Genomic DNA, 111,282 nt, shown 5'->3' with positions numbered 1-111,282 from the left:
GGGGTCCTCGTGCCCTTGGGTGATGTGCCGTACCAGGGCGGGTTCCTAGCCTCGGGGCATGCAATCACACGAAGCGGACGATGCTCAGGGAGACCCTGTGACCACTGTCAGCCCCGCCGGACGCCGCGCCTTGGCCGTGGGCCTCACCCTCGCCGCCTGCCTCACGTCCTCCCCCGTCCTGGCCACGGCCGCCGAGACCCCCGCCCAGGACAGCTCGGGGGCCGGACTGGACCGGTACTACCGCCAGCACGTCGGCTGGGGCAGCTGCATCAAGGGCCCCGGCGACACCACGGGACGCGATCTGGACCAGGCAGGCGTGCAGTGCGCGGACGTGACCGTGCCCCTGGACTACGCCGACCCCCGGGGGCGCACGATCACTGTGGCGATCTCGCGGCTCAAGGCCACCGACACCCGCCACCGCATCGGCTCGATCCTCCTCAACAACGGCGGTCCGGGCGGTCCCGCGCTCCAGTCCCCGCCGCAGGCCCGTGCGTCGATGAAGGAGGTCGGCGCGCGCTACGACATCGTCGGCTTCGACCCGCGCTTCATCGGGCGCAGCACCGCGCTGGACTGCGGCTTGCCCGTCGGGATGACCTGGCTGTCCGCCGGCGCCGACCGGGCGGGCTTCGACCGCCAGGTCGCCCTGCAGAAGAGCCTGGCCGACAAGTGCCGGGCCACCGACGCCGCGGTGCTCCCGCACATCACCACCCGCAACACGGCCCGCGACATGGACGTCATCCGCGGCACGCTCGGCGAGCGGAAGATCTCCTTCCTGGGCTACTCGTACGGCACCTACCTGGGCACGGTCTACACGCAGATGTTCCCCGGCCGCCACGACCGGATGGTGCTGGACGGGGCGATCAACCCGAGCGACTACCGCCCCCGACTGCTGAAGGGCACCGAGCGCGAGAACGAGAAGGCGCTGTCCGACTGGGCCGTCTGGGCCGCGGAGCACCACGACACATACGGCCTCGGCCGCAGCCGCGCCGAGGTGTTCGCCGCCGTCGACCGCATCATCGCGGCGACCGCGCGCGGTCCGCTGACCATCGGCGCCGGCGCCGATGCCTTCCGGATCGACGACAGCCAGGTGCCGCTCCTGCTCTTCTCGGGCATCGCGGACGACACCACCCCGGCGCGGGCGTCGTTCGGCGAGCTGCTTTCCGTACTGGCCAAAGCCGCGGAGGGCCGACCGACGACAGTGCCGCCAATGCTCGTCCCGGAGCTCCGGTACGTGCTGCGCGGTGAGGGCGAGCCCACCGGCGCGCAGTCCGCCGTCATCTGCGGGGACGTGGCCGCCGCGCGCGATCCCGAGATCTACTGGCGGGACATCGAGCGCAACCGCATCGCGCACCCGCTGTTCGGCGCTCTGACCAACAACATCAACCCGTGCGCCTTCTGGGACTCGCCGCGCGAAGAGCCCACCCGGGTGCGGCGCGATGCCCCTGCACTGATCGTCGCCGCCACCGGTGACCCGCGTACGACGTACAAGGGAAGCGTCGAGCTGCACAAGCAGCTGCCGAGCTCCAGGCTGGTCACCCTCGAGGGCGCGAACCGGCACGCCCTCTTCGGGCGCTACGGCAACGCGTGCGTGGACGACCAGGTCAACCGGTACCTGGCCACCGGCAAGCTGCCGTCGAGGGACCGGACCTGCGTCAAGCAGGCGGGGTAGCGGCCCGCGGTTCACGTTCCGAGTGCGCGGGCCAGCAGCATTCTGCGGTTGTTCGTCGCGGTCTTGGCGAACACCGACTTGAGGTGGTCCTGCACAGTGTGCTCGGAGACGAACGTCTAGCCGGGTACGGCCGCAAGTCCTCCATGAGGACAGGCCGATACGCCTCCGCGGGCCGGGGCACGGCGGGTGTACCCGGGCAAGGCGACCAGCACCGTGCCCTTGGGGTAGGGCTCGTACGCGGGCAGATCATCCACCGGAACAGCGAGGGCGCTCGAAGCCTTCGCGATCGGGTTCGACAGGAAGTCCCTGCCTCGGTCCGCATGCACCCGCCCCGGCAGACCGCCATACGGCCCGTAGGGGTCGGCACGGCTGAGCCCCGCCCGCAGCGTCGCCAGCACCGCATCCCGGGCCGGCCGATGTGGGGCACCGCCATCCCGCCCCCACCCTCGACACGGCTTCCGGGCCGGACGTGCATGGGCCAGCGTCCTGGGAGGCCGGCGCGGGCGGGACGGTGTGTCAGGTGCGTTCGTAGGCTACCTTCGCGAGGTCGATGGCCTGGTCGCGGGTCTGTGCGTCGACGATCTGGACGCTGATGCGGTACTGCTCGTTGCCGCCTTCGAGTCGGTAGGCTGCCGGTGCGAGACTGGCGAGCAGGGCGTCGTCCGTGTCGTAGGGGAGCCGCAGGTTGACGACGCCGTTGTGGGCGTACACGTAGGCGAACGCTCCCTTCGGTGAGCCGTGCCGGCGCACCCTCAGGTAGTCCCCGTAGTCGAGTGCCGACTCCGCCTCGGCCCGCTGACGTTTGATGCCGTGCACCTTGACGTGAGGCCAGGCAGTGGCTTCAGCGAGGAACGCGATGAAGTGGTCGGCTGCCGGGTTGCCTCGCAGGAGGGCCCGCACTGTCGCCTGTCCCTCGTGGGCGACACCGGGGATCGCGACGGCATCAGAACCCGCGGATCCGCCTACGACGTCCGCACGTGGCCTGGCTCCCTGGGCGATCAGCTGCTGGACGGCTTGGGATGCGTCGAGCTCCTCAGCGGTACCCTCGAACTGAAACACAGTCAGTTTCATCGTTTCCCCCTCTGTGTGATGAACTGCGTCTCACTCTACTCAGTTTTCTGAGAGTACGGGCCAGTTATGTATTTACGGCAAAACAGAGCGCCGTGGTGGCTGCGAGCCTGTCGACCTCAGGGTGACTGCGGTCAGGGTGAGGCCTCCGGCGACGAGCCACTGGCCGGAGAAGACCTGTACCCGGCGGCCGGCCACTTGGGGGCCCGGGACGAGCAGGTGTGCGGTGAACCGTCCATCGGGACGGAGGGTGATATCGGCTTCGTCGAAGTCCAGCCACTTCCCGGTCAGCGGGAACCACAGCTTGTACACCGCCTCCTTGGCGCTGAACAGCAGCCGGTCCCAGTGGGTGGAGGGATGGGTGAGGGCGAGGCGGGCCAGGCGTTCGCGTTCGGCGGGCAGAGCCAGGTACTCCAGTACTCCTTGCCGCAGCGGTTCGTGCGGCTCGGCGTCGATGCCCACTCCGGCCAGGACCGTGGTGGATGCGACCACCGCCGCGCGGTATCCGGCGCAGTGCGTGATGCTGCCGACGGCTCCGTCCGGCCACAGGGGCTCGCCCTTGCGGCCGGGAAGGATCGGTGCGGCCGGGATTCCCAGTTCGGCCATGGCCTGCCGGGCGCAGAGCCGGACCGTATGGAACGCGTTGCGGCGTCCCGGTGCGGAGCGGGCTACCGCGGCCTCTTCCTGCGGATACGGGGTGACCGGATCGAGATCGTCGAGGCGCTCGGCGCAGGCGACCGAGGGCGGCAGCACGGCGGCCATCATGTGCGGGGATGGGGGCTTGTCCGCTGTCACGCGGTCGGCCGTGGGACGCGTCACTGGCAGCGGGCCGTCTCGGGTCGGATGATCAGGCGGACCCGGGTGTGGACGTCGGGTGGCAGCCGGCCGTCGAGGGCGAGGCCGTACCGGGCGGCCAGGCGTCGGAAGAACTCGCCCTCGCCGTCCGGCAGGATCCGGTGCACGCGGCCCCGGACCTCCAGGTAGCGGTACGGCTGTTCCGGGTCGTTGATCGACACGGAGATGCGGGCATCCCGCTGGACGTTGGTGTACTTGACCCGGGTGGTGGTCGTGGTGAACGACAGCTCAGCGTTCTCCCACAGCATCCACATGGGGTTGACCTGCGGGGCGCCGTCCGCCCGGAGGGTGGCGAGATGGCAGAAGAGCGGCCGGCGCAGCAGGTCCTCGTGGCTGCTCGGCACCACCTGGCGGGCCATCAGGTGCCCCTGCCGGCCAGTGCGGGTACGTGGTCCAGGTCATTCGCGACGTGCAGTGCCACGGTCCGCGCCGTGGGGCGCGCCCGCTGGGCCAGCTTCGTCAGGGGTCCCGCGGGCGCCAGTTCGATGAGCAGCGCCTGTGGCGAGGAGGTCCGGGCTATCGACTGCGCGCACAGATCCCATCGAACCGTCGAGGTGAGCTGGGTGACCAGGCGGCGGCGGAGGTCGTCCGGCCCGGCGACGAGTGCGCCGTCCGCGTTGCCCAGCATCGCCGAGTCGGGTGTCTGCCACGGCGCCTGGGTCACGGCATGGGCGAACGGCTCCTGCGCCGGGGCCATCGCACCGGTGTGGAAGGCCCCGGCGACGTCCAGCCGGGCGACTCGGATGCCGCGGGGCGGGTTCGTGGTGAAGGTCTCGGTGGCGGCCGAGGGGCCGGCCGCCACGAACTGGTGGCTGCCGTTCCAGTTGGCGACGGTCAGTCCGGCGGCGTGGATCGCGTCGACGATCGACTCGTCCGGTGCGCCGTCCCTCTTGGAAGGCATGCACGCCACCATGCCGGTCGGGGCGTCGGCGCACGCCGCTGACATGGCCTGCCCGCGTGCGCGGGCCAGGGCGATCGACGTGGCCGGGGTGAGGTAGCCGGCGCCGGCGGCCGCGGCGAGCTCGCCGACGGAGTGCCCTGCGTACAGCACTCGGGCCGGGTCCAGGTCGGTGCGGGCCCGCAGTCGCTCGAGCGACAGCAGTGCCGCTGCGGTGATCAGGGGCTGTGCGACAGCCGTGTCGCTCATCGCGACGGCGTCCTGGGCGGCCTCCCGCAGGTCGAGCCCGGCGGCCTCGGACCACTCGGCGAGCAGCTTCTGCGCCCGGGGTGCCCGCGCCAGCCAGGAATCGAGCATTCCGGGCCGGTGTGACCCCTGTCCGGGCACGGTGATGACGTAGTCGTACATGGTTCTCGCTTTCTTTGGAAGGCAGGTCAGCCGTCGCCGGTCGCCGCGGTGAGGGAGTCCGCGGGCCGGCTCAGGGTGATCGCGCGCTCCACGGTGAGGACGTCCTGTCCGTCACCGGTGCGGGAGACGCCGCAGAACACCGCGGTGTCCTCGTGCGTGTCGAGGAGTTCCACCGAGTGCACGAGGAGTTCGCCCGCCCGCACCGGGCCTTCGAAGCGCAGGTTGCGTGCTGAGCCGAACACCAGCAGCCGGTCGGGGGCGGCTTCCCCGGAGTCGAGCGCGACCAGCAGCCCGCAGGCCTGGAGGAAGGACTCGAGTACCAGTACCGAGGGGAGCCGGGCGGGGCGCGCCGGGCCGAGGTGTCCGCCGAGTTCGTGCCGCGACACGGCCTTGACGGCGGTCAGCGCGCCGGGCCGGTGGGTCAGGATCCGGTCGATGTGAAGCGCCGGGTGGCCGTACGGCAGCAGGTCGGCGGGGTCCGGGTGGTCGGTCATGGCGCGCACCTCCAGGTCGCGGTGATGCGGGCGCACCGGCGGCCGTCGACGGTGCAGGTCGTCGTGGTCGACAGCAGGGGGCGCCGGCCGGTGATCCGGGTGTCGAAGACGACCTCGTCCCCGGCCAGTGCCGGCAGGCTGAACCGGGCCGACTCGACGGAGACCAGGTCGATCCCGCCGGGTGTGCCGTCCAGGTGGAGTTCGAGCATCTGCTGGACACCCTCGATGAGGAACACTCCGGGGTAGACCGTCAGCGAGGGGAAGTGGCCGCTGAGGTAGGGGTCGTCGGCGCGTACCGTCTTGCGTGCGGTGATGGCGCCGTCCTTCGCCTCGACCGTGTCCACCGCGGTGAGGGGCCATTGCCTGGCGGCGGTCATCGGGGGCTGTCCTGCCTGCGGAGCAGGAGCAGCACGGCGGCAACCGATACCGCGGCGAGGACCACCGAGATCCACATCACCTGGTGGAACGCGGAGGCGTGGACCGACGCCAGGGTGTGGGCCTGGTCCGGGTACTGGGCGAAGAGGTGCTTGACGTCGCCCGAAGCCAGTTCGTCAGCCGCGGTGGCGGCGTTCAGGTCCGAGGGCAGAGGGGTTTGCGCGAGCCGCGTGTGGACGAAGGAGGCGACCAGGGCGACGACGACCACGGAGGCGAGGGATTCCGCGGCGAGCCGGATGGTGTTGAACATCCCGGCTGCCATCCCCGCTGAGGTGTTCGGCACGGAGCCGACGGCGGCACCGTCCATGACTCCGTTGAGCACGCCGACACCGGCTCCGGTGACGATCAAGGGGAGCGCCAGCACCCACAGGGGGCTGTCGCCCTCGGCGAAGGTCAGGCCGAACGCGCCGGCGCCGATGAGTGTGAGGCCGCCGGCCAGGATCAGCCGGAGGGGCATTCCCGCGGCGCTCAGCCTGCCGGACACCATCGGCACCAGGAAGATCGGAACGGTGAGCAGCAGGATCCGCAGACCGGCCGCCCCGTTGCCCAGTCCGCCGACGCTGAAGAGGAAGGCGGGCAGCAGCAGGAGCAGGCCGATGAATCCGAACGCGAACTCGATGTTGACGAGGTTCACGGTCAGGAACTGCCGGTTCGAGAAGAGGCTCAGTTCGAACATCGGGTTGCGCGTACGTCGCTCGTGGACGACGAACAGGACGAAGGTCAGTGCCGCGCCGGCGAACAGGGCGATCGTGCGCGCGCCCGCCCACCCGGACTGCGGGCCCTCGATCGTGCCGATCGTCAGCAGCAGGAGAGCGACGGTGAACAGGCCCGCGCCCGGGAAGTCGAACCGGCTGCCCTCGCGGTTGCGGGACTCGGGCAGCAGGAGGGAGCCGAGCAGCCCCACCGCCACGATGACGGCGTGGAAGCCGAACACCGCTCGCCAGTCGAGGAGTTGCGCGATCAGGCCGCTGATGGTGGGGCCGAGTGCGAGTCCGGCGCCGATGACCACTCCGACCAGTCCGAAGGCCTTGGCCCGGGCCGGGCCGTCGAAGGCGTTCGCGACGATGGCCGTCATCGACGTCACGATGGCGCCGGCGCCGATCCCGGCGGCGGCCCTGGCCACGTCGATCACCAGGGTGTCCTGGGCCAGGATGGTGGCCAGCAGGGAGACCAGGTACATGCCGGCTCCCAGGCGGAAGATCCGGCGCCTGCCGTACTGGTCGGCGAGCACGCCCGTCGCGAGCATGGTGCTCGCCGCAGCCACGTTGTAGGCGTTGACCACCCATTGGAGGGGGGCGAGGCCTCCGCCGAGGTCGGTGCCGATCGCGGGTAGCAGCAGCGGTGTGCCGCTGACGCCGAGGGGGACGATGACGACCGCCACCGCGGCCACCGCGAGCACCGGCCAGGACGGCCCGCGGTGCGCCGGGGTGTCGTCGGCGCCCGTGGGGAGGACGGACTCCGTGCTGGTCACTTGTGGGACCCCTGTCTGTGAGTTCTGGTCTTACGCGGCGAGGGAGCCCGCGAACGAGGCGATGGCGCGTACGAGCGAGTTGGCGGGCAGGTCGGCGAAGAGGACGTCGTGGTGGCTCAGTGCCTTGTCCTCGACGAGTTCGAGACGGCTGATGGCCGACAGCCGGGCGAGTTCCTTCGCGGAGTCGAGCGAGGATCCGTTGGTGAACGCGGAGGCGTAGGCCAGTACCGGGACGTCGATCCGCGCGGTGTGCAGGCCCCGCAGGCCGAGCAGCTCGGTGGTCCCGCTCTGCTCCAGCGAGTCCGCGGCGATGAGGTCGAGCAGCGTGCGGTTGAGGGTGTACCACTGGAACGCACCCGCGCCGAGGGAGTGGGCGTGGGCGACGGTACCGAGCCGGGTCGGTCCGTCCTGCACCCAGCTGCCGCCGTCGAAGTGCCCGGCCGTCACGCCGTAGCCGGGCTTGGCGTTGCCGAGGTTGACCAGGGCGGCGAACACTTCGTGGTTGGTCGCCGAGGCCGGTACGGGGTAACGCGCGGGCAGGCGGGCGGCCAGCGGCGAGAGGGCGGTGGGCTGTTCCAGGAGCGCCCTGGCAGCCAGCTTGTAGAAGAGCGCGGCGGTCTCCGGCGGTCCGTCGAAGCCGAGGGTGGCCGAGGTGGAGCTGTCGGTCTCGAACACCCCGCCCGTGCGGATGCCGCCCAGCCAGCCGCGTGCCGTGTCGAGGTCGATGCCGAATTCCATGCCGGCGCCGCGGAAGGCGTTGAGCGCGCCTCCGTCGACCAGGACCAGGCCGTCGATACTCCGGTGGCCGCCGACTCCGTCGAAGTCCCAGGACGCGTAGTGCACGACCTCGGCGGCGCCCACGGAGTGGCCGCCGAGCAGGACCTTGCGTCCGCCTTCGGCGGCTGCCGCGATCGCCACCCGGATGTCGTCGACGAGGACCTGCAGGCCCCATTCGGCGTACTCGGCGAAGTGTGCCGGGTCAGGGCGCCGGTAGCGGCCTTCGAGGTAGTAGGCGAGGGCCTGGTCGAGCGGTGCGTCGGTCCGGGAGGTGTCGGTGAGGAACACCTCTCGCCGGTCCATCGCCCAGAACTGCACTCCGGGCGCGACCGCGGCGACGGTCCGGCCGAGGCTGGTGAAGCCGGCGGCCGCGCCTTCCTTGCCGCCGAGGAACAGCACGACGGTCGAGGCGGCGGGGTCGCCGATCTTCAGCAGGCCGATCGAGGCGTCCGTACCGTTCCGGTCCGGCACCGGAAGGGTGACGTACTCCTCGCGCCACGGGTAGGACGAGGTCGTCTGAGCTGCATCCGTCACGGGTGATGCCTTTCGGTGGGTTCGGGATTCTGCGGTGGCCGCGGGCGGGGCGGGCGGGCGGGTCACAGGCCCATCCCGATGCCGCCCCCGATGGGTATGGAGGCCCCGGTGATGAACGCGGCCTCGTCGGACACCAGGAAGCCGACGAGGGCGGCGACCTCCTCGGGCGTACCGGTCCGGCGCAGCGGAGTCTGGGAGACCACCTGCTCGCGCCTGCGGTCCTTCAGGCCGGCGATCATCTCGGTCTCGATCAGGCCGGGGAGGACGGCGTTGGCGGTGATGCGGGCCCGGCCCAGTTCCCAGGCGAGGGACCGGGTCAGGCCTATGAGTCCGCTTTTGGAGGCGGAGTAGCTCGTCTGCCCCGGCGAGCCCCACAGGCCCATGACCGAGGAGACGAAAACGATGCGGCCCCACTTGTTGGCCACCATGTCGGACACGGCCTCGCGCACCACGTTGAAGGCGCCCGTGAGGTTGGTGTCGAGCACGCCGGCCACGTCGTCGGGGGCCTGGGACATCAGCAGCCCGTCCTGGGTGATGCCCGCGCTGCTGACGATGACGTCGATCTCGCCGAGGGTCTCCCGGGCCTCGCGCACCGCTGCGGTCACCGAGTCGGGGTCGCGGACGTCGCAACGGACGAACGAGACGCCGTCCGCCTCGGGAGGGGTGCTGCGGTAGGTACCCACGACGCGGTAGCCGCGCTTGGCCAGGTCCTTGGCGATGGCCTCACCGATTCCGCGGTTGGCCCCGGTGACAAATGCCGATCGCGAGCTCATCGCGATTCTCCTTCGTGGGTCGCCGCTTCGCGGCTCAGCATGCAGTTGATGAGTGCGATTGCGGATTTCGTCGCGCCTCCGCCGGACAGCACGCCGGACCAGCCTGCCTGCCGGGCGCCTGCCACGTTCTCGGGCAGGTCGTCGGCCAGTACGTGGAACCGGGGGGCCAGGCCCGTTCGGGCCTCGGCGAGACGGAACATGTCAGCTTCGGGTTTGCGGGTTCCGACGTCGCACGACAGCAGTACGTCGTCGAAGACGTCCGCGACGGCGGGGAAGGAAGCAAGGGGTGTGCGCCACTCGGCCGGGAGGTTGGACAGGAGTCCTATGAAGGCTCCCGCTGCCCGCCACTCCGTCAGGGCCGCCACCCAGTCCTCATCGGTCCGCTGGTCGCTCCACCAGCGGCTGCGGAAGTCGGACAGGTCGGCGGTGATGCCGAAGCGGTCGAGCAGCTCCCGTTCGATTTCCGCGGTCCAGCGGCGCTCGTCGAGGACGCCCGAGTCGAGCACCGCCATGCCGTCCGGGCAGCCGTGGCGTTCGCCGATGGAGCGCAGGGACCGGCGGATCTGCTCGGGAGTGAAGTTGCGGCCCTCGCAGAACCGCCGCACTCCCTCGCTCAGGGGCGGGGTGAGGACGCCGCGGAAGTCGCTCCAGATCGCGAGTGTCGTCATGGCCGGCTCACCATCGACGTCAGTTCGAACCACATGCGGGTGACGACCAGGTCGTTCTGCCGGCAGACGACCTCCACGTGGTTGCCGTACTGACGGGCGACGACGGCGGTGGGGGTGTCGAGCTCGGCGAACCCGGGGAACTCGGCACGGCAGCCGCTGATGATCCAGTTCACCGCACGGTCCGTGCAGGCGAGGGCGAGCTGCCTGCCGGCCTCGATCAGGACCATCGCCGGGTAGTGGTCGTAGTCGTGGTCGAACAGGCTGACATTGGCGAGGTCCGCGTCGAGGATCGCGGTGGCGCCGTCGGCGGTGCGCCGCAGTCCGGCGAGGACGACGTTGGCGGTCTGCGTCCGGCCGACCCGCTCGGGTTCCGCCGTGTCCTGGTGACGCTGGAAGGTGGCGCGCATCGACGCGGTGGTCGGCGCCGCCAAACCTCCCCGCTGGTAGGCGCGCAGGTCCGGGTACCGCCCTTCGGCGACACCCTGGACCGCCATCCGCGAGCTCAGCACCGGCTTGTCCGAGCCGGTGACGACGGCTTGCTGCGAGTAGACGATCTGCTTCGGCGAACCGTCGCCGCGCAGCTTCATCTCCTCTATGGAGGTGGTGATCAGCAATTCCCCGGAGGAGTTCATCAGCGTGCCGACGTTGCTCAGCCGGACGTCGATGGTGTTGAAGAAGGCGGCGACATCGAGCGGCAGGCCTTCGTAGCGGTGTGCCGCGCTCATCGCCGCCTGCCGGCACGCTTCGGTCATCAGGAGGAGGTCGAGCCGGTGCCGGCCGTGGTGGTCGAGGTAGTAGGGGCTGATGTCGGTGGTGACCGTCATGGTGTGGTAGCGGTGTTCGGCGTCCCAGCGCGGCGGGGAGACGAGGATCTCCCTCGGGTTGGCGCGGTGCACCAGTTCCTGCGAGATGCGCTGCACTGCGGTGGTCATGGGGTGCTGACCCCCTTGGTGGAAGTGGTGTGCGGTGCGACTGCGGCCACGATCCCGTCCGGACGCACGATGCAGGTGACACGTCGGCTGATGCCCAGCGCGGAGCGCAGTGCCGGGCCGGTGAGCGACACGACGTCGAACTCCTTCCCGCGGGCCGCCCGGCGACTGACCGTCGTCCGGTGGCCCGGCGTGCCCGCGGGGTCGAACTCGATGGCTATCGGCTCGGTCATCGACAGGAAGTCGTGCAGACGCGCCCCGGGGGCGCCATCTGTGGAGATCTCGACGTTCGGCAGCCGGGCGTGGCTGCGGAGGGCCCCGACGGCCTTCGGACGTCCCCGTCCCGGGCCGGGGCTGAACCGCTGGACGATCTGGGTCTGGCGGGGGATGACCACGCGGTCGAGCAGCCCGGTGCGCTCGGCCCCGTAAAGGACCGCGTCCCGCAGGCGCCCGCGCAAGCCGCGCACACCCCACATCCGGGTCTGGAGGTCCGTGTCACGCAGCACGTTCGCGACGACCTGGTGGCGCTCGTCGGCCCACTGTGTGAAGACGCGGTCGGAGTCCGAGGCGGCGACCGAGCCGCGGCAGACGCCGGCGAGGCGCCATGCCAGGCTGGTCGCGTCCTCCACGCCGGTGTTGATGCCCTGCGCGCCGGCCGGGCTGTGCGCGTGCGCCGCGTCCCCGACAAGGAAGACCCTGCTTCGCCACACGTGTTCCGCGGCCTTGCGGTGGATCCGGAACCGGCCGGCCGTATGGCCTTCGAGGAACCGCACCGGAACCGGCGACCGCATGCTGACCACGCGCGCCACCGTGTCGAGGAGCGGTTCGCCTTCCGGGATCTCGCGGGGCGCGCTGATGAAGGCGCGCCACTGCCGGTCCGGGAGCGGCACCATGACGAGCACACCGGTGTCTGTCATGAAGTAGTGCGCGGAGTCGGTGGCGAGCTCGGTGTCGCAGGGGCCGTCCGACAACAGGAAGGTCTGTTCGTAGGTCTGGCCCGAGAACGCGATGCCGGTGGCCGTGCGGACGGAGCTGTGTACGCCGTCCGCCCCGATCACCCAGTCGTACGTTTCCTCCTGCGCGATGCCGGTGTCCAGGTCGGTCAGGGTGGTGGTCACCGTGGCCGCGTCCTGCCGCAGCGCGGTCAGTTCGGTGTGGGTACGGATCGAACCGCCGAGTTCGCCCAGCCGCTCCCGCAGGATGCGTTCCGTGGTGTGCTGCGGTATGGCCAGGGCGTAGCGGTACTTGGTGTGCCGGAGCTTGCTGAAGGTCAGGCTGGCGACGCGTGTTCCGTTGGAGTGGTAGTGCTGGTTGGTGAGAGGGTGCCCCGCGGCCTCCAGCCGGTCGGCGATGCCGAGACGGTCGAAGATCTCCAGCGCGCGCGGCCACAGGACGATGGCCTTGGGGTGGGTGTGCGGGGCGGCGGCCTTGTCGACCACCGTCACCGGAAGCCCTTGGAGCCGTAAGGAGACGGCTGCGGCCAGGCCGGCCGGGCCGGCGCCCACGATCAGGATCCGGACGCTCATGTCTGCGCCCCGATCCGCAGGACGGCCGCACCGACGGCTCCGGAGATGTCGATGCCGGTGATCAGTGCGGTGCTACCGGGCCGTCCGACCGCCAGTGCGGCCGCGACCTGCAGGGCTCCGGTGGCGCTGCCGCATTCGCCGAGCGTCTTGCGCACGTCCACGCGGTCGGCGGTGAACCCGGCCAGCGCGGCCTGCTCGGCCTCCGCCAGTACGGTCCCCTCCGCACCGGGCAAGACGATGTCGACGGCGGTGTCGTCCACCCCGGCCTGCCGGAGCACTGCCGTGATGACCCGGCGCAGGGCGTCGGTGAAGCCGGCGTCCGTACGTTCGGGAGCGAAACCCACCGCGCAGGCCGGTACCGTGGCCAGTGCGGGGGCCTGGCTGAGCCCCTCGGGCTCGAGGGCGAACACGGCGGCGGCTTCGCAGACGGGCACGGTGTCGTGCACGATCTTCTTCGACCGGATGCCCCAGGCCGTGTGCGGGGACAGTTCCTCGACTCCGCCCACCAGCATCCGCTGTCCGTGGCCGCGGTGTATCAGCCGCGCCGCGTACTGCAGCGCCGAGAAGGCGCTGAGGTTGCCGTTGGCGAGAGTGGAGTTCGGGCCGCGGAACCCGTGCCAGATGGCGACCTGGCTGGCGCAGCAGTTCATCGTGGTGTTGGGGAACCGGGCCGGGTTGATCAGGTCGATGCCGGCTCCCTCGATCACGCTGGAGTCCAGTTCGATGCTGCTGCGCAGGCTGCCCACCATGCTGCCCATCGCGACACCGGTGGACTGCCAGGAATCGTCGGTGATGCCGGCGCTGTCGGTCAGTCCCTGTTTGAGCCGGGCGCTGGCGGCCAGTCCGAGAGCGGTGGTGCGGTCGATGTTCTTCGTGCCCTTCTTGGGCACGAAGTCGGTGATGTCGAAGGAGGGGACGGCCGAGATGTCGCCGGGAATCGCGACGTAGTCCGCGGCATCGGCCTGCGGCGGCGGGTTCAGCGGCAGTTCCTCGGCAGCGGGTGCGTTCAGCCGCTCCCGCAACGCCTCCATTCCGGTGCCCGCGACGGAGAGGACGGAAATTTCGGTGATCCGCGGTGCTTGGGCCTGGGTCATCGTGCGGGCTCCCCTGCTGCGGTGGGCACGGTCTGATCCGTGACTGCACCGAAGATCGTGATCGCGTTGTTGCCGCCGAATGCGAAGCCGTGGTTCTGGGCGACCCTCACGCGTGCGCTCCGCGCTTTCCCGGCCACGAAATCGATGCCCGGCCCGAGCTCCGGATCGGCTTCTTCGAGGTTGATCGTCGGCGGGAGGAAGGAATCCTCGATCGCCTTGCAACAGGCGATCGCGCCGAATCCGCTGGCCGCTCCCATGGTGTGCCCCAGCATCGACTTGATCGAGCTCATCGGTGGGTGCGCTTCACCGAACACACTACGCGTCGCCGTGACTTCGGTGACGTCGTTGGTAGGCGTGCCCGTGCCATGGGCGGAAATGTAGTCGACGCTGCTCGCGTCGATTCCCGCATGGGCGTGGGCCCGCCGGATGCAGTTCGCGATGCTGTCCGCATCGGGGTGCACGATGTGGTGCGCGTCGCAGGAAAGACCGTATCCGAGGAGTTCGGCGTAGATGTGGGCGCCGCGGCGTATGGCGTGTTCCATTTCCTCCAGCATGAGTACCGCACCGCCTTCGGCCGTGACGATTCCGGTCCGGTTCCGGTCGAAGGGCCGCCCCACTCCGTCGGCGATGGCACCGAGGCTGAGGAACCCGGCATGCGTGAACCGGTTCACACTGTCGGATCCGCCGGCGAACATGACGTCCGCCTCACCCGAAGCGATCTTGTCGCCGGCGCTGCCGATGGCGTAGTTGGCGGCTGAACAGGCCGTGGGAATCGTCATCGTCTCGCCGCAGAGGCCGAGTTCCACTGATACGGCGGCCGCTATGTTGCCCGCCGGCAGCAGGCTGACCAGGTCGGCGTCCATGAGGCCGGGACCGCGCTCCAGCCACTGGCCGGTCAGGGTGTCGACCGTGGGGGCCTCTCCGTTGGTCGTGCCGATGATGGCCCCCGCGGCCATCCGGAGATCATCGGATAAGTCGATGCCGGAGTCCTGGAGGGCCAGGCGGGCGGCGGCGGCCGCTATCTGCGCGGTCCGGCCCCACTGGCCGGGGTCGATCGTGCGGACGATCGCCTCGGGCGCGAAATCGTGCACCTCACCGCCAAGGCGGCTGGGGAAGTCACTGCTGTCGAACGAGCGGATCTCCGAGATTCCGCTCCGGCCGCGCTTGATGCCCTCGGTGAAACTCTCGACGCCGGTCCCGATGCTGCTGACGCAGCCGATTCCGGTGACGACCACCCGGCGGGTCCTATCCTTCATTGACGGCCGCCTCACCGGCGCGGAGCTCGATGATCCGCCGGACCATTTCGTCCACGGTGCGCAGGGTTCCGGCTTCTTCGCGCGGCAGGCGGATCGCCAGTTCCTTGTTCACTCTCGCGAGGATCTGGATCAGGCCGAGCGAGTCGGCCTCGTACTCGTCCATCAGGTTCGCGTTGAGGTCGAGCTCATCGGGCTCGACGTCGAGTTCGAGTTCGTCGACGACGATCTCCAGCGTGACCTGCTTGATCGTTTCGTCGCTGAGTTGCGTTTCCACGTGTGCCTCCATCAATGCTTTCGAGCAGTCGAAATCGCCCAGACCGCCCAAGGGTGCGGTGTGGTGTTATCTGACTTTGAGGACGGTTTTCACCCATCCGTTTGGCCTGGGCTTCAGCGTCACCGTCGACGCGAAAGAGGATTTTTCCTGTACGAGGATTTCGGGAGTCAGAATGCGCCCGTCATCGACCAGTCGGGCCAGCCACTCGATGTCGTCGGCCAGCGTGCGCCGCGGATCATCCTGCAGCAGATGCATCGTCTCGATGACTCGGCCGTGACGGCTGTCGTCTCCCTCGAAGTCCCCCGGCCGGAACTTCTCGCACTCGCGCGCGGTGTGTCCCACCGCGATCAACCGGCCGTTGGCTCGCAGTTGCCGAAAAGCGTGAACGAGGACATCACCTCCGACGGTGTCGATGACCGCCCCGACCTGTTCGCGATTTTCGGCAGGCGTTGTCAGTACCTCTTCGGCCCCCAACGCCCGGTGTCGGCTGTGCCGTTCCGACTTGCGGTCCACCGCGACCACGTACGCACCGGCCATGGTCAGCAGCTGCACGGCGAAGACACCCACTGCGGAGGCGGCGCCGGTCACCATGACCCGCGTTCCCAGCGTCGACCCCAGGCGGCGGATCACCCGGATCGCGGTTCCGCCGGCCACTGCGATGACCGCCATCGAAGTCGGTGAGCTATCCGGCGGCACACGGAAGGCGAGTTGCTCCTCCACCACCCGGTATTCGGCCCAGCCGCCCATGTGTCCGAGTGTGGTGACCAGGTCACCGGGCCGGAACCGCGACGTGGCGCGTCCGGTCTCGAGCACCGTGCCGACGGCTTCCCAGCCGGGGACGTACCCTCGGGGGGCGCCCGGCAGAATATCGGTGATCTCGCCGAAGTTCGCTGAGGAGGCACGCACGGAGACGAGAATCTGACTCGCCTCCAGCGGCGGGCGGTCGACTTCGGCAGGCGCGATTCCGCCCACGCCATCAGCCACCAACGCCCACATGCGGTTGCCACCCACGTCCTTGCTCAACTCCCGTCACGATCCCCGGACCGACCCCCAAGTGGGGGTGACTCCCACAAGGGTTACACCCCCAGACGGGAATGACTTCCTAGTGGGGGTCAAATCCAGTCGGATGCTGCTACCGTCCGCTTCATGGAGAACAAACCCCCCCAGAAGCGCCAAGCAGAGTCGCTGCGCGACATCAAGAAAGCCGAGGTCAAGCAGCAGATAGTGCGCTCTGCTCGCGAACTCGCCGCGTCGTCCGGTTACGACGCGACCACCGTGGCTCAGATCTGTCACCACGCGCGGGTGGGCACCAGCACGTTCTTCCGGTACTTCCCGGAGAAGCAAGCGGTGTTCCTCGCCCCCGAAGTCGAACTGTGGGACCGCTACTTGGAGGAGCTGCCCCCCGAGGCGTCGACCATGGCGGACCTCAACGGCCCCCTGGAGCACGTGCTCTCCACTGCGGGAGAGCAGTGGGCTGACGACTTCGCCGCGTCTCTCGACCTCGCGGCCGGCAGCCTGACACTGGCCAAGCACAGCTTTGACCACTGTGTCGAGATGGAGCTCACCATCCTGGACCGGGTCATCGCGAACGGCACGCGCGACAGCCTGGTCACCCACATGCAGGTCGGCGTCTTCCTCGCCTCCTGGCGCATCGCGCAGAGCCGTTGGCGCGAAACGGGCGACCGCACCATCAGCTCGCTGGTCACGATCCGGCGCTCCGCGTTCGATCTCGTCAAGCGCCTCGGCTCCGACGTGCATATGGCTTGATCTAGCCTGAGATCTTTAAGGATGTGTCGGGCAGACCGCGGTTTCGATGCGGTCTCGCCCGTAAACGGCCGCTCGGTGCGTCCAGGCGGGGGGTGGAACGCGGCAGCGAGCGGCCGTTGTCCGTCCGGCGGCGCTGCCGCCGGACGTTCCGGAGGTCCGCCGGGGTGGGGGAAGCGGCGGCTGGGGGGCGTCAGGCTTGGGATTCGGCGGGCTGTTGGGCTTGGGCGCGCTTGGTGACTACTGCGGCTGCCGCCAGGGCGCTCGCGGAGAAGGCCAGGGCGAGCATCCAGCGCTGGTCGAAGGTGTGGCCCGTGGCGTGGTCGAGGGAGTAGCGGCCCGCTCCGGCGAGGCCGATGGCGGCCGCGGTGAAGCCGAGGAAGGCCGGGTACTCGTATCCGCCGGCCTGGGCGAAGAACCCGGCGGGGGCGTGGACGGATACGGCGCCCGCCATGGCGCCCGCCGCCGCGGCGCCCGCGGCCGGGGTGGCCAGGCCCAGGACGAGGAGGGCGCCGCCGCCGGTCTCGCCGAGTCCCGCGGCCAGGGCGCTGTGCCGGCCGGGGGTGAAGCCCATGTGTTCCATCGCGGCTGCGGTCTTGTCCAGGCCGCCGCCGCCGAACCAGCCGAACAGCTTCTGCGTGCCGTGTGCCATGAGGACGGCCCCGGTTCCGGCGCGGAGGGCCAGCAGTGCGAGGTCGCGTCGGTTGATGCAGCTCATCGGAGTCTCCCTGTGACGGCGGTGCGGGTACCGGGAACATCCGTATCCCTTTCGGGCGGTGACGCCTCGCGCCGAGGGGTACGTCCGCCGAACGGACCCATGGAACGGCGGGGGCGGCCCGGCGGACACGGGGAGTCTTTTGTGGACTTCCTCCAAAGGAGCAGTGGTGGACTCCGTCGATCGCGGCACCTGATGACGCGCAACTGCCCTGGCACATTGGGGAATGGCTTGATCGTCTCCTGCCGGCAGCGAGCGGGCGGGAGTGTGTCGTCTGGACAAAGGGGGTTGTGCGATGGACACGGGTGCGACGGAGGTCGTGGTGACGGGTCTGGGTGCCACGACGCCGCTCGGCGGAAACGTTTCCTCGACGTGGGCCGGGCTGCTGGCCGGTGAGTCCGGGATCAGCGCGATCGAGGAGGAGTGGGCGGAGCGGCTGCCGGTGCGGATCGCCGGGCGGCTGCGGGTCGAGCCGGGCGAGGTCATCGACCGGGTGCAGGCCCGGCGGCTGGACCGGTGCGAGCAGGTCGCTCTGGTCGCGGCCCGTGAGGCGTGGGCCGATGCGGGGAGGCCGGCGGTCGAGCCGGAGCGCCTGGCCGTGGTGATCGGCACGGGCGCGGGCGGCGCGCTGAGCATGCTCGGGCAGGACGACGTCCTCGAGGCGTCGGGGGTCCGCAAGGTCTCACCGCACACCGTGCCGATGCTGATGGCGAACGGGCCGGCGGCCTGGGTCAGCATCGAACTGGGTGCCCGGGGCGGGGCGCACACGCCGGTCAGCGCGTGTGCTTCGGGTGCCGAGGCGATCGCGCTGGGCCTGGACCTGATCCGCCTGGGGCGTGCGGACGTGGTCGTCGCGGGCGGGGCGGAGGCATGCATCCACCCCCTGCCGCTGGCGGGGTTCGCGCAGGCCAGGGCGCATTCCACCCGTAACGAGGCGCCGCGGGAGGCGTCCAGGCCGTTCGACGTGGGCCGGGACGGTTTCGTCATCGGGGAGGGGTCGGCGCTGGTGGTCCTGGAGCGGGCCGGTTTCGCCGCCGCCCGGGGCGCGCGGGCGCACGCGGTGCTGGCCGGCGCCGGGGTCACCTCCGACGCGCACCACATCACCGCCGCCCATGCGGACGGGCAGGTGCGCGCGATGCGTCTCGCCCTGTCGGCGGCCGGGCTGTCCCCGCTCGACGTGCAGCACGTGCATGCCCACGCGACCTCGACCCCGGCGGGCGACCTCACCGAGGCCGAGTCGATCGCCGAGGCCGTCGGGGTGCATCCGGTGGTCACGGCGACCAAGTCGATGACCGGGCACCTCTTCGGTGCGGCCGGTGCCATGGGCGCCCTCGCCTCGATCCTGGCGCTGCGTGATCAGGTCGTGCCCGCGACGGCGAACCTCGACGAGCTGGATCCGCGGGTGAAGCTCGATGTCGTGGCGGGACGGCCGCGGCGGGGCGCGTTCGGCGCGGCGTTGACCAACTCGTTCGGATTCGGCGGGCACAACGCCTCGCTGGTGTTCACCCGGGGAGGTGGCTGAGGGTCTGCTGGCCGACGGTGTCGGCGAAGGCGCGGGCCAGGGGGGCGAGGGCGTCCCAGCGGCGGACGGCCCAGCCGACCGGCAGGGGTGGGAGGGCGGGTACGGGGACCAGGCGCAGGGGGCCGTCGGGGGTGGTGCGCAGGGCCGGGACGGCCGGTACGACGGCGTGGCCCAGGCCGAGTTCGGCGAGCAGGAGTGCGGTGTCCCAGTCCGCCACGCTGGTGTCGGAGCCGACCCGGACGCCCAGGTCGGTGAAGGCCGCGTCCAGGCGGGCTCCGGAGAGGGAGTTGGGGGGCAGGCGGACGAGGCGGGCGTCCGTCAGGTCGGCGGGGTCGATGGCCGGGCGGGCCGCCAGCGGGTCGTCCGCGCGTACGGCCAGGACCCAGGGCAGGTCGACCACGGGGCGTTGTTCGATGCCGGGGACGGGGGCGCCGATGGTGATCCAGGCCAGGTCGAGGGTGCCGGCCAGGAGGGCGTCGAAGCAGCGGCGGCTGGAGGTCTCGGTGCGGAATTCCAGGCTGACCGCGGGGTGACGGCGGCGGAAGGCGGCGATGGCTTCGGCCATGAAGTGGCGGACGGTCACGCCGCCGGTGCCGATGCGTACGGATCCGCCCTCGCCGCGCGCGAGGTCGCCGAGGCGGCGCAGCGCCTGGTCCAGGCCGGTGATGCCGTCGGCGGCGGCCTCGTAGAGGATGCGGCCGGCCTCGGTGGGCGCGACGCCGCGGGGCCGGCGTTCCAGCAGGGTGACGGCTGTTTCGCGTTCGAGGCGCTTCACGTGCTGGCTCACCGCGGACTGCGTGCGGCCCAGTTCCCGCGCCACGGCGCTGAGGTTGCCGGCCCGGCATACGGCCACGAACACGCGGAGGTCGTCCAGAGTCACAACACCCAAGCTATCGCTTGGGTGTTGGCAAGGAAACCCCAGGATTGACGCGAGGTCGGGGAGGGCGGGAGGATTTCGGCGGGCCCAGGCGGCAACCCTGTCCGGCGGCCACGGCCGGGTCCGGAACCGGACGTGGCCGCCGGACGGGTGCCGACCACCGCCGCAGCACCCCCCTGCGGCTCCGGACGTCGATTGTCAGTGGTGGGTGGGAAGGTAGGAGCATCGAGTCGGAAAAAGGGGGAGCGGCCATGTCCGGTAACCAGAACTACATCAATCACGTTGCTCTTGTGCTGGATGCCAGTTCGTCCATGTCGCATCTGAACGGCAAGGTCGTCGAGGTCGCCGATCAGCAGATCGCGTATCTGGCGCGCCGGTCGAAGGAACTGGACCAGGAAACCCGTGTCACGGTGTACGTGTTCTCCAACCAGGTGGAATGCGTCATCTACGACAAGGACGTGCTGCGCATGCCGTCCCTGAAGCAGTTGTACCGGGTCGGGGGGATGACGGCCCTGCTGGCGGCCACGCTGAAGTCGCAGCGGGAGCTGGCGCAGACGGCGCAGCTGTACGGCGACCACAGCTTCCTGACGTTCGTGCTGACCGACGGTCAGGAGAACGCGAGCCACCGGTGCTCCGATGCGCCGGCCAAGGACCCGCGTGAGCTGGTGCAGGCCGTGTCCACGATGATCGCGACGCAGGCGGACAACTGGACGCTGGCCGTCCTCGTGCCGGACCAGATGGGCAAGCGCGAGGCGATGCAGTGCGGTTTCCCGAGGGACAACATCGCCATCTGGGACGCCACGAGCACGCAGGGCCTGGAGGAGGCCGGGCAGGTGATCCGGCAGGCCACCGAGAATTTCATGGTGGGCCGCACCAAGGGCATCCGGGGATCGCGGGCGGTGTTCTCCACGGGTGCGGAAGCGGTCAACAAGGAAACCATCGAGGCGGCCGGTCTCACGCCGGTGAAGCCTTCGGAGTACCAGCTGATTCCGGTGGGCCGGGAAGCGGGGATCCGGGAATGGGTCGTCGAATGCGGGCACACGTACCGCACCGGTTGTGCGTATTACCAGCTGAGCAAGTCGGAAAAGATCCAGGCGCAGAAGAAGATAGCGGTGCTGGAGAAGAAGACGGACCGGGTGTACACGGGGCCGGAGGCCCGGGCGCTGCTCGGCCTGCCGAATGCGGAGGCCCGCGTGAAGCCCGACCACAACGACGACTTCACGATATTCGTGCAGAGCACCAGCGTGAACCGGAAGCTCGTTCCGCACACGCGGCTGCTGCTGATGGTCTGACACGGGGTGAGGTGCCGGGGGGCGGCCCCGGGAGGGGCGGGGCCGCCGGGGGTGTCAGGCGGGGACGGCCGGGTGCAGGGCGGCGAGGCGGGCGAGCGGCTCGGCCTCCTGGGGGTGGCGGGCCTTGACGTAGGCGATCTGGCGGCGCGGCGTGCACCCGCGCAGCAGCTTCGCCCGGTCGGAGCCCGTGGAGTAGTGGATGTGCGAGAGCCCCTCGGCCATCGCGGTGCGCAGGAGTTCGTAGTAGACCAGCCCGAAGTAGAGGGGCAGTCTGCCCTGGGCCTCGTAGTCGAACCCGGCCTGGCGGGCGTACATCTCGCCCTGGTGGGTGAAGGTGAGGGCGAAGCCGGTCAGGTGTCCGTCGAGGTGGGCGGTGGTGACGCGGGCGGCGTCGCCCGCGTGGCGGGCGACGCTGTGCAGGACCGCGGTGAAGGCGTCCGCGTTGGCGGGGGTGCCGTACTTGGCGTAGAGCGCGAGCTCGAGGGGGGCGAGCTGTTCGATGAGGGCGGGGGTGAGCGGCTGTGTCCGGTAGGTGACGCCGGCCTCGCTCAGGGCGCGCAGTTCGCGCTTGATCTTCGTACGGCGTGACGGTTCGAAGCGGGCGAGGTAGCTGTCGAAGGAGCCGTCCTCGGGGACGGGCAGGGAGTACGCCGTCTGGCCCGGCAGCGCCGTGTAGCCGCGTTCGGCCAGCACGGCGCGCAGCGGGTCGTCGTCCTCGTCGACGTAGAGGAAGGACACGGCCCGCAGCCCGGCCGCCCAGGCCTCTTCTTCGGCCCGCTGCACGAGGGCGGTGAGGGTGGCGTGTCCGGCGTCGGGGCCGGGGGCGGTGCCGGCCTTGGTGTGGGAGGGGTTGCGGCCTCCGCAGGCGAGGGCGGGCAGCAGGCCGGCGGTCCAGGGTGCCTCCTCGCCGGTCGCCGTGCGGTGGATGGAGTCGACGACCCGGGCGGGGCTGCAGAAGACGTACGGGGTGTCGTGGTCCAGGGGGTACGCGGGCAGGACCCCGGTGGCGGGGCCGTCGCCGTCGTGGGCCGTGAGGTAGTAGGGGGCGGTGGCGGCGGTGGCTTCGGCGTGCCGCAGCCAGGGGGTGGCGGCGTAGAAGCCGCGGGGGCCGAGGAGGGTGTCCCAGTGCTGCGGGTCGGCGTCCCGCAGGGCGCGGTGGACGCGTACGCGGGGCCCGGGGGCGGCGGTCACCGTTCGCCGCCCGCCGCGGGGGCGATCACGGGGGTGAGCTGGCCCAGGGCGGCCTCGGCCCGGCGGACGGCGTCGCCGGTGGTGTCGCCGACGGCCACGACGTAGCCCAGCAGGTCGAGGTTGCTCTCGGCGGGCCGTACGGGGTCGCCCGGGTGGACCTCCAGGTCGACGTCCACCACGCCCGGCACGCGGCGGGCCAGGTCGGCGCCGCCGATCTCGGTGAGGGTGCCGGCCTGGCGGGCGGAGAGGTAGCGGGAGGCGGCGGCGCGGTCGTGGGTCGCGGTGAGGTCGGCGGCGCCGCCGGTGTGCAGCCGGACGACCTCGCGCTGGAGGTAGATCCCGGTCGCCTCGCGGATGAGCTGGGTGATCTCCGCGCCGGGCATCCGGCCGTTGACCTCGACGACGTAGGGGCCCTTGTCGGTCATCTTGACCTCGACGTGCGCGGCGCCGAAGTCGTGGCCGACCGCTTCCAGTGCCCGGCGGGCCAGCTCGGTGCACTGCGCGCGCACCGGCGCGGACAGCATCGAGGGGAAGGTGTCGCCCATCTCCACGAAGTGCGGGTGGGCGCCGAGCGCCTTGTCGGTCACTCCGAGGAACCGGCGCTCGCCGTCCACGAGGACGGATTCGACGCTCACCTCGAAGCCGAGGAGGTACTCCTCCACGAGTGCTCCGGGGCGCCTGGGCTGCCCGCGGAAGTCGGTCGGGGAGGAGCTGATGTCGCGGTAGGCGGCGAGGACCTCGTCCGGTGTGCGGCACAGGGTGACGCCGATGCTGGCGGATTCGGTCATGGGCTTCACCACGCAGGGGTAGCCGAACCGTTCGGCGGCGGCCAGCGCGTCCTCGTCGCTGGTGGCCTGGTGGAAGCCGGGCACCGCGACGCCGGCCCCTTCGCAGGCGCGGCGCATCAGCAGCTTGTCCCGGCAGGTGCGGGCGGCCTGCGGGGACAGGCCGGGGAGGCCGAACCGCGCGGCCACCTCGGCGACGATGGGGATGTTGTAGTCGGTGACGGTCATCACGCCCCGTAGCAGGCCCTGTTCGTGGAAGGGCAGCAGGGCTTCGGCGACGGCGTCGGCCGAGTTGGTGTCGGTCCGGACGATCTCGTCGATGTGCCGGGAGAAGACCTCCTCGGCGATCCCGACCACCCGGTAGCGGTCCGGGTCGTTGCTCACCAGGACGGTGTGGAGGCCGAGTTCGTGGGCCGCGCGCAGCGGGGTGAGGCCGAAGTTCGACAGCTGGCTCTCGACGACGGCGATCACGCCGGGTGCGGTGTTCATGTCTGGTTCTCTCCAGGTTCGGGGGCTGGGACCGGGGTGGGGCCCGCCGCGGGGGCGGGGGAAGGGGCCGGGGACACGGCCCGGGTGATCGGCCGGCGGGCTGCCAGGCTCAGCAGGAGGGCGGCCAGGGTGAAGGCGGCGGGCGTGCACAGCGCCGCGCCCGGGCCCAGCCGGTCCGCGATCAGGCCCGTCGCGGCCGAGCCCGCCGCTCCGCCGAGGGCGATGAAGCTGCCGACCCCGGCGAAGGCCTGGGTGGCCCGCCCCTGGGCGGTCATCTCCCCGATGAGCTGGAACTCCTCCGCCCCGGCCGGGGCCATCGGGAGGCCGCTGAGCACGAGCAGGACGCCCAGCAGCACCAGCGCCCAGGTGGCCGGCAGCCCTGCGTCCAGGGCCAGCCGTACGGTCGGCAGGGCCGCCAGGGCCAGGGTGAGGACGATCAGCAGCCGCAGGTAGCGGTGGTACGTCGTGCCCCCGAAGGTGCGGGCCCCGTAGAGCAGTCCGCCGGCGACGCTGCCGGCCGACTGGAGCGCGACGAGGGTGCCGGCGAGTTCGGGCGCGGAGCCCTGGTCCCGCAGGGACGCGGTGACCGCGACCACGAGCCCGCTGGACAGCGCCGCCGTCAGGGCGATCGCCACCAGGACGGACAGGGCCGCGGCGCGGACCGGCCCCGGGTCCCGCCCGGTGGGGTCCGCTGCCGCGGCGGCGGGTGCGGTCCGTCGGCCGCGGCCGCGTACGGCGGGTGCCTGCCCGTAGCCCAGCCCTCCGGCCCCCAGCAGGACCGCGGTCGCCAGCAGTGCCCCGCGGGCGCCGGCAAGGGTGGCGAGGACGGTGACGGCCGTCGGGCCGAGGATGAACAGCAGTTCGCTGAGGGTCGCCTCGAAGGAGTAGGCCCGCTGCCGCAGGGCCGCGTCGTCGGTGAGGGCCGGCCACAGGGCCCGCATGGACGCGCCGACGGGCGCGGTGGCCAGCCCGGCCGCGCACGCCGCCGCCAGCGCCACCGCGGTCGGCGCCGATCCGGCCCACAGGGCGGCCGACGCCAGGGTCAGGCCGGCGACGGGCCCCGAGACGCGCAGGACGGTGCTCGGGCCGGACCGGTCCATCAGCCGTCCGGTGAAGGGCCCTCCGACCGCGCTGCCGACGGCGTAGGCCGCACCGGCGCCGGCGCCGACCGCGAGGCTGCGCCCGGACTGGACGCAGCTGAGCAGCAGGGCGAGCGGGACCATGGTTCCGGCCAGCCGCGCGAGCGCGGCGGGCACCGCCGCCGCGCTCGCGCCCGGAAGCCTCAGGAGCTCCAGGTAGGCCTTGATCATTACGGGGTCCCGGGCGCGGGGTCCGGCGTGCGCGGGTCGGCGAGGGCGAACACGTCCGCTCCGGTCTCGGCGCGCCAGACCAGCTCCTCGGCGTCCGCGTCGAGGGCTACGACGGCGGCCCGGGTGCGGATGAAGTTGTTGCTGCGGCCGAGGGAGTAGGCCCCGGTGTCGTGGAGGCACAGCAGGTCCCCGGGCCGCAGGTCGTCCGGCAGCTCGGTTGCGGCGGCGTGCACGTCGTTCTCGTAGCAGAGCGGCCCGGCCACCGACCAGGTGCTGTGCTCGGCCGCGTACGGCCTGCCGATCGGCGTCAGACGGTGGACCTCGCCGGTTCCGTTCCACGGGGCGACGTTGTTGCCCGCGTCGAGGATCAGCCAGCGGGCCTCGGGCAGTTCCTTGCGCGACATCACCCGCGTGACCATGGCCATGACGTCCGAGACCAGCCAGCGGCCGGGCTCGCAGGCGAGCGCCACCCCGTCGAGGCCGCGCCGCTGCATCTGCCCGTCCAGTTCCTTCAGCAGCCGGGCGATGTCGAGGAAGGGTTCCTCCTCCGGTACGGCGCTCTCCCCGCGCAGCGCCGCCAGCGCGCCCTGCGGGCCGACGCGGGGGCGCCGGATGCCGGGGACGCCGAAGCCGCCGCCGATGTTCACCTCGCTCAGGCCGAACCTGCGGTGCAGGGCGGCTGCCTCGTCCAGGACGCGTTCCAGGGCCCGCAGCATCAGGTCCTCGTGCACGATCTGGCTGCTGAGGTGGGCGTGGACGGCGCGCAGGGCCAGGTGGGGCGATGCGGCGATCCGGTCCACCAGCGAGGCGAGCTGCGGGGAGCCGGCGGGCCAGCCGAAGCGGGTGCGGGCGGCGGCCCGTTCGGCCTGGGCCCGGTAGGAGGGGTCGGTGGAGGTGGAGACCGGCAGGCCCGGGGAGATGCGGACGCCGACCTCGACGCGCTGCCCGGTGCGGGCGGCGATCGCCTCCAGTGCCTCGATCTCCTGCTCGCCGTCGATGTTGACCCGTACGCCGTGGCGTACCGCGGTGGCCAGTTCGGCGTCGGTCTTGACCGGGCCGTTGAACACCATGGCGGCGGGGTCGAAGCCGGCGGCCAGCGCGGCCTCCAGCTCGTAGCCCGAGACGACGTCGGCGCCCAGGCCGCGGGCGGCCAGCCGCCTCATGAGGTAGGGCAGGTAGTTGGTCTTCACCGAGTAGTAGGCGCGGGCCGGCCTGCCGAGTCCGCCGAGCACGTCCAGCAGGTGTTCGGCCGCGCGGTCCAGGCGCTGGGCGTCGAGCACGTGCACGGGGGTGCCGTGCCGCTGGGCGACCTCGGCCAGCCGTACGGGGTCCCAGCCGGCTTCCGTGACGGCTTCCGTGCCGGTCTCCGTGCCCGCTTCCGTGCCTGCCCGCGGGCCGGCGTCGGGCTGTGGGCGGCTCATGCGGACGCCTCCGGCCGGGCGGTGTACGCGGAGGCACCGGTGAGCAGGCGGAAGCCGGCGTCGATGTGGTCGCGGGTGCTCAGGTCGGCGTAGCGGCGGTGCCAGTCGCCGGAGGCGAGGTCCGCGCGCAGGCGTTCGACGCCGCGGGTGACGGCCCGTTCGTCGGTCAGCGCGAAGGCGGAGCAGGCCCTGCGCGTGGCGGGATCGAGGTAGGCCTCGGGGCGGCGCCAGAAGGCGGTCATGAACCCGTCGGTGAAGTCGTGCCAGACCGGCATCTCCGTGACCTCGCAGGGGCCGAGGAGCTTGGTGAGCCGCTCGATGGAGGGGACGCGGGAGCATTCCGCCTCGGCGATCTCCGGGACGTAGTCGCGGGTGAACCAGAAGTCCTTCTGCACCTCCATGTCGTAGGTGACGATGGAGAACCTCCGGGCGACGCGCTGGAGTTCGGCGATGCCGGCTTCCAGGTCGGACCAGTGGTGCACGGTCAGGACGGCCATGACGGCGTCGAAGCTCTGGTCGTCGAAGGGCAGCCGCTCGGCGCTCGCGACGACGCACGGCGCGGCCTGCGGTCCGCGCTGCGCCCGCATCCGCAGGGACGGTTCGACCGCGACGAGGCGGCGGCCGGCGGGTTCGTAGGCGCCGGTTCCGGCGCCCAGGTTGAGCACGGTGAGGGCGTTGCCGAGGGAGGCCTCGATCTGGGCGGCCCAGCGGTGGTCGGGGCGGCGTACGGAGGAGTAGCCGACGCCGATCCGGTCGTAGACGGGTGCCTGGCCGGCGGGGATCCGGCCTTCGGCGGCCGTGGCCGGCGGGGTGGGGGGCACGGGAAGGGACATGGGCTCAGACCTCGTGCTCGCGCGGACCTCGGCTTCGTACTCCTCGCCGTAGCGCCGGTTGTCCCAGGTGTTCACGGCCACGAGCCACACGTCCCGGTAGCCGCCCTCGTCGGTGAGGTGCTCGATGTCGGTGACGTGGTGGAACATCAGGCGGTCGTCGAAGACGATGGCCTGGCCGTCCTGCAACGTGGTGCGGAAGAAGGGCTCGCCGCCGCCCAGGGGCATGAGCTGGGTCTCGCCGCCGGAGATGTTGTGGCGGCGGGTGACGGCGACGATGCCGTACTGGTGGCCGTCGCGGTGCGGTCCCTCGGGTGCGGCGACGCCCTCGACCTGCGGGGTGGAGACGACCCTGCACTGGTGGATGTTGAGCTGCCAGACCGTGTCCTTGTCGAGGCCCAGGGCTTCGGCTCCGGCCTCGATGAGCGGTGTGGGGTCGGTGGTCAGCGGCTCCAGCGTGCGCATCTGGCCGCCGACGAGGTCGTTGTACTGGCGCGGCTGGGCGAAGTGACGGTGTGGCAGCAGTTCCAGCGTCCACCGGCCGTCGTGGAAGAGACGGAACTGGGAGAAGCGGCGGTAGCGCTGCGTCGATCCGGTGTACGGGTCGAGCGGCAGTTTCTCGAACTCGGCCAGACTGTGCTCGTCCAGCGGCGGAGTGTCTATGACAGCGAAGCCCTGGTCGCCAAGACCCATCTGAACCTCCAACGTCAGCAGCCCGGATGGTGTGTTCCGGGCTTGGAAGCAACGTTGCGCAGGCTAGGCAGGTGTAGCGCACACCTACAAGATCTTGATCTTGGCATGAACGGCGGTTGAACTCGACAGGTTGTCGAATGGACAGCGGGGGTGTTCGCCGGTATAGGGAGGTGCGTTCCGGTACGCGCTCGACCTCGGCCACGGCATGGCAATGACCTGAATCTTACCATCCGTCATGGCCGGAAAGCGACGGTCCTTCAGGTGCTCAGGCGGCGGGCGGGCAGCGGAGGGTGTCGGCGGTGACCGGGGCGCCCTCGGCCTTGTTGCGGTCGTAGGTGACCGCTTTGACGTGAACCGGGTCGGTGCCGACGGTGACGTCGAAGGCCTTGTCGTGGTCGGGGGCGGGGCGCAGGCGGGCGCCGGGGAGGGCCGCCGCCAGGGTCGCCGCGTCCGCTTCCCCGCCGGGGGCGTACGTGATGACGGGCGGGCCCCCGGGGCGTACGGCGGGCGCCGGCTGCGCGGTGGCCTGGAAGCCGCCCCGGGCGAGGGCCTCGGCGACGGCGGGGTCGTCGACGCGGACCCGGATGCCGGCCGGGTTGGTCTCGGCGGGGGTCTCGGGAACGGGCTGGATGCGGGGGTCGCCCGTGAGGGGGCGGTCTTCGGCGAGGGCCTTCCACAGGGCGGCGGAACGGGCCTCGTGCCAGAGCAGGGTGGAGCCCACGCCGGGGACGCGGTGGTCGAAGACGCGGATGGGGACGGTGGCGAACTCGGTGCGCTCGGCGCGCAGCCGGCCGAGGGTCCAGCCGATGCGGACGAGGTCGTCCAGCCCCGTTGCGGGGCCGGTGCGCACGGTCTTCAGGAGGGTGCGGGCGGTCCGGGCCGCGCGGAGCGGGTCGGCGAGGGCGCCCTCGGCGGAGAGGCGGGCCAGCAGTTCGTTGACGGTGCGCTGCTGGCGGCGGACGCGGCCGAGGTCGCCGGGCCGGTTCACGTGCCGGGCGCGGACGTAGCGCAGGGTCTGGTTGCCGTCGGTGTGGTGGACGCCCGCGGTGATGTCGAGGCCGGAGCCTTCGTCCAGCAGGGGCTTGTCCGTGCAGACGGTCGCGCCGCCGAGGTTGTCGACGGTCTGCTCGAAGCCGGTGAACCCGGTCTCCAGGTAGTGGTCGACGTGGAGGCCGGTGACCTGTTCGACCGTGCGGACGGTCAGGGGCCCGGCGCCGATCGCGTACGCACCGTTGATCTTCCCGAAGCGGGGCGGACCGGGGAGGGGGTACTGGACGTAGGAGTCCCGGGGGATGGAGACGACGCTCGCGCGGCGCCCGTCCTCGGAGAGGTGCACGAGCATCATCACGTCGGTGCAGTTGCATCCCTTGCCGCCGACGTGCAGGCGGCGCTTCTCGGCGGCGCTCAGGCCCGCGCGGCTGTCGACGCCGACGACGAGGACGTTCGTGCCGCGGCCGCCCGCGGTGTCGCGTTCGGCGGACAGGGCCCGGGAGCCGGTGTGGGCGCCCGCGGCGAGGGTGGCCAGCAGCGTGAGGGCAACGGTGAGTCGACGCAACGCGCATCCCCTGACGTGTGAGGTGGTGGCGGAAGCCGCGGAAGGGACGGTACTGCGCCCGCCGGGGACGGGCGGGGCTACGCGCCGTAGTGCGCGGCCAGATTGTCCCGGGCGGGCCTGGCCCGCCCGGCCGGGCCGCGGGCGAACGCGCGCAGGACGTTGGCGGTGACGGTGCGGGTGAAGTGGGCGGCGCGGGCGTCCAGGCCGTGGTTGCCCCGGCGGCCGACGGGTCCGCCCGCGTCGAGGGCCTCGACCCAGCGCATGGTGCCGGTCGCGAAGACGGCCGCCCCGCCGGGCAGCGACAGGTAGGCGGTGTCGGCGTACGAGGCGCGGCCCTTGCGGACCACCGGCGAGTGGGCGAGGACCTCGATGGGGCGCGGTGTCGGGTGGGCCGGGTTCACCCGGTCGTACTCGACGCCCACCAGGTGCGCGAAGGCGTCGCCGGCCCGGGCGCCGGTGCCCTCCAGGAGCCAGTGTCCCGGGTGGGTCACCACGTAGGGGGCGTCGACGGGATAGCCGTCGTAGATGACGCCGAGCAGCGAGCTCTCGGGGTCGCGGGCGGGCGCGCGCCGGAAGTCGTGGGTGGGCGGGAATCCGCGCCGGTAGCCGGGGTCCTCGGCGTAGTCGTCCTTGTAGCAGACGACGACGCGGTCCTGGCCGGCCGGGGAGGCCTCCAGGCGGATCCGCCGGTAGCAGCAGTTGGCGCCGAGCACGGCGAGGTTGGTGCCCGCGTCGCGGGCCAGGGTCACGTGGTGGCGCTGCTCGGGGCTCCAGTACTCGTCGTGGCCCGGGGAGACGACGGCGGCCGCCCCGTGCAGCAGTGCGGGTTCGCGTGCCAGGTCGACGCCGGTCGCGTAGGCCAGGGGCAGGCCCAGTTCCTCGGCGAGGGCGACCAGGGGGGCTTCGTAGACGAGGAACTGGCCGGCTCCGTGGCGGCCGGAGTAGGGGCGGTCGAAGGAGACCTGGAGGGACCGCGAGGCCTTCGTGCCCGTCCGGCCCTTGTACAGGTCAGCGCCGCCCCACCGGTTGTACGCCTGCCAGGTGGCCACCGCGTTCACCAGGACGGTGCGGCCGGCCGTGGAGGAGGAGCGGAGGGTCACGGGCACGTACCGCTGGGCGCGCCCGTCGGTGGTGTCCAGGCGCAGCAGGTAGCTGCCCTCCGGCCAGCCGGAGGTGTCCAGTTCCGCCGTGCGGTGCCAGTCGGCGCGGGCCATCCGGGTGGCGGGGTCCGTGGCGGCGGGCGGCTGGAGGACGCCGGGCAGCGGGGCGGAGCGCCACACCAGGCGGGCCCTGGCCCCCCGGTACCAGCCCATCCGGTAGGCGGAGACGGTGTAGGAGGCGGAGGTCGTCGACACCCGCAGCCCCAGCGGTTCTCCGGGGCGGACGGCGGCCCGTTCGGCGAAGCCCTCGACGGCGCGCGCCGGTCCGGCGCGGGTGATCCGCCAGTCCGGGGAGCCGGGCCGGGCGTTCTCCGCCGCCACGTCCAGGCCGCCGGCCGCCGGCGTACGGCGTACGGGGCCGTCGGCGCCGGTCGCCGCACGGGCGGCCTGGCCGGTCCGGGTGGTGATCGCGGCGGCGGCAAGGCCGAGGATCAGCCGGCGTCCGGGCCGCCCCTGCATGTCGTGCACGCCCTCCGTTGTAGCCCACCGCCCGGCCGCGGCCCGGCAGGACGCGCCTGGCCGGTCGTGGAGGCCCGGCGTGGCGCGGGCCGTCGCCGCGGGGCGCCCAGCCATTGCGGGGGGGGGCCGGGCCGGGGGAGTTCGCCTCGGCGCGGGCGGGGCGGTCGCAGATCTTGATGCAAAGGGCACTGATCGGCGGGTTCCGGCCTTCTGGTACTTCTTCAGGCCATGAAGAAGATCACTCGCCGACAGGCTCTGGGCATCGGTGCCGGGGCGGCCGCCGCCGTGGGGCTGACCGCCTGCTCGTCCTCGTCGGCTCCCGCCCCGGCGGCAGGGGCGTCCGGGGCGCCCAAGGTGTCCGGAGCACCCGTCTCCATACCCACCGGCGCCATCGACGAGGTGTACGAGGGGCGCCGCATCCAGATCACGCTGGGGCCCGGCGGGCACCACGGCGTCGGGGTCCCCACCATCAGGATCGACGGCAAGGAGCTGCACCTGATGGGCAACGCCGACGGCAGCTGGGTCACCGTCGTCAACCACTACGAGAGCTTCCCGGACCCCCTTTCGGCCGCCCGGGCCGCCATCCGCGAGCTCCAGGGCGCCGAGCTGGCCCCCTTCGTCGCGAAGGAGGTCCAGCTGTGACCGTGCGCAAGAACCAGGCGGCCCTGACCCCCGACGAGAAGCGCGCCTTCGTCAACGCGGTGCTGGAGCTGAAGCGGACGGGCGTCTACGACCGCTACGTCAACGCCCACAACTACTACCTGATGAACGACTCCGACTTCGGCAACCGGATCGGGCACCGCACGCCGTCGTTCCTGCCCTGGCACCGGCGGTTCCTGCTGGACTTCGAGGCGGCGCTCCAGCGGGTGGACCGCAGCGTCACGCTGCCGTACTGGGACTGGACCGTCGACCGCACGCCCCAGTCCTCCCTGTGGGCCGCCGACTTCATGGGCGGTACCAGCCGGGGCCGGGACGGGCAGGTGCTCGACGGGCCCTTCTCCTCCACGGGACGCAGGTGGCCCATCACGGTCGGGGTGGACCGGCGGGACTACCTGCGGCGCGGGCTGGGGTCGGGGACGCCGCAGCTGCCGACGAGGGCCGAGGTGGACTCCGTGCTCGCCGTGCCGGTCTACGACACCGCTCCCTGGAACAGCTCCTCGAGCGGGTTCCGCAACCACCTGGAGGGCTGGCGCGGGGTCAACCTGCACAACCGGGTCCACGTGTGGGTGGGCGGCCACATGACCAGCGCGGCCTCCCCCAACGACCCGGTGTTCTGGCTGCACCACGCCTTCGTCGACAAGCTGTGGGCCGACTGGCAGGCCCGCAACCCGAAGGCCGGCTACCAGCCCGCCGGGCGGACGCCCAACGTGATCGACCTGCACGCCCCGCTGCCGCCGTGGAACAACGTGACGCCGGCCGACATGCTCGACCACCGGCGCTTCTACACCTTCGACAAGCCGTGAGGCCGGGGCCGGCGGGCCCCTTCGGCCAAAACGCGTTGATCGGGTCCGCGCCCCCTGCCTAGGCTTCCCGTCCATGCCCCGGATGAAGATGCACGCCGACGAGGTCGACGCGGACGAGGCGCTCGTCGCCCGCCTGGTGGCCGCCCAGTTCCCCCGGTGGGCGCACCTGCCGGTCACGGAGGTGCGCTCCGCCGGTACCGACAACCTGATGTTCCGGCTGGGCGACGACCTGGCCGTGCGGCTGCCGCGGATCCCCGGTTCGGCGCAGCAGATCGACCGGGAGCTGCGGTGGCTGCCGCTGCTCGCCCCGCGGGTGCCGCTGGCCGTGCCGGTGCCGGTGGGCAGGGGCGTTCCGGGTGAGGGCTACGGGTTCGGCTGGGCGGTGTACCGCTGGCTGGACGGGGAGAACCTCTTCGACGAGCCGCCGGCCGATCTGCGGACGGCCGCCGAGGACCTGGGCCGTTTCGTGGCGGCGCTGCGGCGGGTGGACACCGCGGGCGGGCCGGCCTCCTTCCGCGGCGGGTACGTGGGTACGGCCGACGCGGAGGTGCGCGCCGCGATCAGGGACCTCGGCGCGGACGGCACGGTGGACGCGGACGCCGCGACCGCCCTGTGGGAGGACGCGCTGCGGCTTCCCCGGTGGCAGGGCCCGCCGGTGTGGCTGCACGGGGACCTCCTGCCGGGCAACCTGCTGGGCCGGGGCGGGCGGCTCAGTGCCGTCATCGACTTCGGGTGCGTGGGCGTGGGCGATCCGGCCTGCGACCTGATGGCGGCCTGGACCCTGCTGTCGGCCGGGACGCGCGGGGTGTTCCGCGAGGAGGCCGGGGCGGACGACGCGACCTGGGCGCGGGCGCGGGGCTGGGCGCTGCGTTTCGGGCTGACCGCCGAGCACTACTACCGGGTCCGCAATCCGGTGCTGGCCGAGGTCGGCCACCGGGCGGCGGCGGAGGCGGTGGCCGACTTCAGGGGCCGCTGAGCGGCGCGGTGCGCGAGGGAGTGCCGCCGAAGTGGCTCCGGTCAGGAGGGACTTCGGCGACACGACCCAAGGGGCCCGCGCCCCCTCGGTGGGGGCGCGGGCCTCTTCGTCGGCGCCGCGGGGGCGGTCAGGCGGCGGCGGGTTCGCTCGTGGCGGGCTCGGCGGGCTCGGCCTGCCTGCGGTCCCGCATGACCAGGACGGCGAGGACGGCGGCGGCCAGGATGGCGGCGGCGCTGATGGTGAAGGTCGTCGACATCGCGGAGACGAAGGCCTCTCGGGCCGTGCGCACCATGCCCTCGTCGCCGCCGGCGGCGGCCAGGGCTCCGGCGATGGAGTGCCGGGCCGCCTCGGGCGATCCGTCCGGCATCTCGGCGGCGAACCCGGAGGCGAGGAGCGAGCCGAGGATCGCGATGCCGAGGGCGCTGCCGGCCTGCCCGATGGTGTCGTTGAGGGCCGAGCCGACGCCCGCCTTCTCCTCGGGGATGGTGGCCATCAGGGCGCCGACGGCGGCCGGCATGGCCGCACCCGCGCCGAGGCCGAGCAGGCCCAGGGCGACCGCCGGGACGGTGAAGCCGCTGTCCGGGGAGGCGGTGGTCAGCAGGGCGAAGGAGCCGGCCATCACGATCATGCCGCCCACGATCAGGGGGCGGTTGCCCACCTTGGAGGCGAGGCCGGCGCCCGCTGCGTTGCCGACCAGGGCGGCCACGGCGAGCGGGACGAAGGCCAGGCCGGCCTTGAGGGGCGAGTAGCCGAGGACGAACTGCAGGTACTGGGTCAGGACCAGCAGCAGGCCGCCGTTGCCGATCTGGACGAGGGTCAGGGAGAGGGAACCGCCGCTGAAGTTGCGGTTCTTGAAGAGGACCAGCGGGACCATCGGGGAGGCGGTGGCGTTCTCCCAGATCACGAAGCCGGCGAGGCAGGCCACGGCGACGAGCAGGGTGAGCGAGGAGCGGCCCTCGAAGGCGCCGTGCTCCGGGATCTCGATGATCCACCAGACCAGGGCGGTCATGCCGACGGCGGAGAGGACGGCGCCCAGCGGGTCGGGCTTCTGCCAGGGGCCCTTGGACTCGGGCATCAGGGTCAGGGCGGCGATCACGGCGAGGACGACGACCGGGACGTTGATGAAGAAGATCGACTGCCAGGAGAAGTGGTCGATCAGGACGCCGCCGAGGACCGGGCTGCCCACCAGGCCGAGCATGGAGACCGAGCCCCAGGCCGCCATCGCCTTGGGCCGCTCGTCCTCCTGGAAGACGGTGATGAGGATGGAGAGGGTGGACGGCATGATGAGCGCGCCGCCGACGCCCATCGCGACGCGTACGGCGATCACCTCGCCGGGGTTGGAGCAGAAGGTCGCGGCCAGTGACGCCGCACCGAAGAGGACCAGGCCGACCAGCATGACCAGGCGCCGGCCGAAGCGGTCGCCGAGGCTGCCGGAGGTGAGCAGGAGCCCGGCGAAGACCAGGATGTAGGAGTCGAGGATCCACTGGGTGTCCTGCGCGCCCGCGCCGAGGTCCGTGGTCATGGCCGGCACCGCGACCGTCAGGGCCATGGAGTCGACCACCAGGACCAGCGAGCTCAGGCACAGCACGATCAGGATCCACCAGCGGCGGGGGTTCCTGGTTTCCATGAGTGGTCCCTTTCGTCTCGGCGTCGATCGCTGTGGTGCGTACGACGTTTCCTGATGCGCACACTGTACGCAACACGGAACGCTGTACGCAAGGACGGATGCGTCGGTGGGAATGGGCGTACCGGCCGGAAAAAAGATCCGGCGGCCTGTCACATCCGTGCGGGGCGGCGGGTCAAGGAGGTGTCGAACGCAAGAAACCCCGCCCCGAGGAGCCCGAGATGTCCACCACCGCCACCGTCGTCACCCTGGTCGCCGCCTTCATGGCCGGCTTCTCGGGCGCGTCGATCTTCGCCGGCGCCAAGTTCACGGTCGAGCCGCTCGCCCAGTACGGCGTCCCGCGCGGCTGGTGGAACCTGCTCGCCACCGCCAAGATCGCGGGCGCCCTCGGCCTCCTCGTCGGGTTCTTCGTCCCGGCGATCGGGATCGCCGCCGCCGTCGGGCTGGTGCTGTACTTCACCGGCGCCGTGATCACGGTCCTGAGGGCCCGCGCCTTCGGCCACGCGGTCTTCCCGTTGGTCTACGCCGCCCCCGCCGCGGCCGTCCTCGCCCTGGTCTGAGACCCGGGCGGGGAGCCCCCGCCGCACGGTCCCGGCGCGGCCGGCCGGCGGGCGGGGCCGGCGGGGGGAGGGAAATACTTCGGCCGGAGGTGAATCCTTTCCGGAGCGTGCCGCCTCTTGTCCGTGTACCGGTCGAACGGGCCGGGAGGGAACCGGAGGAAGGAACACCCATGATGGTCATCAGCCTCGCAGTGATCGGAGTGCTGCTCGTGGGCGCGTGCAGCTGGCACCTGGTGCGGCGTTACAAGAACCGATGAACCGCCGCTTCCACTGGCCGGACGACCGGCTGATCAAGGCCGCTCAGGACGGCGACGTCACCTCGCTCACCACCGTCGTCATGGAATCGCAGCCCCACGTGCGCAAGTTCGCCCTGTCCCTGTGCGCCTCGCCGCAGGACGCGGAGGACGCGGCGCAGGAGGCGCTGATCATCCTCTACCGGAAGATCGGCACCTTGCGCGCCACCGGCGCGCTCGCCTCGTGGATGTTCCGGATTGTGCGCAACGAATGCCTGCGGCAGGTACGTGTGCTCGCCTCGCGCAGCGAGGGGGCGGCGCCCGCGCCCGAGGCGGCCGCCGAGCCGTCCGCCGAGGACGCGGTGCTGCACCGGCTGGAGGTGGAGAGGGTCGCGGCCGCGGTCAGCGCCCTTCCCCGCGACCAGCGGCAGGTCCTGATCATGCGGGACATACAGGGGCTGCCCGGCAGGACCGTCGCCCACGCCCTGGGCCTGAGCAGCGCGGCGATGAAGTCGCGACTGCACCGGGCGCGGGCGACGCTGCGCCACTCACTGGAAGGGACCGGCCGGCTCGTGGAAGGAGACCCGACATCGTGAACACCGGGAAGAGCGGGGATTTCGCCAGCAAGTCCGTCCCGCGCCACCTGGCGCGGGGCGCCATCGGCTTCGGGCTGCTCATCGGCTCGATCGCCCTGGTGCCGGTCGCCGGGCCGGCGACCCTGCTGGCGGCGCCGTTGGCACTGATCGCCTTCCGCGGCTGCCCCACCTGCTGGATGGCCGGCCTGGCGCAGACCATCTCACGGGGCCGTCTGGAGCGCCGGTGCAGGGACGGGGTCTGCACCCTGACCGCGGCTCACCCCGCGGCTCACCCCGCCGCGGAGGCGGCGGGGGTCAGCGGGGGACCGTCCACGGGTCCGGACCGGTGAGGAGGGCCGCCAGGTCGCCACGGTCGCCGCGGTCGTCCCGGGCGTCGCCGGTGCCTGCGCGGTTCAAGCGGCGCCTGTGCTGTCGTCGATCCGGAAGGTGATGACGTCGACTTCGTCGGACCCCGTCAGATCCGGGTAGTGGCCCCGGAGGGCTTCCCGGAGTTCGGTCGCGGTCGTCAGCCCCTCGGCTTGGGCGTCCTGGTCGGTGAGGTCGCTGACCAGGCAGTGCCTGATGCCGGTCACCTCTGCCGGCAGGACGACTTCGGGGTCGCTTTCGAACACCAGCCGCGCCGGCCCGGGCTGGGCCGGGTCCCGGAAGCGGGTGGTCCTGGTCTTGGCGCCGGAGCGGACGTCCTCGAGGTAGCGGGGGTTGAACCGGATGATCGGGGGACCGGCCGTCTCGGGGTCCTGGTAGAGCGACGGGTCGAGACCGTTCATGCCGGCCTCCGGGGTCCATCGCTGGGCCAGCGGCATCAGGTCGGCGGCGAGCACGGACCTGAGCCCTGCGGGCGTGGGCACGATGACGCGCATGGTGGGGTAGTGGTCCACGAAGACCTGCCGATCGCGCCCGCACGGCCCGACGACCCCCCGCCCGTGGTTTCCCACGGCGACGATGCAGCGCATCTGGCGGGCGCCCTGGGCTCGTGCGGCTCCCAGAGCCACGAGTTCGGCGCAGGGTCCGCCGGTGAAGTGGTAGAGGTTCACGCCGGCGAACATCCGGTAGTCGGCGGCCATGACCGCAGCCCCCACCGTGTGGATCCCGTCTTCGTCGGGCCCGGCGTCCGTATGCGCGTCTATGGTCCGGCGTGCCAGCTCCACGAGTTCACGCTCGTCATCATCGAGAGCTCGCACAGATGACGGTACGTACACGTTCTCAGCCTTCCCCTCCATCAGCGGTCACCAAGATCATTCCATGCCGTGCCGGTGGGCTCGACGGGATTTCGGCTCACCGTGTCAGGCGGCGTCGTGCTCGTCCCGGCGCAGCTCGGGCTCGTGCTTGTAGCCGAGGATCAGCACGTCCCGGACCGCCGCCTTGCCCGGGTCGACGGGGTGGACCGGGCGGACCGCGTGCAGGATCCGGCCGTCCGCCCAGAACATGGTGTCCATCTGCTCCGTCAGGCAGAATTCGGCGACCAGCTCCTTCTCCAGGCTGTAGACCTGGGACTCCCCGCCGGCGGCGTTGAAGCGGCCCATCAGGTGGATCGCACCGAAGTCGACCTCGTCGCGGTGCGGGCCCTCGGGAGTGGGCTCTCCCGTCTCGTCGGGGGTGCTGATGATCCGGAACTGGTGGCACTGGACGTCCCAGGGGTCGTCGAGCCAGGACTCCTCGGGTACGGGGAACTTCTCGAAATCGGAGCGCAGGAGCCGGGTCAGGAGCGGGTTGGCCAGGGTGGCGCGGCTCAGCGGGGCCACGTCGCGGTCGATGCCGCCGGCGTAGTCGTTGGCGTTCGCCGACTGGAAGTAGGGGCGGTGCGGGCGCAGCCGGACCTCCCCGGTGCGGGGCACGAAGAAGAAGCGGTCGTAGCGGCGCTCGCGGAAACGGGAGCCGCCCTTCAGGTACCGGTCCGTCTCCAGGTTCTCCCATTCGGCGGCCAATTCCTTGACGTACTGCCCTGATTCGGCGTCGATGACGAGCCGGTCGGCCGGCAGCAGCGAATATCCCCTGGCCCGCAGTTCTTCTCGTGCTTCGGTCTGCATTGTGGCTCCTCCACACCGGATCTCACGCACTCCTGCTCCGCACCGAGGCTCCCACAGCGCTGCTGACGCTGAACTGACAGACCCGCCGGGTCAGAGGGGCGTCAGCAGGTCGTCACGAGCAGCGTGCTTCACTCGACCGGTATGACAGAACAATTAATGGCCTCGCCCCGGGCGGAACGACGGACGGTCCTGGAAGAAATCGTCGTGGCGGAATTCAAGACGGCGCTGCTCATGCCCGAGGACGAGGAGCTGCCGCTGGAGGACAGCTTCTTCGAGCTCGGCATGACGTCCTTGCTGCTCACCATGGTCAAGCAGCGGCTCGAGGAGCGGCTGGGGCGGGGCATCAGCAGTACGGCCCTGTTCAACCAGCCCACCGTCGAGCGGCTGACCGAGCATCTGGCCTCGGACGTCCTGGCCGACATCTTCGACGCGAAGTGAGAGGGGCGGCCGCCATGCCCGGAACGCCGGAGGAACGGAATGCACAGGAGAGGCTCGAAGCCGCGGAGGAAACGGTCCGCAGGCAGGAAAGGGAGCTCGGACAGTTCCTTTCCGAGAAGCACGAGCCGATCGCCGTCGTCGGTATCGGAATGCGCCTGCCCGGCGGCAACGATTCCCTTTCCGACCTGGATTCCTTTCTGCGGGAGGGGCGATCCGGTATCGGCCCGCTGCCGCGTGAGCGCTGGGTTCCGGAGGTGGCCGACGGTTCCGTCACCGCCGTCGCGGGCGGTTTCCTCGATCGTATCGACGAGTTCGACGCGCAGTTCTTCAACATTCCGCCCAAGGACGCACCCTTCGTCGATCCCGCGCAGCGGCTGCTGATGGAGACCGTGTGGGAGGCCCTGGAGGACGCCGGCATCGACCCGGCGGGCCTGCGGCACGGTGACGGCGGCGTCTACGTGGGCGCCTCGCCGCTGGACTTCGCCCTGGAGCTGGAGGGCCTGGCGGACGAGCAGCTCGACGGGAGCCTGACGACCGGGCTCGGCGCCTACTCCCTTTCGGGGCGGCTCTCGTACTTCCTCGGCTGGCGCGGCCCGAGCCTGACGACGGACACCGCGTGCGCGGCCTCGCTGACCGCCCTGCACCTGGCGGTCGGGGGGCTGCGGCGCCGCGAGTGCGGCATCGCGCTGTGCGCCGGGGTGAACACGCTGCACAACCCGCGTTCCTACGTGATCCTCTCGCACGCCCAGATGCTCGCCCCGGACGGGCACTGCAAGACCTTCGACGAGAGCGCGGACGGCTACGCGCGCGCCGAGGGCTGCGGGGCGCTGGTGCTCAAGCGGCTCTCCGACGCGCTGGCGGACGGGGACCGGGTGCTGGCGCTCGTCCGCGGGACCGCGATCGGGCAGGACGGCGAGAGCGCGGGACTGAGCGCGCCCAACGGCACGGCGCAGGAGGCCGTGATGCGGGCGGCGCTGGCCAACGCGCGGCTGGAGCCGGGCGACATCCAGTACGTGGAGGCGCACGGGACGGGGACCCCGCTGGGCGACCCGATCGAGATGGGGTCCGTCAACGGGGTGTTCGGGGCCTCGCACGACAAGGAGGACCCGCTGGTCATCGGCTCACTGAAGGCCAACCTCGGGCACATGGAGCCGGCGGCCGGGCTGGGTGCGGTGATCAAGGTGATCGCGCAGATGCGCGCGGGCGCCTTCTTCCCGCACGTGTGGCGGAACCTGTCGGGGCGGATCCCGTGGGAGAACTACCCGATCACGGTGGCGGCCGAGGAGCGGCCGTGGAAGGCGCCCGTGCGCCGGGCCACCGTCAACGGCTTCGGCGTGGCCGGGGCCATCGCGGTCGCGGTGCTGGAGGAGCCCCCCGGACCGGAGGCGGCGGCGACGGAGCACGAGGAGGCGTACGGGGACCGGGGCGAGGGGCGCGGGCACGTGTTCACGCTGTCGGCCAAGTCGCGGCCGGCGCTGCGCCTCCAGGCCGAGCGGTACGCCCGTTTCCTCGCCGAGCACCCGGACACCGGCCTCGCCGATCTGTGCCGGACCCGGGCCACGGGCCGCTCCCACTTCCGCCACCGGGCCGCGGCCGCCGTGGCGTCCACCGGCGAGCTGGCCGCGCACCTGGAGCGGTGGAGCGCGCCGGCCCGGGGTGGGGAGAAGCCCGACGCGTTCCGCAAGACGGCCTTCCTGTTCACCGGTTCCGGTTCGCAGTACGTGGGCATGGGCCGGGCCCTGTACGGCCGCTTCCCCGTGTTCACCCGGTACGTCGACGAGTGCGACGCCCTCTTCGCCCCGCTGCTGGGGCGTTCGGTGGCGGCGGTGATGTTCGGTGACGCGCCGGACGCCGAGGAGACCCTGGCCCGCACGTCCTTCACGCACGCGGCCCTGTTCACGCTGGAGTACGCCCTGGCGCGGCTGTGGCTGTCGTGGGGGGTGCGGCCGAGCGTGCTCATCGGGCACAGCGTCGGCGAGATCGTCGCGGCGACGGTGGCCGGGCTGTTCACCCTCGCCGACGGCGTCGCCTTCCTCGCCGCGCGCTCCCGGCTGATCGAGTCGGTGGGCACACCCGGCTCGATGGCGGCGGTGTCGGCGCCCGTGGAGGAGGTACGGCCGCTGCTGGAGCGGTGGCCGGAGCTGGCCGTCGCGGCGGTCAACGCCCCCCGGCAGTGCGTGGTATCCGGCGGGACCGGGGCGCTGGCGCAGGCGGTGGAGGCGCTGCGCGCGGCGGGGTGGACGGTGACGGAGCTGCACGTGACGGCGGCGTTCCACTCGCCGCTGATGGCCGGGGTGTCGGAGCCGCTGGCCGAGGTGCTGCGGGGGATCGCCTTCCACGAGCCGCAGCTGCCGGTCGTGTCGAACCTGACCGGGCGGATCGCCGCGCCGGGCGAGATGGCGACGCCGGAGTACTGGGTGCGCCACGTCAACGAGACGGTGGAGTTCGCCGCCGGGGTGCGCACCATCGCGGAGCGCGGCCGGCACGTGTTCCTGGAGGTGGGGCCGTCCTCGGCGCTGATCTCGCTGGCCCGGCGCGGCGTACCGCAGGAGCAGCACCGCTGGCTGAGCAGCCTGCGCGCGAAGGACACCACGGGCGCGGCGCTGGACGCCGCGCTGGCGGGTGCGTACGCGGCGGGGCTGTCCGTCGACTGGGACGCGGTGTACGCGGACGGGCCGGGGCGGCGGATCGCGCTGCCGGGCTACGCCTTCGACCGGCGCGCCTACCGGCTGCCGGCCCGGCCGGCCGGGCGGGGGGCGGCCGGCGACGGGCATCCGCTGCTGGGTCGGGAGACGTCGCAGGGCGGGCCGCAGCGGGAGTTCCGGGCGCGGATCAGCGCCGCGCAGCCGGCGTACCTCGCGGACCACACCATCGGCGGCCGGGCCTTCCTGCCCGCTTCGGCCTACCTGGAACTGCTGCTGGCGGTGCAGGACGAAGTCCACGGCGACACCGGCCGGGCGGTGGAGGACGTCCGCTTCCACGAGGCGCTGTTCCTGTCGGACCGCCCGGCGCTGCTGCTGACCCGGGTGCGGACCGCACCGGACGGCCGGCTGGCGGTGGAGGTCTCCAGCCGGGCCGCCGACGAGCCGGAGGGTGCCGAACGGCTGCACGCCACGGCCTCCGTCGCGGCGGAGGCCGACTACGCGGGCAGCGGTCTGGCGGGCCCCGGCCGGACCCTCCTCGCGCTGACCGGGGCGCTGGACGGCGAGGAGCCCTCGCGGGTGCTGGACGCCGGGGAGGTGAAGGCCGCCTACGCCGGGGCCGGGCTGGAGTACGGGCCGCAGTTCCTGCGGGCCCGCTCGGTGACGGCGTACGGGCCGGACTTCGCGGTGACGGAGCTGTTCGGCGGGGACGTCTCGCGGGCCGAGCTGCTGCCGCCACCGCTGCTGGACGGGGCGACGCACGCGCTGGCGGCGCTCGCCGACGACGGGCGGCGGTACGTGGCCACGAGCGTGGGCCGGCTGCGCGCCTTCAAGAAGCCGCGCGGTGCGGTGCTGCGCTCCGCGGTCCGCGTGACGCGCGCCGAGGACCCGGAGGCGGTGGATCCGGCGTTCACCCTGGACGTGCTGCTGCTGGAAGAGGACGGCCGGCCGGTGGCGGAGCTGTCCGGGATGGGCTTCACCCGGCTGCCGGACCGTCCGGTGGAGGCGGCCGCCGCGGAGCGGGCGGCGCGGCACGCGGCGTCCGCCGCGCCGGTGGACGTGGAGACGCTGGCGGCGGCCCCGGCGGCGGAGCGGCAGGAGGCGCTGGTCTCGCTGGTGCGGGCGACGGTCGCGGCGCTGCTGGCGGTCGACGACCCGGAGTACGTCGACACCCGGGCGGGCTTCCTGGAACTCGGGGTGGACTCGCTGACGGCGATCGTGCTGAAGACGCAGCTCCAGACGCGGCTGGGCGTCCCGCTGGTCTCGTCGGCGGTGTTCGACCACCCGTCGGTGGAGGAGCTGGCCGAGATGCTGTCACGCCTGCTGGCCCGGGAGGCCGTGGCGGCGGCACCGGCCCCCTGAACAACGGCCGGGCCGCACCGCCCGGCCGGCCGCGCCGGGCCGTCCGGGCGGGCCCCACCACCCGGCCGGCCGGCGGGAGTCCGCGCCCGGCAACACGGCGTGGCCGTCCCGGCGGGCACTCCCGCCCGGCCGGCCCGCCGGGCGACCGCGCCGGGCCGCACCGCCCGGCCGGCCAGGCGGCCCCGGCGGGCAACCGCACGACCCCGAGCACACGAGCGACGACACGAGGGAAACCCATGGACAACCGTACGGAGGACCGGACCCTCGCCGCCCGCGCGGCGCTGCACGCCCGGACCCGGCCCGACCAACCCGCGGTGATCTGCGAGGACCGCGCCCTGACCTACGCCGAACTGCACCGGGAGAGCAACCGGACCGCGCACGCGCTGCTGGCCGCGGGCCTGGCGGCCGGGGCCAGGGTGGGCTACCTGGGCCGGGAGTCCGAGCGCTACTACGACCTGGCGCTGGGCTGCGCGAAGGCGGGCGTGGTGCTGGTGCCGGTGAACTCGCGGCTGACGGTCGGCGAGGTCGAGCACATCCTGCGCGACTCGCAGGCCGAACTGCTCTTCGTGGAGCGGGAGTTCAGACCGCTGGTGGACAAGCTGCGGGCGGTGCTGCCGCAGCTGGCGCGGGTCGTCGAGATGGACTCCGACCGGCACGTGGCGGGCGGCTTCCTCGACTGGAAGGCCGGGCTGCCGGACACCGAGCCGCCGGCGGCCGGCGCGGCCGGCTTCGACGACGCGGTGGCGCAGCTGTACACGAGCGGGACGACCGGGCTGCCCAAGGGTGTGGTGCTGGCGCAGCGGACCTTCTTCACCTTCATCGCCGACACCCGCGCGGCCGGGGTGGACTGGATCGACTGGCGGCCCCAGGACCGGGGGCTGAGCTGCTTCCCGGGGCTGCACACCGCCGGCTTCGGCTGGTTCATGCACTCCTTCAACGCCGGCGCCACCACGGTGGTCATGCGTCAGTTCCTCGCCGACGAGGCGACCCGGCTGATCGGGCGGCACGCGGTCACCACCCTGTGGGCGGCGCCCGCGATGCTGCGGATGATGCTGGCCGAGCGGGGCACCACGCGCGAGACCTTCGCGACGCTGCGCAAGGTGGTCTACAGCGGTTCACCGATCGACCGCGAGCTGCTGCTGACCTGCATAGACGTACTCGGCTGCGAGCTGGCGCAGGGCTACTCCTCGGCGGAGGCGGGCAGTTTCCTGACCGTTCTGGCGCCGCAGGACCACACCGCGGACAGCCGGGTGCTCGCCTCGGCGGGCCGGGCCGTGCCCGGCGTCGGGCTGCGGATCCTGGACGGGGAGGGCCGCGAGCTGCCCGCCGGCGAGGTGGGGCGGGTGGTGGTCAGGAGCCCGGCGCGGTTCCTGGAGTACTGGCGGCTGCCGGAGGTGACCGCCGGGGCGCTGTCCGGGGAGTCCGGCGAGTGGCTGTCGATGGGCGACATGGGCCACCTCGACGCGGACGGCTACCTGTTCCTCGCCGACCGGGTCAACGACACCATCATCGTCGCGGGCCAGAACATCTACCCCACGGAGGTCGAGAACGCCCTGCGCGCCCACCCCGCGGTCGCGGAGGTCTCCGTGTACGGGGTCCCGCACCCCGACTGGGGTGAGGCCGTACGGGCCGCGGTGGTGCTGCGCGAGGGCGCCGGGGCGACCCCGCGGGAGTTCCTGCGCTTCCTGAACGGCCGGATCGCCGGGTTCAAGATCCCCACCGGGTACGACATCGTCGGGGCGCTGCCGCGCAATCCCACCGGGAAGGTGCTGCGACGGGTGCTGCGGGAGCGGTTCACCGGGGCCCCCGCGCCCGCGCGTTCTCCCGCGCGCGCCGGCTGACCGCCGTGGACGCCGTACGGGGTCCCGGGCCGGCGGGCCCGCTGCCCGAGGTGCAGGGCGCGTCGCGGTGGCTGCATCCGGCCGACGCCGAACCGGACGCGCGGTCGCGGCTGTTCCTGCTGCACCACAGCGGCGGCGGCGCGTCGATGTACCGCGCGTGGCCGGGGCAGCTGCCCGGGTCGGTCGCCTGCCAGGCGGTGCAGCTGCCCGGGCGTCAGGAGCGGCGGCGCGAGGCCCCGTACACCCGGCTCGGTCCGCTGTCGCAGGCCCTCGCCCGGGTGGTGTCGGACGAGCTGGACGAGCGCCCCTACGCGGTGTTCGGGCACTCGATGGGGGCGCTGCTGGGCTACCGGCTGACGGTGGAGATGGAGCGGCGGGGCCTGCCCGCGCCGGCGCTCCTCGCCGTGTCGGGGTGGGCCCCGCAGGGCTTCTCGGCCCCGGCGGCACTGTCCGCGGACCCGCTGGAGGCGCTGCGGCTGCTGGGCGGGCTGCCGGAGGCGGTGGCCGGGGACGCGGAGCTGCTGGCGGCGGCGGTGCGCGCGATGGGCGCGGACGGCGCGGTGTGCGCGGACTTCTCGGACGACGGGGCGGCCGTGGGCTGTCCCGTCGTCGCCTACTCCGGGCGCGGGGACCCCCTCCTCGCGCCCGGCGCCATGCGGTCGTGGGCCGGGCGGACTCCGGAGTTCCTGGGGTGCCGGACCTTCCCCGGGGACCACTTCTACCTGAGCGCCCACGCCCGCGCCATCACGGCCGACCTGGCCCAGCTGCTGCCGCGGTACGCCGCGGGGTGCTGAGCGGGCGGCGCTCCCGGAGAACCGGAGGTATCCCGTCATGCTGCCCCGACCCAACGAACTCCTCGCGCGCTACGTCGCGTTGTGGAACGAGAAGGACGCACGGCGCAGGCGCGACCTGGTGCACGGCCTGTACGCGCCGGACTGCGTCTACGTGTTCTACCGCAAGGATCCGATCCGGGGGCACGCCGCGCTCCTGGACCAACTGGCCTACACGCACGAGGTGTACGGCCCGATGGGGTACGAGTTCCGCTCCTCGAACAACGCGACCGGCCACCACGACGTCGTCCGGTTCAACTGGGTGATGGTCTCGGCGGCCACGGGCGAGATGGAGATGTCCGGCCAGGACATCGTCGTCCTCGCCGAGGACGGTCGAATTCAAGCCGACTACCAGTTCCACGACAGGATGCCCTCGTCGTTCGTCTACAACGACGGGTACGAGCAGCACGGCGTGGCGGTACGGCACGCCCGGCCGACCCGTACCGGCGCCGGCGGCCCCTGACGTGCGGCGGACGCGGACGCGCCCCGGCCCCGCGGCACACCGGTGCCGCGGGGCCGGGCGCGTCGCGCACGGGCCGTCAGAGGGTGGCGGCCGCCATGGCGTTCGGCACGTGCTGGCGCAGGACCAGCTCGGTGGTGGCCAGGGCCATGCGGGCGGGGCCGTCCGAACCGAGCACCTCGCCGTTGGCCAGCGTTCCGCCGACGATGAGCATCAGCGTGTCGGCGAGGGCGTCGGGGTCCTCCGCGCCGGCCTGGGCGCCCCGGTCGCGGAACCAGTTGCGCAGGCCCTTGAGGTGCAGCTTCGCCTCCTGGCGGCCGGGGTGGCCGGGCTCGCGGAACTCGCTGGAGGTGTTGTAGTAGATGCAGCCGTGGAAGTCGGGTTCGCGGACGCTGGCGTGGAAGAACTCCATCAGCGCGAGGATCTGCCGGGCCGGGTCCCCGGGGTAGGGCGCGGTGACCTCTTCGGCCCGCTCCCACCACTGGGCGTCGCTCTCGCGCAGCCAGGCCGCGATCAGCTCGTCCTTGCTGGCGAACTCGCGGTAGAGCAGGCTCTTGCCCACTCCGGTCGCGTCGATCACCTGCTGCATGCCGACGGCCCGGACCCCCTGCTCACCGAAGAGTTTGGCCGAGGCCTCCAGAATCCGCCGCCTCGTGCCTGGTGCCGGTGTGCGCGCCATGTCTGAACTCCTTCCCCTCTCCCCCGCGGTTCCCAGCATACGTTTGACACAGGGGTTTGTGAGCGCTAGAAATGGACCGATCAGTCCAGGACTGATCGGTCCGTCATTCTTTCCGTAGAGCCCACTGCTGCCACTGCTTCCGACGACACTCCGATCGGAGTCTGATCATGACCGAGGCATCCCCGACCTCCCCTCCTCTCGCACGGGTGGTACCGCCCGCCCCCGCGGTCAAGAGCCTTCCCCTGCTGCTCCTGGTCGTGTGCGCGGTGCAGTTCCTCGACGCGATGGACATCGCGAGCATGGGACCGGCCCTCCCCCTGGTCCAGGCGGACCTGGGCATGTCGACCTCCGCACTCCAGTGGGTCGTCTCGGCGTACGCACTGGGCTTCGGCGGGTTCCTGCTGCTGGGCGGCCGGCTGGCCGACCTGTACAACCGCAAGAAGCTGCTGATCGGCTGGCTGGCGGTCTTCGTGGTGGCCAGCGTGCTCGGCGGCATCGCCGATGACGGCGTGGTCCTGGTCGTCGCCCGACTGCTCAAGGGCGTCAGCGCCGGCATCACCGCACCGGCCGCCATGGCGATCCTGCTCGACGCCTTCCGTGACGAGCAGTCACGCAACCGCGCCCTGGGCACGTTCCTCGCCGTGGCGTCGGCCGGTTACTCGCTCGGCCTGATCCTGGGCGGCCTGATGGCGGGCGTCTCCTGGCGGCTCGTCCTGTTCGCGCCGGCCGTGGCCGGCGTCCTGGTCGCACTGCTCGCCGCCTCGGTGGTGCCCTCGCAGCAGGAGAAGGGCAGGAGCGGCAGCCTCGACATCCTCGGCGCGGTCACGGTGACGGCGGGCGCGGTGGCCCTCGTGTACGGACTCAGCCGGGCCGCCAGTGACGGCTGGGGCGACGCGCAGACCATCGGCTCGCTCATCGCCGCCGCCGTCCTCTTCCCGCTGTTCGCCGTCGTCGAGAGCCGCCACCCGGCCCCGCTGGTGCCCCTGTCGGTCTTCCGCAAGGGCCAGCTGACCCGGTCGCTGATCGCCATGCTCTTCTTCGGCGCCTACGTCTCCTTCCAGTTCGTGCTGACCCTCTACTACCAGGAGCAGCTGGGCTGGTCCCCGCTGGAGGCCGGCCTCGCCTTCCTCCTCGGCGGCGTGCTGACCGCGGGCACCGCCCGCTACGGCGCCGCGCTGGTCACCAGGTACGGCGCGTGGCCGGTCGCGACCGGCGGCCTGGTCCTGCTGAGCATCGGCTACCTCGGCTGGGTCCTGCTGATGGGCCAGGTCGACCCGCTGGTCACCCTGTTCGCGCAGCAGCTCCTCGGCGGCCTCGGCTTCGCCGCGGTCTACCCGGCGCTGAACATCGCCGCCGTCGGCACGGCCTCGCCGGACGAGCAGGGCCTGGTCTCGGGTCTGTTCAACGCCGGCGCGCAGATCGGCAACGGCGTGGTCATCGCCATCACCGCCACGGTCTTCTCGCTCAGCACCGGCGGGATCGCCCCGTACCGGGCCGGCCTGTGGACCGTCACCGCCATCACTCTGGGCGTCACCCTCGTGGCCCTGGCGGGCGCCGCCCGCTACCGCCAGAAGGCCGCCGCCTGACCGGAGGGCGGCGCCGCCGCGGCGGCGCCGTCCTCCCCCCGATCGGCCGTGCAGCACGTCTGGCGCACCCATTGGATCCCCCGCATCCGGCGCCGGACGTGCTGCACGGCCTTGTCGCGTTCGCCCGGCGGTACGGCACTCCGGTGAAGGCGGGGCTTCATTGACACGCTCCCACCCGACCAAGTACGGTCGGGACCGATCGGTCCACTAAAGTTCCAGAGCATGTCCAGCACACTGCTGACATTCCTTCAGGGCCGAATCGCACGCCGGCGCCAGTGCACACGACACCGTTCTCTTTCCATCTCGCGGGGAGATGTTTGTGTTGCTGTTCTCAGTCCTAGGCTCCATGGAAATAATGAAACAGAGAGTCGCCGTGAGGCTCGGCGGCGCCATGCAGCAGACGCTCCTGGCGACCCTGCTCGCGGCCGGCGGATCCCTCGTCACCGTCGACTCCCTCATCCTCGAACTGTGGGGGACCACACCCCCCAACAAGGTCGAGAACGCCCTCCAGGCGCAGGTCAGCAGGGTCCGCCGGACCCTGGCCGCGGTGGAGCCCGAGCGGGAGGGCTCCCGGGTGGTGACGAGCACCTCCGGCTACCAGTTCCTCTTCGACCGGTGGGAACTCGACGCCTACCTGTTCCTCGACACCGTGGACGCGATCCACGCGCGCTCGGGAACGGACACCCTCTCCGGCCACCGGCAGAACATCGCGGACCTTCGCGAGGGGTTGTCCCGCTGGCGGGGCCCGGTATTCGGCGGACTGGCCGGCGGGCCGATCTGCCAGACCGCCTCCACCCGCTATCTCGAGGCCCGCAATTCCGCGCTCATCCTGCTCTACGATCTGGAACTGCGCACCGGCGGCCACGAGCGGATCCTCCCGGAGCTGACCGAGCTGTACTCGCGCAACCCGAACCACGAGCAGTTCTGCATGCTGCTCATGCGCGCCCTGTACCGCTGCGGCCGGCAGCTCGACGCCCTGACGGTCTACCGCCAGTGCCGGCACAACATGATCGAGTCCCAGGGCATCGAGCCCTCCCCCGTCCTGAGCCAGTACGAGCGGGCGATCCTCACCCACGACCCGATGCTGCTCCAGGACGAGCCCTACTGGCCGGTGCCGGCCCTCGTCGCGGGCTAGCCGGGAGCCCGGCGGATGGGCGAGAGCCTGCTGCTGGTGGCGCACGGCAGCCGTGACCCCCGGCACGCGCGGACGGTGGCCGCCCTCACCCGGCGGATCCGGTCGGCGCGGCCCGGACTCCCCGTGGCCACCGCCTTCCTGGACTTCGACCCGCCGTCCGTTCCGGACGGGCTGGAGCGGCTGGCCCGTCACGGCGCCCGGCGGGTGGTGGTCCAGCCGCTGCTGCTGACCCGCGCCTTCCACGCGTCGGTCGACCTGCCCGGCGCACTGCACCGGGCGCCGGCGTCCCTCGCCGTACGGCAGGCCCGCGTCCTGGGCCCGGACCCGCTGCTGACCGCCGCGCTGGAGCGCCGGCTGCACGAGGCCGGCCTCCGCCCCGGGGAGCGTACGGCGACCGCCGTGGTGCTCGCGGCCGCGGGGACCGCCGATCCGGAGGCGGCCGCCGCGCTCGCCGGGACCGCCCGCCGGTGGCAGCGCACCGGATGGCGGGCCGTACGGCCCGCCTTCGCCTCGGGCGGGACCTTCCCCCGTACCGAGGACGTGGTGCGGATGCTGCGCGCCGAGGGCGCGGAGCGGATCGCGGTGGCCCCGTACGTCCTGGCGCCGGGGCGGCTCCCGGACCGCATCGCGGCGGGCGCGGCGGCGGCGGGGGCGGACCACCTGGGCGCCGTGCTCGGCGCCGCCCCCGAACTCGTACGGCTCGTCCTGCGCCGGTACGACGAGGCGCGGGCGGGGGCCCTGGCGCTGACGGGCTGACGCGGGTACGGGATCACGGGCGCAGGCCGCGGCGGCGCAGCATCCGGCGCTCCGCCGGGGCGAAGACCAGCAGTTCGACGGCGATGCCGACCAGCAGGATCAGGACGATGGCCAGGAAGATGCGGGCCATGTCCGAGGTCTCGCGCCCGGATTCCAGCAACTGGCCGAGGCCGAGGCCCAGGTCGGGGGAGCTGGCGATGATCTCGGCGGCCATCAGGGAGCGCCAGGAGAACGCCCAGCCCTGCTTCAGGCCGGCCAGGTAGCCCGGCAGCGCGGCCGGCATGACGACGTGCCGGGCGCCGCGCAGGCCGGTGGCGCCCAGGGAGCGGCCGGCCCGCAGGAACAGCGGCGGGACCTGGTCGATGCCGGAGACGAGGCCGTTGGCGATGGAGGGGGTGGCACCGAGCAGGACGACGGCGTACATCATCGAGTTGTCCAGGCCCAGCCAGAGCACCGCCGGGGGTACCCAGGCCACCGACGGCAGGGACTGCAGGCCGGACAGGAGGGGGCCGACGGCGGCGCGTACGCACGCGACCCGGGACACGAGCAGGCCGAGCGGGGTGCCGACGGCCAGGGCGAGCAGGAAGCCCGACAGGCCGCGCCAGACGCTGGTCCAGACGACGTCGAGGAGGGTGCCCCGCAGCCACAGGTCGGCCAGGCTGTCCCACACCGCGGAGGGCGGCGGCAGCACGTGGTCGTCGGTGATGCGGGCCAGGACCAGCACCTGCCAGGCCGTCAGCACCAGCACGACGGCGGTGGCGGGGGGCAGGGCCTTGGCGAGGAGCACCCGGCGCAGCGGGGTGCGGGCTCCCTGGCGGGTTTCCAGGGCGTCCAGCCCGGCCAGCTCGTTGGCGGCGGTCCGGGGCCTGAGGTCAGTGCCGGCCATGGCGGCGGATCTCCCCTCGCAGGTGTTCGGTGATCTCCAGGGACAGGTCCGCGACCGCCGCGTCCTCGATGCGGCGCGGCTGGGCGAGGTCCACGGCCCATGCGCGGGCGACCCGGCCGGGGTGGGAGGAGAGGAGGACGACGCGCTGGGCGAGGCGGACGGCCTCGCGGACGTTGTGGGTGACGAAGAGGACGGATATCCCCGTCTCCTGCCAGATACGGGTGAGTTCGCCGTGCAGGACGTCGCGGGTGATGGCGTCGAGGGCCGCGAACGGCTCGTCCATCAGCAGCAGCCGACTGTCCTGGGCGAGGGCGCGGGCCAGCGCCACGCGCTGGCGCATGCCGCCGGACAGTTCGTGGACGCGCTTGCCGTGGGCGCCGCCGAGGCGGACCAGCTCCAGCAGCCGTTCGGCCTCCGTCGTGCGGTCGGCCTTGGCCACCCCGCGCAGCCGCAGGGCGAGTTCGACGTTCTTGCCCGCGCTCAGCCACGGGAACAGGGCGTGCTCCTGGAACATCAGGGCCGGGCGGCCCTCGGCGGTGATGGTCCCGGCGGTGGGGGCGTCGAGGCCGGCCACCAGGTTGAGCAGGGTGGACTTGCCGCAGCCGGAGGCGCCGAGGAGGGTGACGAACTCGCCGGGAGCGACGTTCAGGCTGATGTCGTCCAGGACCACCTGGGGGCCGGCGGGGCCGGGGTAGGACTTCGAGACGTGCTCGATGCGGACGGCCTGCCGGTCCGTCGTGGTGCTGTTCTCCGCGTTGATGAGGGCGGTCGCCATCGCGGCTCACCTCCCTCGGGCGTCGGTGCCCAGGCCCGCGGCGTCGACGGTGGGCTTGCGCAGGGAACCGAGGACCTCGTTGAGCGGCCCGAGGTCGTAGATGCCGTTCAGGTCGGGCTCCTCCAGGAGGCCGGCCGCGACCGCGTGGTCGGACTGGGTCTTCAGGGTGGCGGCGAGCGGGTCGTCGGTGACGAGGATCCCCGGCCAGGCCCCGTCGAGGACGGCGGGCTCCAGTTCCCTGCCGCTGAGGGTCTTCAGGGCGGCGTTGGCGGAGGACTTGGCCTGGTCCTGGTGGGCGTTGATCCACTCGTTGGTCTTCACGGTGCCGCGGAGCACGGCCTCCACGACGTCCCGGTGGGCCCGGAGGAACTTCTGCGAGACGACGACGTTCGTGATGACGAACGTGCCGCCGGGCCACAGGTCCCGTTCGTCCAGCAGGACGGTGCCGCCCTGGGCGACCAGTTTGGACGCGGTCGGCTCCGGCACCCAGGCGCCGTCGACGGAGCCGGAGCGGTAGGCGTCGGGGGTGATGGTGTTGGTGGTGCGGACGACGGAGACGTCCCCCTTGCCGCTGGCGGCGTCGACCTTCCAGCCGCGTGCGGAGATCCAGTCGAGGAAGGCCACGTCCTGGGTGTTGCCGAGCTGCGGGGTGGCGATCCTCTTGCCCTTGAGATCGTCCAGGGTCTTGATCTTGTCCGGGTTCACCACGAGCCTGACGCCGCCGGAGGCCGCGCCGGAGACGATCCGCAGGTTCCGGCCCTTGGACTTCACGTAGCCGTTGACGGCGGGCGAGGGCCCGATGAAGCCGATGTCGACGGAGCCCGCGTTCAGGGCCTCGATCTCGGCCGGGCCGGCGTTGAAGGTGGTGGTCTTGAGGACGGTCCCGCCCAGCTCCCGCTGGATCAGGCCCTCCCGTACGCCGACCAGGGCGGTGGCGTGGGTGAGGTTGGGGAAGTAGCCGAGGGTCACGGAGCCGGCGGAGAGCTTCTCGCCCGCCGCGCCGACCGGGGCGGCGTCGGGGACCTGGGCGGCCCGGGATCCGTAGCCGCAGGAGGTGAGGGCTGCGGCGAGGAGCAGGCCGAGGGCCGTGGTGCGGCGGGGGCGGCGCGGTGGGCGCATCGTCAGGGGGTCCGTTCGTTCTCGGTGAAGGCCTCGCCCGCCATGCCCGCGGTCAGGGTGGTGCCGTCGGAGGGGTCGATGAGGAGGAAGGACCCGGTGCGGCGGGATTCGGCGTACGCGTCGAGCGCGAGCGGCTCCCCGGTGCGCACGACGACGCGGCCGATGTCGTTGGCCGCCAGCCGGCCGGGGTCGGGGTGCTGGGACAGGTCGTCCAGGGTCAGCCGGGAGGGGATGTCCCGGACGATCGCCTTGACCGTGCGGGTGGTGTGCTTGAGCAGGACGCGCTGACCGACCGTGAGGGGCCGGTCGGCGACGTGGCAGACGGTGGCCGTGACGTCCTGGGTGGTGTGCGGGGCGGCCCCGGCGGGGGCGATGAGGTCGCCGCGGGAGACGTCGACGTCGTCCGCCAGGCGGAGCGTGACCGACTGGGGGGCGCGGGCCGCCGACACGGGTACGCCTAGGGCGTCGATGGCTTCGATGACCGAGGTGCGGCCGGACGGCAGGACGGTGACGGCTTCGCCGACGCGCAGGACGCCGGAGGCGATCTGGCCGGCGTAGCCGCGGTAGTCGGGGTGCTCGGCGCTCTGCGGGCGGATCACGTACTGGACGGGGAAGCGGGCGGGGGCGGCGGTCGGCCCGTCGCCGACAGGGACGGTCTCCAGGTGCTCCAGGACGGTGGGGCCGCCGTACCAGTCCATGTGCGCGGAGGGCTCGACGACGTTGTCGCCGGCCAGGGCGGAGAGGGGGATGGCGGCGACGTTCCGGAGGCCGAGGTCCGCGGCGTAGGCGGTGAACTCGGCGGTGATGGCGGCGAAGACGGCTTCGTCGTAGCCGACGAGGTCCATCTTGTTGACGGCGAGGACGACGTGGGGGACGCGCAGGAGGGCGGCGACGGCGGCGTGGCGGCGGGTCTGCTCGATGACGCCGTTGCGGGCGTCGACGAGGACCACGGCCAGGTCGGCGGTGGAGGCGCCGGTGACCATGTTCCGGGTGTACTGCACGTGCCCGGGGGTGTCGGCGAGGATGAACCGGCGCCGCGCGGTCGCGAAGTAGCGGTACGCGACGTCGATGGTGATGCCCTGCTCGCGCTCGGCGCGCAGGCCGTCGGTGAGCAGCGCGAGGTCCGGGGCCTCCTGGCCGCGGTCGGCGGAGACCCGCTCCACGGCCTCCATCTGGTCGGTCAGGACCGACTTGGAGTCGTGCAGCAGGCGGCCCACCAGGGTGGACTTGCCGTCGTCCACGGAACCCGCGGTGGCGAAGCGCAGCAGTGTCGTCGTGTCGTCCATGTCTAGAAGTACCCTTCGCGCTTGCGGTCTTCCATCGCGGCCTCGGACAGCTTGTCGTCGGCGCGGGTCGCGCCCCGCTCGGTGAGGCGGGAGACGGCGATCTCGGCGATCACGGCGTCCAGCGTGGTGGCGTCGGAGTCGACGGCGCCGGTGCAGGACATGTCGCCGACGGTGCGGTAGCGGACCAGCCGCTTCTGCACCGGCTCGGTGTCCTTCGGGCCGCCCCACTCGCCGGCCGTCAGCCACATGCCGTTGCGCTGGAAGACCTCCCGCTCGTGGGCGAAGTAGATCTCGGGCAGTTCGATGCCCTCGCGGGCGATGTACTGCCACACGTCCAGCTCGGTCCAGTTGGAGAGCGGGAAGACGCGCACGTGCTCGCCGGGGGCGTGGCGGCCGTTGTAGAGCTGCCACAGCTCGGGGCGCTGGCGGCGGGGGTCCCACTGGGAGAACTCGTCGCGCAGGGAGAACACGCGCTCCTTGGCGCGGGCCTTCTCCTCGTCGCGGCGGCCGCCGCCGAAGACGGCGTCGAACCTGCGGCTCTGGATCGCCTCGGTGAGCGGGACGGTCTGGAGCGGGTTGCGGACGCCGTCGGGGCGCTCGCGGAGCTTGCCGGCGTCGATGTACTCCTGGACGGAGGCCACGTGCAGGCGCAGGCCGTGCTTCTCGACGGTGCGGTCGCGGTAGGCGAGGACCTCGGGGAAGTTGTGGCCGGTGTCGACGTGCAGCAGCGTGAACGGCACCGGGGCGGGGGCGAACGCCTTCAGCGCCAGGTGCAGCATGACGATGGAGTCCTTGCCGCCGGAGAACAGGATCACCGGCTTCTCGAACTCGCCCGCCACCTCGCGGAAGATGTGCACCGCCTCCGACTCCATCGAGTCCAGGTGGTTCAGCGCCCTCGCAGCCTTGTCGACGGGAATGACGGTGGTCACGCGAGACCCCTCTGTTCGAGCAGCGCGAAGAGCGCCGCTGCGGATTCCCGGACGGTCTGCGTGTGCGACTCGATCCGCAGGTCCGGGTCCTGCGGTGCCTCGTACGGGTCGTCGACGCCGGTCAGACCGGAGATCTCGCCCGCGGCCTGCTTGGCGTACAGGCCCTTCACGTCCCGCTCGGAGCACACCTCGACCGGAGTGGCCACGTGCACTTCGAGGTAGTGCGACCCGGTGGCCGCGTGCCGCTTGCGGACCGCCTCACGGCTGTCCGCGAACGGGGCGATCACCGGCACCAGCGCCTTGACGCCGTTGCTCGCCAGCAGCTCGGCGACGAAGCCGATCCGCTGCACGTTCGTGTGCCGGTCCTCACGGCTGAAACCCAGGCCGGCGGAGAGGAACTCGCGGATCTCGTCCCCGTCGAGGACCTCCACCCGGTGGCCCTCGCCGCGCAGCCGCTCGGCCAGCGCGTACGCGATGGTGGTCTTGCCCGCGCTCGGCAGCCCGGTCAGCCACACCGTGGCGCCCTGGTCGCTCACGCTCATCTGCTCTGTCTCCGTACGTTCTTCGCTCGTCGTCATCAGCCGTGCAGTCCGCACTCGGTCTTGCCCCGCCCCGCCCACCGGCCGGCCCGGGCGTCCTCGCCCTCCGCCACCCGCCGGGTGCACGGAGCGCAGCCCACCGAGGCGTAGCCGTCCATCAGCAGCGGGTTGGTGAGCACACCGTGCTCCGCCACGTAGGCGTCCACGTCGTCCTGGCTCCAGCGGGCGATCGGCGCAACCTTCACCTTCCGCCGCCTCCCGTCCCAGCCGACCACCGGCGTGTTCGCCCGCGTCGGGGACTCGTCACGGCGCAGCCCCGTCGCCCACGCGTCGTACGCGGTCAACCCCTGTTCCAGCGGCTTGACCTTCCGCAGCGCGCAGCACAGGTCCGGATCCCGGTCGTGCAGCCCCGGGCCGTACTCGGCGTCCTGCTCGGCCACCGCCTGCCGGGGGGTGAGGGTGATGACGTTGACGTCCATCACGGCCTCGACCGCATCACGGGTGCCGATCGTCTCCTCGAAGTGGTAGCCCGTGTCGAGGAACACCACATCCACACCGGGGAAGGCGCGGGACGCCAGGTGGGCGACGACCGCGTCCTCCATCGAGGAGGTCACGCAGAACCTCTTCCCGAACGTCTCGGCCGCCCAGGTGACGATCTCCAGCGCGGAGGCGTCCTCCAGGTCCCGGCCCGCCCGTTCGGCGAGTTCTTGCGTCATTCCGTGTACGTGAGTCGTCGTCATCCGGCGGCTCCTTCTCAGGGGGACGCGGCGAACGGGCAGGAAATTTCTGAGCCGAGATTAGCAATGCCGACACATAAAGCACTGACGGTCCGCTGATCGCCGGTATTTTCGGCTTTTTCGGCGTGAACCAGCCACTCTACGGCTCCCACCAGCGACGACTTGCAATTCAGGGGTTTTGCGGAGTTCCTCCGGACGCACCGTCAGGGCGCTGTAAGGCTCCCATCAGCGGACCGCCAGCACCCCTGTGCCATAGTGAGCCGAAAATCGCTTGGTAATTCCCGTCGACCGGCCGGTCCGCCCCTTTTTCCGGCCGTTACCCCGGAGAGGGAACGCGGAGAAATGAGCCTGCAAGGTCTGCGCCGAGGAAGGCTGATACGCCGCCTCGCACTCTGTCTGTCGGCGGTGGGACTCACCGCCTCCATGCTCACCGCGGCGGGTCCCGCCGCCGCCGGTACGCCGGAGACCTGGACCTCCAGCTTCCAGGGCGGCGACGGCGTCACGTACACGGCGACCAACCACCTGGTGGACGCCTCGCGCGGGCCGGGCCGGCAGTGGATGCTCGTGTGGTCCGGGCCCGCCAAGCAGCCGGCGCCGGACTTCCTGACCGTCATCGACGCCACCCCCGGGTCGCCGACGTACGGCAAGGTCGCCAACACGGTCACCGTCGGCCCGAACAACGGCAACGAGCCGCACCACATGCAGTACGTGTGGCACAAGGGCGACCGGATCTACGCCGGCGGCATCATGAGCGACACCACGTTCGTCTTCGACGCGAAGGCGCTGCCCGCGCTGACGATCGCCGGGGTCAACACCGCCGCCGACACCCCCTGCGGGACGCTGCCCGACGCCTACCAGGTGCTGAGCGACGGGACCGCGTACGGGACGTACATGGGCGGCCCGAACGTGACCGGCCCCTGCACCTACACCAACGGCCAGGTACGCGTCGGCAACGGCGCGGCCGGCTCGCCCGGCGAGATCGTCCGGATCGGCCGGGACGGCGGGACCCTCGCGGAGATCCCGGCGGCCACCGAGGCCGGCGAGGACCCCGCCCAGTGCGGCAACGTCCCGGCGCTGCCGGCCGCGACCTGCGCCAACCCGCACGGCGTGGCGGTCCGCGAGGACCTGAACGTCATGGTGGCGAGCGACTTCGCCGAGGCCCGCAACTTCATGACGCCCGACTCGGCGCTGAAGGAGAACCTGGCGCGCCAGACGGTCCGCGTCTTCGACATCACCGACCGCGACAACCCGACGCTGAAGTCGGTGTCCAAGGTCGCCGACGGGCCGCGCGGGGCGCAGGAGCAGCGCGCCTTCTTCCGCGAGTCGCGGGTGGTCATGGAGACCGCGCTGACCAACCGGCCCGGGCACAAGGGCGCGTTCGTCTCCTCGATGGCCGGCGGGGCCGTCTTCTACACCCCCGACATCACGGTGCCCGACCCGCAGTGGAAGGAGGTCTTCGACGACACGACCGCCTACCGCAGCTTCCGGCGCGACAAGGACGTCACCGGCAGCGGCGACAACGGCAGCTGGCTGGCCGTCAGCCCCGACGACCGGTTCCTCTTCCACACGGTGATGGGCCAGTCGGTGCCCTACGGCAAGCCGCTGGAGGAGACCACGGGCATGATCTACGTCCTGGACATCCAGAAGCTCCTCGCCGCCGGCGACGGTGCCACGTGCTCCGTCGACGAGCTGGGCGAGGCGGCCCGGGGCGGCCGTGAGCGGGACTGCCCGGAGCTGGTGAGCACCGTGCCGATCCGCGACGTCAGCTCGGGCGGCCCGCACTGGGGCGCCATGGACAACTTCAGGCGCGGCGCGGACGGCGTCTACCGGGAGACGACGCAGGTCAGCCGGATCGCGGTGGCCAACTACTTCGTCGCCGGCTCCTTCGGCGGCGGCGGTGACCACCGGGTGTGCATGTTCGACGTCGACCGGCGCGGCAGGGTGTCCCTGGACCGGTCCTTCCGGGACGAGAACACCGGCAAGCCCTGCGTCGGCTTCGACCGTGCCTCCTGGCCGCACGGCGACTTCGGTGACGCGCAGCCGCACGGCGTCCTGTTCGTGGTGAGCGACAGCGTCGTACGGCGGTGAACGCGGTCCTCGCGGCGGCGGTCGTCCTGACCGCCGCCCTGGCGCTGGGCGCGCTGCTGCTCCTGCGCACGCGGCTGCTCGCACGCCGTACCACCGCCTCGGCGTACTTCGCCGCGGCGGTGGCGTGCGCGGTCCTCGCGGGGGCGTGGGGCGGGCCGCTGCTGCCGGCGGGTGCGGGCGGGGCGCGGCCGGTGTCGGCGGGGCCGCTGCTGGGCTCCCTCGGGATGGGCGGCGCGCAGGTGCCGGTGCTGGTGGTGCCGAACCGGCCGGGGTACAACCTGGTGGGCGTCGCCGCCCCCGAGGCCTCGGCCGGGACGGACCGGGAGCGGCTCGTGCGGGGCGGCCGGCGGCCCGGCTCGGCGCTGACCTGGGTGCCGGTCGAACTGCCCGCGGGGCCCGGGCGGGTGTGGGTCTCCGCCGGCGGGTCGCTCGCGCCGCTGGCGGTGGACACGGGCCGCGCGGGCGGGAGGGCCGCGCCGGCCGGGCTGAGCGGCGCCGACGGGCCGGAGTGCGCGAGCGCCGCCGCCGGTGCGGTGCTGGGCGGCAGCGCGGAGCCGCCGGCCGGGTGCCCGGCCGACGCGCTGGCGGAGGCGGACGCGGCCGCGCTGCGGGAGACCGTCGGCTTCCTCGCCGGGCGCGGGACGCGTGCGCTGGCCCTGGTGGAGGACGACTCGCCGCGCGGGCGGGCCGCGGCCGCACAGGTGCGCGGCGCTGCGGCCCGCGCGGGGATCGCGGTGGGCAGGCCGGACTCGACCCGCCGGCCCCTGGTGGTGACCTCCGGCTGGGCCGGCGCGGACACCGCCGTACGCGACGTCGAGGCGGGGCGCGCCGTCGCCGAGGGCACCTACCTGGCGCCCTGGCTGCTGAGCGCACCGCTGCTCTCGCCGAGCGCGGGCCAGCTCATCCCGCTGCGGTACGCGCCGAACGGCCCGGCCGCCGTGGAGTACGCGGCGGCGCTCGGCGCCCGGCTGCCGGGCGAGGTCCCGACCGCCGCCGGGTACGAGGCGTGGCGCGCGGCCCGCGGCTCTGCCGGGCCAGCGCCCGCGAAGCTCTACGCCGCCGCGGTGCTCTACGTACCCGGCAGCGGGGGTCCGGCCGCGGGCGGCGGACACCACCACACCGAGTCCGCGAGCTGGCTGCCCAGCGGAATGATCGTTCCCGTCGCGGGCCTCGGCACCACCCCTTGAGGAGGAGCAGGACCATGACGGAAACAGTCGCCGCGCCACCGGTCCGGACCGCCGGATCCGCGCGCCCCGCCGCCGCGAAGCGCCCCGAGGGGCAGTGGGCGCTGGGCGGGCGCGCACCGCTCAACGCCAACGAGGAGTTCAAGGCGGTCGAGGACCCGCTGCTGGTGCGCGAGCGCATCGAGCGTGTCTACTCCCGCGAGGGCTTCGCGAGCATCGACCCCGACGACCTGCGCGGCCGGATGCGCTGGTGGGGGCTGTACACCCAGCGCAAGCCCGGGATCGACGGCGGCAGGACCGGCTCGCTCGCGCCGGAGGAGCTGGAGGACGAGCACTTCATGATGCGGGTGCGCAGTGACGGCGGCACCCTGGACGCCGCCCAGCTGCGGGCGGTCGCCGACGTCTCGATGCGCTTCGCCCGCAACACCGCCGACGTCACCGACCGGCAGAACATCCAGCTGCACTGGGTGCGGATCGAGGACGTCCCGGCGATCTGGCGGCGGCTGGAGGAGGTCGGGCTGTCGACCACCGAGGCGTGCGGGGACTGCCCGCGCGTCATCGTGGGCAGCCCGGTGGCGGGGGTGAGTACCGACGAGGTGCTCGACGCGACCCCGGCCGTACGCGAGATCGCCGCCCGCTACGTCGGCGACCCCTCCCTCTCCAACCTGCCGCGCAAGTACAAGTCGGCGGTGTCGTGGCTGCCGGACGTTCCGTACGAGATCAACGACCTGGCCTTCCTGGGCGCGGTCCATCCGGAGCACGGTCCGGGCTTCGGCATGTGGGTGGGCGGCGGCCTCTCGACGGTGCCGATCCTGGCGCAGCACGTCGGCGTCTGGGTCCCCCTCGCCGACGTCCCGGACGTGTGGGTGGCGGTGGCCCGCCTCTTCCGCGACTACGGCTACCGGCGGCTGCGGGGCCGGGCCCGCCTGAAGTTCCTGGTCGCCGACTGGGGGGTGGAGAGGTTCCGCCGGGTGCTGGAGGAGGAGTACCTGGGCCGCCCCCTCCTCGACGGCCCGGCCCCTTCCCTCCCCCCGGCGCCGATCGACCACATCGGCGTGCACCGCCAGCGCGACGGCCTGTGGTACGTGGGCGCGGCGCCGGTGGCGGGCCGCCTCTCCGGCACCAGGCTCGCGGCCCTGGCCGACCTCGCCGAAGCGCACGGCAGCGGCCGGGTACGCCTGACCCCGTACCAGAAGCTCCTGGTCCTGGACGTGTCGGACCCGGAGCCGCTCGTCACGGACCTCGCCGGGATCGGCCTCCAGGCCCGCCCGTCCCCCTGGCGGCGGAACACGATGGCGTGCACGGGGATCGAGTACTGCAAGCTGGCGATCGTCGAGACGAAGGAACGGGCGGCGACCCTCGTAGCGGAGTTGGAAAAGCGCCTGTCGGGCGAGGAGGCAGCCCTCACCATCAACGTGAACGGCTGCCCGAACTCCTGCGCCCGCACCCAGGTCGCGGACATCGGCCTCAAGGGCCAGCTGGTCCCGGACGAGACCGGCCGCCAGGTCGAGGGCTTCCAGATCCACCTGGGCGGCACCCTGTCCCTCTCGGCGGACCAGGAAGGCACCTTCGGCAAGAAGCTCCGCGGCCTCAGGACCACGGCGGCGGACCTCCCCGACTACGTCGAACGCCTGACCCGCACCTACCTCTCGAACCGCACGTCCCCGTCGGAGTCCTTCACGGCGTGGGTCACCCGCTGCGACGAGTCGGCCCTCCAGTAGGGCCGCCGGTGTGCATGCCCGACTCATGCGGCCCGCTCCGGCGCACCGGGTCCGGGGCGGTACGACTCGGCACGCCGTATAGCATTGGAAATGGCATAATGATGTCATGACCGAAGACGAGATCGAGTTCCCACCCGGTGATGGCCCCAGCAGTGGCATCTCCGTGTCCCTCACCGCAGGAACCCTGCAAGCGATCAGGGACCGGGTCGGCAAGCGGGGCGTGTCCGCCTACCTCGAGAAGGCGGCCCAGCGGCAGATCGAGCGTGACAACCTGGAGGAGCTGATCGCCGACTTCGAGGTGGTCAACGGTCCCGCCGATCCCGAAGCGGTGGCGGCCAAGCGGGCCAAACTCACCGGCGGCGCCTCCACCGGAGCCGGGGCGGCGGCGTGAGCGGTGCCTTGATCCTGGACAGCGAGGGCCTGGCCAAGGCCGTGCAGCGCGACCGGGAGATCCACGAGTGGCTCACCGCCGCCCACACCGCCGACCTTCCGGTGATCACCTCGGCCGCAGTGCTGGTCGAGGTGATCCACCCCCGGATCAACGACGCGGCGCTCAGATGGACGCTGTCCCGGCTGCGGGTCGAGCCCCTGACCCAGCCGCTCGCCCAGTCCGCCGCCGCCCTGCTGCGCGCCGCCGGCCTGCACGGCCACAAGTACGCAATCGACGCCATGCTCTGCGCCACGGCCCTTGCACAGCCGGGCCAGGTCACGATCCTGACGTCCGACGTCGAGGACATCTCCTTGCTCACAGCCGAGCATCCCCGCGTGACCGCCGAGAAGGTCTGACGCCCCCACGGACCGCGCCCCTCCACCGGAGACCTTCACGGTGTCACGCCGGCTCGACGTTGCCGACGGCGGTGGTGAACTCCCGCCCGGACGCGCCCCGGATGTACGCGAGCTCCATCCAGCGCTCGATGCCGGTGTCGGAGACGTTCTCGTTGACGACGGCCATCAGCTCGCCCTCGACACCGGACGCGATGTCGCGGACGCGCTTGCGGAGCAGCCGGTGCGGCACGTACTCGTACTGCTCACTCATCCGGTACCTCCGAGCACATGCCGATGAGGAAGTACTCCCACCCGACGTGGGCCGGGGTGGTCGCGGAGCTTCCTCGCCCCGCGTGGCTGCAACCAGTCAACAGCCAGCGGCCCACGTGGGCCAGGAAGGGGTGGCTGCCTCCGCACGATGATCGGGGATTTCCACCGGTCCTTGTTCGCGATCGCCGCCTCCGCCCAGGTGGCCCGGGAATGGGCGGACCGCTACCGCACCGAATGGAGCACTGCGTGACCATCGAGCTGAAGCGCTACGGCCACGACGACCTCGGCGACATCCGCCGGACCCTGTTGGACATGCACGAGGACGCGTACGCGGACCGCCGGCACGAGGAGTTCGTCCAGCGCTTCCCCTGGTTCGTGGACCACTGGGGCGGGAAGCCCGGCTTCTCCTGCGTGATCGCCTGGGAGGGACCCGTGGCGGTCGGCTTCTCCTACGGCGCGCCCGCCACGCCGGGGCGGGAGTGGTAGCAAGGACACCTCGACACCCCGCCGGAACGGCCCGACACGCACGACGCGCTCCTCGAAGGGCGGCCGGAGGCGCTGGCGGTACTCACCGTGGACACGAAACGGCCTCGTCTCCAGGCGATGTACGAAGGGTGGGGCTACCGGAAGATCGGGGAGAACCAGCCGTTCGCGGATTCACCGGTGTACGCGGTCATGCTGACCGGCCTGACTGGCCGGTAACGGCGCCCACACGACGATGGACCTGAAGTGGTACGCGCACGCCGACGCCCCTAACGTCCGCTCCTTGCTCCTGGACATCCACGACGAGGTGTACGCGAACGATCCCGACCCGTTCCACTCCCGCGAGCGGTTCTCCTACTTCGTCGACCTGTGGTCGGGGCGGGAGGACTGGACGTGTGTCTCGGGCTGGGAAGACGGCGGGCCGGTCGGATACGCGTACGGATCGAAATTCAAACCGGGCGGCTGGTGGAAGGGGGCGGATCGACCCAAGGGCGTGCGCGGCCGGATCTTCGCCCTGTCCGAGCTGATGGTGACACCCCAGTGGCAGGGCACCGGCCGCGCACAGCGGATCCATGACGCACTGCTCCACTCCATGGACGTGGACTTCGCGACGCTCCTCGTGGACTCCACCCACGCGAAAGTGCAGGCGCTGTACGAGCGATGGGGCTACGAGAAGCGGGACGAAGCCAAGCCCTCCGACGACTCACCCGTCTACGCGGTGATGGTCCGGAATCTGTAGCGATGACACCGAGGCGGATCACATGACGACCCGACTGCGTCGGTTCACCGACGTGGAGCAGGCCCGCGGCCCGCTGATCGAGGCGTACGCCGAGGTACGCGCACCGCTGCTGCACTTGCCGAACTACGCCGTGCCCACCCTCGCCGAGCGTCTGGAGCGCTACGGCCGTACGCCCGGCTTCGCGGCCGTGCTCGCCTTCGACGCCGACGACCGGGCGGTCGGGTACGCGTACGGCAACACCGTGGAGGCCGGGGACCTCTGGTGGAAGCGGATCGGCGACCTGGACGCGGGGTACACCCGTACGCGCACCCTGGCGCTCAGGGAGATCGGCGTGACGGTTCCCCACCGGGGGACGGGCCTGGCCCGGCGGCTTCATGACGCGCTGCTGGCCGGCCGCGCGGACCGGTACGCATCGCTCATGGTCAACCCGGCCGCCGGAGACGGAAAGGTCCAGCGGGTCTACGAGTCGTGGGGGTACGAGGCGATCGGCCCCGTCCGGCCCGCCCCGGACTCCCCCGTGCTCACGGCAATGGTCCGGCCGTTGAACCCGTGATTAGCCCAGGACTCCCGCCAGACGCCGAGATGCGAGGAGCGCGTAGCGATCTTTCGTGCCTGGGTGCTCCGCAGGGGGATCTGGCCGACCTCTGATGCAGGGAGCGGCCCCCGGCCCCTCGCCTCATCGCTGAGAAACCCGCTCCTCTCTTCCTGTCCCGTGACCGTTCTTTCGGGGGCTTCCCGGCAGTCTTTCGGCTTTCCGGGGCGGGGCGGGCTGTCAAGGGGCGCCGAAGGCGATCACGCAGTGACGCGACGAAGGAGCGCCCTTGACAGGCCGGCCCGACACGGAACGACGATGGGACTGACGGGAAACCCCCGAACCGGCTGCGAGACCGCCGCAGGGGGGCGCGCTCACCACCCCACCGGCCCGCACACGGGGAGGCGGGCCCCCACCCCGCGAGGGGGAGATAGCGGCCACCCGCAGCCGTCAGCCAGTCGCCCGTTCCTCCGCCAGGGCCTCCAGAACAACCTGCACGCTCCGGTCCACGTCCTCCGTCGTCGTGCGCCAGTTGACCACCGAGATGCGCATCGCCGCCCGGCCCTCCCACACCGTGCCGCCGAACCAGCAGGTGCCGCTGCGCTGGATGCGGGCGATGACCCGGCGGGTCGTCTCGTCGTCGTCGCCGAAGCGGACCAGGAGCTGGTTCAGGACGACGTCGTTGAGGAGTTCGACCCCCGGCACCCCGGTCAGGCGGTCCGCGAAGCGGCGTACGTGGGCGCAGCAGCGTTCGACCAGGTCGGCGACGCCCGAGCGGCCCAGGGTGCGCAGGGCGGCCCAGACCGGGAGGCTGCGGGCGCGGCGGGAGAAGTCCGGGACCCATTCGATGGCGTCGCGTTCGCCGTCGGTGCCGGGCGGGAGGTAGCCGGCGCGTTCGTTGAGCATCGCGGCGCGGTGGGCCTCGGGGTGGGCGATGACGACGATGCCGCAGTCGTAGGGGACGTTGAGCCACTTGTGGGCGTCCAGTGCCCAGGAGTCGGCGCGCTCCACGCCCTCCACGAGGGGGCGGAGCTTCGGGCTGGCCGCGGCCCACAGGCCGAAGGCGCCGTCGACGTGGACCCAGGCGCCGTGGCGGTGCGCGATGTCGCAGATCTCCCCCACGGGGTCGACGGCGCCGGAGTTGACGTCGCCGATCTGCGCGCAGACGATGACCGGCCCGTCGATCCCGGCGAGGGTGGTCTCCAGTTCCGCCGGAACCATGCGGCCCTTCTCGTCCACCGGCACGTTGCGGATGCGCGCGGTGCCGAAGCCGAGGTAGCGGGCGGCCAGGTCGATGGTCATGTGGTGCTGGGCCCCCGCCACGATGGCCACGTCGGGCGCGCCGCCCAGGCCTTCGCGTTCGACGTCCCAGCCGGCCTCGGCGAGGAGTTTGTGCCGGGCGGCCGCCAGGGAGGTCAGGTGGGCCATGGTGCAGCCGGTGGGGAAGCCCACGGAGGCGTGGGCGGGCAGGCCCAGCAGCTCCAGGACCCACTGCGCGGCGACGTGCTCGGCCACGGCGATGGCCGGGGAGAGGTTGTAGAGGCTGGCGGTCTGGTCGTACGCCGCCACGAGCCAGTCGGTGGCGATGGCGACGGGCAGGGTGCCGCCGGTGACGTAGCCGAAGTAGCGGGGGCCGTTGGCCGTGGGGATGCCGCCTTCGGCCACCGCGCGGCCGAGCACTTCGATGGTCTCCGTCGGATCGGCCGGTCCGGAGGGCAGCGGGCCACCGAACATTTTCAGCAATTGTTCGGAGCCGGCAGTGGCACCCACCGGCCGATCGGCGAGACCCGCCAGATATTCGGTGGCCTGCTGATAGGCCAATGCGAGAGGCGCACTGTCTGCTGTGGTCATACGGCAAAGCTAGGCGGCTGGTACTGACGTGCGACTGACTCAAATGGACTGAAGGAACGGAAACTTGGACGGCGGAGGCCGTTGGACTGTATTACTTTCTCCTGTGCCCCGGACCGATCCGGCCGGGCCACCCGTGCCGAGCCATGAGACATGAGGAGTCCCGATGTCCGACGAGCAGACACGCAAAGTCATCGAACAGTTCAACCAGGCTTTCCAGCTCCACGACCCCGGCCTGCTGAAGGACATCCTCGCCGAGAACTGCCGGCTGGAGAACTCCGGCCCCGCCCCCGACGGCACGAAGCACGTCGGGTATGCCGAATGCCTCCAGTTCTGGACCGCGATCGCGGGCAACGACAACATGACCTTCGAGGTGGAGGACGTCTGGACGGCCGGCGAGCGCGCCGTATGCCGCTGGACCCTGCGCTGGGGCGGCGGCGCGCGGGACTTCGTGCGCGGGGTGAACGTGCACCGCCTGGAGAACGGCCTGCTCGCCGAGAGCTTCGGCTACGTCAAGGGATAGAACGGCGGGAAAGGAAGGGGCGCGGGCCGGAATTCCGGACCGCGCCCCTTCCTCCTGTGCGGCGGGTGCTGTGCGGCGGGTGCTGTGCGGCGGGCGTCAGTCCGCCAGCTGCGACACGATCATCACGCAGTCCTCCAGGGCCCTGGTGGCGTGCCCCTTGCCCTGCGTGTCCTCGACCAGCTGGGTGTTGCCGGGGACGAAGGTGCGCCAGGTGCCGTCGCTGACCCCGCACTCCATCCGTCCGCTGACCAGCGTCATGATCTGGCGGCGCGGCGCCGGGTGGAAGTCGCCGAACCAGCCGGCCGGAATGTAGAGGTAGACGGCCTGCTTGGCCGGCACGCCCTCGGAGACGAAGAGCGACGGCGCGGGCGGGGCGAAATTGACGGCCGTCACCTCCAGCGTCTCGTCGATGAAATGCGATTCGCCGTTCTCGTCGTTGTAGAGACGCGATACGGAAATTTTGGCGGTCTCGGCGCTCACGGGAACTCCCCTGTACCTGGTGAAGTGAAGAAGTCCGATCGCCCTTCACTATCCCAGCCGGCACTGATGGGCCCCTGACCGGGCGGCGGAATTCACGTCTCAGAAATTCATCAGCCCCGTGTCAGCCGCACCGTGCCAAGCTGAGGGCAGAGAAAGGCCGTTGGAGAGGTACCCAAAGCGGCCGAATGGGGTCCGGCTCCGCGCCGGACGGGCTCTGCCCACGCAGGTTCGAATCCTGCCCTCTCCGCAGGTGCTCATCCCAGGCACGCGCATCCCGATCCGACGACCAGGGGTGCGCGTGCTTTGGCATGAGGGGCCCCGTGCACGCGAGCACGGCAGGGCCCCTTCGGCGCCCCTCTCGTCCCCGGCTTCGCGGAGCGAGCGCAGCACGCCCGTCCGCCCGCGCGTCCGCGTGACGGAGACGTATGTCCTTCCTCTTCCCCGACCCGGCGCGACCCCGACCACGGCGTCGTCTTCCCGAGGGACCCCGAGAGACATGGAGACGCAGTTGCCCACCAGCGACCACCCCAACGTTCCCACGATCCGCAGGACCGACGCCGCCGCGCTCGTGGACGAGGTCTCGTCCTGGCTGACCGTCGACGCCGACGAGATCGACGCCAAGTTCCTGGGCGAGCGCGCCCGCGTCGTCGAGGCCGTCACCGAGATGAACGCCGCCGCCGTCGCCGGCCCCGGCCGCGACGACGCCCACTACCACCAGCAGCTCCTGCTGTCGCGCATCTACCAGACGGTGATGCAGATACCCGACCGGCCGAGCGCCGAGGGCTCGGTGCTGCTGCACGAGGTCACCCGGCTGCTGGAGAACGCCACCCTCCAGGCCGAGGACGCCCACCTGGAGCCCGGGCTGCTGGAGTCGGCGCCGACCGAGCCCAGGCAGTTCCTGTCCTGGCTCAAGGGGCTCGTCCGCAAGCACCGGGCGTTCAAGCACCCGTACTACACGGACTTCATCAACCGCGAGGCGCAGAGCGAGGACCTGCGCACGTACGTCATCCAGGAGTCCCTGATCGACGGCCGCTTCGACGACTTCCTCGCGATGATGCAGATCGGCACGGCCGGCGCCAGCAAGATGGAGATCGCCGCCAACTACTGGGACGAAATGGGCAACGGCGAGCCGGAGGCCGTGCACACCCACCTCTTCAACAAGATCTACGAGGTCTTCGACGTGCGCCCCGAGGACCTCGAGGCCGCGATGACCACCACCGACCTGCACTCGGGGAACCTCGCGGTGCTGCTGTGCCGCTACCGGCACCTGTACCCGGAGGCGGTCGGCTTCCTGGGGATGACCGAGTGGCTGGCGCCCGACCGGTTCCGCAACGTCGTCCGGGCCTGGGAGCGGCTGGGGCTGCCCGAGGTCGGGATCACCTACCACCGGCTGCACATCACCATCGACTCCCAGCACGCGGCGGGGTGGTTCCACAACGTGGTCATCCCGAGCGCCGACACGGCGTACATGCGCCGGGGCATCGCCCGCGGCGCGCTGTGGCGCGCCAACTCCTCCGCCCGTCACCTCGACGAGCGCCTGGAGCTGGCACGGCCGGCGTCCGCGCGCACGCCCGTCGCCGCGGGCTGAGCCGTGTCCCTGCGGGAGCACGGCTTCGCGCTCGTCGGGCTGGGCCCCGTTCCCGGGGCGGTCGCCGCCGCCTTCCGCGAGCCTCCGTACCGCGTCGTGCGGCTGCGGATGTCGTGGACGGCGGACGACGACTGGCTCTTCCTGCCGGTCCCCTCGTACGACGCTCCGTACGACGTGCCGTACGAGGGGACCGAACGGCGCCTGGAGGCGGGGCTCGCGGCGCTGCTGCGGCGCGCCCTGGGCGGGCCGTGGCTGGACGTGCACACCGACTGGCTGATCGAGCTGCACCTGCTGCGCACCGTCGCCCCGGCCGGGGCGGCGGTCCCGGTCCGGCTGCCCGGGCCGGTCCCGGGCGCCGGCGGGTTCGCCCTCGTGGCGGTGGTAGGGCGGACCGGGGCCGGGACGGCCCGGTCCCGGCTGTACGGGCCCGGCGGGTCCGCGCCCCTGCTGGACGCGGCCCCGGCGCCGGGGCAGGGGCTGCTGTGGGACCGGCGGGCGGTCGGTCGCGAACGCCACGAACTGCGGGCGGGCCCCGGCGGGCCGGTGGTCCAGGACGTCCTGGTCGCCCACGCGTCCCGTCCGGCCGGCCCCGAACCGGCCCTGCGCCGGCGCCCGATGCTGGTCCGCGGCCCGGCGGGCACCCTGCTGCACACCCGCCCGGCCCTGCGCTGAGCGGCCCGGGGCAGGCGGGGCCGGGCACACGAAGGGGGGCGGTGAGGAGGAATCCTCACCGCCCCCCTTCGCACGCCCCGCGCCGGGCTACTCCCCGGCCTCCCGCAGCAGTTCGTCCAGGCGGGTGAGGGCGGCCTCGCACAGGCGGGCGGCCTCCGGGTCGTCGGGGGCGGCCGCGCAGGCCTGGAAGCGGTCCACGAGCAGCAGGCCCTGGGTCTGGATCTCCTCGGACATCACGTACGACCTCCCTCTCAGACCGCGTTGCAGGCGCGGAAGACGTGGACCAGCGCCGGCAGGCTCGCGCCGTGCTGGAAGGCGATGTACTCCGGCAGGACCGCGGAGGGCGCCCACTTCTGCTTGTACTCGAGCTGCGTGCGCGCCGGGTAGATGTGCGCGCCGTGTTCCCACAGGTGCTCCATGAACCAGTGGAAGCCCCGGCTGTGGCCCGGGAACTGCGGGGCCGTCAGCGAGGTGAAGGGGGTGAAGCCGAAGTGCAGCCAGCGGGTGCCCTCGGCCGTGAACACGTCGATGGCGGCCTTGTTGAGGGCCTCCATCACTCCCGGCGGGGCGTCGGGCCGCCGGCGGCTCAGGTCGTGCATCCAGCCCGCCTGCGGGCCGTAGACGGGGGCGTAGGAGACGTAGCCGATCAGCTGTCCGTCGCGGACGGCGGCGAACAGGCGGCGCAGGTGCTGGTAGCGGCCGCCGGTCTGGCCGACGAGGAACTCCAGCGGCTTGGCGCCTTCGCCCTTGGTGGAGAGCCAGGCGGTGTCGAGTTCCGCGATCCGGTCGGCGTAGGCGTCGTACTCGACCTCCGCGATCTCCAGGCCGCTGCGCAGGGCGCGGGAGATCTTGTTGCGCAGCTGCATGAACCGGGTGCCGGCCAGGGTGAACGCCTCCAGGTCGACGGCGTACGAGGCGCCCATCTGGTTGACGGTGAAGCCCTGGTCGACGTAGACGTCGGCGTCGGCGCCCTGGAGCTGTACGGACACGACCTCGCGGCCCTGTTCGGCGGCGAAGGCGGTGAAGCCCGCCAGCAGCCGGGCCCGGGGGCCGCCCGGACCCGCGGGGGCGAAGGGGGCGAACGGGCCGCCGAACTGGACCAGGTAGCGCCCGACGGGGCGGTAGACGATCACCCCGGGCACGTCCGGGAGCCGGAAATGGCTGTTCCCGTCACTGAAGGCGAAATAGGCGCTCGGATTTCCCGCGTCCGCGTACTGCCGGATGGCGTCGAGCGCGACATCCGTCTCCAGAACCGTTTCCGTCATTTCAGATCCATTCTCGCGCCGACAGATTCTTCACTTATGGCATGCGGAGCCCTCCCCCACAACCCCCGCCGGGCCTTCCGGTCAGCTGTCCGTCAGCGGAGGGTCAGTTGAAAACGCTGGTCAGAAGAGCGTCAGGCCTCAGTCAGATAGCGGGTGAAAGACTTCTCACCGCATATTGACTTCCGGATCACGGGGAATCCCCGCCGGTGCGGAAGAGAATTCCGAGACAGCCCGAGGAGAACACGGCGATGCGTTCCCTGACGACAGCGCGCGGGATCTGCGAGCAATTCCACGCAGGCCTTCTCGACGCACTCGAAGAGCTGCCGCTCATGACCCGGGAGGGCGCGGACAGCCCCGTGCTGGAGCTGTACCGCGAGCACGGCGGTCCCGGGCTGCTCGTGCCGGCCGCGTACGGCGGCGCGGCGGCCTCCGCGCTCCAGGCGGTGCGGGTGCAGCGGGCGATCGCCGCGGCCTCGCCCTCGCTGGGCGTGGCCACGGTGATGCACCACTTCACGGTGGCGATGCTCTTCCGCCTGGCGGAGGTCGCGGACCGGCTCACCCCGGCCCAGCTGAAGCTGATGTCGGCGGTGGCCTCCGACGGGCTGCTGCTGGCGTCGGGCTGGGCGGAGGGGCGTACCGACCAGAACATCCTGGCGCCGGCGGTCGTGGCCGACCGGGTGCCGGACGGTGGCGGCTACCTGGTCAACGGCTCGAAGAAGCCGTGCAGCCTGTCGCGTTCGATGGACGTGCTGACGGCCAGTGTGATGGTGGCGCACGACGACGGGCGCTCCTCGCTGGCGCTGATGCTGATCCCCGCCTCCTCCCCTGGCATCGAGACCCGGCCGTTCTGGGCCACGCCCGTGCTGGCCGCCTCGCAGAGCGACGAGGTCCGGCTGACCGACGTGGAGGTGCCGGAGGACCTCGTCATCCACAGCACCCCCGAGGACGCCGAACGGCTCGACGACCTCCAGACGGCCGGCTTCACCTGGTTCGAGCTGCTCGCCACCTCCTCGTACGTGGGCGCCGCGTCCGCGCTGGTCGCGCAGGTGCTCGACGGCGGCCGCGGCAGCGCGCCCGAGCGCGCGCAGCTGGCGGTGCGCCTGGAGGCGGCGGTGTCGCTGGTGGAGGGGGCGGCCCGGTCCCTGGAGGACGGGACCGAGGGCGACGAGGCGGTCGCGGCGGTGCTCACCGCCCGCTACGCGACGCAGGACCTGCTGGCGCGGACCGTCGACCAGGCCGTCGAGATGCTCGGCGGGATGGCCTTCATCCGCTCCGGGGACGTGGCGTACCTGTCGTCCGCGGTGCGGGCCCTGGCCTTCCACCCGCCGTCGCGCGCGAGCGTCGCCGCGGAGCTGGCCGGCTACTTCGCGGGAGGGCCGCTGCGCCTGTCCTGACCGTTCGGCCCGCCCGCAGCACACCGCAGCCCGCCCGTCGGAAGGACGGCCCCCATGGACATCAAGAACCCGGTGGAGTCACCGGTCACCTTCAGCCTGCACCGCCTGGAGTACCTGGTCGCGTTCGCCGTGACGATCGGGTTCATCCTGTGGCACTTCACGGACATCAACTGGTTCGCGGCGATCGGCCTGTTCCTCTACATCGACCTGATCGGCTACATCCCGGGCGCCGTCGCCTACCGGCGCAGCGCCGACGGCCGGATCCCCAAGGCCTACTACGTCCTCTACAACACGATGCACAGCCTGCTGTCGGTCGCCGCCGTCGGCCTGCTGTGGATGTGGCTGATCGGGCCGGAGTGGGCGCTGCTGGCGCTGCCGTTCCACGTCTTCGGCGACCGGGGCGTCTTCGGGAACTTCCTGAAGCCGTTCGGGCTGCCCTTCGAGCCGGAGGACACGCCGCTGGTGCACCAGGTGACGGCGATGCTCAAACGCCGCTCGGCCACCGCCGGGCGGGTCCCGCTGCCGTACGAGGAGCACCCCGCGACCGTCGCCGCCACCGCCCCGGCCGTCGGGGTGACCCGGTGAGCCGCTACCCGGCCTGGCTCACCGACCGCTCCCCCGCCGCACCCGCCGAGGGGTACGAGGACCCGGAGGCGGCCCGGCTGGCGCTGCGCCGGCTGGCGTCGAGCGTGACGGTGCTGACGGTGAGCCGCGACGGCGTCCGGCACGGCACGACCGCCAGCGCCGTGGTCACCCTGTCCCGGGACCCGCTGGTCCTCGGCGCGTGCCTGCGGCCGACCTCGACCTTCGCGGCGATGGTCCGCCGGGCGGGCCGCTTCTCGGTGAACGTGCTCGGCTCGGCGCAGCAGGACGTGGCCCGCCGCTTCGCGAACCCCTCGCGGCCGCTCGGCGACGCCCAGTTCGACGGCTTCGACTGGACCACCGACCCGCTCACCGGCGCCCCGCTGATCGGCGGGAGCCTGGCCCACATGGCGTGCCGGGTGCTGGGCTGGCACCAGGTCGGCGACCACGACATGCTCCTCGCCGAGGTCACGGGCGGCCGTCACGCCGTCGACTCGCCGATGCTGAGCTTCGCCGGCCGCATGCACAGCGCCTGTGTCACCCCCGCCGCGTCCGTCCCCGTTCCCGCTTCCCCCAGTGAGGTCGCATCATGAGCACCGCTTCGCAGGTCCCCGTCGAGGCCGACTGGGACCGCGCGCCCAACCTGCTCGACGGGGCGCAGGAGATGACCCTGACCGCCGAGGAGTGCGATCTCGGGTACTGGCTGTCGGCCGTCGCGCAGGGGACGCTGCGCGGGCGGGCGGGTGCCGGGCACGCCGCCGAGACGCCGGCGCACATGAAGGAGGACGGGCCGCTGCGGCAGGCGCTCGTGCTGGAGCTGGGCAACCGGTCGCTGGCGGAGTCCCGGGCGGTGGAGGTGCTGTCCCACTACGTGATCGGCGCGCCCGGGGTGGTGGAGCAGGAGTTCTTCACCACGCAGGTGGTCGACGAGGCCCGGCACGCGATGATCTTCCGCAAGCACCTGGTGGACCTCGGGGTGCCCGCGGCGGGGCTGCTGGGCTTCATCAGGGAGCAGGGCGCCGACTACACGCGGCGGGTGCTGAACCCGATCGCCGAGTTCGCCACGTCCGTGGTGCGCGACGAGGGCGACTTCATCGGCGCCGTCGCGGTGTTCACCATCGTCATCGAGGGGGTGCTGGCGCCCGCCGCCGAGCTCAGCGAGCGCAAGTGGACCCTGCTGGACCCGGCCGCCGCGGAGATCGCGCGCGGGGCGTCCATCGACGAGATCCGCCACCTGACGGTGGGCAGCTCGATCGTCCGCGAGCACCTGGCCCGCACTCCCTCGTACCGGCCGCGGCTGATCGAGCTGATCCGGCGGGGCCGGCGGCTGTGGGACGAACTGCCCTCGGAGGAGTTCGTGCTGGAGCGCGAGGAGCTGTTCCAGGAGGGCATGTTCGCGCACGCGGAGCTGCTGGAGGGCTACGAGGTGTTCCCCGGGTGCAGGCTGCTGGAGACCACGCCCAAGCAGCGCTACGACCTCGCCGAGCGGTGGACCGACGACATGGCCGAGGTGCGGCTGCCGTACATGGGCGTCCCGGAGGCCGTCGACATCATCCGCAACCACCCGAGGTGATCCGGTGACCTCCACGATCCCCGTCGGCGCGGCGACGGGGGAAGCCGCCGCCGGGCCGGGGCTGCGGCGCACGCTGACGACGCCCCGGATCGTCTTCCTGGTGGTCGCCGCGGCCGCCCCGATGTCCGGGGTGGTGGGCTCGGTGCCCCTCGCCTACGCCATCGGCAACGGCGCGGGCGTCCCCGCCACCTTCGCCCTGGCCGGCCTGATACTGCTGTGCTTCTCCGTCGGGTACGCGGCGATGAGCCGGTACGTGGTGGGCGCGGGCGGCTTCTACACGTACATCGGGCAGGGCCTGGGGCGGCCGCTCGCCGTCGCGGGCGGGCTGACGGCGGTCGTCGCCTACACGGCGGCGGTCGCGGGCGTGGCCGGGGCCTTCGGGTACTTCGCCGAACTGGTCTCGGCCGCCCACGGCCTCCCGGTGCCGTGGCCGGTGTGGACCGGCGGGGCGCTGGCCCTCACGGCGGTGATGGGCTACCGGCGGATCGACCTGAGCGCGCGGCTGCTGGCGGTGCTGATGGTCGCCGAGGTGGCGGTGCTGGGTCTGCTGGCGCTGGCCATCGGCGTGCGGCACGGCGCGGACACCCTGCCGGCCGCCGCGTTCCGGCCGGACACCGTCCTCGCGCCGGGGCTCGGGGTGGCACTGATGTTCGCGCTGATCTCGTACGTGGGTTTCGAGGCGGCCGCGCTGTACGGGGAGGAGAGCCGCGACCCGCGCCGCAGCGTGCCCGTCGCCACGTACGCGTCGGTCGTGCTCATCACCGTCTTCTTCGCGGTGATCAGCTGGGCGGCGGTCGGGGCGGTCGGCGCGGACCGGGTCGCGGACACCGCGGGCAGGGAGCTGGGCGACCTGTTCTTCCGGCTGTCGGACGACTACCTCGGCACCTTCGCGACGGGCGTGATGCAGGTGCTGCTGTGCACCAGCCTGTTCGGGGCGCTGCTCGGGCTGCACACCGCCGCGAACCGGTACCTGTTCGTCCTGGGCCGGGAGCGGGTCCTGCCGGGCCCGCTGGCGCGGGTGCACCCCCGGCACGGCTCCCCGCACCGGGCGAGCGCGGTGCTGTCGGTGGCCACGGCCGCCGTGTGCGCCGCCTTCGCGCTCGCCGGGGCGCATCCGTACACCAACCTGGCCACCACGATGCTGGCGCTCGGCACCGTCGGGATCGTCGCCCTCCAGGCGGCGGTGGCCGTGGCCGTGCTGGTGTTCTTCCGCCGGCACCCCGAGGCGCACTGGTGGCGCACCCGGCTGGCTCCCGTACTGGCCCTGGCCGGCCTGCTGGGGGCGCTGCGGCTGCTGCTGGGCAACTTCGCGCTGGTCACCGGGACCACGTCCGTCTGGGTGAACCGGATCCCGTGGCTGATGGCGGGCGCCGCCCTCGGCGGGCTCGGCTACGCCTGGTGGCTGCGGGCCCGCTCGCCCGCCCGGTACCGGGCCATCGCCACCGCACACGTCACCGACGAGGACTGAGGAGCCGTCATGCACGACCCCCACAGCCTGCTCCAGGAGGCGGCCGAGGCCGATCTGGCCCGCCGCGGACACGTCCTGGACCGGGCCGCCCTGCGCGACCTGACCGAACGGCGCGCCCGGCTCGTCGCCGAGCGCGACAAGCTGCGGGCGGAGCAGAACCGCTCCGCCCGGGGAGGGACCCGCCCCGACGAGGCCGCGCGGGCCCGGATGGCGGAGGCCAAGGAGCGCCTGCGGTCGGTGTCGGAGGAGCTCCGGGAGGCGGAGGAGCAGCTCGGCGCGCTGCTGTCGGCGGTGCCCAACCGGCCCGGCCCGGACGTGCCCGACGGGACCGAGCAGGACCCGCCGGTGGTGCGCCGCACCTGGGGGGAGGTGCCCGGCTTCGCGTTCACCCCGCGCGACCACGTGGACATCGGGACCCGGCTCGGGATCCTGGACCAGGTGCGCGCCGCCAGGCTGTCGGGGTCCCGGTTCGCCGTGACCCGGGGGGCCGGGGCCCGGCTGGAGCGGGCGCTGGCCGCGTTCCTGCTGGACCTGCACACCACCGAGCACGGGTACACCGAGCACGGGGTGCCGCACCTGGTGACCCGGGAGACGATGACGGGCACCGGGCAGCTGCCGAAGTTCGAGGACGACCTGTTCCTGACGACCGCCGCCGACCGGGACCTCCTGCTGATCCCGACGGCGGAGGTGCCGCTGGTCAACCTGTACCGGGGCGAGACCCTCCAGGAGGGCGGGCTGCCGCTGGCGCTGACCGCGTGCACGCCCTGCTACCGGGCGGAGGCCGGCTCGTACGGCCGGGACACGCGGGGGCTGGTGCGGCTGCACCAGTTCGAGAAGGTCGAGCTGGTGCGCATCTGCCGGCCGCAGGACTCCGCCGCGCAGCTGGAGCTGCTGACCGGGCACGCGGAGACGGCGCTCCAGCGGCTGGGCCTTGCCCACCGGGTGGTCGAACTGCGGGCCGGCGACCTGGGCTTCGCCGCCCGGCGCACCTACGACATCGAGGTGTGGCTGCCGGGCCAGGGCACCTACCGGGAGATCTCCTCCTGCTCGGACTGCGGGGACTTCCAGGGGCGCCGGGCCGGCATCAGGGTCCGCGGCCGGGACGGGCGCAAGGAGTTCGCGGCGACGCTGAACGGTTCGGCGCTGCCGGTGGGCCGTACGCTCGTCGCGGTCCTGGAGCAGTACCAGCGCGCGGACGGCTCGGTGGCCGTGCCGCCCGCGCTGGTCCCGTACACCGGTTTCTCGGCGATCGCCGCGGACGGTTCGCCGGTGGTCAGCGCGCCCTGAGCCCCGGTCCCCGGACCGGCGCCCGGGCCCGGGCCCGTACGAGGTCACCGGCCCGGTCCGGGTCGGGCCAGGTCAGGACGGTGACCGGGGGCAGTTCCCGGGAGACGAAGGCGGTCATCGCCCACGGCGAGTCCTGGCGGGTGGGCTGGAGCGCGGTGTGGCCGTGCCAGGGCCGGGTGCCGTGCCCGGATATCCCGCGCAGGGTGACCGAGCCGTCCGGGCCGAAGGCGAGGTCGACCTCCCCGGCCCCGTCGGTGAGGCCGCGCCCGGTGGCCTTGACGGCGGCCTCCAGCAGGGTCCAGGCGTGGAAGAAGGTCTCGGGGCCCACGCCGTCGGGGACCTTGGGGTAGACGAAGGTGAGCACGTCCAGGCTGGTGCCGGCCGGGCGGACCAGTTCCACGTCGACGCCGATGGGTCCGGTCTCGGTGGCGCCGAGCAGGAGCAGGCCGTCGGAGCGGGACCAGCTGACGTGGGTGCCGGGCTGGTCGGGCAGGTAGGGCTTGCCGGCGGGGTCGTAGTGGATGCGCAGGTCGTGCGCGTCGAGGCCGAGGCGTTCGGCCAGCAGGCGCCGGACGGTGAGCCGGGCGCGGTAGAAGCGGTGGGCGGCACGCGCGTGGACGAACTCGGCGCCGCGCCGCAGTTCGTCCTCGGTGAGGCCCTCGGGATAGTGCGCGCTGATGTCGGTGGGGGCGACCTGGTCGAGGTCGACCAGCCATGCGTCCATGACGCTCCTTTCTCGGACACGTCCCTGCCGTGGACGGCTACAGGGTGAACACCTGCGTGCGGGAGCGCGCGGGGTCGCCCGGGCGGAGGTGGAGCCGTCCGGCCGCCGGGAACGCGACGGCAGCGGCGACCGTGCGTTCGGCTCGGATGTCGCCCCGGTCGGGGACGCGGACGGGGGGCCGTGCGAGCAGCGCGAAGTGGTCTTCGGCGTCCGCGTCGCCGGGGATGGCGGCGAGCCCCTCGCGGGCGGCGGCGAGGCGGCGCAGCGAGGAGTTGCGGGCGAAGACGTTCAGCTCGTCGGCGGGGGCGAAGTCGGGGTGGAGGTAGTGGTTGGTGTGGGCGAGTTCGCCAGGGGCCGCTTCGGTGACGCGCAGTTCGCCGTCGAGGTGTTCGGCGTACAGGACCCGTTCGCGGTCGCAGAGCAGGAGGGAGCGGGAGCTGGCCAGCGGCAGGCCGGCGAGGACCTTCAAGGCCTGGGCGGTGTCGGCGGCGGTGTCCAGGAGGTGGCGGATGGCCAGGTACGGGGGGACGCCGGGGCGCCAGGTGCCGCCGAGGACGAGGTTGAGTCCGACGGCGAGGCCGTCGCTGTTGACGCCGAGATAGCCGAGGAGTCCGGCGAAGCTGAGCACGAGGGAGCGCCGGGCGGCGCCGGCGCGGGCGGTCTCCAGGACGGCGATGTGCGTGTCGAGGTTGCCGCTGAGGTCGACGGTCTGGGCGAGGACGGGCGGGGCGCCGGGCCGGGTGCGGGCGTAGGCGGTGCAGTCGCCGCCGGAGCGGACCGCGGAGTAGCCCGTCAGTTCGCGGCGCAGCTGGAGCAGCCAGGCCTCGTCCCGGCTGATCCGGGCTCCGTCGGCGAGGCCCGCGACCTCCTCGGCGAGGTCGGGCAGGGCCGCCTCGACCGCCTCCCGGTGGGCGGTGATCGAGGGCAGCAGGGAGGCCGGGGTCAGGGGCCGGTCGACGAGGTGGGCCAGGCGGGCCACGCCGTCGTCGAGGAAGGCCCGCAGGGGCGCGGCCAGGGCCCGGCCGTGGGCGCGGCCGATCTCGTAGGGGGTGCCGGAGGCCCGTACGAGGGTGATGGCGGGTCCCGTCGGGTCCTCGTTCATGCCGGTACGGCCTTCCTGGGGCCGAGCGCGAGGAGGGCGCGGACGGCGGGCCATTCGGAGCGCAGGACGCTGTAGAAGACGGCGTCGCGGCGGCGGCCGCCGGGCATGTAGTTGAAGCTGCGCAGGACGCCTTCCTCGGTGGCGCCGATGTTGGCGAGGCCCCGGCGGGCGCGGGTGTTGAGGACGTCGGTCTTGAACTCGGCGCGTTCGGCGCCCAGTACCTCGAAGGCGTGTTCCAGCAGCAGGGCCTTCGACCAGTGGTTGACGCCGCGGCCGCGGAAGTCGCGGCCGAGCCAGGACCAGCCGACTTCCAGGCGCCGGTCGGCTTCGGCCATGTTGCCGAAGCTCATGCTGCCGGCGATGCGTCCGCTGTCCTTGTCGGTGACGGTCCACACGGCGCGGCGGCCGGCGGCGTGGTCGGCGAGCCCGGCGTCGAAGAAGGCCTCGAAGTCGGCGTCGGTGGCGACGGCGGCGACGAAGTAGCGCCAGATGTCGGGGTCCATGGCCACCGCCCGGACGCCCTCGCGGTCGGCCTCGGTGATCGGGGTGAGGCGGACCCGGTCGTTCTCCAGGACGGCGGCGGTGTGCTCGGTCCAGCTCAGGGCGCTCATGGTTCAGGCTCCGGTGGTGGCGTGGTGGTGGCGGGCGAGGGCTTCGGTGACGTCGCGCAGGGTCTTCATGGCGGCGAGGTCGTGTTCGGTGAAGTGGGCGAGGTCGACGCCGGTCTCCTCGCAGACCTCGGTGAGGAAGAGGACCTTGTTGAGGGAGGTCAGTCCGTAGGCGGAGACCATGTCGGCGTCGGGGTCGACCTCCTGGGGCTCGACCTCGGGGATCAGGACGAGGGAGAGCTGGTCGCGGGCAGCGGCCTCGATCTCGGCGCGTGCGTCGGCGGTGTCAGGCATGGATTCCGGCCTCCTGGGTGTGCAGCGGGGCGTGGTAGGCGGCCCGGATGTCGGGGCGCTTCGGCTTGTACTGGGAGGTCAGCAGGCCGCCTTCGATGCTGAACGGCGGATCGGCGACGACGACGCGGCTGATCCGCTCGTCGGCGGTGGTGGCGGCGTTGACGGCGGCGAGGCGGGCGGCGATGGCCTGGTGGTCGGCGGGCCGGCCGGCCGGGGAGACGACGGCGACGAGCTCGGTCTGGGTGGGGCTGAACAGGACGCATTCGGCGATCGCCGGGTCGGCCCGCATGAGTTCCTCGATGGGGCGGACGATGACCTTCTTGCCGTTGTCGAGGACGATGACGTCGTCGGCGCGGCCGTGGACGAAGAGGAAGCCGTCCTCGTCGAGGTGGCCGAGGTCGCCGGTGCGGACGGTCCCGTCGGGTGAGAAGACCTTCTCGGAGTCGCCGGGGCGGGCATAGGCGTAGTGGTTGTTGACCGGGTGGGTGCTGCGGACGCTGATGACGCCGTCCTCGCCGATCAGCACCTCCTTGCCGCGCACCGCCCGGCCGACGCTGCCCTCGCGGTGGGCGCCGGGGTGGTTCTTGGTGACGATGCAGGTCTCGTTGAGCCCGTACCCCTCGTAGAGCGGCAGGCCCGCGGTGTCGTTGAAGAACCGCAGGACGGCGGGGGAGGCGGGGGCGGAGCCGGTCCACAGGTAGCGGATCCGGTCCCCGAAGAGGGTGCGCGCGACCTGGGCGGGGGTGCGGCCGGCGGGCCGGCGCAGGCGGGCCTCGATCTGGCGGCGGGCGCTCTCGTAGAAGGCGGGGACGCCCATGACGACGGTGGGGCGGACGCGGCGCAGGGTGGCGAAGGCGGCCTCGTAGGTGGTGACGGTGACGTCGTGGCCGTGCAGCAGGGCGGAGTACACCCAGTAGCGCTGCTGGAGGAGGGAGAGGGGGAGGAAGACGAAGAGGTGGTCGTCGGGGGTGTGGTGGAAGATCTCCTGGACGGCCTTCAGGGAGCTGTCGATGCTGCCGGCGGTGGCGCCGAGCCCTTTGGGGATCCCGGTGCTGCCGGAGGTGAACTTGAGGGTGGTGACGTCCTCGGAGCGCCAGGTGACGGGCGGCAGGGGGGTGTCGGGGCCGTCGCCGGGGGCGGCGAGGTCCCACAGGCCGTCCATGGGGAGGGTGTCGGGGACTCCGTCGGCGCGCTGGTCGGTGCAGAGCAGGTGGAGGGCGTAGTCGTCGAGGAGTTCGGGGGACGGGGTGAACTTGCCGGGCTCCAGGCCGGCGGTCTGCGCGCCGAGGCGCAGGGCGGCCAGGTCGAGCAGCACCCATTCCAGGCTGTTGGCGGCGAGGATCCCGATGCGGTCGCCCGGGCCGATGCCGTGGTGCTCGCGCAGGTGGCGGGCGAGGTGGCCGGAGCGGGCGTGGAGCTCGCGCAGGGGGACGGTGCGGGTGCCTTCCAGGCGGGCCACGTGGAGGTGGCCGCCGGTCGGCTCCGCCGTGGTGATGCGGCGGATCGTGTCGGGGACGGTCGTGTGCCGGCTGCCGGCCGGTGGGGGCTGTTCGCGCAGTTCCCCGCGCCCCTGATCGGGTACCGCCGGCTGTCGGCTGCCCGTCTGCTGTGGCTGGGCGCGCAGTTCCCCGCGCCCCTGATCAGGCACTGCCGGTTGCCGGCTGCCGGTTTGCTGTGGCTGGGCGCGCAGTTCCCCGCGCCCCTGATGGCGGGTCATCGGGTGGCCGCCGGGGTGAGGGCCTTGGCCATGGCGCGGACCGTGTCCGCCTCGGTGAACTGGTCGAGGGTGAGGGTGACCCCGAACCGCTTGCGGGCCGCCGTCAGGATGCGGGCCGCGGCGATGGAGTCGCCGCCGAGGGAGGCCAGGGTGTCGAGGGCGCCGATGTCGGGGCGGCGCAGGACGGTGGACCAGATGTCGCAGAGGATCTTCTCGGCCTGGGTGGCGGGGGCGCTGCCGCCGCCCTCCCGGCCGGCTCCCTCCTCGGCGCCGAGCGCGGCGAGGCGCGTACGGTCCACCTTGCCGTTGCCGGTCAGCGGCAGCTCGTCGTGCCAGAGCACGGCCGCCGGGAGCATGTAGTCCGGCAGGTCGGCGCGCAGGGCCCGGCGCAGTTCGGTCAGGTGGGGGCGGTGGCTGCCGGAGGGGACCAGGTGGGCGATGAGCCGGCTGCCCTGGGCGGCGACGACCGCGCGGGAGACCTCGGCGAGTGCCGCGAGGCGGGTCTCGACCTCCCCGGCCTCGATCCGGTAGCCGTTGATCTTGATCTGGAAGTCGGTGCGGCCGAGGATCTGGATGCTGCCGTCGGGCAGGTACCGGCCGAGGTCGCCGGTGCGGTAGAGGCGTTCGCCGCGCCCGGGGTCCTCGTAGAACCGCTCGGCGGTGCGCTCCGGGTCGCCCCAGTAGCCGCGGGCGAGTCCCGTGCCGGCGGCGGTGATCTCGCCGGTGACCCAGTCGGGGGCGTCGAGGCCGTCGCGGTCCAGGACGTAGGCCCGGTTGTTGGCGTTGGGACGGCCGTACGGGATGGATCCGCTGCCGTCCTCGTCCTCGCCGACGGGGTGCAGGATGTTCCAGACCGTCGTCTCGGTGGGGCCACCGAGGGAGACGACCTCCAGGCCGGGCATCATCGCGCGCAGCTGCGCGGGCAGGGCGGGCGGAAGCCGGTCGCCGCTCATCATGACGAGGCGCAGTCCGGGCGGTACGTCGCCGTCGGCGCGGGCCTGGCCGTGGAGCAGGCCGACGACGGCGGGGACGGAGTTCCACACGCTGACGTGGTAGAGCCAGCACAGCTCGAGCCAGTGGGCGGGGTCGGCGGCCCGGTCGTGGTCGGGCATGACCAGGGCCGCGCCGGCCGACAGGGCTCCGAAGACGTCCCACACCGACAGGTCGAAGTGGAAGGCGCTGACGGCCATGAACCGGTCCTCGGGGGTGATCTGGAAGCGGGCCTGGCAGTCGGCGACGACGTTGGCGACGCTGCGGTGGGTGACCATGACGCCCTTGGGGGCGCCGGTCGTGCCGGAGGTGTAGAGGACGTACGCGAGGTCGTCGGGGCCGGATCCGGGCAGCCGGTCGGGGACCTCGGCGCGGCCGGAGCAGGGGCGGGTGAGGTCGTAGGAGGCCATGGAGCCGGTGGAGGTCCAGCCGGTGTTGGTCAGGACGCAGCGCACCCGGCCGTCGGCGAGCATGTACTCCTGTCGGGCGGCGGGCAGGCCGGCGTCCACGGGCAGGTAGGCGGCTCCGGCGAGGACGGTGGCGAGGATGCCGACGAGCTGCTCGGGTCCGCGGTGCATGACGAGGCCGACGAGTTCGCCGCGGCCCACGCCCTGTTCGCGCAGCCAGGTGGCGGCGGTGGCGGCCCGGTGGAGGAGTTCGCCGTAGCTGACGGTGCGGTTCGCGGTGAGGACCGCGGGGGCGGCGGGGGTGCGGGCGGCCTGGGCGACGATGGCGTCGCCGAGCATCTCCTCGGGCCGTGCGACGGCGGTGTCGTTGGCGGCGGCGCGGCGGGCGCGCTGGGCGGGCGGCAGCAGGTCGAAGGCGTGGTGCTGCCAGGCGGCCCCCTCGGTGAGGGTGTGCAGCAGGGTGCGGTAGCCGTGGGCGAGGTCGTCGAGGAGGCCCTCGCAGAAGAGTTCGTCGATGCCGTCGAGCTGGACGACGAGTTCGCCGTGCTGTTCCATCGCGAAGGCGTTGAGCCACACCTGGGGGGTCTGGCTGACGGAGAAGACCTCCTTGCCGAAGAGTTCCAGTGCCGAGCCGTCGACCTCGCTGCTGACGTGTCCGATGGCGCTGTTGAAGGTGTAGGGCATGCGGGCGCCGGCCACGCCGCCGCGGCGGCGGGCGAGTTCCTTCAGGACCTCGATGCCGGAGAAGTGCCGGTGGTCGATGTCGGTGTGCAGGCGGGTCTGGAGGGCCCGGGCGCGGGCGGCGAAGGGCAGGGAGCGGTCGATCTCGGCCTCGACGAGGAGGGTGTCGGAGAACTGGCCGATGGCCTCGAAGACGCGGGGGTGGACGGGCGGCCGGTGGGCGACGGTGGTGGTGAGGGTGAAGCGCTCCCCCGCGCCCCAGGTGGCGAGGGTTTCGGCGTACGCGGCGAGCAGCAGCGCGGAGGGGGTGAGCCCTTCGGAGCCGGCGCGTTCCTTCAGGGCGGTCCAGGAGGCGCGGTCCAGGCGGACCTCGCGCTGGGTGAAGCGGGTGCCGGTCAGTGCGGCGGGGCTGGTGCGCAGGGGCAGGTCGGGGTGGGGGGCGAGGTCGTCGGCGCGTTCCATCCAGTACGCGCGCGAGCGCCGGGCCGGGGCCCGGTCGCGGGCGGCTTCGAGGGCGGCGAGGTAGTCCTCGTAGGGGAGTTCGTCGTGGACTTCGGCGGTGGGGTTCTGGTAGGCGTGCCACCAGGCGCGGAAGAACAGGAACATGCTGATCCCGTCCATCACGAGCCCGTCGTGGCCGACGTGGAGCACCGTCTTGTCGTCGTCGAGGATGGTGGCGTCGACGGTGAGCAGCGGGGCCTGGTCGGCGGGGAGCACCTGGTGGGAGCGCATCTCGCGCAGTTCGGCGCGGATCAGTTCCTGCTGGCGGGGGCTGTGGGCGCGCAGGTCGAGGACGCCGATGCGCGGGGAGGCGGCGTCGCCGTGTTCGGTGGCCTGGCGTTCGTCGGAGAGGAAGCGGGAGCGCAGGGCGCTGTGGGCGGCGACGACGGTGTCGAGGGAGGCCTGGAGCCGGTCGAGGTCCCAGTCGCCCTCGATCTCGTGGAAGACGTGGCTGGAGACGTCGCCGATCTCGAAGACGCCGCTGCGGCCCAGGTAGTAGCTGCGCTGGAGGGGGGTGAGGGGGAAGCCGGGGCCGTGTTCGGCCTCGCGGGCGAGGTGGGCGACGAGGGCGGGCTTGGCGGCCTTGACGCGGGCGATGAACTCGGTGTCCATCCGTTCGCGGTTGCCCTGGAGGCGCAGGTCGCCGTCGGCGAGGGCGACGGACAGCCCGCGCTCGGCTATCTCGCGCAGGATCCGGCGGGTGTTCATCGGGCCTCCCGGGAGGTCAGGGCGGCGACGGCGGAGGGCTCGGCGCGTTCGGCGATGACGGCGGCGAGTTCGGCGAGGGTGCCGCCGTGCAGGAGTTCGTCCATGGAGAGGTCGACGTCGAGGGCGTCGAGGATCTGGTACTGGACGGTGACGGCCTGGAGGGAGCCGGCCGCGAGCTGGGTGAGGGTGCGGTGGGCGATCTGTTCGTCGTCGGCGAGCCGCAGGGCGGTGCGGGCGATGCGGGTGAGCCAGGGGGTGAGGGGCGGTTCGGCGTCGGGGGCGGGCTGGAAGAAGACGGCGTCGGCGAGGGCGAGTGCGGTGCCGGGCGTGAGGAGTTCGACGGTACGGGGCCACGTGCCCGGGGCGTCCTGGCCGAGGGCGGCGGCGAGGCGGGCGGCGAAGCGGGGCATGACGGGGGCGGCGGCGTGCGCGAGGAGGCGGGCGGCGGCGAGTTCGAGGGCGACGGCGGTGCGGTTCTCGTCCTCCCAGCCGGGGGTGTCGGTGAGGAGGCCTTCGGCGCGGGCGAAGCGGGCGGTGTCGCGGACGATGCCGTCGAGTTCGGCGGCGGCCTGGTTGAGGGAGAAGGCGTCCTTGCCGAGGGCCGCGGTGACGGCGGTGAGGCGGCTGCCGAGCCGGGCGAGGAAGGCGGTGTGCTCGGGGGTCCAGTTCCCGGCGTCGGGGGCGCGGCCGCCGTGGTGCTTGGCGACGCGGGCGCCGAGGTCGGTCAGCCACTGCTGCCAGGTGCCGATGAGGGTGTCGGCGAGGACGGCCTCGTAGGCGGCGCGCCGGAAGTCGGTGCGCAGGCCCTCGGGCCGGGTGGCGGCGAGGAAGTAGCGGACGGAGTCGACGGTCTCGGGGCTGAGGACCTCCTTGCCCCAGATGGCGTGCCGGCGGCTGGTGGAGAACTTCTCGGCGTCGAGCAGGTAGAACTCGTTGACGTGGTAGTCGATGTCGGGGGTCCAGCCGGGGAAGGCGAGCCGGTACAGGACGGGGTAGAGGACCGAGTGGTAGAAGCTGTTGTCGTAGCCGAAGAAGTGGACGATCTTCCAGTCGGGGGCGGGGTCGGCGGCCCGCCAGGGGCGGCCGAGGCGGGCGCCCAGTGACTGGATGCCGTGCAGGAACCCGTAGCTCATCTCGGGCCACACCCAGATGACCTGCCCGTCGGTGTCGCCCTCGCGCGGCTCGACGCCCCAGTCGGAGGGGTGGGTGAGGGGGATGTCGAGGGCGGGGCGGCGGAAGAGCCGGTCGGCGAGTTCGCGCAGCCGGGCGGGGACGCGGCCGCGACGGTGGTGGGCGCGGACCTCGCCGGCGTGGGCGTGCAGGGGCAGGTTCCAGCGGGCGGCGGGCGCCCGGCGCGGGGCGGCGGTGGAGGCGGCGCCGGTGGGGCGGGGGTCGGTGAGGTCGGCGACGGTGTTGGGCTCCCCGCACTCCTCGCAGAGGTTGCCGGAGGTGGTGCCGCCGCAGCCGGGGCAGCCGCCCCGGACGTCGGCCTCGTAGAGGTAGCGGCCTTCGGCGGCGTCGTAGAGGGCGTCCCGTTCGGTGACGGCGATCCCGCCGGAGCCGGTGAGGCGGCTGAAGAAGTCCTGGACGCCCTCGCGGTAGCCGGGGTCCTGGTCGGTGACGGTGTACTGGTCGACGGGTATGTCCATCAGCCGCAGGGTTTCGGCGATCTCGGCGCTGTAGTGGGCGGCGGTCTCGGCGGGGGTGCGGCCGTCGGCGCGGGCGGCGCCGAGGACGTAGCTCTGGTAGTCGTCGCTGCCGGTGAGGTGGTAGGCCTCGGCGCCGTTCATGCGCTGGAAGCGGGTGAAGGCGTCGGCGCCGAGGTAGGGGCCGGCGAGGTGGCCCAGGTGCAGGTCGCCGTTGGGGGTGGGCGGGGTGGAGAAGACGAAGACGGGACGGTCGCCGAAGCCGGCGCGGGCGGGGGCGGCGGCGCGGGCCCCGGCCCGTTCGGCGTCGCGCCAGTACTGGGTGAAGAAGACGAGGTCGCCGGCGGTGTCGTGCGGACCGGTGTTCCTCAGGACGTGGGACTCGAAGGGCTCGAAGAGGACGACGGTGCCGGGGGCGGCCGGGTGGCGTGCGCCGTCGACGACGAACTCGCCGCGGCCGCTGACGATGACGAACAGCTCGCTCTCGTCGTGGTGGTGGCCTTCGGTGGCGCCGCCGGGGGCGACGCGGCCCCAGCCGGCGCCGGTGCCCAGGCCCTCCACGCCGCTCATGCCGATGCCGAAGGCCTGCTCCAGGGCGCCGGCGTCATAACTCGCGATGATCATGTCGTGGCCTTTCGCGGGGACGGGAGGGAGGGGATCAGGTCGGCGGCGCGGGCGGCGAGCGCAGGGGCCAGCCGGTAGCCGGAGCCGCCGGCCGCGCCCGCGAAGACGAGCCGGCCGTAGGGGTCGAGGCGGGTGACGAGGGGGGTGCCGGCGGGCCCGTACGCGTCGCAGAAGACCCGGCCGGAGCGGCAGTGGGCGGCGAGGCCCGGGGCGTAGCGGGTGAGCAGGGCGCGGGCTTCGCGCAGGTGGCCGGCGGTGAGCGCGGGGTCGACGGTGGCGGGGTCGGCGTCCCATTCCCGGCAGGTGTAGCTGAACAGCCAGTGCCCGCGGTGGTGGAGGGGCAGCAGGAAGGCGTCCTCGGCGTCCAGGACGAGGGCCCGGTCGCCGGGGGCGGGGGGCACCTCCACGTGGAGGGCGACGATCTTCTTGACGCGGGCTCCGAGCGGGGCGACGAGGTCCCGCCAGGCGGGTTCCGCGAGCCAGGGGCCGGGGGCGATGACGACGTGTCCGGCGGTCAGGGTGGCGCCGCCGGTCAGGGTCAGGCGGGCGCCTCCGGGGCCGGCGGCGACGGTCTCGACGGCGACGCCCTCGTGGAAGGAGACCTCGGGGCGCAGCTCGGCGGCGAGCAGCTGGGTCAGGGCGGGGACGTCCGCGTACTGGCAGCCGTCGCCCTCCCAGGCGCCGAAGTCCCGGGGCAGCGCGGGGACGGCGGACGGCAGTTCGGTGGTCCAGCGGAGCTTGGCCTCGGGGAGGTAGGTCTCGCGGAGGCGGTCCTCGGCGGCCTCGGGGGCGAGGACGGTCATGCCGAGGGGGTGGATGGGCAGGTCGGGGCGGGCGGTGTGGAGGTCGGCGTAGTAGCGCTCGCTCTCGGCGGCCAGGGTGCGGACGGTGTCGTCGGCGCCGCGCGGGAAGTGCAGTCCGGCGGAGCGGCGGGTGGCGCCGGAGCCGATCATGTCGCGGTCGAGGACGGTGACGGTGGCGGTCCGGTCGCGGGCGAGGACCTCGCGGGCGACGAGGACGCCGAGGATGCCGGCGCCGACGACGGCGACGTCGGTGCGGGCTCCGGCGGGGCCGCCGCTGTGGGCGGCGGTGGTCCGGTAGACGGCGGGGTCGGAGGGGTCGGCAGGTGCCGGCGCGGTCGTCGGGCGGGCGGCCGGGTCCGCGGCGAGGGTGCGGCAGGCGCGGGTGCTGTCGGTGTTCATCAGGCGCTCCACCGTTCTTCCTGGGGGCCCTTGGAGGACCATTCGATGAAGGAGGCGAGCTGCTCGTCGCCGCGGACGCCGCACAGCCGGTCGGCGATGCGCCGGCTGCGCCAGGCGTTGAGGCTGAGGTTGGGGTCGGCGAGGCCGCGCTGGCCGCGGACGCCGTTCTGTACGAAGATCCGCCGGTCGGCGGGCCCGTCCCAGCGGACGGCGTAGTCCTCGTCGACGCGCAGCTCCTCGCCCTCGTGCTCCAGGCGGCCGGTGAGGGGCGCCAGGAAGTCCATGGCGGCGGGCCGGTAGCCGGTGGCCCAGACGACGACGTCGGCCTCGAACTTCTCCACGGACTCGGCCTCGCCGGTGTGGCGGGCGCAGACCTCCCAGCCGCCGAAGGGGCCGGGGCTGACGTCGAAGACCTCGCGGCCCGGGTGCAGGGCGACCAGGTCCTCGTTGCCCTCCACGAACCGGTGGACGTAGATGGTCTGGTAGATCTCGCGCAGCGTTGACTCGGAGATCCCGTCGCTGGTGAGGATGTTGTGGGAGTTCAGCGACTGGCGGCGCTCGCGCGGCAGTCCGTAGAAGTAGTCGGCGTGGCTGGGCATGTAGTAGTCGTTGGTGAAGGGCGAGTCGTCGATGGGGAAGTAGTTCTGCCGCCGGGAGATCCACGAGACCCGGCGGGGCAGGTCCCAGCCGCCGCGGGAGATCAGGTCGAGGAAGGCCTCCGCGCCGGACTGGCCGCCGCCGACGACCACGACCCGCTTGCCGCCGACGTCGCGGGCGGCGTGGACGTAGTCGGCGACGTGGAACTGGGTGGGGCCGAGCAGGTGTTCGCCCTGCGGCGGGATCCAGGGGCGGCTGCCGACGCCGGCGACCACGTTCTCGGCGGTGAGGGTGCGCCGGTCGGTGCGGACGGTGAACACGCCGGCTCCGTCGTCGAAGTCGACCTCGCGGACGTCCTCGCCGAAGACGATGTTCTCGTTGCGGCGGCTGGCCCAGGCCAGGTAGTTGCGGAACTCCAGCCTCGGCACGTCGTCGAACTGGGCGTTGAGGAAGTGGTAGACCCGCCCCTTGGCGTGCAGGTAGGACAGGAACGAGAAGGGGCTGGCGGGGTCGGCGAGGCTGACCAGGTCCTTGAACTGGGAGACCTGGAGGCTGCTGCCGGGGATCTGCTGGCCGTCGTGCCAGCTGAAGGACTCCTTGCGGTCGAGGAAGAGATTGGGTACGTCCGGCCTGCTGTGCAGCAGGGAGGCCAGGCTGAGGTTGGCCGGTCCCACGCCGACTCCCACGCAGCGGAAGTGCGTGATGCCCGGCCGGAAGCTCTCGTGCCCCATTGTCGGAACCTCTCGTTCGATTCGGTGGGTGAGGGAGGGAGGGGTGGGTGGGGTGGGAGCGCGGGCCGGGGCCGGCCGTGCGCGGTCGTACGGCGGTCAGGCGGGTACTCCGGTGGCGGTGGAGCCGGTCTCCTCGCGGGTCCCGGCCAGCCCGTGGGCGCCGAGGAAGGCCAGCCAGCGGGCGGCCTCGCCGGGGGTCGCGGCGCCGCGGTTGAGGCCGGCGGGGAGGGCGCCGGCCAGGATGCGGGTGACGCCGTAGGCGACGGGCAGGGAGACGCAGCGGGCCATCGCTGACTCGGCGGGGTCGCCGGTGAGGTCGAGCAGGCGCGAGCCGTTCCAGTGCCCGCCGGACCTGGTGCGCAGGTCCAGGGAGACGGACAGGACGACGCGGTCGCGGTCGGCGGGGGTGGTGGGGTGGCGGGCGGCGAGGTCTGCGGCGAGGGCGCGGACGGCCTGGGGGTCGCCGGCGGCGACGGTGTCGAAGACCTGCCGCCAGGCGGCGCGCCAGCCGGCGTTGCGCAGGGTGCCGCGTACGAAGGTGTCGAGGTGCCAGTAGTACGGGATGCCGTACTGGGCGACGAAGGGGAGGCTGTCGCGGTTGGGGTAGGCCTCGAAGTCCTCCCCCGCGAGGGTCAGGGTGCGGGTGGCCTCCCAGGGGCGCGGGGCGGTGACCTCGCCGCCTCCGGCGACGTACCGGGCGGGTGTGCCGAGGGCGGCGAGGACCCCGTACGGGGCCCAGCTGAAGCGGTAGCGGAAGGGTCCGGGGACCGCCGGGACGCCTCCGCAGTAGGAGGTGAACACGGCGGTCGCCGGGGACGGGCCGACGGCCTCGCGGGCCCGGGCGACGAGGTCGTGGGCCATCAGGTGGTCGATGCCGGGGTCGAGTCCGGCCTCGGTGAGGACGACGGTACGGGGCCCCGCGGCCGCCCGCTGCGCCTGCTCGGCCAGCTCCGGGGTGGTGTAGCTGGTGCAGGCGAAGTGGGCGGCGCGGTCGGCCGCCAGGCGCAGCAGCGCGGGGTGTTCGGCGGCCGGGAGCATGGAGACGAGGACGTCGCCCGGGCCCGTCCCGGCCGCGAGGGCGCCCGGAGCGAGGGCGCGGACCTCGGCGCGGCCCGCCAGGCCGAGGGCGGCCAGGCGGGCGGCGGCGCGCTCGGCGGTGCGGTCCCACAGGACCACGCGGCGGGCGCGTTCGCAGACGAGGGACAGGCCCGAGCGGCCGGTGGACAGGCCGGTGCCTATCCAGTGGACGGTGCCGGAGGCCGGCGCGGGCTGCTGGTCGGTGGTCAAGGGGTTGCCTCCTGGGCGTGTACGGCGGCCTCGAAGGTGTGCAGGGCGCGGGCCCAGACGCCGTCCCACTCGGCCAGCCGCAGCAGGTGCGGGGTGAGTTCGGCGGAGAAGGCGGTGCTGGCCTCGACGGGGAGCAGGGAGGGGAGGTTGTCGATGGCGATCAGGTCGAGGGGGCGTTCGCCCTCGCGGAGGGTGCGCACGGGCTCGGTCCAGGTGGTGGTCTCCTCGTAGACCGGCAGGACGTTGCAGTCGGAGGTGACGTCGCAGGTGACGTCGCTGACGAGGGAGAGCCGGCGGGCGGGGTCGTCGAGGTCGGCCTTGGTCAGGAACGGCGGGACGGGGGTGGTGGTCAGGACGGTGTTGACCAGCAGGTCGTGTCCGAGGAGGGCGGGGCGGTCGATCGGGCGGGTCTCGGCGAGGTCCCAGCGGGTGGGGTCGAGCCCGGCCTGGACGAGGGCGTCGCAGGCGCCGCGGCCGCAGCGGCCGAGGGCGCCGATGACCAGGGCGGTGGTGGGGTCGGGGGCGGCCGCGCCGGCGGCGAGGAGGGCGTCGAGGGTGGGGCGGTCGGTGGGGCGCAGCGGTGCGGTGAGGGCGCCGCGGTGGTGCAGGACGGCGAGGGCGGCGCCGAGGTAGCCGGCCCAGTAGCCGAACGCGGCGACGCGGCGGCCGGCTTCGTCGGTGAGGTACTCCATGTCGAGCAGGGCGCCGCCGCCCGCGGTGAAGCGGGAGAGCAGCTCGCGGGCGCCGGACTGGCCCTTGTAGGCGTGGCCGAAGTAGATGTGCCGGTGGCGCAGGGCGGGGGCGCCGGCGCCGGCGGGGAGTTCCTTGAGGCCGAGTACGTAGGCGTCGTCGGGGGCCTGTTCGTGCCAGGACGCGGTGGGGGCGGTGGCGCAGCCGGCGTCGGTGTAGCCGGTGAGGGGGAAGGCGCGCTGGTCCGACTCCTCGACGGTGATCCGGATGCCGGCGGCGGTGAGGCGGGCGGCGTCCTGGGGGGTGAGGGGGGCACGGCGCTCGGTGGGGCGGGCCTCGTGCCGCATCCAGAGGTGAAGGCTGTCCGACATGTTCCGGTTTGTCCTGTCTGAAGGCATAGGGGTGGCTGACCCCCGGCCTGATCGCGGTTGCGGGGGCTGCGTCGGCTTCCGTCGGGGACGGCCCGCGCGCTAGAGGAGCGGGATCCGGGCGTTCGCCAGCGGGCGGTAGGCGGGGGTCGCGGTGGTGCCCAAGCCTGCCGCGCGCAGTTCGGTGACGACGGCGGCGGCGAGGGCCGTGGCGAGCTGCCCGCCCGGGCAGCGGTGGGCTCCCGCGCCGAAGGTGAAGACGGCCGGATTCACCCGGCCGGGGGTCAGCGCGTGCGGGTCGGGGTTGACGGCGGGGTCGCGGTTGGCGGCGGCGAGCAGGACGAGGACCTGCTGCCCGGGCTCCACGGTGGAGCCGGCGTGCGTGAACGGTTCGGCGGCGAAGCGGCGGGTGTTCTGGATCGGGGCGTCGTGGCGGACCACCTCGCGCACCAGGGCGCCGGTGTCGGCCCCGTCCGCGCCCCGGGCGAGGGCGACCAGGGTGTTGCCGATGAGCCCGGCGGTGGCGTCGTAGGTCTGGGAGAGGAAGCCGATGGCGTTGGACAGCAGCGGCCCCGGATGCGGCCACCCGTCCCGCCCGGCGGCGGTGACGAGCTCCCGCACCAGCCCTTGCCCTGGCCGGGCGGAGTACGGAACCCGCGCACCCCCGGCACCCACCCCGGGGCCGGAAGCCGGGGCCCCGGAGGGGGGCGCCTGCGCTTCGGCCAGGGACGGGGCCAGGAGGGCGCGGAGGCGCGTGGCGGCGGCCGAAGCCGCCCCGTACTGGTCCTCCGTAGCAGCGGCGGGAATGCACTGCACGAAGTCACCGATGGCTCGGGCCGCCTCCCGGGAGGCGCCGTCGGTCAGGCCGCTGAGGGTGGCCACCACCCGGGCCGGGACGGCGAACAGCAGCTCCTCGTACGGGACTTCGCCGCCCGCCGCCAGTACCTCACGGGTGAGGCGGGCGGCCAGCGAGGCCGCGTACGCGGTGTCCGCGCGGGCCAGCGCCCCGGCCACGACCCCCTTCAGCCGGGCCGCCGCCGCGCCGTCCGTCATCCGTACGAGCTCGCCGAACACCTCCCCGGCGGGCGTCCCCGCGATCCCGGCCGGGACGGGCTCCGCGACGGGCCGCACCCGCAGCGCGCCGCTGCCCAGCACCGCGCGCACCGCGGCCGCGTCGGCGGCCACCCAGGCCCCGAGCGCCTCGTCCCAGGCGAAGGGGCGCTCGGCCACCAGGCGCGCGTAGTAGGGGTAGGGGTCGGCGAGGCGCACGGCCTCGACGGGGCTGCTGACGGTGGTGGTGCTCACTGGAGGCTCCTTGTTGAACTATTGGTACGGGCCGCTGGGTTCGAGAGCGATGAACACAGCAACCATCAATTGACTAACCACAACAGCGAGCAGCCGGCTCCGCGAGAGCGGCGCCGGTTTAGGCGCGAAGGGGGGCCCGGGCGGCCCTGCGCATGTCCAGGGATCCCGCTATGGCCATCCTCAGCACCTCCGAGGTGCCCTCGTAGATCCGCAGCGAGCGGATCTGCCGGTACAGCCGCTCGGTGACCGAGCCCTCCACGATGCCCGCCGCGCCCAGCAGTTGCACCGCGGCGTCCACCACGCCCTGGGCCGCCTCGGTGGCGTGGACCTTCGCGATGTTGGAGTGCCGGGCGAACCGGCGGCTGCCGCGGTCGGTCTCCCAGGCGGCGCGCGCCACCAGCAGCGCGGCGGCGTTCAGCTGGACCTCCATGTCGGCGAGCGAGGCCTTCACCAGCTGGAGGTCGAAGAGCGTGCCCCCGTACGCCTCCCGCGCCAGCACGTGCGCGAGCGCCGTGTCGAAGGCCCGCCGGGCGAAGCCGAGTGCCGCGGCCCCCACCGTGGTGCGGAACCGCTCCAGCAGGTCGACCGCGACGACGAACCCCTTGCCGGGCCGTCCGAGCACCGCCCCGGCCGGCAGCCGGCAGTCCTGGAAGGACAGGTGCGCGAAGGAGCGCGGGGCGATCGCGTCGATCCGCTCGGCCCGCAGCCCGGGGGTGCCGGCGGGCACCAGGAAGGCCGACAGTCCCAGCGGCCCCGGGCCGTGCCCGGTGCGGGCGATGACCACGAACACGTCGGCGATGGTCCCGTTGGCGATCCACGCCTTGCGGCCGTTCAGCACGTACGAGCCGTCCTCGCCGCACACCGCCTCCAGCCCGACGGACGCCAGGTCCGAGCCGGCCTCCTTCTCGGAGACCGCGAAGGCCCCGATCAGGGTCCCGGCGGCCATCCCCGGCAGGTAGCGGCGGCGCTGCGCCTCGCTGCCGAAACGCAGCAGCGGGGTCGCGGCCAGCGCCTGGACGGAGAAGGCGAAGTCGGCCAGGTCCTCGTTGTAGGCGAGGGCCTCGCGGCGCAGGCACACCGCGCGGAAGTCGTCCACGGGCGCGCCGCGCGGGTCGAGTTCGCTCAGCCAGCCGGCCGCGCCGAGGACGCCCACCAGGCGCCGTCCGGCCGCGTCGGGGTCCAGGGCGCGGATCTCCTCCCACAGCATCCGGTTGCCGTCGCACCAGGCGCCCGCCTGCGCGGCGAGGCGGCGGTGGGAGTCCTCGTAGAAGGGCAGCGCGAGGACCTCGGGGTCGAAACTCGTCGTCGTCTCCATCGCCCCGCTCCTCAGATCACCAGGTCGGCGGGGGCGGCGGCGGCCTCGGCGCGGACCCGCTTCACCAGGGCGTGCTCGACGAAGAAGGCGAAGGAGGCGTAGCCACGCCAGATCCGGCGCCATTCGCGCTGGACGGCCTCCTCGCCGGACAGGTGCCGGACGTCGTCGAGGTAGGCGACGACGAGGTCGGCGGACTGGCGGGCGTGGCCCGCCGAGAAGTTGTCGATGGACAGGTGGGCCTCTTCGTAGGAGACGTCGAGGCCGTGCCGGCGCAGTTTCTGGATCTCGTGCAGCCGCATCGCGCCGAGGCCGAACATCTCGATGCCCAGGTTGTAGCCGAGGATCTCGTTGTAGAGGCTGTCGGGGAACAGCGACAGGCACAGCTGGTGGATGGAGAAGCCGTACAGGTGGTCCGGCAGGTCGCCCTGGTGCAGGAAGGCCTCCTGCCGGATGTGCGGCAGGTCCATGTCCATGCTGGCGAGCACCTTGTGGATGAGCGTGATGTGGTTCTTGGCGGTGTCGCCGCGGCCCATCTCGTCCGCGTAGATGGAGAAGAGCAGGTCGTCGCTGCGCCGCCCGCGCCGGCCGAGGTTGGCGACGCGGTGCGCCCAGGCGCCGTCGATGAGGCTGCCGAGCGCGTACGTCGACTGTTCGAAGACGACCTCGTCGCGGGAGGGGATCTCGGTGAGCGGCTCGTACGGGTCCACGAGCTTGTCCCAGTAGATCCGCTCGACCCGCTCCAGCAGGGCCTCGGGCGTGTACGGGAACCAGGAGGCGTCGGTGAGCAGTCCCGCGGCGCCGTGCTCGAAGAGCAGCTCGGCCCCGGCGAGTCCGGCTTCGGCGCGGGCGCGGGCGGCCGGCAGGACGCCGGGGTGGCGCTCGAAGTTGACGAGGCGGTGGAAGAACCGGCGGTGGTCGCGGGTGTCGGCGAGGGCTTCGGGGTCGCGCACCAGGAGGCCGGCGGGCTCCGCCGAGGCGAGCCGCTCGCCCCAGGCACGCGCCCCGTCCTGCCCGGCGGTGGTGGGGGCCAGGTCCGCGCCGGCGGGCTCGCCGTCGGCGACGGACCGCGCCCAGGCGGCCAGGACGGCCGCCTCGCGCTCGTCGAAGATCCCGAACATGGGGCCGCCGAACTTGATGGACTTCAGGAAGCGGCAGGGGCCGCCGTCGCGTGCGGGCCGGACCTGCCGGGCGGTGCGGAATTCACGGACGAAGGCGGCGGCGTCGAGCCGGCCGTCGTCCAGCCAGTCCGTGAGCCTGCGGGTGCCCAGGTGGACGGCGCGGTGCTGGCGGCCGGCGTGCGGGGCGTGCCGTTCCACGATCCGCGCGACCTTCGCGTCGAGCGACAGCCCGTCGTGCCAGGCGGCGAGTTCGGCCAGGGCGGCGGTGTGCTCGCGCTCCAGGCGTACGACCAGGCGTACGGCGGCCAGGGCGCGGCGGCGGTCCTCGGGTCCGGTCGGGGAGCGCCGGGTGTAGGAGAGGTACGCGGCGAGCAGGGGGCGTACGTCGCTCTCGGCGAGCATCGGCTCGCTGCCGAGCAGGACGTCGTCCAGGCCGAGGGCGTGGGCGGCGTAGTGGACGCCGACGACCTCCGGGAGGAAGGAGGCGGGCAGCCGGGACAGGGCGAGGTGGAAGGCGCCGTGCAGGGCGGTCAGCGGCAGGGCGCCGGCGTCGTCGAGGAAGGCGGCGGCCTCCACGGCCGGGAGGAAGACGCCCTGGGCGACCAGGGCCCGGCGGCGGCGGGCGGGGAGCCCCGCCTCGGCGGTGCCCTCGCCCTGGAGGCGCCAGTGGTGGCCGAAGAGGCGGCCCACGATCTCCGCGGGCTGGGTGGCGGCCTGGGAGAGGGTGTCGAGCCAGCAGCCGCCGGTCAGCGCGAGGGGGGCGCGCTGGCGCAGGACGGCGGTGCGCACCTCGGGGTCGGGGTGGGTGCGCAGCGGGGCGAGGACGGCGGCGAGTTCGGCGCGGGCGGCCAGGACGCGGGCGGCGACGGCGTCGGCGATCTCGGCGTCTTCGGCGTCTTCCGTGCCGGCGTCTTCCGTGCCGGCGTCTTCCGTGCCGGCGTGCTCGGCGGTGTCTGCGTCGGCCGGGGTGAGGAAGGCGGCCAGGACCCGGCGGGCGGCGAGCAGGACGGCCTCGCTCTCCTGGTCCGAGAGGAGCCGCCGGAAGAGGTCGGCCGGCGGCGCGGCGGTGATCCGGGCGGCCTCGGCGGCACCCGCCGCCGAGGCCTCGACGGGGCCGGACGGCAGCGAGGTGGTCAGGTCGGGGAGGGCGAAGGCGGGGGCGTAGAAGCTCCGCGCCATGTCGAGGGAGGTCTCCTCGTCGGGGGTGATGGGCGCGGTCATGTCAGTGGTCCCCCAGCCGGGCGGTGTGCGTCGTGGCGGCCTGTGCGGAGTGGGGCGCGAGCTTGCGCAGCAGGACGCCGATCCGCACGCCCGGGACGCTGGACGCCAGCAGGTAGTGGCCGTGGGCGGCGAGGGCTCCGGCCGCGTCGCGGTCGACCAGGTTGATCAGCGGGTCGGCGGCGAAGCAGTGGCCGGTGCGCGCGATGTTGTCGAGGAAGAGCTGCTCGCGGGTGAAGCCGGCCTGGCGTTCCTTGAGGACGACCAGGGGCTTGTAGAGGTTGGCGTGGAGCACGCCCCGGATGTCGCCGATCTTCATGCCGGCGTCCTCGAGGATCCGTTCGTTGACCTCGCGGGCGAGGTCGGAGCTGATCTCGTTGGACCAGTCGAGCCCTGCGGGGTCCTGGGCGCCGGCGCCCGCGACGATCTCGTACGCGTCGTCGCCGAGCGGCTCGGCGCTGATCAGGCAGGAGGCGGCGCCGTCGCTGAAGAGGGCGAAGTTCTCCATGCGGACGCCTTCGTCGGTGACCCGGTCCGCGGTGACGACCATGACGCGCCGGTGCATGCCGGCGGCCACGTACGCCTGGGCGGTGCGGATGCCCGCGAGGAGGTTGGCGCAGCGGCCGAGGGTGAGCCCGGTGAAGGCGGCGGCGCCGAGGCCGGTGGCGGCCATGACGTTCTCCACGAAGGCGCCGTGGGTGCGCGGGCCGCCGGGGAAGCGGGTGGAGCACAGGATGAGGCAGTCCACCTCCCGGGGGGAGACGCCGGCGCCGTCGAGGGTGGCGCCGGCGGTCTCGGCGGCGAGGGCCTCCAGGGTCTTGGCCGTGCGGTGGACCGTGCCCCAGCCCCACAGTTCGGCCCGCGGGGGCATTCCGAAGCCGCGGGCGCGCTCCAGGAGGCCCTCGACGGTCGTGTGGTCGGCGGCGGTCTCGCCGAGTACGTAGCGGGGCGCGGACAGGTGGACGGCCGAGGCCTCGGCGGGGGCCTCGGCCGGTGCGGAGGCGGAAGGTGGCGCGTACGGAAGGCTCACGGTGCCGGATCGCTCTCTGGGTCGGCGGACGGGGCGGGGGCGGCGGCCAGCAGGGCGTTGGCCTCGTCGTACGGGAGGGCGTCCGCGACGAAGCCGAAGGTGCCCGCCCCGCTGATCTCGCGGGCGGCGCGGGTGAGGGCGCCGAGGGCCGCGCGGGAGAGCGCGGAGCCGGTGCTGATGCGGCGCACGCCGAGGGCGCCGAGGTCGGCGACGGACAGCTTGAGCGCGGCGGTCATCAGGACGTTGACGGGCCGTTCGACGGCGGCGCAGACGGCGCGGACCGCCTCCGCGTCGGGCAGGGCCGGGGCGTAGAGCACGTCGGCGCCGGCGGCCTCGTACGCCTTCAGGCGGCGGATGGTGTCGTCGAGGTCGGGCCGGCCCTGGAAGAAGTTCTCGGCGCGGGCGGTGACGGTGAAGGGGAAGTCCAGCCCCTTGGCCGCCTCGACGGCGGCGGCGACCCGCTCGACGGCTTCCCCGAGGGGCCGCACGGGCTCGTCGGCGCGGCCGGTGGAGTCCTCGACGGAGCCCCCGACGAGGCCTGCGGCGGCGGCGAGGCGGATGGTCTCGGCGACGTCCTCGGGCCGTTCGCCGAAGCCGCTCTCGAGGTCGGCGGTGACGGGCAGTGCGGTGGCGTCGACGATCGCGGTGGCGTTGGTGAGGATCTCGGCGCGGCTGAGGCGGTCGGCCCCGTCGGGGCGGCCGAGGCTGTGGGCGAGGCCGGCGCCGGTGGTGGCGAGGGCGGCGAAGCCGAAGGAGGCCAGGATGCGCGCGGAGCCCGCGTCCCAGGGGTTGGGGACGACGAACGGGCGGGGACCGGCGTGCAGGTCCCGGAAGGCGACGGCGCGCCGGAGGCGGGCGGCCGGGTCGGTGCTGGGCCGGGTGGTGGGGTGCATGGGATTCCTCGCAGGGGTGCTGTCGTGCGCGGGCTAGATGAGCTCAACGTACGCAGCGCCGGCAGGGGTTGCGTCGGCGGCCGCGCGGGCCAGCGGGCGCAGGACGGAGGTGACGGCGTCGGGCCGGTCCTCGAAGTAGAAGTGGCCGCCGTCGGTCCAGTGCCGGTCGGGCGGCGCGGCGCACTCGCGGGACCAGGCGTCGAGCGCGGCGGCGCCGACGTGCGGGTCCTCGGTGCCGTTGAGCAGGACGACCGGGACGGCCAGCGGGGCGCCGGGGCGGTAGCGGTAGCCGGCGACCATGCGGAAGTCGGCCTTCAGGTGGGGCAGGAGGAGTTCCTGTACGGCCTCGTCCTCCAGCACCTCGGGCGGCAGACCGCCGAAGAAGCCGACGGCCTCGGTGAAGGCGCGGCCGTCGAGCCGGGCCGCTTCGACCACGCGGCGGGTCGGCAGCAGGGAGGGGGCGCTGCAGCCGGAGACGACGAGCCCGGCGAAGCCCCGTACGCCTTCGAGGCGGCGGGCCACCTCGAAGGCGAGGGCCGCGCCGAAGCTGTGGCCGAAGAGGAGGAAGGGCCGGCCGTCGGTGGTGGCGAGGGCGATGGCGGCGGCGGAGCCGTCGGCGAGTGCGGCGAGGGAGGCGGGGGCCGGTTCGCGGAAGCGGTGGCCGCGGCCGGGCGGGCAGACGGCGAGGACCAGCGCGTCGTTCCCGAGCGCGGACTGCCAGCCGAGGAAGGTCCGGGGGTTGCCGCCGGCGTGCGGGAAGCAGAACACGCGTGCCGCGGGGGCCCCGGCGGCTGCGGTCTCGGAGGTCAGGAACCAGGGGGAGGCAACCACGAGGATCAGCCATTCCTTTGCCGGTCGGTCGGTGGCGGGAGGTGAGGCAGTGCAGTACGGGGCGCCGGGGGCGGATCAGTTCCAGCCAACGTCGTCGGTGGAGGAGGGCGTCGGCGCGGGGGTGGTGCCCGGCTGCGGGTTGTTCCAGCCGACGTCATCGGTGTCACCGGCCACGACGTGCGGGTTCGCGTTGTTCCAGCCGACGTCGCCGAGGCGCAGGTGGCTGCCGGAGTCGGCGGGGAAGGCACCCTGGGTGGCGATGCCGGCGACCGTCGTGCCCAGGCCGAGGGCGATGCCCGCGGTCGCCAGTACGACGCGGCCGCGGATTCCCGAAACACGGCCGGCCGGACGAGTCACCTTGTGGTTCTTCCCCATTTTCCCCAGTCCCCTCAAGTCGTTTCGCCTTTGGCCATTCAAAGGAACGCCAAACCGAGGCGGTTTCCGGCGGTGCTGATCTCCGGTGCGCCTTCTCGGTGTTCGTTCCTGCGGTGAGACCAAATCTCCCCTGCCCGCTCGAGACCAGGTAGACCTACGATGGCTCCGGTTTACGCATTGCGGGAACCCACGGGGTCTCAACCGCCGCAGATGCCTGCATATCGGACAGACAGGGGTGGCAAGTGGACGTAGTCAAATACGTCAAAACCGCACATAGCGGTGCACCTGAGGAGCTGTGCGCGGCCGCGGCAGGGGAACCGCAGGCGTTCTTGCGGGAACTCGCAACGCATCTGGGCCTGCTGGCGGAGGAAGCCGCGCAGCAGGCGGCGGCCGGCCCCGCCCGGGCGCCGGCGCCCGCGCCGGCGACGTGCGGGGAGGAGGTGGTCGGGCCCGGCGTCCGCTATCTGCACGGCCTGGGCAGCATCTCGACGGCGATCAACGACGCCCTGTCGTCGGTCCGGCGGGACATCCTCACCGCCCAGCCCGACGGGGCGCGCCCGAGCGCGGTGCTGAAGGACGCCCTGGAATCCGTACGGCGGCACATCGCGGCGGGGATCGCCATGCGGACGCTGTATCAGCACACCACGAGATTCGACGAGGCGACGAAGGAATACGTCCGCACCGTCACGGAATACGGCGCCCAAGTACGGACACTTGAAGAATTCTTCGACCGTCTGATCATTGTGGACGACGTCGCGTTCATTTCGGCAAACGAGGACCGTACCACGGCGATCTCCATTACCGAACCGACTATCGTACGATTTTTGCGAGACACGTTCGACAAGGCCTGGGACCGGGCGAAACCCTTTCCCTTCGTCCCGCTCCACGCCGCGAAGGCGGCGGACGAAGTGGTTCCGGCGATCCGGGAGTCCATCAGCCGGCTGCTCGTGGAGGGCTACTCCGACAAGGCCATCGCACGCCGCATAGGCATCAGCGAGCGCTCCCTCCAGGCCCACATCGCGGCCATCAAGCAGGACCTCGGCGCCCTCAACCGCCTCCAGCTGGGGTACCTGCTGGGCCGCAACGAAGCGACCTACGTGGTGTGAGGCCGCGTGGCGGCCCGTCAGCCGCCGCTCTCGCGGACCACCCAGTCGAGGTACGCGGCCGAGCCGCCGACGACCGGGAGGACGATCCATTCGGGTACCTGGTAGGGGTGGGTCCGCGCGACCCATGCGGCGAGGGCCGGCAGGCGGTCCCGGCTGGTCTTGTAGGAGACCCGCCACTCGGTGGCGGTCTCGACGCCCTCCTTCCACCGGTAGACGGCGGTGAGGGGGGCGTCGACGTGCGCGCAGGCGGCCAGCCGCTCCTCCACCGCACCCCGGGCGAGCCGCTGCGCCCGGGCCTCGTCGTCGATGGTGGTCTGCGCGATCACGATGTCGGTCGCCACGGCTCTCCTCACGCCTCGGTCCGGCGACCCTAGCCAGCCGGACCCGCTCCTGGCCAGCGCCTCGTTCAGGCGGTGCGGGCGGTGATGTCGCCGTAGGCGGTGGTGGCGTGGATGGTGAGGGCGGGGGTGCCGCCGGTGTTCTGGAGGGCGTTGTGGACGCGGCCGTAGGAGGTGCCGGCGTCGAGGGAGGCGGTGACGCCGGGGGCGGCGCCGACGGAGATGTCGCCGTGCTCGGTGCGCAGGGTGAGGGTGCCGCCGGTGGCCTCGGCGACGGCCAGGTGGCCCTTCTGGGTGCGGAGGTCGGCGGAGCCGGACAGGCGGCCGACCGTGATGTCACCGGCGGCCAGGGTGATGCGGGCGCCGGCGGCCTCGTCCAGCTTCACGGTGCCGTGGGCGCTGTCCAGGGTGACCTCGCCGAGTCGGCCGACACCGCGGAACTCGGCGCTGGCCGTCTTCGCCTCGACGTGGGAGCCGGCCGGGAGCTGGACGGTGACCTCGACGGCTCCGGAGGCGCCGAACGCCTGGTTCCTCTGCGGGGCGTTGATGCGCAGGACGCCGTCCCGGTAGTCGACCGTGGTCTCCTCGGCGGCCTTCACGTCACGGCTCTTGGAGGCGTTCGCGGGCAGGACCTCGACGGTGGTGTCGGCGCGGTCGGCGGCGATGAAGCGGATGTTCCCGGCGGGGACGTCGAGGACGGTGGAGATGGCGGCGGGGGTGGTGAACTTCTGCATGGTGGCCGTTCCTTCGGGATCGTTGTTTCCGACGACCGAAAAGCTACGGCGCGTTCACCAACACGGCAACGCACGCGTTGCGCATGACCTCTATTTGTGCAGCTCAGAGCGCCAGAATCGTTGCAACGTCCGTAAATTCAACGCAACGATCCCGCTCCAATCGTTGCAACAGGCAGAAGTTGAACGCTACGGGACGTCCTTGACGAAGACGATCCCGTCGGCGGCCGCCAGGTGGGCCGGGTCGAACGGGGCGTAGCCGAACCAGGGGGACACGCGGGGCTGCGGGCGCCGGTCGCCGAGTGCGGCCGCCAGCGACCGGGGGTCGACGACGCAGCGGTCCTCGGTGCGCGCGTACAGGAGCCCTTCGAGGGTCTCCGGCGGCGGCGCGTCCACGCCCCGGTGCCGGAGCGTGCCGAGGGCCGTGGCGACGAAGGCGTACTCCTCGCCGAGCCTCGCGCTCACCAGCGCACCGGCGCTCCACCACTCCAGGGGCTCGCCGCCCATCCGCATCGAGCTCTTCTCCCGTTGGAGGTGCGCGTTGTGGGCGTGGACGAACACCGGCCCGCGTTCGGCGAGGGCGAGGAGGTTCTGGGCCATCATCGCGTCCCGCACCCCGACCAGCCGGGTCATGCGGGCGGGCGAGGCGTCGGCCATCCAGTGGTGGTAGCGCAGCAAGCCGAGCGCCGTGCGCCCGTACAGCCGCGCCCGCTCCCACTCCTCGCGCGAGGCCGCCGCGACCGGCGACGGCATCCGCTCGTCCAACAGGGCGGCCAACTCATCTGCGTACAGGCGGAGTTGGAGGGCGTCGGCCGAGCGCCCCACGGACCGGGCCGGGTCCGTCATCGCAGCGGGTTCGGTCCACCGGCCGTCTGCGCCGAGCAGGCGGTCGAGCGTCTCCCGCGTGCAGGGCAGCAGGTCCGCGTCCACCCGGGCCGCGAGGAAGCCGTGCAGTGCGGTGAGGGCCTGCCGGGGGCTCGCGGCGCCGGTGATCTCCAGCGGGCCGTCGAAGCCGGCGAAGCGCAGCCGCTCGTCCTCCGGACGGCCGTCGTTGTGGGCGCGCATCCAGCGCACCAGCTCGCGGTTGGCCGCGGAGGTCCCCCAGCCGTGGCTGATGCCGTGCTCCGTGACCTCGTCCAGGGCGCCCGCACCCGAGGTGATGTGGTCGTCCACGACCAGGCCCCCCATGCAGTCGCTCTCGATCGCGATCGTCCGGTAGCCCTCTTCGACGAGCTGCCGGAAGAGCTCGTTGCGCAGTTCGAGCAGGGTCTCCTCGCCGTGGGTGGGCTCGCCCAGCGCGAGGAGGCGGGGCCGCTCCGGGAGCACGCGCAGGACGGCGGCGGCGTCGACGGCATGGACGGCGTCCTTGATACGAGTCGTCATGCCTTCAACGCTATCGTTGAACCTCCGGTGGAAACTTTTTCGGTGAACGAGCAGGAAACATGGCCCAGAACCTTAAAAGCAAGGATCGGCTCAGGCCGGTCGATCTGGCCCGCGGCCACGGCCTCTCCACGCAGGCGGTCCGCAACTACGAGGAGGCCGGCATCCTCCCGGCCGCCGCCCGCACGCCCCACGGCTACCGCACCTACACCCCGCTGCACGCGGGGGCGCTGCGCGCGTTCCTCGCCCTGGTGCCCGGGCACGGCCACCGGACGGCGACGTCGATCATGCGGGCCGTCAACCAGGGCTCCGTCGACGAGGCGCTGCGCCTCGTCGACGAGAGCCACGTCCAGCTCCTGGAGGACCGGCGGACCCTGCACGCGGTGGAACGCGCCCTCCGCGACCTGCACGCGGCCCCGGCGCCCGAGACGCCGGGCGGCACGTTCATCGGACCGCTGGCCGGCATGCTGGGAATCCGGCCCGCGACGCTGCGCAAATGGGAGGACGCCGGGCTGGTGCGCCCGCGCCGCGACCCGCGGACCGGGTACCGCGTCTACGACGAGGCCGGCGTCCGGGACGCCCGCCTGACCCACCAACTCAGGCGCGGGGGCCACCTGCTGGAGCAGATCGCCCCGCTGATCGCCCAGGTCCGCTCGGCCGGCGGGCTGGAGCCCCTGGAAGCCACCCTGCACGACTGGCACACCCGCCTGTCCACCCGCGCCCGGGCGATGCTGACGGGCGCCGCCGAACTGGAGGCCTACCTCCGCGCCCGCGCCTAGGCCGGCTGCTTCGCCGCGGCCACCGCCTTCGTGGGCCGCGCCGGCCGGCTGCGCGACACCGCGACGCCGCCCAGGCAGATCGCGCCGCCCAGCAGCGTCAGCCAGCCCGGGACCTCGTCCAGCAGGGCCCAGGCGATGAGGACCACCACGGCGGGCACCGCGTACGTCGTCGCCCCCATCTTCCCGGCGGTGGTCCGGGACAGGGCGTACGTCCAGGTGGTGAAGGCGAGGGCGGTCGGGAAGAGCCCCAGGTAGACCATGTTGAGGGTGGCGGACAGGGGCGCCCGCGGAAGTTGTTCGAGGAGCTGCCCGGCGAAGGGCAGGGTGCAGACGGTGCCGACGAAGCAGCCGTACGTCGTCACCTGGAGCGGGTTCGCGTACCGCAGCGCGGGCTTCTGCGAGACCACCCCGGCCCCGTAGGCGAGCGCGGCGACCAGGCAGAGCAGCACACCGGTCAGGGACGAGGCGCCGCCCTTCGAGGTGGACATCCCCACGACGACCGCTCCCGCGAAGGAGACGCCCATCCCGGCCAGCAGCATCGGCGGGAACCCCTCCTTCAGCATCCACCCGCTCAGCAGGGCGATGACGATGGGCCCGATGTTGACCACCATGGCGGCGGTGCCGGCGTCGACGCCCTGTTCACCCCAGTTCAGCGCCACCATGTACAACCCGAACCACAGCACCCCGGAGGCCATGATCCCGGGCCACGCCTGACGCGGCGGCAGCGGCGTGCGTTTGACCAGCAGTACGGCGCCGAGCGCCACCGAAGCGGTCAGCAGCCGGCCCAGCGCAAGCGCGCCGGGACCGAAGTGCTCCGCCGACGCGCGGATGGAGACGAACGCGGAGGCCCACATGGCGACGGTGACGGAGGCGGCCGCGAGGGCACGCCGATCGGTCCTGGTTCGAAAGGCACCAGCCGTTTGGTCCATGCCGGCCAACGTACCGACGGCCACCGGCCCTGCCTAGGTCGTCTCCGGCGTTCGCGCCATGGCGGCAGAGAGCCGTCAGAAGGCCGTCAGGGGGCCCTCAGCGGGGCATCAGAACGGCCCGCCGGACGCCGCCGGACGCCGGTGCGGCAGTCCCCCGTCCGCGGCGGCGGGTGGATGCGCCGGATGCGGGAGCCGACCCGGGCGGCGGGGCTCAGCCGGCCTTCTCGCACGCGTCCGTGAGCAGCAGCTTCTTCTGCGGTTTGCCCATCGCGTTGCGGGGGATCGCGGGGACGAAGCGGACCTCGCGCGGGCGCTTGTGCACCGACAGGTGCGCGGCGACGAAGTCGGTCAGTTCGGCGCCGGTGACGCCCGCGGCGACGACGAAGGCGACGATCCGCTGGCCGAGGTCCGCGTCCGGGACGCCGACGACGGCCGCCTCGGCCACCTTGGGGTGGTCCAGCAGGGCGTTCTCGATCTCGCCGGCGCCGATGCGGTAGCCACCGGACTTGATCATGTCGATGGAGGCGCGGCCCACGATGCGGTGGACGCCGTCCTGCGGGTCGACGGCCGCGATGTCACCCGTGCGGAACCATCCGTCGGCGGTGTACGCGGCCGCGGTCGCCTCGGGCCGGCCCAGATACCCGGAGAACAGCGTCGGCCCGGTCAGCTGGAGTTCGCCGATCTCGGCGCCCGGCTCGGCGGCGATGCGGGTGCGGATCCCGGGGAGCGGCGTGCCGACGGTGCCGGGGCGGACCTCGCCCCCCGCGCGGCCGCTGACGGTGATCAGGGTCTCGGTCATCCCGTAGCGCTCGACCGGGCGGTGGCCGGTGAGGCGCTCCAGGTCCCGGAAGACGGGCGCGGGCAGGGCGGCGCTGCCGGAGACGAGGAGGCGGGCCCCGGACAGCGCGGCGGCGGACTCCGGTTCGGCGGCGATACGGGACCACACGGTCGGCACCCCGAAGTACAGGCTGCCGCCCGCGGCGGCGTAGGCCGCCGGGGTCGGGCGGCCGGTGTGCACGAGGCGGCTGCCGGTGCGCAGGGCGCCGAGGACGCCGAGCACGAGGCCGTGGACGTGGAACAGCGGGAGCCCGTGCACCAGGGTGTCCTCGGCGCTCCACTGCCAGGCTCCGGCGAGGGCGTCGAGGTCGGCGGCGAGGGCGGCGGCGGTCAGGACCACGCCCTTGGGCGGGCCGGTGGTGCCGGAGGTGTACAGGATCAGCGCGGGGTCCTGCGGGCCGCCGCCGTGGGGCGGGGCGGCGGCCCGCCGGGCGAAGTCGACGCCGATCTCGACGGCGCCGGAGTCCCGCAGGACGTGCTCGCGTTCGGCGGGGCCGGCGTCCGGGGGCAGCGGTACGAAGGGCACCCCGGCCAGGAGCCCGCCGACGGCCGCCGCCACGGTCTCCAGGGAGGCGGTCGCCGTCACGGCGAAGGCGGGGGCTCCGGCGACGTCGGCGGCGACGGCGCCCGCCGTCCCGAGCAGTTCCTCGTACGAGGCGGTACGGCCGGCGACGCACAGGGCGTCCTCGCGGTCGCCGTACGTCCCGTCAAGCGCGGTCAGCACGCGGCTCCTCCCGGTCGGTGGGCTGGCGGACCCCCAGGCTACGTCCCCCCCGCCTGCGGCCGGCCCGAGCGGCCCTCGTCCCGGACGGGGGACGGGCCCGCCCGGCGGCGCCGCTGCCCGGCCGCCCGGGCCCGGCCGCCCGGGCCCGGCCGTGTGCCGCGCAGCCGTTCCGGATCGCGGGGACGGCCGGCCGGGTGCGGTTCGAGGCTCTGTACGAAAGGCCGCCCCGGCCGGGGGAAGCCGGGGCGGCCGATGGGCCGTGGGGGCGGGTCAGATGACGCCCTGGGCCAGCATCGCGGTGGCCACGCGTTCGAATCCGGCGATGTTGGCGCCCGTGACGTAGTCGCCCCGGGCGTCGTAGCGGGCGGCCGTCTCGTACGCGACCTCGTGGATCCCGCTCATGATGGCGGCGAGTTCCGACTCGACCCGGTCGCGGGTCCAGGCCGCGCGGCCCGCGTTCTGGGCCATCTCCAGGGCGCTGACCGCGACGCCGCCCGCGTTGGCGGCCTTGCCCGGGCCGAAGGCGACGCCCGCCGCCTGGAAGAGGTGCACCGCCTCGGGGGTGGTGGGCATGTTGGCGCCCTCCGAGACCGCCTTGACGCCGTTGCCGATGAGGGCGCGGGCGTCGTCGGCGCCGAGTTCGTTCTGGGTCGCGGAGGGGAAGGCCAGGTCGGCCGGCACCTCCCAGACCCGGGCGCCGGGCACGAACGTGGCGGAGGGGCCGCGCCGGGCCGCGTACTCGCTGACGCGTCCCCGCTCGACCTCCTTGACCTGCCGCAGCAGCGCCAGGTCGATGCCCTTGTCGTCGACCACGTAGCCCTGCGAGTCGGAGCAGGTCAGCGGGTGGGCGCCGAGCTGCTGGAGCTTCTCGATCGTGTACAGGGCCACGTTCCCGGAGCCGGAGACCACGGCCGTCAGGCCGTCCAGGGACTCCCCGCGCACCTTCAGCATCTCGGCGGCGAACAGGACGCTGCCGTAGCCGGTGGCCTCGGGCCGGATCGCGGACCCGCCCCAGCCCTGCCCCTTGCCGGTCAGCACCCCGGCTTCCCAGCGGTTGGTGATGCGCCGGTACTGGCCGAACAGGTAGCCGATCTCGCGGCCGCCGACGCCGATGTCCCCGGCCGGGACGTCGGTGTGCTCGCCGATGTGGCGGTGGAGTTCGGTCATGAAGGACTGGCAGAAGCGCATGACCTCGGCGTCGGACCGGCCGTGCGGGTCGAAGTCGCTGCCGCCCTTGCCGCCGCCGATGCCGAGCCCGGTCAGCGCGTTCTTGAAGATCTGCTCGAAGCCGAGGAACTTCACGACGCCGATGTCCACGGAGGGGTGGAAGCGCAGGCCGCCCTTGTACGGGCCCAGCGCGCTGTTGAACTCCACCCGGTAGCCGCGGTTGACGTGGACGTGCCCGTGGTCGTCCGTCCACGGCACCCGGAAGATGATCTGCCGCTCCGGCTCCACGAGCCGCTCGACGAGCCCGGCCTCGGCGAACTCGGGGCGCGCCGCGAAGACGGGGACGAGGGTGTCCAGCACCTCCCGTACGGCCTGGTGGAACTCGGGCTGGGCGGGGTTGCGGCGCTCGATGTCGGACCGCAGTGCGTCCAGCCTGTGCTTCGGGTCGGTCACGGTCTGATTCCTCTCCGGCGTCCTGGCGGGCGTGCGGGCCCAGCCCGGAGGGTACCGCGCGGCGGGGCCGCCCTTGGACAGGCCATCCTGCCTGCACCCGCGGCGCGTTGGGCTCGTGCGATGCGACGAGGGGTGGCGCGGGTACGACCGTGGGATCGGCCGGAGAGGGGCGCGCACCAGGGTGGACGGGCCGCGGATGGGCGAGAATCCGGCCAGCGGGGTGCGGCACGTGCCGCACGTCCGACACACAGCTACCTGCACGGGGGACAACGTGGAAACGGCACGGTTCGCGTCACTGATCGCCGCGACGATCACCATGGGCCTGGTCAGCGGCCTCTTCTACGGCTTCTCGGTGGCGGTGATGCCCGGGCTGCGCGCCTCGTCCGACCGCACGGTGGTCGAGACGATGCAGCGGATCAACGTGGCCATCCTCAACGGGTGGTTCCTGCTCGGCTACGTGGGCGCGCTGCTGTTCACCGGGCTGGCCCTGGGCCTGCACCTGCCGGGTGGCGGGCGGCACGCGCTGGTGCCGCTGGCGGGGGCGTTCGTCGCGTACGTCCTCGCCATGGCGGTCACCGGCCGGGTGAACATCCCGCTCAACAACGCCCTGGAGCAGGCCGGCCCGGCGGACCGGATCGCCGATCCGGCCGCCGTGCGCCGCGCGTTCGAGGGACGCTGGGTCCGCGCGAACGTGTGGCGCACGGCCTTGTGCACGGTGGCGTTCGGACTGCTGGCGTGGGCCCTGGTCCTGCACGGGCAGCACGCCTAGGCGGGGTCTTTCGGATCAGGCCGGATCGGGGCCGGGTCAGCCCGCGGCGGCACGGGGCGCGCCGCGCCGGGGTCAGCGGACGGTGGCGCGGCCGTGGAGGAGGAGGGCCCGGGCGAGCGCCGTGAGGGCGGCGGTGCACAGCAGGGTGCGCAGGATGTTGGTGGTGACCCAGGTGCCCTTGAACTTCTCCAGCACCGCGAAGTCGGTGAGTCCCGCCGCGTCGCCCGCGTCGGCGAGCTCGTTGTTCAGCGGGATGTTCACCGCGAAGGTGATGACGAGGACGACGAGGTAGGCGAGGGCGGCGGCGGCCGCCCACACCGCCGGCCCGCGTCTGCCCTGGCGGTGCGCGACGACCGCGGCGGCGGCGGTGGCGAGCAGGGCGAGGACGAAGGCGCTGCCGAAGAGGCCGTTGCCGTCGATGGCGGCGTTGAAGTTCTGCATGGCGGTGACGTACGTACGGTCGTCGCCGGCGGCCAGTCCCGGCATCACCGAGACGTCGAAGGCGAAGAACAGACCCGCCATCAGACCGATGAGGACGGTGGAGAGTCCGAGCAGGAGGGTGGCGGCCCTGCTGGTCGCGCTGGGCGGTGTGCCGTGTTCCGGGTTCAAGGATGCGTCCTCGCCTACTGGCTGGTTACCGGCGGGCCCCCTGCCCGCACGCGCAGCGATCGTGGCATCAGAACCGGTGCCGTACCAGCGGTTTCCCCGAGAAAGCCGGACGGGTCGGGGAGTTCTCCCCGGCCCGTCCACATGGCGGAATACCGACGGCGGGCCCGCGCTCGCTGGCCGGCCTCACCACCGCTGCCGTGCGCGGTACGGGTCTTGGGGCGCCGCGCCTCGTGCGCACCGGGCGCGGCGGCCGGCTTCAGGCGTTCTCGAGTCCTCCTCCACCGGCGGCGCGCAGCATCTCCCCCGCACGACCTCGCGGCGGTGCGGAGGGGTGGGGCGACGACGATGGCCGAGGACACGCGTGGTACGGCGCAGGGGGGCCTGGCCGTCCTCTTCACCGGGCAGGGCAGCCAGCGGCTCGGGATGGGCCGCGGGCTGTACGGCACGTTCCCCGTGTTCGCCGATGCCTTCGACGCCGTGTGCGCGCAGCTGGGCGGCGGGCTCAAGGAGGCCGTCTTCGGCGAGGACGCCGACGCCCTGGACCGGACCGGGACCGCGCAGGCGGCCCTCTTCGCGGTCGGGGTCGCGCTGTACCGGCTGGTCGAGTCGTGGGGCGTCGTACCGCGGTTCGTCGGCGGGCACTCCGTCGGTGAGATCGCCGCCGCGCACGTGGCGGGGGTGCTGTCGCCGGCCGGCGCTGCCGCGCTCGTCAGCGCGCGGGGACGGCTGATGGAGGCGCTGCCCGAGGGCGGGGTGATGGTCTCCGTCCAGGCGGGCGAGGACGAGGTGGCGCCGCTGCTGGTGCCCGGCGTGGCCATCGCCGCCGTCAACGGGCCCCGGGCCGTCGTCGTCTCCGGCGCGCGTGCGGCCGTACGGGACGTGGTCGCGCGGCTCGCGGAGCAGGACGTCAAGTCGAAGGCGCTGCGCGCCGGCCACGCCTTCCACTCGCCGCTCATGGATCCGATGCTGGAGGAGTTCCGCGCGGCCCTCGCGGGCATCGAGTTCCGGCTGCCCCGGATCACCTTCGTCTCCGCGCTCACCGGCACCGTCGTCACCGACGAGGTCGCGCGGCCCGACTACTGGGTCCGCCACGTGCGCGGAGCCGTCCGGTTCCACGACGCCGTCCGCACCCTGCGGGCCCGGGGCGCCACCACCCTCCTCGAACTGGGCCCCGACGCGGTCCTCACCACCATGGCCCGCGCCTGCCTCGGCGACGGCAGCACCGCTCTCGTCCCGGCCCTGCGCCGCGGCCGGCCGGAGGAGCAGACGCTGGTCGGCGCGGTCTCCGCGCTGCGCCGCCGGTCCGGGGCCGGCCGGCCGCCCCGGGTGCCGCCGGAGGCGTACGCGTTCGGGCAGGCGGGTCGC

The 111,282-nt window shown here is 72.9% G+C and carries 104 protein-coding genes, 1 tRNA gene and 1 pseudogene (1 of these 106 cut by a window edge); 40 read left to right on the top strand and 66 right to left on the bottom strand.

The window, feature by feature from the left end:
- The first annotated feature begins 97 nt into the window (after window positions 1–97).
- Window positions 98–1,669: an alpha/beta hydrolase gene (locus ACZ501_RS31890; RefSeq protein WP_468800110.1), complete on the top strand. Its 1,572-nt coding sequence runs from the start codon at window positions 98–100 to the stop codon at window positions 1,667–1,669.
- 516 nt (window positions 1,670–2,185) lie between these two features.
- Here the strand turns inward: ACZ501_RS31890 and ACZ501_RS31885 are convergent.
- From ACZ501_RS31885 to ACZ501_RS31810, 16 genes are all read right to left on the bottom strand, one after another.
- On the bottom strand, window positions 2,186–2,740 hold the full coding sequence (locus ACZ501_RS31885) for a hypothetical protein (RefSeq protein WP_468800108.1): 555 nt from the start codon (window positions 2,738–2,740) through the stop codon (window positions 2,186–2,188).
- A 72-nt stretch (window positions 2,741–2,812) separates the two neighbouring features.
- The gene (locus ACZ501_RS31880; protein ID WP_468800127.1) at window positions 2,813–3,502 is read right to left on the bottom strand and encodes a 4'-phosphopantetheinyl transferase family protein; all 690 of its coding nucleotides are present in this window, start codon (window positions 3,500–3,502) and stop codon (window positions 2,813–2,815) included.
- Between the two features lie 50 nt (window positions 3,503–3,552).
- Entirely contained in the window at window positions 3,553–3,951 is a 399-nt protein-coding gene (locus ACZ501_RS31875) for a PPOX class F420-dependent oxidoreductase (RefSeq protein ID WP_361605421.1), read from the bottom strand.
- Window positions 3,951–4,898, bottom strand: a complete 948-nt coding sequence (locus tag ACZ501_RS31870) for an ACP S-malonyltransferase (protein ID WP_468800106.1) — start codon at window positions 4,896–4,898, stop codon at window positions 3,951–3,953. Before ACZ501_RS31870 ends, ACZ501_RS31875 begins: the two co-directional genes overlap by 1 nt.
- A 26-nt stretch (window positions 4,899–4,924) precedes the next feature.
- Entirely contained in the window at window positions 4,925–5,392 is a 468-nt protein-coding gene (locus ACZ501_RS31865) for a 3-hydroxyacyl-ACP dehydratase FabZ family protein (protein ID WP_468800104.1), read from the bottom strand.
- Window positions 5,389–5,769, bottom strand: coding sequence for a 3-hydroxyacyl-ACP dehydratase FabZ family protein (locus ACZ501_RS31860; protein ID WP_361605412.1), 381 nt, complete (start codon window positions 5,767–5,769; stop codon window positions 5,389–5,391). The genes ACZ501_RS31865 and ACZ501_RS31860 overlap by 4 nt, the downstream gene beginning before the upstream one ends.
- Entirely contained in the window at window positions 5,766–7,298 is a 1,533-nt protein-coding gene (locus ACZ501_RS31855) for an MFS transporter (RefSeq protein WP_468800102.1), read from the bottom strand. Before ACZ501_RS31855 ends, ACZ501_RS31860 begins: the two co-directional genes overlap by 4 nt.
- Window positions 7,299–7,328: 30 nt before the next feature.
- Entirely contained in the window at window positions 7,329–8,609 is a 1,281-nt protein-coding gene (locus tag ACZ501_RS31850) for an NACHT domain-containing protein (protein ID WP_468800100.1), read from the bottom strand.
- A 62-nt stretch (window positions 8,610–8,671) separates the two neighbouring features.
- Window positions 8,672–9,382, bottom strand: a complete 711-nt coding sequence (gene fabG / locus ACZ501_RS31845; protein WP_361610063.1) for a 3-oxoacyl-ACP reductase FabG — start codon at window positions 9,380–9,382, stop codon at window positions 8,672–8,674.
- Window positions 9,379–10,050: an HAD-IA family hydrolase gene (locus ACZ501_RS31840; RefSeq protein ID WP_468800098.1), complete on the bottom strand. Its 672-nt coding sequence runs from the start codon at window positions 10,048–10,050 to the stop codon at window positions 9,379–9,381. Before ACZ501_RS31840 ends, fabG begins: the two co-directional genes overlap by 4 nt.
- The gene (locus tag ACZ501_RS31835; RefSeq protein ID WP_468800096.1) at window positions 10,047–10,982 is read right to left on the bottom strand and encodes an AfsA-related hotdog domain-containing protein; all 936 of its coding nucleotides are present in this window, start codon (window positions 10,980–10,982) and stop codon (window positions 10,047–10,049) included. The genes ACZ501_RS31840 and ACZ501_RS31835 overlap by 4 nt, the downstream gene beginning before the upstream one ends.
- Entirely contained in the window at window positions 10,979–12,505 is a 1,527-nt protein-coding gene (locus tag ACZ501_RS31830) for an FAD-dependent oxidoreductase (protein WP_468800095.1), read from the bottom strand. Before ACZ501_RS31830 ends, ACZ501_RS31835 begins: the two co-directional genes overlap by 4 nt.
- Entirely contained in the window at window positions 12,502–13,599 is a 1,098-nt protein-coding gene (locus ACZ501_RS31825; protein WP_468800093.1) for a beta-ketoacyl synthase N-terminal-like domain-containing protein, read from the bottom strand. Before ACZ501_RS31825 ends, ACZ501_RS31830 begins: the two co-directional genes overlap by 4 nt.
- A complete protein-coding gene (locus ACZ501_RS31820) occupies window positions 13,596–14,855 on the bottom strand; it encodes a beta-ketoacyl-[acyl-carrier-protein] synthase family protein (RefSeq protein WP_468800091.1) in 1,260 nt (419 codons plus the stop codon). The genes ACZ501_RS31825 and ACZ501_RS31820 overlap by 4 nt, the downstream gene beginning before the upstream one ends.
- Window positions 14,845–15,129, bottom strand: coding sequence for an acyl carrier protein (locus ACZ501_RS31815; RefSeq protein ID WP_361610057.1), 285 nt, complete (start codon window positions 15,127–15,129; stop codon window positions 14,845–14,847). The genes ACZ501_RS31820 and ACZ501_RS31815 overlap by 11 nt, the downstream gene beginning before the upstream one ends.
- A 66-nt stretch (window positions 15,130–15,195) precedes the next feature.
- Complete coding sequence (locus tag ACZ501_RS31810) at window positions 15,196–16,152, bottom strand: zinc-binding dehydrogenase (RefSeq protein WP_468800089.1); 957 nt, start codon at window positions 16,150–16,152, stop codon at window positions 15,196–15,198.
- A 123-nt stretch (window positions 16,153–16,275) separates the two neighbouring features.
- Between ACZ501_RS31810 and ACZ501_RS31805 the strand changes: the two genes are divergently transcribed.
- A complete protein-coding gene (locus tag ACZ501_RS31805) occupies window positions 16,276–16,896 on the top strand; it encodes a TetR/AcrR family transcriptional regulator (protein ID WP_361609521.1) in 621 nt (206 codons plus the stop codon).
- Window positions 16,897–17,086: 190 nt separating this feature from the next.
- On the opposite strand, the gene ACZ501_RS31800 is transcribed toward ACZ501_RS31805, so the two are convergent.
- The gene (locus ACZ501_RS31800; RefSeq protein ID WP_361609523.1) at window positions 17,087–17,611 is read right to left on the bottom strand and encodes a DoxX family protein; all 525 of its coding nucleotides are present in this window, start codon (window positions 17,609–17,611) and stop codon (window positions 17,087–17,089) included.
- Between the two features lie 292 nt (window positions 17,612–17,903).
- Here ACZ501_RS31800 and ACZ501_RS31795 point away from each other — a divergent pair, with 292 nt between their 5' ends.
- Window positions 17,904–19,130, top strand: a complete 1,227-nt coding sequence (locus ACZ501_RS31795) for a beta-ketoacyl-[acyl-carrier-protein] synthase family protein (RefSeq protein ID WP_468800087.1) — start codon at window positions 17,904–17,906, stop codon at window positions 19,128–19,130.
- Here ACZ501_RS31795 and ACZ501_RS31790 read toward each other — a convergent pair.
- Window positions 19,111–20,010: a LysR family transcriptional regulator gene (locus ACZ501_RS31790; protein WP_468800085.1), complete on the bottom strand. Its 900-nt coding sequence runs from the start codon at window positions 20,008–20,010 to the stop codon at window positions 19,111–19,113. The genes ACZ501_RS31795 and ACZ501_RS31790 overlap by 20 nt on opposite strands.
- A 248-nt stretch (window positions 20,011–20,258) precedes the next feature.
- Between ACZ501_RS31790 and ACZ501_RS31785 the strand changes: the two genes are divergently transcribed.
- Window positions 20,259–21,299 (top strand): vWA domain-containing protein, encoded by a 1,041-nt coding sequence (locus ACZ501_RS31785; RefSeq protein ID WP_361609529.1) that lies wholly within the window; start codon window positions 20,259–20,261, stop codon window positions 21,297–21,299.
- A 54-nt stretch (window positions 21,300–21,353) separates the two neighbouring features.
- Here the strand turns inward: ACZ501_RS31785 and ACZ501_RS31780 are convergent, their stop codons facing one another.
- The 7 genes from ACZ501_RS31780 to ACZ501_RS31750 all read right to left on the bottom strand — a co-directional run bounded on the left by ACZ501_RS31780 (window position 21,354) and on the right by ACZ501_RS31750 (window position 31,192).
- Window positions 21,354–22,490, bottom strand: coding sequence for a GNAT family N-acetyltransferase (locus ACZ501_RS31780; RefSeq protein ID WP_468800083.1), 1,137 nt, complete (start codon window positions 22,488–22,490; stop codon window positions 21,354–21,356).
- Window positions 22,487–23,764 (bottom strand): ATP-grasp domain-containing protein, encoded by a 1,278-nt coding sequence (locus tag ACZ501_RS31775; RefSeq protein ID WP_468800081.1) that lies wholly within the window; start codon window positions 23,762–23,764, stop codon window positions 22,487–22,489. Before ACZ501_RS31775 ends, ACZ501_RS31780 begins: the two co-directional genes overlap by 4 nt.
- Window positions 23,761–25,074, bottom strand: coding sequence for an MFS transporter (locus tag ACZ501_RS31770; protein ID WP_468800080.1), 1,314 nt, complete (start codon window positions 25,072–25,074; stop codon window positions 23,761–23,763). Before ACZ501_RS31770 ends, ACZ501_RS31775 begins: the two co-directional genes overlap by 4 nt.
- Window positions 25,074–26,495 (bottom strand): diaminopimelate decarboxylase family protein, encoded by a 1,422-nt coding sequence (locus ACZ501_RS31765; protein ID WP_468800078.1) that lies wholly within the window; start codon window positions 26,493–26,495, stop codon window positions 25,074–25,076. The genes ACZ501_RS31770 and ACZ501_RS31765 overlap by 1 nt, the downstream gene beginning before the upstream one ends.
- Window positions 26,492–28,018, bottom strand: a complete 1,527-nt coding sequence (locus tag ACZ501_RS31760) for a 2OG-Fe dioxygenase family protein (RefSeq protein WP_468800076.1) — start codon at window positions 28,016–28,018, stop codon at window positions 26,492–26,494. The genes ACZ501_RS31765 and ACZ501_RS31760 overlap by 4 nt, the downstream gene beginning before the upstream one ends.
- A gap of 265 nt (window positions 28,019–28,283) precedes the next feature.
- Window positions 28,284–29,573 carry an LCP family protein gene (locus ACZ501_RS31755; RefSeq protein ID WP_468800074.1) on the bottom strand — a complete coding sequence of 430 codons (1,290 nt, stop codon included), beginning with the start codon at window positions 29,571–29,573 and terminating at the stop codon, window positions 28,284–28,286.
- 77 nt (window positions 29,574–29,650) lie between these two features.
- Entirely contained in the window at window positions 29,651–31,192 is a 1,542-nt protein-coding gene (locus ACZ501_RS31750; protein WP_361604433.1) for a N,N-dimethylformamidase beta subunit family domain-containing protein, read from the bottom strand.
- 228 nt (window positions 31,193–31,420) lie between these two features.
- On the opposite strand from ACZ501_RS31750, the gene melC1 reads away from it, so the two are divergent.
- From melC1 to ACZ501_RS31735, 3 genes are all read left to right on the top strand, one after another.
- Entirely contained in the window at window positions 31,421–31,834 is a 414-nt protein-coding gene (gene melC1 / locus ACZ501_RS31745) for an apotyrosinase chaperone MelC1 (protein WP_361604418.1), read from the top strand.
- Window positions 31,831–32,655 carry a tyrosinase MelC2 gene (melC2, locus tag ACZ501_RS31740; protein ID WP_361604415.1) on the top strand — a complete coding sequence of 275 codons (825 nt, stop codon included), beginning with the start codon at window positions 31,831–31,833 and terminating at the stop codon, window positions 32,653–32,655. Before melC1 ends, melC2 begins: the two co-directional genes overlap by 4 nt.
- A gap of 73 nt (window positions 32,656–32,728) precedes the next feature.
- Entirely contained in the window at window positions 32,729–33,631 is a 903-nt protein-coding gene (locus ACZ501_RS31735; RefSeq protein WP_361604412.1) for an aminoglycoside phosphotransferase family protein, read from the top strand.
- 127 nt (window positions 33,632–33,758) lie between these two features.
- Here ACZ501_RS31735 and ACZ501_RS31730 read toward each other — a convergent pair whose 3' ends face one another.
- Window positions 33,759–35,258 (bottom strand): MFS transporter, encoded by a 1,500-nt coding sequence (locus tag ACZ501_RS31730; protein WP_468800072.1) that lies wholly within the window; start codon window positions 35,256–35,258, stop codon window positions 33,759–33,761.
- Window positions 35,259–35,476: 218 nt separating this feature from the next.
- On the opposite strand from ACZ501_RS31730, the gene ACZ501_RS31725 reads away from it, so the two are divergent.
- From ACZ501_RS31725 to ACZ501_RS31715, 3 genes are all read left to right on the top strand, one after another.
- Window positions 35,477–35,815 carry a DoxX family protein gene (locus tag ACZ501_RS31725; protein WP_361604406.1) on the top strand — a complete coding sequence of 113 codons (339 nt, stop codon included), beginning with the start codon at window positions 35,477–35,479 and terminating at the stop codon, window positions 35,813–35,815.
- 253 nt (window positions 35,816–36,068) lie between these two features.
- A complete protein-coding gene (locus ACZ501_RS31720; protein WP_361604403.1) occupies window positions 36,069–36,644 on the top strand; it encodes an RNA polymerase sigma factor in 576 nt (191 codons plus the stop codon).
- Window positions 36,641–36,973: a hypothetical protein gene (locus tag ACZ501_RS31715; RefSeq protein WP_468800070.1), complete on the top strand. Its 333-nt coding sequence runs from the start codon at window positions 36,641–36,643 to the stop codon at window positions 36,971–36,973. Before ACZ501_RS31720 ends, ACZ501_RS31715 begins: the two co-directional genes overlap by 4 nt.
- 63 nt (window positions 36,974–37,036) lie before the next feature.
- Here the strand turns inward: ACZ501_RS31715 and ACZ501_RS31710 are convergent, their stop codons facing one another.
- Together ACZ501_RS31710 and ACZ501_RS31705 are read right to left on the bottom strand one after the other, a co-directional pair.
- Complete coding sequence (locus ACZ501_RS31710) at window positions 37,037–37,792, bottom strand: ASCH domain-containing protein (protein WP_468800068.1); 756 nt, start codon at window positions 37,790–37,792, stop codon at window positions 37,037–37,039.
- Window positions 37,793–37,927: 135 nt separating this feature from the next.
- The gene (locus ACZ501_RS31705) at window positions 37,928–38,671 is read right to left on the bottom strand and encodes a 2OG-Fe dioxygenase family protein (protein ID WP_468800066.1); all 744 of its coding nucleotides are present in this window, start codon (window positions 38,669–38,671) and stop codon (window positions 37,928–37,930) included.
- Window positions 38,672–38,812: 141 nt separating this feature from the next.
- On the opposite strand from ACZ501_RS31705, the gene ACZ501_RS31700 reads away from it, so the two are divergent.
- From ACZ501_RS31700 to ACZ501_RS31680, 5 genes are all read left to right on the top strand, one after another.
- Window positions 38,813–39,109, top strand: a complete 297-nt coding sequence (locus tag ACZ501_RS31700; RefSeq protein WP_361604391.1) for an acyl carrier protein — start codon at window positions 38,813–38,815, stop codon at window positions 39,107–39,109.
- 14 nt (window positions 39,110–39,123) lie between these two features.
- Window positions 39,124–43,113, top strand: coding sequence for a type I polyketide synthase (locus tag ACZ501_RS31695; protein ID WP_468800064.1), 3,990 nt, complete (start codon window positions 39,124–39,126; stop codon window positions 43,111–43,113).
- 236 nt (window positions 43,114–43,349) lie between these two features.
- Entirely contained in the window at window positions 43,350–44,954 is a 1,605-nt protein-coding gene (locus ACZ501_RS31690; protein ID WP_468800062.1) for a long-chain-fatty-acid--CoA ligase, read from the top strand.
- Between the two features lie 5 nt (window positions 44,955–44,959).
- Window positions 44,960–45,748, top strand: a complete 789-nt coding sequence (locus tag ACZ501_RS31685) for a thioesterase II family protein (RefSeq protein ID WP_361604382.1) — start codon at window positions 44,960–44,962, stop codon at window positions 45,746–45,748.
- 37 nt (window positions 45,749–45,785) lie between these two features.
- On the top strand, window positions 45,786–46,247 hold the full coding sequence (locus tag ACZ501_RS31680; protein ID WP_361604379.1) for a nuclear transport factor 2 family protein: 462 nt from the start codon (window positions 45,786–45,788) through the stop codon (window positions 46,245–46,247).
- 76 nt (window positions 46,248–46,323) lie between these two features.
- On the opposite strand, the gene ACZ501_RS31675 is transcribed toward ACZ501_RS31680, so the two are convergent.
- Complete coding sequence (locus tag ACZ501_RS31675) at window positions 46,324–46,923, bottom strand: TetR/AcrR family transcriptional regulator (RefSeq protein ID WP_361604376.1); 600 nt, start codon at window positions 46,921–46,923, stop codon at window positions 46,324–46,326.
- Window positions 46,924–47,090: 167 nt separating this feature from the next.
- On the opposite strand from ACZ501_RS31675, the gene ACZ501_RS31670 reads away from it, so the two are divergent.
- The 3 genes from ACZ501_RS31670 to ACZ501_RS31660 all read left to right on the top strand — a co-directional run bounded on the left by ACZ501_RS31670 (window position 47,091) and on the right by ACZ501_RS31660 (window position 50,400).
- The gene (locus tag ACZ501_RS31670) at window positions 47,091–48,509 is read left to right on the top strand and encodes an MFS transporter (RefSeq protein WP_361604373.1); all 1,419 of its coding nucleotides are present in this window, start codon (window positions 47,091–47,093) and stop codon (window positions 48,507–48,509) included.
- Window positions 48,510–48,864: 355 nt separating this feature from the next.
- Complete coding sequence (locus tag ACZ501_RS31665; protein ID WP_361610681.1) at window positions 48,865–49,644, top strand: AfsR/SARP family transcriptional regulator; 780 nt, start codon at window positions 48,865–48,867, stop codon at window positions 49,642–49,644.
- A gap of 15 nt (window positions 49,645–49,659) precedes the next feature.
- The gene (locus ACZ501_RS31660) at window positions 49,660–50,400 is read left to right on the top strand and encodes a sirohydrochlorin chelatase (protein WP_468800060.1); all 741 of its coding nucleotides are present in this window, start codon (window positions 49,660–49,662) and stop codon (window positions 50,398–50,400) included.
- Window positions 50,401–50,413: 13 nt separating this feature from the next.
- Here ACZ501_RS31660 and ACZ501_RS31655 read toward each other — a convergent pair whose 3' ends face one another.
- Genes ACZ501_RS31655 through ACZ501_RS31625 form a run of 7 tightly spaced genes read right to left on the bottom strand, consistent with a single transcriptional unit; the run spans window position 50,414 to window position 56,674 of the window.
- Complete coding sequence (locus ACZ501_RS31655; RefSeq protein ID WP_468800058.1) at window positions 50,414–51,286, bottom strand: ABC transporter permease; 873 nt, start codon at window positions 51,284–51,286, stop codon at window positions 50,414–50,416.
- On the bottom strand, window positions 51,273–52,061 hold the full coding sequence (locus ACZ501_RS31650; RefSeq protein ID WP_468800056.1) for an ABC transporter ATP-binding protein: 789 nt from the start codon (window positions 52,059–52,061) through the stop codon (window positions 51,273–51,275). Before ACZ501_RS31650 ends, ACZ501_RS31655 begins: the two co-directional genes overlap by 14 nt.
- 6 nt (window positions 52,062–52,067) lie before the next feature.
- A complete protein-coding gene (locus ACZ501_RS31645) occupies window positions 52,068–53,180 on the bottom strand; it encodes an ABC transporter substrate-binding protein (RefSeq protein WP_468800054.1) in 1,113 nt (370 codons plus the stop codon).
- 2 nt (window positions 53,181–53,182) lie between these two features.
- Complete coding sequence (locus ACZ501_RS31640; protein ID WP_468800052.1) at window positions 53,183–54,466, bottom strand: sulfate adenylyltransferase subunit 1; 1,284 nt, start codon at window positions 54,464–54,466, stop codon at window positions 53,183–53,185.
- 2 nt (window positions 54,467–54,468) lie between these two features.
- A complete protein-coding gene (gene cysD / locus ACZ501_RS31635) occupies window positions 54,469–55,338 on the bottom strand; it encodes a sulfate adenylyltransferase subunit CysD (protein WP_468800125.1) in 870 nt (289 codons plus the stop codon).
- Between the two features lie 53 nt (window positions 55,339–55,391).
- Window positions 55,392–55,937: an adenylyl-sulfate kinase gene (gene cysC, locus ACZ501_RS31630; protein WP_468800050.1), complete on the bottom strand. Its 546-nt coding sequence runs from the start codon at window positions 55,935–55,937 to the stop codon at window positions 55,392–55,394.
- A 35-nt stretch (window positions 55,938–55,972) separates the two neighbouring features.
- A complete protein-coding gene (locus ACZ501_RS31625) occupies window positions 55,973–56,674 on the bottom strand; it encodes a phosphoadenylyl-sulfate reductase (protein ID WP_468800048.1) in 702 nt (233 codons plus the stop codon).
- Window positions 56,675–57,013: 339 nt separating this feature from the next.
- Between ACZ501_RS31625 and ACZ501_RS31620 the strand changes: the two genes are divergently transcribed.
- The 5 genes from ACZ501_RS31620 to ACZ501_RS31600 all read left to right on the top strand — a co-directional run bounded on the left by ACZ501_RS31620 (window position 57,014) and on the right by ACZ501_RS31600 (window position 62,450).
- The gene (locus ACZ501_RS31620; protein ID WP_468800046.1) at window positions 57,014–58,759 is read left to right on the top strand and encodes a hypothetical protein; all 1,746 of its coding nucleotides are present in this window, start codon (window positions 57,014–57,016) and stop codon (window positions 58,757–58,759) included.
- The gene (locus ACZ501_RS31615; protein ID WP_468800044.1) at window positions 58,756–59,946 is read left to right on the top strand and encodes a hypothetical protein; all 1,191 of its coding nucleotides are present in this window, start codon (window positions 58,756–58,758) and stop codon (window positions 59,944–59,946) included. Before ACZ501_RS31620 ends, ACZ501_RS31615 begins: the two co-directional genes overlap by 4 nt.
- Window positions 59,947–59,960: 14 nt before the next feature.
- A complete protein-coding gene (locus tag ACZ501_RS31610) occupies window positions 59,961–61,664 on the top strand; it encodes a nitrite/sulfite reductase (protein WP_361608266.1) in 1,704 nt (567 codons plus the stop codon).
- A gap of 106 nt (window positions 61,665–61,770) precedes the next feature.
- Window positions 61,771–62,055, top strand: a complete 285-nt coding sequence (locus tag ACZ501_RS31605) for a hypothetical protein (RefSeq protein ID WP_468800042.1) — start codon at window positions 61,771–61,773, stop codon at window positions 62,053–62,055.
- Window positions 62,052–62,450 carry a PIN domain-containing protein gene (locus ACZ501_RS31600; protein ID WP_468800040.1) on the top strand — a complete coding sequence of 133 codons (399 nt, stop codon included), beginning with the start codon at window positions 62,052–62,054 and terminating at the stop codon, window positions 62,448–62,450. The genes ACZ501_RS31605 and ACZ501_RS31600 overlap by 4 nt, the downstream gene beginning before the upstream one ends.
- A gap of 43 nt (window positions 62,451–62,493) precedes the next feature.
- Here ACZ501_RS31600 and ACZ501_RS31595 read toward each other — a convergent pair whose 3' ends face one another.
- Complete coding sequence (locus ACZ501_RS31595) at window positions 62,494–62,700, bottom strand: hypothetical protein (RefSeq protein ID WP_361608272.1); 207 nt, start codon at window positions 62,698–62,700, stop codon at window positions 62,494–62,496.
- Window positions 62,701–62,933: 233 nt separating this feature from the next.
- Between ACZ501_RS31595 and ACZ501_RS31590 the strand changes: the two are divergent.
- The 3 genes and pseudogenes from ACZ501_RS31590 (at window position 62,934) to ACZ501_RS31580 (ending at window position 64,474) form a co-directional block, all read left to right on the top strand.
- A pseudogene (locus tag ACZ501_RS31590) lies at window positions 62,934–63,401 on the top strand (GNAT family N-acetyltransferase).
- A gap of 16 nt (window positions 63,402–63,417) precedes the next feature.
- On the top strand, window positions 63,418–63,921 hold the full coding sequence (locus ACZ501_RS31585; protein ID WP_361608276.1) for a GNAT family N-acetyltransferase: 504 nt from the start codon (window positions 63,418–63,420) through the stop codon (window positions 63,919–63,921).
- 22 nt (window positions 63,922–63,943) lie between these two features.
- Window positions 63,944–64,474 (top strand): GNAT family N-acetyltransferase, encoded by a 531-nt coding sequence (locus tag ACZ501_RS31580; protein WP_361608278.1) that lies wholly within the window; start codon window positions 63,944–63,946, stop codon window positions 64,472–64,474.
- Between the two features lie 429 nt (window positions 64,475–64,903).
- Here the strand turns inward: ACZ501_RS31580 and ACZ501_RS31575 are convergent, their stop codons facing one another.
- Window positions 64,904–66,187 (bottom strand): pyridoxal phosphate-dependent decarboxylase family protein, encoded by a 1,284-nt coding sequence (locus ACZ501_RS31575; protein ID WP_468800038.1) that lies wholly within the window; start codon window positions 66,185–66,187, stop codon window positions 64,904–64,906.
- Between the two features lie 280 nt (window positions 66,188–66,467).
- Between ACZ501_RS31575 and ACZ501_RS31570 the strand changes: the two genes are divergently transcribed.
- The gene (locus tag ACZ501_RS31570; RefSeq protein WP_361608282.1) at window positions 66,468–66,824 is read left to right on the top strand and encodes a nuclear transport factor 2 family protein; all 357 of its coding nucleotides are present in this window, start codon (window positions 66,468–66,470) and stop codon (window positions 66,822–66,824) included.
- Window positions 66,825–66,920: 96 nt separating this feature from the next.
- On the opposite strand, the gene ACZ501_RS31565 is transcribed toward ACZ501_RS31570, so the two are convergent.
- Entirely contained in the window at window positions 66,921–67,304 is a 384-nt protein-coding gene (locus tag ACZ501_RS31565) for a cupin domain-containing protein (RefSeq protein ID WP_361608284.1), read from the bottom strand.
- Between the two features lie 162 nt (window positions 67,305–67,466).
- Between ACZ501_RS31565 and ACZ501_RS31560 the strand changes: the two genes are divergently transcribed.
- The 3 genes from ACZ501_RS31560 (at window position 67,467) to ACZ501_RS31550 (ending at window position 69,564) form a co-directional block, all read left to right on the top strand.
- Window positions 67,467–67,551, top strand: a tRNA-Arg gene (locus ACZ501_RS31560).
- Between the two features lie 249 nt (window positions 67,552–67,800).
- Window positions 67,801–68,892 (top strand): iron-containing redox enzyme family protein, encoded by a 1,092-nt coding sequence (locus tag ACZ501_RS31555; RefSeq protein WP_362456781.1) that lies wholly within the window; start codon window positions 67,801–67,803, stop codon window positions 68,890–68,892.
- Window positions 68,893–68,895: 3 nt separating this feature from the next.
- Window positions 68,896–69,564: a hypothetical protein gene (locus ACZ501_RS31550; RefSeq protein WP_468800036.1), complete on the top strand. Its 669-nt coding sequence runs from the start codon at window positions 68,896–68,898 to the stop codon at window positions 69,562–69,564.
- Between the two features lie 87 nt (window positions 69,565–69,651).
- Here the strand turns inward: ACZ501_RS31550 and ACZ501_RS31545 are convergent, their stop codons facing one another.
- Both ACZ501_RS31545 and ACZ501_RS31540 read right to left on the bottom strand, forming a co-directional pair.
- On the bottom strand, window positions 69,652–69,798 hold the full coding sequence (locus ACZ501_RS31545) for a hypothetical protein (RefSeq protein ID WP_361602107.1): 147 nt from the start codon (window positions 69,796–69,798) through the stop codon (window positions 69,652–69,654).
- A gap of 17 nt (window positions 69,799–69,815) precedes the next feature.
- Window positions 69,816–70,829 (bottom strand): bifunctional lysylphosphatidylglycerol flippase/synthetase MprF, encoded by a 1,014-nt coding sequence (locus tag ACZ501_RS31540; protein ID WP_468800034.1) that lies wholly within the window; start codon window positions 70,827–70,829, stop codon window positions 69,816–69,818.
- Between the two features lie 248 nt (window positions 70,830–71,077).
- Here ACZ501_RS31540 and ACZ501_RS31535 point away from each other — a divergent pair, with 248 nt between their 5' ends.
- Genes ACZ501_RS31535 through serS form a run of 6 tightly spaced genes read left to right on the top strand, consistent with a single transcriptional unit; the run spans window position 71,078 to window position 77,133 of the window.
- The gene (locus tag ACZ501_RS31535; RefSeq protein WP_468800032.1) at window positions 71,078–72,223 is read left to right on the top strand and encodes an acyl-CoA dehydrogenase family protein; all 1,146 of its coding nucleotides are present in this window, start codon (window positions 71,078–71,080) and stop codon (window positions 72,221–72,223) included.
- A gap of 54 nt (window positions 72,224–72,277) precedes the next feature.
- A complete protein-coding gene (locus tag ACZ501_RS31530; RefSeq protein ID WP_361602116.1) occupies window positions 72,278–72,808 on the top strand; it encodes a hypothetical protein in 531 nt (176 codons plus the stop codon).
- A complete protein-coding gene (locus tag ACZ501_RS31525; protein WP_361602119.1) occupies window positions 72,805–73,398 on the top strand; it encodes a flavin reductase family protein in 594 nt (197 codons plus the stop codon). Before ACZ501_RS31530 ends, ACZ501_RS31525 begins: the two co-directional genes overlap by 4 nt.
- Window positions 73,395–74,378, top strand: a complete 984-nt coding sequence (locus ACZ501_RS31520) for a ferritin family protein (protein ID WP_361602122.1) — start codon at window positions 73,395–73,397, stop codon at window positions 74,376–74,378. The genes ACZ501_RS31525 and ACZ501_RS31520 overlap by 4 nt, the downstream gene beginning before the upstream one ends.
- A 4-nt stretch (window positions 74,379–74,382) precedes the next feature.
- Window positions 74,383–75,846, top strand: coding sequence for an APC family permease (locus ACZ501_RS31515; protein WP_468800030.1), 1,464 nt, complete (start codon window positions 74,383–74,385; stop codon window positions 75,844–75,846).
- Window positions 75,847–75,855: 9 nt separating this feature from the next.
- Window positions 75,856–77,133, top strand: coding sequence for a serine--tRNA ligase (gene serS / locus ACZ501_RS31510; protein ID WP_361602128.1), 1,278 nt, complete (start codon window positions 75,856–75,858; stop codon window positions 77,131–77,133).
- Here serS and ACZ501_RS31505 read toward each other — a convergent pair.
- The 18 genes from ACZ501_RS31505 to ACZ501_RS31420 all read right to left on the bottom strand — a co-directional run bounded on the left by ACZ501_RS31505 (window position 77,120) and on the right by ACZ501_RS31420 (window position 100,095).
- Complete coding sequence (locus ACZ501_RS31505) at window positions 77,120–77,857, bottom strand: 4'-phosphopantetheinyl transferase family protein (RefSeq protein WP_468800028.1); 738 nt, start codon at window positions 77,855–77,857, stop codon at window positions 77,120–77,122. The two genes, serS and ACZ501_RS31505, sit on opposite strands and share 14 nt — an antisense overlap.
- A gap of 37 nt (window positions 77,858–77,894) precedes the next feature.
- A complete protein-coding gene (locus tag ACZ501_RS31500; protein WP_468800026.1) occupies window positions 77,895–78,959 on the bottom strand; it encodes a C45 family autoproteolytic acyltransferase/hydolase in 1,065 nt (354 codons plus the stop codon).
- A complete protein-coding gene (locus tag ACZ501_RS31495) occupies window positions 78,956–79,570 on the bottom strand; it encodes a GNAT family N-acetyltransferase (protein WP_468800024.1) in 615 nt (204 codons plus the stop codon). The genes ACZ501_RS31500 and ACZ501_RS31495 overlap by 4 nt, the downstream gene beginning before the upstream one ends.
- 3 nt (window positions 79,571–79,573) lie before the next feature.
- Window positions 79,574–79,861: an acyl carrier protein gene (locus tag ACZ501_RS31490; protein ID WP_361602140.1), complete on the bottom strand. Its 288-nt coding sequence runs from the start codon at window positions 79,859–79,861 to the stop codon at window positions 79,574–79,576.
- Window positions 79,854–81,509 (bottom strand): AMP-binding protein, encoded by a 1,656-nt coding sequence (locus ACZ501_RS31485; RefSeq protein ID WP_468800022.1) that lies wholly within the window; start codon window positions 81,507–81,509, stop codon window positions 79,854–79,856. Before ACZ501_RS31485 ends, ACZ501_RS31490 begins: the two co-directional genes overlap by 8 nt.
- Window positions 81,510–81,574: 65 nt before the next feature.
- Window positions 81,575–84,865 carry a non-ribosomal peptide synthetase gene (locus ACZ501_RS31480; protein WP_468800020.1) on the bottom strand — a complete coding sequence of 1,097 codons (3,291 nt, stop codon included), beginning with the start codon at window positions 84,863–84,865 and terminating at the stop codon, window positions 81,575–81,577.
- A complete protein-coding gene (locus ACZ501_RS31475; RefSeq protein WP_468800018.1) occupies window positions 84,862–87,135 on the bottom strand; it encodes a class I tRNA ligase family protein in 2,274 nt (757 codons plus the stop codon). The genes ACZ501_RS31480 and ACZ501_RS31475 overlap by 4 nt, the downstream gene beginning before the upstream one ends.
- A complete protein-coding gene (locus ACZ501_RS31470; protein ID WP_468800016.1) occupies window positions 87,132–88,337 on the bottom strand; it encodes an NAD(P)/FAD-dependent oxidoreductase in 1,206 nt (401 codons plus the stop codon). Before ACZ501_RS31470 ends, ACZ501_RS31475 begins: the two co-directional genes overlap by 4 nt.
- Window positions 88,337–89,665 (bottom strand): lysine N(6)-hydroxylase/L-ornithine N(5)-oxygenase family protein, encoded by a 1,329-nt coding sequence (locus ACZ501_RS31465; RefSeq protein ID WP_468800014.1) that lies wholly within the window; start codon window positions 89,663–89,665, stop codon window positions 88,337–88,339. The genes ACZ501_RS31470 and ACZ501_RS31465 overlap by 1 nt, the downstream gene beginning before the upstream one ends.
- A 96-nt stretch (window positions 89,666–89,761) precedes the next feature.
- Window positions 89,762–90,952 carry a saccharopine dehydrogenase C-terminal domain-containing protein gene (locus ACZ501_RS31460; protein WP_468800012.1) on the bottom strand — a complete coding sequence of 397 codons (1,191 nt, stop codon included), beginning with the start codon at window positions 90,950–90,952 and terminating at the stop codon, window positions 89,762–89,764.
- Window positions 90,949–92,013 carry a saccharopine dehydrogenase gene (locus ACZ501_RS31455; RefSeq protein WP_468800010.1) on the bottom strand — a complete coding sequence of 355 codons (1,065 nt, stop codon included), beginning with the start codon at window positions 92,011–92,013 and terminating at the stop codon, window positions 90,949–90,951. Before ACZ501_RS31455 ends, ACZ501_RS31460 begins: the two co-directional genes overlap by 4 nt.
- A 99-nt stretch (window positions 92,014–92,112) precedes the next feature.
- Window positions 92,113–93,315, bottom strand: coding sequence for a cytochrome P450 (locus ACZ501_RS31450; RefSeq protein WP_468800008.1), 1,203 nt, complete (start codon window positions 93,313–93,315; stop codon window positions 92,113–92,115).
- A 118-nt stretch (window positions 93,316–93,433) separates the two neighbouring features.
- A complete protein-coding gene (locus ACZ501_RS31445) occupies window positions 93,434–94,630 on the bottom strand; it encodes an acyl-CoA dehydrogenase family protein (RefSeq protein ID WP_468800006.1) in 1,197 nt (398 codons plus the stop codon).
- A gap of 11 nt (window positions 94,631–94,641) precedes the next feature.
- Window positions 94,642–96,969 carry an iron-containing redox enzyme family protein gene (locus tag ACZ501_RS31440; protein ID WP_468800004.1) on the bottom strand — a complete coding sequence of 776 codons (2,328 nt, stop codon included), beginning with the start codon at window positions 96,967–96,969 and terminating at the stop codon, window positions 94,642–94,644.
- 1 nt (window position 96,970) lies between these two features.
- A complete protein-coding gene (locus tag ACZ501_RS31435; protein ID WP_468800002.1) occupies window positions 96,971–97,996 on the bottom strand; it encodes a beta-ketoacyl-[acyl-carrier-protein] synthase family protein in 1,026 nt (341 codons plus the stop codon).
- The gene (locus ACZ501_RS31430) at window positions 97,993–98,889 is read right to left on the bottom strand and encodes an isocitrate lyase/PEP mutase family protein (RefSeq protein ID WP_468800000.1); all 897 of its coding nucleotides are present in this window, start codon (window positions 98,887–98,889) and stop codon (window positions 97,993–97,995) included. Before ACZ501_RS31430 ends, ACZ501_RS31435 begins: the two co-directional genes overlap by 4 nt.
- A 33-nt stretch (window positions 98,890–98,922) precedes the next feature.
- Window positions 98,923–99,720 carry a thioesterase II family protein gene (locus ACZ501_RS31425; protein WP_468799998.1) on the bottom strand — a complete coding sequence of 266 codons (798 nt, stop codon included), beginning with the start codon at window positions 99,718–99,720 and terminating at the stop codon, window positions 98,923–98,925.
- 75 nt (window positions 99,721–99,795) lie between these two features.
- Window positions 99,796–100,095, bottom strand: a complete 300-nt coding sequence (locus ACZ501_RS31420) for a hypothetical protein (protein WP_361602182.1) — start codon at window positions 100,093–100,095, stop codon at window positions 99,796–99,798.
- Between the two features lie 242 nt (window positions 100,096–100,337).
- Here ACZ501_RS31420 and ACZ501_RS31415 point away from each other — a divergent pair, with 242 nt between their 5' ends.
- Complete coding sequence (locus tag ACZ501_RS31415; protein WP_361602185.1) at window positions 100,338–101,201, top strand: helix-turn-helix transcriptional regulator; 864 nt, start codon at window positions 100,338–100,340, stop codon at window positions 101,199–101,201.
- Window positions 101,202–101,218: 17 nt separating this feature from the next.
- Here the strand turns inward: ACZ501_RS31415 and cutA are convergent, their stop codons facing one another.
- The 3 genes from cutA to ACZ501_RS31400 form a co-directional block, all read right to left on the bottom strand.
- The gene (cutA, locus tag ACZ501_RS31410; RefSeq protein ID WP_361602188.1) at window positions 101,219–101,542 is read right to left on the bottom strand and encodes a divalent-cation tolerance protein CutA; all 324 of its coding nucleotides are present in this window, start codon (window positions 101,540–101,542) and stop codon (window positions 101,219–101,221) included.
- 65 nt (window positions 101,543–101,607) lie between these two features.
- Window positions 101,608–102,273, bottom strand: coding sequence for a DUF4097 family beta strand repeat-containing protein (locus ACZ501_RS31405; protein ID WP_468799996.1), 666 nt, complete (start codon window positions 102,271–102,273; stop codon window positions 101,608–101,610).
- A 186-nt stretch (window positions 102,274–102,459) separates the two neighbouring features.
- Window positions 102,460–103,653, bottom strand: coding sequence for an erythromycin esterase family protein (locus ACZ501_RS31400; RefSeq protein WP_468799994.1), 1,194 nt, complete (start codon window positions 103,651–103,653; stop codon window positions 102,460–102,462).
- 59 nt (window positions 103,654–103,712) lie between these two features.
- Here ACZ501_RS31400 and ACZ501_RS31395 point away from each other — a divergent pair, with 59 nt between their 5' ends.
- Complete coding sequence (locus tag ACZ501_RS31395; RefSeq protein ID WP_468799992.1) at window positions 103,713–104,429, top strand: TioE family transcriptional regulator; 717 nt, start codon at window positions 103,713–103,715, stop codon at window positions 104,427–104,429.
- On the opposite strand, the gene ACZ501_RS31390 is transcribed toward ACZ501_RS31395, so the two are convergent.
- The 3 genes from ACZ501_RS31390 to gdhA form a co-directional block, all read right to left on the bottom strand.
- Window positions 104,426–105,358, bottom strand: a complete 933-nt coding sequence (locus tag ACZ501_RS31390; protein ID WP_361601862.1) for a DMT family transporter — start codon at window positions 105,356–105,358, stop codon at window positions 104,426–104,428. The two genes, ACZ501_RS31395 and ACZ501_RS31390, sit on opposite strands and share 4 nt — an antisense overlap.
- A 211-nt stretch (window positions 105,359–105,569) precedes the next feature.
- Complete coding sequence (locus tag ACZ501_RS31385; protein WP_468799990.1) at window positions 105,570–106,919, bottom strand: AMP-binding protein; 1,350 nt, start codon at window positions 106,917–106,919, stop codon at window positions 105,570–105,572.
- Between the two features lie 270 nt (window positions 106,920–107,189).
- A complete protein-coding gene (gene gdhA, locus ACZ501_RS31380) occupies window positions 107,190–108,539 on the bottom strand; it encodes an NADP-specific glutamate dehydrogenase (RefSeq protein WP_468799988.1) in 1,350 nt (449 codons plus the stop codon).
- A gap of 271 nt (window positions 108,540–108,810) precedes the next feature.
- On the opposite strand from gdhA, the gene ACZ501_RS31375 reads away from it, so the two are divergent.
- The gene (locus ACZ501_RS31375) at window positions 108,811–109,308 is read left to right on the top strand and encodes an anthrone oxygenase family protein (RefSeq protein WP_361601853.1); all 498 of its coding nucleotides are present in this window, start codon (window positions 108,811–108,813) and stop codon (window positions 109,306–109,308) included.
- Between the two features lie 72 nt (window positions 109,309–109,380).
- On the opposite strand, the gene ACZ501_RS31370 is transcribed toward ACZ501_RS31375, so the two are convergent.
- Window positions 109,381–109,917 carry an anthrone oxygenase family protein gene (locus tag ACZ501_RS31370; protein ID WP_468799986.1) on the bottom strand — a complete coding sequence of 179 codons (537 nt, stop codon included), beginning with the start codon at window positions 109,915–109,917 and terminating at the stop codon, window positions 109,381–109,383.
- A gap of 345 nt (window positions 109,918–110,262) precedes the next feature.
- On the opposite strand from ACZ501_RS31370, the gene ACZ501_RS31365 reads away from it, so the two are divergent.
- On the top strand, window positions 110,263–111,282 hold the 5' portion of the coding sequence (locus tag ACZ501_RS31365) for an acyltransferase domain-containing protein (protein ID WP_468799984.1). It continues 867 nt past the right edge of the window; only the first 1,020 of its 1,887 coding nucleotides appear in the window; the start codon lies at window positions 110,263–110,265; its stop codon lies off the right edge, out of view.

The organism is Streptomyces sp. NPDC034085, assembly GCF_055575555.1.
This window is presented reverse-complemented; position numbering and strand designations above follow the sequence as displayed.

What these genes read in the sequence shown, in the direction of transcription:
- ACZ501_RS31500 (WP_468800026.1), bottom strand. Translation starts at nt 78,959, where the DNA reads ATGAACGAGGACCCGACGGGACCCGCCATCACCCTCGTACGGGCCTCC.
- ACZ501_RS31750 (WP_361604433.1), bottom strand. Translation starts at nt 31,192, where the DNA reads ATGCAGGGGCGGCCCGGACGCCGGCTGATCCTCGGCCTTGCCGCCGCC.
- ACZ501_RS31405 (WP_468799996.1), bottom strand. Translation starts at nt 102,273, where the DNA reads ATGCAGAAGTTCACCACCCCCGCCGCCATCTCCACCGTCCTCGACGTC.
- ACZ501_RS31620 (WP_468800046.1), top strand. Translation starts at nt 57,014, where the DNA reads ATGAGCCTGCAAGGTCTGCGCCGAGGAAGGCTGATACGCCGCCTCGCA.
- ACZ501_RS31555 (WP_362456781.1), top strand. Translation starts at nt 67,801, where the DNA reads ATGGAGACGCAGTTGCCCACCAGCGACCACCCCAACGTTCCCACGATC.
- ACZ501_RS31695 (WP_468800064.1), top strand. Translation starts at nt 39,124, where the DNA reads ATGCCCGGAACGCCGGAGGAACGGAATGCACAGGAGAGGCTCGAAGCC.
- ACZ501_RS31865 (WP_468800104.1), bottom strand. Translation starts at nt 5,392, where the DNA reads ATGACCGACCACCCGGACCCCGCCGACCTGCTGCCGTACGGCCACCCG.
- ACZ501_RS31835 (WP_468800096.1), bottom strand. Translation starts at nt 10,982, where the DNA reads ATGACCACCGCAGTGCAGCGCATCTCGCAGGAACTGGTGCACCGCGCC.
- ACZ501_RS31445 (WP_468800006.1), bottom strand. Translation starts at nt 94,630, where the DNA reads ATGGAGACGACGACGAGTTTCGACCCCGAGGTCCTCGCGCTGCCCTTC.
- ACZ501_RS31860 (WP_361605412.1), bottom strand. Translation starts at nt 5,769, where the DNA reads ATGACCGCCGCCAGGCAATGGCCCCTCACCGCGGTGGACACGGTCGAG.
- ACZ501_RS31770 (WP_468800080.1), bottom strand. Translation starts at nt 25,074, where the DNA reads ATGATCAAGGCCTACCTGGAGCTCCTGAGGCTTCCGGGCGCGAGCGCG.
- ACZ501_RS31545 (WP_361602107.1), bottom strand. Translation starts at nt 69,798, where the DNA reads ATGTCCGAGGAGATCCAGACCCAGGGCCTGCTGCTCGTGGACCGCTTC.
- ACZ501_RS31575 (WP_468800038.1), bottom strand. Translation starts at nt 66,187, where the DNA reads ATGTTCGGTGGCCCGCTGCCCTCCGGACCGGCCGATCCGACGGAGACC.
- ACZ501_RS31505 (WP_468800028.1), bottom strand. Translation starts at nt 77,857, where the DNA reads ATGGACGCATGGCTGGTCGACCTCGACCAGGTCGCCCCCACCGACATC.
- ACZ501_RS31760 (WP_468800076.1), bottom strand. Translation starts at nt 28,018, where the DNA reads ATGGGTCTTGGCGACCAGGGCTTCGCTGTCATAGACACTCCGCCGCTG.
- ACZ501_RS31700 (WP_361604391.1), top strand. Translation starts at nt 38,813, where the DNA reads ATGACAGAACAATTAATGGCCTCGCCCCGGGCGGAACGACGGACGGTC.
- ACZ501_RS31830 (WP_468800095.1), bottom strand. Translation starts at nt 12,505, where the DNA reads ATGAGCGTCCGGATCCTGATCGTGGGCGCCGGCCCGGCCGGCCTGGCC.
- ACZ501_RS31730 (WP_468800072.1), bottom strand. Translation starts at nt 35,258, where the DNA reads ATGGAAACCAGGAACCCCCGCCGCTGGTGGATCCTGATCGTGCTGTGC.
- ACZ501_RS31535 (WP_468800032.1), top strand. Translation starts at nt 71,078, where the DNA reads ATGCGTTCCCTGACGACAGCGCGCGGGATCTGCGAGCAATTCCACGCA.
- ACZ501_RS31660 (WP_468800060.1), top strand. Translation starts at nt 49,660, where the DNA reads ATGGGCGAGAGCCTGCTGCTGGTGGCGCACGGCAGCCGTGACCCCCGG.
- ACZ501_RS31650 (WP_468800056.1), bottom strand. Translation starts at nt 52,061, where the DNA reads ATGGCGACCGCCCTCATCAACGCGGAGAACAGCACCACGACGGACCGG.
- ACZ501_RS31680 (WP_361604379.1), top strand. Translation starts at nt 45,786, where the DNA reads ATGCTGCCCCGACCCAACGAACTCCTCGCGCGCTACGTCGCGTTGTGG.
- ACZ501_RS31675 (WP_361604376.1), bottom strand. Translation starts at nt 46,923, where the DNA reads ATGGCGCGCACACCGGCACCAGGCACGAGGCGGCGGATTCTGGAGGCC.
- ACZ501_RS31470 (WP_468800016.1), bottom strand. Translation starts at nt 88,337, where the DNA reads ATGAACACCGACAGCACCCGCGCCTGCCGCACCCTCGCCGCGGACCCG.
- ACZ501_RS31530 (WP_361602116.1), top strand. Translation starts at nt 72,278, where the DNA reads ATGGACATCAAGAACCCGGTGGAGTCACCGGTCACCTTCAGCCTGCAC.
- ACZ501_RS31805 (WP_361609521.1), top strand. Translation starts at nt 16,276, where the DNA reads ATGGAGAACAAACCCCCCCAGAAGCGCCAAGCAGAGTCGCTGCGCGAC.
- ACZ501_RS31825 (WP_468800093.1), bottom strand. Translation starts at nt 13,599, where the DNA reads ATGACCCAGGCCCAAGCACCGCGGATCACCGAAATTTCCGTCCTCTCC.
- fabG (WP_361610063.1), bottom strand. Translation starts at nt 9,382, where the DNA reads ATGAGCTCGCGATCGGCATTTGTCACCGGGGCCAACCGCGGAATCGGT.
- cysC (WP_468800050.1), bottom strand. Translation starts at nt 55,937, where the DNA reads ATGAGCGTGAGCGACCAGGGCGCCACGGTGTGGCTGACCGGGCTGCCG.
- ACZ501_RS31785 (WP_361609529.1), top strand. Translation starts at nt 20,259, where the DNA reads ATGTCCGGTAACCAGAACTACATCAATCACGTTGCTCTTGTGCTGGAT.
- ACZ501_RS31430 (WP_468800000.1), bottom strand. Translation starts at nt 98,889, where the DNA reads ATGCACCCCACCACCCGGCCCAGCACCGACCCGGCCGCCCGCCTCCGG.
- ACZ501_RS31390 (WP_361601862.1), bottom strand. Translation starts at nt 105,358, where the DNA reads ATGGACCAAACGGCTGGTGCCTTTCGAACCAGGACCGATCGGCGTGCC.
- ACZ501_RS31800 (WP_361609523.1), bottom strand. Translation starts at nt 17,611, where the DNA reads ATGAGCTGCATCAACCGACGCGACCTCGCACTGCTGGCCCTCCGCGCC.
- ACZ501_RS31840 (WP_468800098.1), bottom strand. Translation starts at nt 10,050, where the DNA reads ATGACGACACTCGCGATCTGGAGCGACTTCCGCGGCGTCCTCACCCCG.
- ACZ501_RS31720 (WP_361604403.1), top strand. Translation starts at nt 36,069, where the DNA reads ATGAACCGCCGCTTCCACTGGCCGGACGACCGGCTGATCAAGGCCGCT.
- ACZ501_RS31875 (WP_361605421.1), bottom strand. Translation starts at nt 3,951, where the DNA reads ATGGCCCGCCAGGTGGTGCCGAGCAGCCACGAGGACCTGCTGCGCCGG.
- ACZ501_RS31480 (WP_468800020.1), bottom strand. Translation starts at nt 84,865, where the DNA reads ATGAACACCCGCCGGATCCTGCGCGAGATAGCCGAGCGCGGGCTGTCC.
- serS (WP_361602128.1), top strand. Translation starts at nt 75,856, where the DNA reads ATGCACGACCCCCACAGCCTGCTCCAGGAGGCGGCCGAGGCCGATCTG.
- ACZ501_RS31625 (WP_468800048.1), bottom strand. Translation starts at nt 56,674, where the DNA reads ATGACGACGACTCACGTACACGGAATGACGCAAGAACTCGCCGAACGG.
- ACZ501_RS31455 (WP_468800010.1), bottom strand. Translation starts at nt 92,013, where the DNA reads ATGTCGGACAGCCTTCACCTCTGGATGCGGCACGAGGCCCGCCCCACC.
- ACZ501_RS31670 (WP_361604373.1), top strand. Translation starts at nt 47,091, where the DNA reads ATGACCGAGGCATCCCCGACCTCCCCTCCTCTCGCACGGGTGGTACCG.
- ACZ501_RS31765 (WP_468800078.1), bottom strand. Translation starts at nt 26,495, where the DNA reads ATGAGCCGCCCACAGCCCGACGCCGGCCCGCGGGCAGGCACGGAAGCG.
- ACZ501_RS31655 (WP_468800058.1), bottom strand. Translation starts at nt 51,286, where the DNA reads ATGGCCGGCACTGACCTCAGGCCCCGGACCGCCGCCAACGAGCTGGCC.
- ACZ501_RS31690 (WP_468800062.1), top strand. Translation starts at nt 43,350, where the DNA reads ATGGACAACCGTACGGAGGACCGGACCCTCGCCGCCCGCGCGGCGCTG.
- ACZ501_RS31820 (WP_468800091.1), bottom strand. Translation starts at nt 14,855, where the DNA reads ATGAAGGATAGGACCCGCCGGGTGGTCGTCACCGGAATCGGCTGCGTC.
- ACZ501_RS31580 (WP_361608278.1), top strand. Translation starts at nt 63,944, where the DNA reads ATGACGACCCGACTGCGTCGGTTCACCGACGTGGAGCAGGCCCGCGGC.
- ACZ501_RS31595 (WP_361608272.1), bottom strand. Translation starts at nt 62,700, where the DNA reads ATGAGTGAGCAGTACGAGTACGTGCCGCACCGGCTGCTCCGCAAGCGC.
- ACZ501_RS31540 (WP_468800034.1), bottom strand. Translation starts at nt 70,829, where the DNA reads ATGACGGAAACGGTTCTGGAGACGGATGTCGCGCTCGACGCCATCCGG.
- ACZ501_RS31795 (WP_468800087.1), top strand. Translation starts at nt 17,904, where the DNA reads ATGGACACGGGTGCGACGGAGGTCGTGGTGACGGGTCTGGGTGCCACG.
- ACZ501_RS31735 (WP_361604412.1), top strand. Translation starts at nt 32,729, where the DNA reads ATGCCCCGGATGAAGATGCACGCCGACGAGGTCGACGCGGACGAGGCG.
- ACZ501_RS31420 (WP_361602182.1), bottom strand. Translation starts at nt 100,095, where the DNA reads ATGGGGAAGAACCACAAGGTGACTCGTCCGGCCGGCCGTGTTTCGGGA.
- ACZ501_RS31395 (WP_468799992.1), top strand. Translation starts at nt 103,713, where the DNA reads ATGGCCCAGAACCTTAAAAGCAAGGATCGGCTCAGGCCGGTCGATCTG.
- ACZ501_RS31605 (WP_468800042.1), top strand. Translation starts at nt 61,771, where the DNA reads ATGACCGAAGACGAGATCGAGTTCCCACCCGGTGATGGCCCCAGCAGT.
- ACZ501_RS31440 (WP_468800004.1), bottom strand. Translation starts at nt 96,969, where the DNA reads ATGACCGCGCCCATCACCCCCGACGAGGAGACCTCCCTCGACATGGCG.
- ACZ501_RS31725 (WP_361604406.1), top strand. Translation starts at nt 35,477, where the DNA reads ATGTCCACCACCGCCACCGTCGTCACCCTGGTCGCCGCCTTCATGGCC.
- ACZ501_RS31585 (WP_361608276.1), top strand. Translation starts at nt 63,418, where the DNA reads ATGGACCTGAAGTGGTACGCGCACGCCGACGCCCCTAACGTCCGCTCC.
- melC1 (WP_361604418.1), top strand. Translation starts at nt 31,421, where the DNA reads ATGAAGAAGATCACTCGCCGACAGGCTCTGGGCATCGGTGCCGGGGCG.
- ACZ501_RS31465 (WP_468800014.1), bottom strand. Translation starts at nt 89,665, where the DNA reads ATGGGGCACGAGAGCTTCCGGCCGGGCATCACGCACTTCCGCTGCGTG.
- ACZ501_RS31490 (WP_361602140.1), bottom strand. Translation starts at nt 79,861, where the DNA reads ATGCCTGACACCGCCGACGCACGCGCCGAGATCGAGGCCGCTGCCCGC.
- ACZ501_RS31880 (WP_468800127.1), bottom strand. Translation starts at nt 3,502, where the DNA reads ATGATGGCCGCCGTGCTGCCGCCCTCGGTCGCCTGCGCCGAGCGCCTC.
- ACZ501_RS31705 (WP_468800066.1), bottom strand. Translation starts at nt 38,671, where the DNA reads ATGCAGACCGAAGCACGAGAAGAACTGCGGGCCAGGGGATATTCGCTG.
- ACZ501_RS31400 (WP_468799994.1), bottom strand. Translation starts at nt 103,653, where the DNA reads ATGACGACTCGTATCAAGGACGCCGTCCATGCCGTCGACGCCGCCGCC.
- ACZ501_RS31885 (WP_468800108.1), bottom strand. Translation starts at nt 2,740, where the DNA reads ATGAAACTGACTGTGTTTCAGTTCGAGGGTACCGCTGAGGAGCTCGAC.
- ACZ501_RS31520 (WP_361602122.1), top strand. Translation starts at nt 73,395, where the DNA reads ATGAGCACCGCTTCGCAGGTCCCCGTCGAGGCCGACTGGGACCGCGCG.
- ACZ501_RS31775 (WP_468800081.1), bottom strand. Translation starts at nt 23,764, where the DNA reads ATGAACACCGCACCCGGCGTGATCGCCGTCGTCGAGAGCCAGCTGTCG.
- ACZ501_RS31640 (WP_468800052.1), bottom strand. Translation starts at nt 54,466, where the DNA reads ATGGACGACACGACGACACTGCTGCGCTTCGCCACCGCGGGTTCCGTG.
- ACZ501_RS31475 (WP_468800018.1), bottom strand. Translation starts at nt 87,135, where the DNA reads ATGATCATCGCGAGTTATGACGCCGGCGCCCTGGAGCAGGCCTTCGGC.
- ACZ501_RS31645 (WP_468800054.1), bottom strand. Translation starts at nt 53,180, where the DNA reads ATGCGCCCACCGCGCCGCCCCCGCCGCACCACGGCCCTCGGCCTGCTC.
- ACZ501_RS31665 (WP_361610681.1), top strand. Translation starts at nt 48,865, where the DNA reads ATGAAACAGAGAGTCGCCGTGAGGCTCGGCGGCGCCATGCAGCAGACG.
- ACZ501_RS31570 (WP_361608282.1), top strand. Translation starts at nt 66,468, where the DNA reads ATGTCCGACGAGCAGACACGCAAAGTCATCGAACAGTTCAACCAGGCT.
- ACZ501_RS31870 (WP_468800106.1), bottom strand. Translation starts at nt 4,898, where the DNA reads ATGTACGACTACGTCATCACCGTGCCCGGACAGGGGTCACACCGGCCC.
- ACZ501_RS31610 (WP_361608266.1), top strand. Translation starts at nt 59,961, where the DNA reads ATGACGGAAACAGTCGCCGCGCCACCGGTCCGGACCGCCGGATCCGCG.
- ACZ501_RS31495 (WP_468800024.1), bottom strand. Translation starts at nt 79,570, where the DNA reads ATGAGCGCCCTGAGCTGGACCGAGCACACCGCCGCCGTCCTGGAGAAC.
- cysD (WP_468800125.1), bottom strand. Translation starts at nt 55,338, where the DNA reads ATGGAGTCGGAGGCGGTGCACATCTTCCGCGAGGTGGCGGGCGAGTTC.